This is a genomic window from Reinekea marina, assembly GCF_030409715.1.
Lineage (GTDB): Bacteria > Pseudomonadota > Gammaproteobacteria > Pseudomonadales > Natronospirillaceae > Reinekea > Reinekea marina.
In genome coordinates, this window is sequence record NZ_JAUFQI010000001.1 from 1425001 (window position 1) to 1537583 (window position 112583).

A 112583-nucleotide genomic window follows, 5' to 3' on the forward strand; every position below is an offset into this window, starting at 1 on the left:
GTTAAAACCGTTGAAATTGAAGGCTACACCAGGAAATGGGGCTATAGCTCAGCTGGGAGAGCGCCTGCTTTGCACGCAGGAGGTCTGCGGTTCGATCCCGCATAGCTCCACCAATTTTCTGGATACGGCGTTGAAAGCACGTCGCGTAGATAGCTACGCTTCCTTAGTTTCCGTCTTGTCTCCAGCAAATTAGCATTTTCATTTGCTTAATTCTATTCGCTGATCTTAAGTTTTGCACAGCCAAGTGTTTTAATCAAAAATACTTCGCTTTGCAAAATGCAAATATTGTTCTTTAAAAATCTAGAAGAGTTCTCAAAATTATATATGAAGATATATCGTTGTTAAGCGAGCGTCTGTTGTGATGACAGAGTCGTTTAATAACAACTCAAGCGTAAAAACTAGTATCAACAGTCACGCGTCAGTTCTCTTGTGAATTGGCGCCGAGAAAACGCGCATTAACTAGGCGTTGGCTGAGTGAGCGCAGGCGCATACATCAGTATGCAACTAAGTGAACGAAGACAACAACGACGTTAAGGTGGGTTTGATCAAGCCAGAAACTTTTTTGGGTTATATGGTCAAGTGACTAAGCGTACACGGTGGATGCCTTGGCAATCAGAGGCGATGAAGGACGTGATAATCTGCGATAAGCGCGGGGGAGCCGATAAATAGGCATTATATCCCGCGATTTCCGAATGGGGGAACCCAGCTGTTATAAGACAGTTATCTCACACTGAATACATAGGTGTGAGAGGCAAACCCGGGAACTGAAACATCTAAGTACCCGGAGGAAAAGAAATCAACCGAGATTCCCTAAGTAGCGGCGAGCGAACGGGGAGCAGCCCTTAAGCTGTGGGGACGTTAGTGGAAGCACCTGGGAAGGTGCGCCGTAGTGGGTGATAGCCCCGTACACGAAAACTAACCGCAGTGAAATCGAGTAGGTCGGGACACGAGAAATCTTGACTGAAAATGGGGGGACCATCCTCCAAGGCTAAATACTCCTGATTGACCGATAGTGAACCAGTACCGTGAGGGAAAGGCGAAAAGAACCCCTGTGAGGGGAGTGAAATAGATCCTGAAACCGTGTACGTACAAGCAGTGGGAGCCCCATCACTAAGTGACTTGGCAGGTCGTTTAGTATGATGGCTAAGCTTAGTAACATTGCCGAGCGACGCTCGGGAATGCAACCGTTTTTAAATAAGCGGGAGGTTACTTAGTGATGGGGTGACTGCGTACCTTTTGTATAATGGGTCAGCGACTTACATTTTGTGGCGAGGTTAACCGAATAGGGGAGCCGTAGGGAAACCGAGTCTTAACTGGGCGTCCAGTCGCAAGGTGTAGACCCGAAACCGAGTGATCTAGCCATGGGCAGGTTGAAGGTTGAGTAACATCAACTGGAGGACCGAACCGACTAACGTTGAAAAGTTAGCGGATGACCTGTGGCTGGGGGTGAAAGGCCAATCAAACTCGGAGATAGCTGGTTCTCCTCGAAATCTATTTAGGTAGAGCCTCGGATGAATACCACTGGGGGTAGAGCACTGTTAAGGCTAGGGGGTCATCCCGACTTACCAACCCTTTGCAAACTCCGAATACCAGTGAGTACTATCCGGGAGACACACGGCGGGTGCTAACGTCCGTCGTGGAAAGGGAAACAACCCAGACCGTCAGCTAAGGTCCCAAAGTTTTGGTTAAGTGGGAAACGATGTGGGAAGGCTCAGACAGCTAGGAGGTTGGCTTAGAAGCAGCCATCCTTTAAAGAAAGCGTAATAGCTCACTAGTCGAGTCGGCCTGCGCGGAAGATATAACGGGGCTCAAACCAAACACCGAAGCTACGGACTTGCGTTTAGGCGTGAGTGGTAGAGGAGCGTTCTGTAAGCGGATGAAGGTGAGTCGAGAGGCTTGCTGGACGTATCAGAAGTGCGAATGCTGACATGAGTAACGATAATGGGAGTGAAAAACTCCCACGCCGAAAGATCAAGGGTTCCTGTCCAACGTTAATCGGGGCAGGGTGAGTCGGCCCCTAAGGCGAGGCTGAGAAGCGTAGTCGATGGGAAACGGGTTAATATTCCCGTACTTGAGTGTAGTGCGAAGGGGGGACGGAGCAGGCTAGGTCATCCACGCGTTGGTTGTCGTGGTTCAAGCGTGTAGGCTGAGTGTTTAGGTAAATCCGGACACTCATTAAGGCTGAGACGTGATGACGGTGTCTCTACGGAGACCGAAGTGATTGATGCCATACTTCCAGGAAAAGCCTCTAAGCTCCAGCTACACTGAAACCGTACTCTAAACCGACACAGGTGATCAGGTAGAGAATACCAAGGCGCTTGAGAGAACTCGGGTGAAGGAACTAGGCAAAATGGTGCCGTAACTTCGGGAGAAGGCACGCTGCTGGCGGTGACGAGATTTACTCTCTGAGCTACTGGCAGTCGAAGATACCAGGCCCCTGCGACTGTTTACTTAAAACACAGCACTCTGCAAACACGAAAGTGGACGTATAGGGTGTGACACCTGCCCGGTGCCGGAAGGTTAATTGATGGGGTTAGCGTAAGCGAAGCTCTTGATCGAAGCCCCGGTAAACGGCGGCCGTAACTATAACGGTCCTAAGGTAGCGAAATTCCTTGTCGGGTAAGTTCCGACCTGCACGAATGGTGTAACGATGGGGGCGCTGTCTCCACCCGAGACTCAGTGAAATTGAAATCGCTGTTAAGATGCAGTGTATCCGCGGCTAGACGGAAAGACCCCGTGAACCTTTACTATAGCTTCACACTGGACTTTGAATGTATTTGTGTAGGATAGGTGGGAGGCTTTGAAGCAGCGACGCTAGTTGTTGTGGAGCCAACCTTGAAATACCACCCTGATACATTTGAGGTTCTAACGCAGGCCTCGAAACGAGGTTGCGGACCGTGTGTGGTGGGTAGTTTGACTGGGGCGGTCTCCTCCCAAAGAGTAACGGAGGAGTACGAAGGTGCGCTAAGCATGGTCGGAAATCATGCGGTTAGTATAATGGCAAAAGCGCGCTTGACTGCGAGACGGACAGGTCGAGCAGGTACGAAAGTAGGTCATAGTGATCCGGTGGTTCTGTATGGAAGGGCCATCGCTCAACGGATAAAAGGTACTCCGGGGATAACAGGCTGATACCGCCCAAGAGTTCACATCGACGGCGGTGTTTGGCACCTCGATGTCGGCTCATCACATCCTGGGGCTGAAGCCGGTCCCAAGGGTATGGCTGTTCGCCATTTAAAGTGGTACGCGAGCTGGGTTTAGAACGTCGTGAGACAGTTCGGTCCCTATCTGCCGTGGACGTTGGAAAATTGAGAAGAGCTGCTCCTAGTACGAGAGGACCGGAGTGGACGAACCGCTGGTGTTCGGGTTGTCATGCCAATGGCATTGCCCGGTAGCTACGTTCGGACGGGATAACCGCTGAAAGCATCTAAGCGGGAAGCCCCCTTCAAGATAAGTTTTCCCTGAGACTTTAAGTCTCCTGAAGGGCCCAGTAAGACTAACTGGTTGATAGGCAGGGTGTGTAAGCGTTGTGAGGCGTTGAGCTAACCTGTACTAATTGCCCGTGCGGCTTGGCCATATAACGCCAAAAGAGTTTTGATTGTTGATAGCTAACGTTTGAATACATCTGAATATATAAGAACTTTCTCAGCCTCGGCTAAGAAAGAGAGAGCTGTTCTAGTACCCAATTGCGTAAAGCGTGGTAGCGCATATACCACCACGAGTTACACAACCAGTTTGCTTGACGACCATAGAGCGTTGGAACCACCTGATCCCATACCGAACTCAGCAGTGAAACGACGTATCGCCGATGGTAGTGTGGGGTTTCCCCATGTGAGAGTAGGTCATCGTCAAGCGCCAAATAAACCCAAGAACCCAGCCTAGTGCTGGGTTTTTTGGTTTATGGCATTCGAAAATAGAGACCTACTCTCGAGTAGGGTGATGAACGGTTGGCGAAGCCAAAGTGGCCTACCTTAACGGTAGGACGCTAGTGAAGAACGCACTGAGCTAGGCTCAGGGCCGGACCATCGTCAAGTCTGCCCGCAGCCCGGCCAAATAAGAAAAGCCCGTTAGGATATCCTAACGGGCTTTTTGCTGTGCGTTTGAAAAGTTCTGGGCTGCTGGCTTCGAGCTGGGGGTAAGGTCAAAAGATGGTGTTCATTGGCATGCTGCACCGCGGTGGCTGAATGGCTGCCCTCGGTCGCGGTGAATACGTCCTTGTACGCTTAAGTTCGCCATCCATGGCTCACATACCCGAGGTCAACCACACAGCCACCACGGCTTGGGTCAGCTGAGAAACAAGGTATATGCACCAAATAACTTGTAGGAATCTTCGGAGCGTAGTGGAGAGATGATTTTTTGAGCTTCAAGTTTATAGCTGCAAGCTTCAAGTGAGACAAAAACCGTTGGTGAAACTGTTGATTTGTACCACCTTAAAACATCGCGTCTCCGCAGGCTTCGATCGCTTATATGGACCCGTCCGTTGTTGCAAGCCACTTATTTTACATTAGATTGAGATTGCACGCTTATATTCGGCTTCTTATTTAGGACGGCCGTCGCCTTCTGTCCTGAGCCATTATGAGTTGTGCTCTTACTGTCCTGATCTCCTACGCGGCTTCTTTGAGCCAAAGCGCTCTCAAGGGTTCAGTAAGTCGATCTTATCTTTTGTGTCTTAAGGGTCTGCGCAACCTCTAGGTTAATCTGATTTATAACTTCTAACTTACCTTGCTGGTTCTTTTTCTCTTTTGACTTAAGAGTGGTATACCGAACCATTTTTCATCAGTGCCCAACTGATTCTGGCGAGCTTATTCGCGAGTGCCACGATGATGACATTGGGATGCTTTTTCCCTTCGTGCTTCATCACCCATTGCTTTAGAGCACTGTCTTTTTCCTGCCGCTGCAAGGATTTATAAGCCGACCTCGCGCCATGCACCAGCATCTTACGGATCTGTTTATTGCCTTGTTTACTAATGCCAAGCAAGACATCTTTCCCTCCGCTGGAGTGCTGTCTGGGAACCAACCCCAGTGAAGCACTGACATGGCGACCACTGGCAAACGATGCAGCCTTGCCAATGTGACTGTAGAGAAGCGTTGAGATGATTGGACCGATACCCGGTATGCTTTGAAGACGCTTACAGGTTTCATTTGAGTTGGCGATCTGCGCGATTTCTTTGGCGTATTGCTGCTCTTGCTGTTCGCGTTGCAACCACTGCTGCCTGAGGTCGGCTATCATTCGCCGACCTCGAACGCTGAGCTCATTCGTTCCATCCTCTAACACCAATAACACCTGCTCACGGATAGCATTTGCACCCTTAGGAAGAATGACTCCATATTCAGCCAACAGACCTCGGAGCTCATTGCCTACGGCAACACGCTCTTTCACTATACGCTCCCGAACACGATGCAACGCCTGAAGATCTTGTTGCTCAACATTTTTTACAGCAACGGTCGGCATGGTTGGTCGACTCGCTGCTTCAGCGATGCCAAGAGCATCCCTGGTGTCATTTTTGTTCACCTGAACGAAGGGTTTAACGTAACGAGGGTGTATAACTTTAACGGTGTGACCGAGCTTAGCCAACTGCCTAGCCCAGTAATGGGATCCGCTGCAAGCTTCCATAGCGACGACAGATGTTGGCTGCTTCGCAAGAAAAGGCAACACTTGAGCACGCTTGAGCTGCTTCTTTTTAATCTCATTGCCGCGATGATCTAACACAGACAATTGAAAAACAGACTTCGCCAAATCAAGACCGATAATGTTAGTATTTTGCATGATGGATCCTCCTGCTGGATGCCGTACCTGATTAGAGTTTTGCAACTTAATCATGGCACAAGTGGGACGGGTCCATCTCATTTCCTACGCAACATTGGATATGAAAGTGGCAACCTATTAAGCCTTGAGGGTGTGGGTGGGTTGAGTGGGTATCTGAGCCATGGATGGCGAAGCTAAGCGGCGCAGGATGCGCGAACAGCGACCGCTCAAGCCATCCACACCTTCAAGGCGACCACCGCCTCCGAAAGCAACAAGCAGCAGAACTCAAAGGCCGACCACTGGCACCATAGGAAACGCAGTAGTTATTCAAGCCGACCACCGCCTCCGAAAACACCAAGCCGCAGTATTCAAAAGCCGACCAATGGCACCTGAGGTAACCCTTTTGGTTACACACCCACAGATCTATTGGCTTAGGAGTTTTGCTGCCCATTGAGTGTCAGGATGGATTTCTAGGCCAATCTTAATAACTACTGTTAGAGGAATTGCTAGTAGCATGCCTACGGGCCCTAGTATCCAACCCCAAAAGACTAGTGAGAGAAATACAATTAGAGGGGATATATCTAGGGTACGGCCCATTAATTTTGGCTCAATGAAGTTGCCAATGACCATGTTGATTCCGACAAAGCCTGTTAAGGAGATTAAAAACCCAGGTAGTCCTAGCTGGATGCTGGCGAGTAAGACTGGTGGAATGGCGGCGAGCATAGAACCAATGTTGGGGACGAAATTCATTAGAAACGCTAACGTTCCCCAAATAACCGGGTAATCAACGCCTAATAACCACAGGAATATTCCGACGATTAAACCGGTAGCAATACTTATTAACGTTTTGATTAACAGGTAGCGCTGAACAAGTTTAGAAAAACGTTTTACATAATTAATGGTTAAATCATCGCCTAGGGCGAAAGTAACTTTTTTGGCAGCACTTTGTGCTTCATAAAGTGAAAAGATAAGGGTAAATAAAACTAAAACGATGGCCGTGAGAAAACTACCAATGCTTGAGAACAATGTACCAGCAAAACTTAGCAGCCTTTCTGTAGGTCGTAGCTCTTCAATGTATTGCTGAACATCATTGGTGATCCATGGCGCTGATTCTCGTAAGGTGGTTAGCCACTTTTCAACCTGAACAGTATAGGTCGGAAAGTTATTGATGAAATCACCGCTCGACGCAGCAACTATAGAGCCAACGCCGTAGAAAAAGGTAAAAACTAGTCCGACCATTAAGGTGATAGATAGCCCCAAAGGTACGCGCAAGCGCCTTAATAAAGCTACGCCAGGGTTAGTAAGCAATGCCAAGAAGAAGGCAATTAAAACTGGAACTATGATGGGTTGTGCGATTTTAACGCCCGCAATGATAATGACGATAGACGCGCAGGAGATTAAAAACCGAGTGGTAGGTGAATCTAACATAGCTTTCCTAAACAGATTGAATCAGTTATTCCCGATACCATACATGACAACAAAGTCACTGCCAATTTAGTCACCGAAAGTTTAATAACGCGCCTTAATATTTATTAGAAGTAAGTCCCAATGTCTGTACTGGTACTTTGTCAGTAAGATCGGATGAGACTTTGGATACACGAAAGGTATCTCGACAAGCATCCATGGTTAATAAGGGTTCAAAGTCAGAAAAGGGCTTATTCGGATCGATCCAGTCGAGTATTTCACTGGGTCTTAGAATAAGCGGAAATGATTTTGCATGGATGTCTAAAAATTCATTATGAGGTGGTAAAGTAATAATAGAAGTGTTTACTTGAGGGTTTCCGTGTTGATCAAGTCTTAATTTTGAGACTGCGCCAAAAAGCATCAGCCCCTCTGTCGCAGGCTCAATTAAGTGTTGCACTTTTCGAGTCGGTTGCATTTTTTTTGAGTCTAAGCCCATACTTATGCAATCTGAATATTTTAGCTCGCCCTTATAAATAGGCTGCCACTCGCAAAAACCAGAGCCGATAACAATACTCTTAACACTGCGTGGTTTTTGTACATGAAGTGGTGATTTACCCACCTTGCTGCTTTTAGAATTAAAGCTTGTGATTTTTGAATTAACCGAACCATCGGGGTGTGTCGCTAGCCACCAAGTAGAGCCCATTAATTTTGGACCAGCTTTAGAAGGCACCATGGTCAGAACTTTATCGGTAGGGCGAAGATGCGGGTGGCGAATAACGTCAGAAATTTCGTCAGGCTGGTAACCAGCTATTTCAAAAAGGGGCAATAAAAGTGGGTAATCTGTAACGTTATAAATATATCCACACATATTAAACCCCCAGCTTTAGGCTATTGTCCATTTATTAACGAATTCTTGCTGTTTTTGAACTGTACTATTTTTTGGAAACCTTACTTGGTACCAGAGTATAGACATCGCTTCGACAAGTGGAAGCAAAGGTTGGAGTTGTTCATAAGATATACCAAGCTTGTTAAGGCAATAAGATCTTTGCTCTAAATCTAAGTTAAATCCTAGAATAAAGCAGGCAATGTCGACTAATGGGTCTCCTGGAGCCGCATATTCCCAATCGTTCAGAAGTAGGCCAGTGTTGTTTTTATATAGGTTCCCAACATGCCAGTCGTGATGACAAAGGACCAATGTTTCAGGCAATTGATAAGCTTGAGTATAGTCCTTTAAAGTCGACGAAAATTCGTTTGACAAGGCCGTAGACTGTTTTTGCAAGCGCGCTATTTGTAATGTGATATCTAAGGGGGGAGCGGTTAATGCCGTAATATCACAGTGATGAACTTGTTTTAAAAGATTTAATAAACAGTCAACGTCGTTCTCAACAGAGAGGGGTAAAGCTGATACCCAAGGTGTAACAAGGTAATCTGCAGTGGCCAATTCAGGGTGCAAGCACCAAGAAACACTTTGTAAGTGTTGTAAAATAGCAATTTCTCGATCTCTATCAATACCTAGGTTTTTGGCTTTAGATGAGTTAATCCTTACAGCAAATAGCCCATTTGGCGATTCAAGTTGATATAGGCGATTTGTTAAACTGCTTTCTAGGCGCTTTATACTGACGTTCTCAGTGAATAGGTCTGTTAATTCTCTTAAAATATGATCCAGTAACATCAATGGCTCTAGGTTTTCATTAAAAAGTCTGTAAACTATGCCTCGTTCTTGCCGGGGTGCCAAGCAAATCAATTGCAATGTGCTGAGAAAAACCCGTTGAACCTGAACCAGTTTGTACTGGCGTAGGGAGCAAAGACTTCAATTAATGAAATCGTCTGTGCAACTCTCCCTCATCTATTCTTAGATACGCTGGTGTCAATGATTATTGATACAGGATTACGAATACATGAATAAAACCACATTATTTTCAAGCTTAGTATTAGCAGCCAGTGCTTCAGTGTTTTCAACTGAAAGTAATTTGACTGTATATACCTATGAGTCATTTACCAGTGAATGGGGCCCAGGTCCAGCATTAGAAAAAGCCTTTGAAGCCCAGTGCAATTGCAATGTTGACTTTGTTGGCTTAGAAGATGGTGTTGCATTGCTAAATCGCTTAAAGCTTGAAGGGAAGCAAAGCCAGGCCGATATAATTTTGGGCATAGATGATGCCTTGGTAGCCGAAGCTAAAGCCTTAGGTTTAATTGCAGATTCTGGAGTTGATCTTTCAAAATTAAGCTTGCCTTATGAGTGGAGCGACTCAAAATTTGTACCTTATGATTACGGGCATTTTGCGTTTGTTTATGATCAAACTAAGCTTAAAAACGTACCGAGCTCACTTAAGGAACTGGTAGAAGAAAGCAAAGTAAGTATTATTTATCAAGACCCTCGAATAAGTACTCCTGGTCAAGGCTTGATGCTCTGGATGAAATCGGTTTATGGTGAGAAAGCCAATGAAGCATGGCAACAACTGCAGGCGAAAGCGGTGACCGTTACTCCAGGCTGGAGTGAAGCCTATGCGTTGTTTTTAGAAGGGCAAAGTGACATGGTGTTAAGTTATGTCACGTCACCCGCATACCACATGACTTGGGATGATACGGACAAGTATCAGGCCGCACAGTTCTCAGAAGGTCACTACACGCAAATTGAAGTAGCGGCGGCGTTAGAATCCAGTGCAAATATAGAGCTGGCGCGTGAGTTTTTGAGTTTTCTAGTGACAAAACCAGCGCAAGATGTTTTTGCAGGAACAAACTGGATGTGGCCAGTGCTAGAAAGTGCAGAGAAACCAGAAGCATTTGATCAGTTATTTAGCCCGTCTTCTTTGTACTTTAGCAGTGAAGAAGTGTTAGCTAATCGAAGAGATTGGGTTAAAGAGTGGCGTAATGCCGCGAGTCAGTAATCGCTTTCTTTTGAACGCCAACCGAGTAGCCATGTGGTTGATGCTGGCTACTCTGGTCTTTGCCTGTATAGGGCTATTTTTACACCCTGGTCAAGGCTATCCTTTAGCTTCATATTTTGATGCTTGGATGCTACGTATTATTCAATTTTCACTCGTTCAAGCCTTTTTATCAGCCTTTATTTCTGTCTTATTTGCCATCCCTTTTGCGTTAATCCTTTCTTCAAAAACGTTTCGTTTTAATTGGATCATCAAAGCTTTATTAAACCTATTTTTTATTATGCCAGTACTGACAATTGTGTTATCGGTTATTTCATTTTATGGCAATTGGGTACCTATATTCAGTATTGTCGGCATTGTATTGGCACATGTAATGCTAAATTTACCTTATGCGTTAAGAATATTTTGGCAACGTTTGGATCGTATATCCCTTGAGCACAAGCTGCTTGCGCAAAGCATTGGTATGAGCCCGTTTCAACAGTTTAAAGTATTGCAGTGGCCAGTTATCTTGTCGGCCTTAAAACCTGTGTTTGTAATCGTGTTTTTATTTTGCTTTAGTAGTTTTACTATTGTACTTACCTTAGGCGGAGGACCTGCCAATACCAATTTGGAAGTGGCAATCTATCAAGCGTTGAAATTTGATTTTGACCCTAAAGGTGCCGCAATTTATGCATTGGTGCATGGTGTTTTTGCCGTTATCATGATGCTTACATTAGGTCGCCGAAAAGAATTTAGTTTTGAATTTTCTCGCTCTGAGCCATCAGCCGCGGACTGGCCAAATATGGTGCAATGCATTGCCTTAGGCTTCCTTGCCATTGTGTTGGGTGCTCCCCTGGTTAGCCTAGCTTTACATTCTGTTAGTCAGCCATTTGAATGGCCTAATCAACTTTTAGCCGCCATTTCAAATAGCCTCGTTATCGCCTTTCTAAGTGCGGTGGCGGCCGTCGTGCTTGCATTAGCTCGTTGCGAAAGCCAAGATACGAAAGTGAACCGAGTGTTGGATTTCGGTGTTTTGTTGATACCCACTATGGTTATATTGACGGGTTTATTTCTGTTGGCTATGAAGTTTGGTGTGGCCTATGACATAACTTGGCCATTGATCATATGGATGAATGCACTGATGGCGTTGCCGTTTATTTCGAATCCAATCCACTCACGTTTTCGAATCGCTAAGGAGCGTTATCAGCCTCTAGTTCGCACTCTTTCGCTCTCAGAAGTGACCGTCGTCAAATATATTTATTGGCCCATTCTAAAATCAAGTTTGCCGTGGGCTTTTGCGCTTTCAATGGTATTAAGTGTTGGAGATCTTGGCGTCGCAGCGCTTGTCGGGTCGGCACAATTTATTACCTTGCCGATATTGATTTATCAGGCAATGGGAAGTTATCAAATGGTTTTTGCCTCTCAATTATCGGCCTTGTTACTGTTCATAAGCTTAGCCATATTGATGTTTGGTGAATGGTTCAGTGAGGAAAAACATGCTAGACGTTGAAAACCTTCAAGTTACTCTCGCTAATTTGGGCTTTCGTTGGAATTTTAAGTTACCCGAAGGAAGCTTTTTAGCCGTGACTGGTTCCAGTGGTATAGGAAAATCTACTCTTTTAAAATCTTTAATCGGAATGCAACGTCGGCAGACTGGCACCGTAAGATGGAAGGGCAAGGAGTGCAATATTGAAGCAACCGGCTTGCAACCTTTTGGGATGTTGTTCCAAAAAGATAATGTTTTTGATCATTTGAGCGTGGAACGAAATTTATCTTTTGGGCTAAGCGCCAATGGCAAGTTGAAAAGCGAGCAGTATCAACTACTGGAAAGTGCGGCCAGACGCTTTGGCATATTAGACCAGCTTTCTAAACGAGCCTCTAGCTTATCTGGCGGGCAGCAGCAGCGCGTTGCTCTTGCTCGTGTATTTCTTCAAAATAAGCCGGTGTTATTGCTTGATGAGCCCTTTGCATCGCTAGACCCAGAATTGCGACAAGATGGATTGAAATGGGTGCTGGAGTTGCAACGAGAACAAGGTGCGACCATTATTATGGTGACTCACCACTTAAGTGAGGTAGAGCATGTAGCGCAGTTTCAATTAGAGGGGCTGTCGGCTAGCCATTGGGCGTTCTCGTCATTATAAAGTAGAACAAAGTAAGGTTTGTATAGGTATGAAAATAGGTTTCATTGTGAACCCTTGGTCCGGTATCGGTGGTTCGGTTGCGTTAAAAGGCAGCGATGGAAAAACCATTCGAGAGCAAGCCATTAAGCTCGGTGCAACTCAAAAAGCGATGGCAAAAGCCAGTGTTATGATCGAGACATTTTTAGCACAGAGTAATCATCAAACCCATAGCTGGTTCAGCGCTCAAGGTGACCTTGGAGGCTCTATTCTTAAGCAGTACGATATAGAGCCCTTGTCTTTATATCCTGAGGAACTTCCCGATCAAACCGAATCTCAAGATACTCGAAATATAGTGGCGTGGCTTGTTAGCTGTGGCGTCGATATTATTGTCTTTGCCGGCGGTGATGGAACCGCGCGTGATGTGTGTTCGGTTGTTCAAGATCACATACCAGTTATTGGTATTCCAGCTGGAGTGAAAATTCACTCTGGTGTTTTCGCTGTAACACCGCATGCCGCGGGCGAGGTGATGGCTGGGCTAGTTCAAGGTCATTTAACGGATTTACGCTTAGAAGAAGTTCGAGACATTGATGAAGATGCCTTCAGAGAGAATCGAGTGGCCTCAAAATACTACGGCGAGATGAAGGTGCCGGTCAGCGCGCAATTTATGCAACATGTTAAAGTGGGTGGGATCGAGCAAGAAGACCTAGTATTAAACGATATTGCTGAATGGTTAGATGAAACCAGCGAATCAGAAGTCGTTTATTTAATGGGCAGTGGAAAAACGATCGACTTTTTGATGCAACAAGTTGGTGTAAGCAATACTCTGCTTGGGGTAGATGCTGTATTAAATAGAACACTCTTAAAAGCCGATTGTACTGAGCAAGATATATTAGCAATACTAAAAACCCACAAGGTGAAACTTGTCATCAGTATTATTGGTGGGCAAGGTCATATTTTTGGGCGTGGAAACCATCAATTTAGCCCCAAAGTGTTAAAAACAGTCGGTAAGGCAAATGTAATTGTGATTGGCACCAAGGCAAAATTAAGATCATTAGAGGGTCGACCATTAATAATCGACAGTGGTGATAGGGCTCTAGATTTAGAATGGACTGGACTGATTACCCTTCTTACGGGTTACAATGACGAAGTTTTATATCCTTTGGTATCACAATGAATCTATATGGTCGTCTGTTCTTATTCTCTCTTAAATCAATCATAACCAAGCCAAAATTTGATCCTCTGGCAACGGTGGAAACCAATTTCCGAGTTTGGCCCCACGATATGGATGTCAATATTCATCTAACAGCCGCACGATACTTTTCGTTTGGCGATCTAGGTCGAATGGGCTGGCTGCGAAACAACGGTTTTTTGTGGCGCTTTTTTAAGGGTGGTTACCGCGCAGTCCTAAATGCCCAAGAATTGACGTATATTCGTGAGTTTACGCCCTTTAGCAAAGTGAAACTGGAAGTAGAGCTGATGAGCTGGGATGAAAAATATGGTTATTTTGAACAGCGCTTTTACAGTAAAGGAAAGCTTTTTGCTGTTGGTCACGCCAGAATGGCGATTCTCCAGAAAGGTAAAGTACTGCCTTACGATGCTGTCTTTGAGTCTTTTGGGCAGCAATGCCAATCCCCTTCAGAAACAGAAGCTATACGTGATTGGAAAGAAACGTTAGCCGCGAAAAAGGCTCACTTTTCTTGAGCAAGTCGAATACTTTTCGTCGTGGCTTTTTAAAAGGCGCTATCGACTCATTACCTATGGTTGTTGCGGCAATTCCGTTTGGGTTATTGTTTGGCATGTTAGCCCCTACTAACGGAATTGCTAGTTGGGTTGCAATCGCTATTTCTGCTTTCGTTTTTGCAGGCAGCGCGCAATACGTAGCAATGGGGTTAATGGCCGTTGGTACACCAGCGGCTCTTATTGTATTGACTACTTTCGTGGTTAATTTAAGGCATTTACTGTATGCATTCGCCATGTTGATTCCTACGAAGCATTGGTCCAAAAAGCAAAAAGTAGGGGCAAGTTTTTTCTTAACCGACGAAACCTTTGTGACTTTCAACCAAAAGCATTTATCCGGGCTTGAGCCATCGCAGAGTTTTTCCTATTACGCGGGTTCGGCCGCTTTTATGTATTTAAATTGGCAAATTTGTACATGGGTAGGTTTATGGGCGGGCACTTCCTTAAGTGGTGTCGAATCCATGGGGCTCGAATTTGCCATGGTTACAGCCTTTATAGCAATGATGACGCCAATGTTAAAGCGAAGGCGAAATATAGCGAGTGCCCTTATTGCCTTTGTATTTGCATGGATATTTAAAGATATTCCGAACAAGTTGGGCATTATAGTTTCGGTGCTTTTCGCAGCTATCATTGCCTCTAGAATTCCAGATTCGGAGGATGATTCGTGATTTCACTTATTTTAATGATTTTAGGCATGGTGGTCGTTACTTGGGGTGCACGCATTGCGCCGGTGTTGATGCCCAGATTAACTTTGCCGCCTTCTGCTCTGCGCATATTAAATTGCGTACCGGCTGCTGTATTGTCTGCATTAATTGCAGAACCAATTTTAAACCCAGTGGCCAGTAATGGCAGTTTTCTACAACCAAGTGTACTTGCTGCGGTGCTTTGTTTAATCATGGGGCTGATAGGCATGCCTATGTTATTAACCGTAATTATAGGCATGGCCAGTTTTTGGTTGTTGGGCATGTGGGTTTGAATTTGAATAGTCGACATGAAGAGCCTAGGCTTTATGTTTCAGCATATTTACACAGATTGCTCCACAGAAAAGGCCGTCAATTTCACCTCAATCGTTTATCCTTGGTAAACTACGATCATCACTTTTTAAAGCAGGCTTCACAATGACAATACAACATGGTCAGTCCGGTATTCCAATAGTACTCATCGCTCAAAGTCAGTTCGATTCATGGTTACAAGTACAAGCTAAACCGACTCAACAATGGTTGACCAATAATGACTTTTCAACGCCAGGTCACATTTCAATTCCTAATAGCGAAGGTGACATTGAGTCCGTTTTAGTCGTTGCCAGTGATGTCCATTCTATTTGGTCATTATCTTCCGTGGCCGTTGAATTGCCTAAGAAAGAGTTTTGTTTAAGTGCTGACTTAACCGTTGAGCAGCAAGAAGCACTTTGCGTAGGCTGGTTGTTAGGCCAATATCAGTTTGATCGCTATAAGCAAACTCAAGATCGCGCCAAACTGAATGTTTCCAGTCAGTCGGTTGTGGATAATGCACTCAACACGGCAAATGCCGTTACATTGACTCGCGATTTAGTCAACACTCCAGCCGGTGACATGATGCCAGAGCATCTATCTGAGGCGATGCAAGCCTTAGCGGCACAGTTCTCTGGTGATTTCAGTGAGTGGGTTGGAGACGAGCTCCTAGAGCAGAATTACCCCACTATTCATATGGTAGGGCGTGCTTCGAGCCATGCCCCTCGGTTGTTAGATTTACGTTGGGGAAAAGAAGATGCACCTTTATTAACCCTAGTAGGTAAAGGCGTATGTTTTGATAGTGGTGGGCTTGATCTTAAACCAGCCGCTGGCATGCGACTCATGAAAAAGGACATGGGTGGTGCAGCTCATGTGCTAGGGCTAGCTGCTCTTATTATGTCTTTTAAGCTTCCTGTTCGTTTGCGCGTCTTGATACCTGCAGTGGAAAATGCCGTGAATGGAGATGCCTTCCGGCCGGGCGACGTTATAAAGACTCGAAAAGGGTTAACCGTAGAAATTGATAACACCGATGCTGAAGGTCGATTAGTGTTGTGTGATGCGTTAGCCGAAGCGAGCCGTGAAAATCCAGATTTAATCGTAGACTTTGCAACATTGACTGGAGCTGCTCGTGTTGCCTTGGGGCTTGAAGTCCCTGGGTTCTATTCCACCGATGATGAATTTGCTGATCAGTTAGTGAAAGCGGGAAGTACCTACGAAGATGCTATTTGGCGCATGCCTTTGCACCAACCCTATGCAGATTACCTCAAAGGGAGTATCTCTGATCTAGTGAACTGTTCGCCAACGCCATTTGGTGGTTCCATTACAGCAGCCTTGTATTTACAGCACTTTGTAGAAGATACACCCTGGGTACATGTTGATGTAGGTGCTTGGAATGATCGAGCGCGCCCGGGACGGCCAAAAGGTGGTGAGGCAATGGGTGTGCGTGCCACATTCGAGGCACTTAAAGCAAGATATTCAGTCTAAAATGGTGAACTGCGTCAATTTTTCAGCGTAAATTTTACACTGACTTTATAAAAGCCGCTATTATGCGGCTTTTTCAGTTGCTCATCATGGGTAAATTGATCGCCAAATAACTCCCTAAGGATTAAAGGAATAATAATGAAAAAAGCCCTACTCATTTCAACCGCTGTTGTCGTAGCTATCGGAGCTGCAGGCGCTGGCGCAATGTATTTAGTGGATGGTCAAATAGATAATGCTATTAGCCAACTCGAAAGCCAGATACCGGCACCTATGACGTTGAGTGTTGTGAGTGACAGTAGCTCCTTTACCGATCGACAATTAGTTTTAAAGGTCGGGATGGAACTGGAAGGCGATTCGGTTTATGTTTTGCTAAACAATGATATTCAAAAAAGACCTTGGGGCACTTCTATTGAGCATGCCTTAACCTTAGATCCAACTCTTATCGAACTCGTTAATGACGAGCAAGCGGCTGCCTTCCTTTCCACTAACTTTGTTAACAGTCCAATGTTAGCAGGGCATACCAGTGTCAGTATGATGGGCTCTTATCAGTCTAATTTAGCCTCTTTTTCAGTGAATGAGACGCTTGGTGATGTCAACGTCGTGTTCACACCTTGGACCATTCAAGCCACTGGAAATGCGAGTGGCAATATTGAGTTAACCTCTAATTGGAATGGCTTTACTCTTGTATCAGTGGATGAATACCAAGAAATGAATTTCAATTGGCAGCCAATGAAAATAATGGCCGATGGCAAGTATCACCAAGGAAGCACCTTTGTTGGGAAACAAACGGTGACAGGTGGTGGAGCAAGTTTTGTGATGGATGATGGCTACGATAGCGCAAACTTCCAGATGGGGCCTTTTAGCATGGTGTCTAATGGCGATTTAGTGAGTGATCGCTATAAAGGTGATTTCCGTTGGGATACTGAAAGTGTTTCTTTTAATGCCGATGGCAATGTATTTACGTTAAATGACCTTGTTTTTTCGATGAATATGTCGGGCTTTGAAATTAATAACTTCACTGACCTTAGCCAAGAATTGAATGCAATGAGCGCCGCCGGCTCCCTTGAGCCTAGCCCTGAAGTGATTCGTATGGCGAACGTGGTTTTGCAAGACGGCTTCAGTATTGGAATCCCTGAGTTCAGCGCTAAAGTGGATGGTAAAACCGCAAAAATGAGTTTTATGGCTTCGCTGCCTCAAAATGAAATTGCTGATCTAGGTAATCCATTTTCGTTAATGGGGCTTATCCCGACTGTAGTCGCTCAAGCCGATTTACTCATACATAAAGACATAGCCAACATGCCGGAAGTATCCGAGCAGGTATTTTCTTTAATGATGATGGGCGCATTGATGGAAGAGGGCGAAAATTATGTTATGTCGGCAAGCTTTGAAAATGGTGCCGCAAAACTGAACGGCCAGCCTATGCCATTGCCGTTCTAGAATTCTATTTTATAAGTATCAGGAGTGCTGTTCTCGCAGCGCTCCTTTTTTTTGTGTTGTTTTTGTCCTTCCGTGTTTTGGTTCAGTTTTTACGGGTTTTTTTCGCTATAATAGGCGCTAAATTTAGTTTTCGAGTATTGTGATGTCTGTAGAGCAGTTATTAATTGAGCGTAGTGGTAATACTTGTGAATTGTGTAAAGCTTCAGACGCTTTAAAAGCATTCGAAGTCGATGGCAGCTCCAACATAGGCGCTGATAGTCATGTGTTTTTATGCGCGGTTTGTCATTTACAAGCTTCAGGTAACGAAGCGTTAGACCCGCATCATTTTACTTGTTTGAACGATGCCATGTGGGCACCTATTCCAGCAGTGCAAGTGCTGTCCTGGCGTTTACTGACGCAATTGTCGAGTGAGTCTTACGCTACCAATGCGCTCGATATGTTGTACTTAGAAGACGATGTACTGGCTTGGGCAAAAGCCGGATTACCCGATGACGATGCCGAACCCACCCTCGATGCGAATGGAGCTGTATTAGCTGGTGGGGATACCGTAACGTTGATAAAAGATTTAGATGTGAAAGGGGCGGGTTTTACGGCTAAGCGAGGCACTATGGTGCGTGGTATTTCTTTGACCGACAATCCTAAGCACCTTGAGGGTAGAGTAAACGGTACTCGCGTTGTTCTTGTCGCTGCTTTTTGTAAGAAAGCTTAACGTTAATGGTAGTTTCTTGATTGCATAGTCATGTCACCCAAGACATGACTATAGCCCTTTATGTCTTGTGCAATTATATGCACTACGTCACTGTCGGGTGATTTTTCTAATAGCCCTTTGATGATTACTAACTTTTCAGTGTTTAGTGTTTTCAAATACTTTTGCGCTACGGCCAACCACACAATAATATTCATATTGCCAGTATGGTCTTCGAGCGTAACAAAGGTAACGCCGGTGGCTGTTTTAGGCATCTGTCGGTTAGTTATGAGGCCACTGACGACAATAGGCTGTGTGATTTTGTCGGTTCGGTTTTTATCACGTTTACGTTGCTGCTCTAAGGCTAAAGTTAGCAGTTGATCCGCGGTGGGCGTAGGAGGTAGCAGCTGTTTTTCTCGCAACAGTTTAAGTACATGCTTGCGCAAAGATAAGCCTGTCGCATTATGGTCTTCGACAATGTTTTCAAAATCATCGGGTGCTTCTAATTCGGTATCGTCTTCGTTAAAAGCATCTAACAATAAGTCTTGTTGCATTGATAACGCCGCCGTTTTCCAACGAGCTTGAAAGCGATGACCCGCTATGTCGGCTAAAGCATCCGCACTGGCAAGTGCATCTAAGTCACCTGCATTTAAACCGGGAACTTGCTCAAGTTGGCTGACACTTTGGAAGCCCTGTTCCGGGCGGTATAATAATAAGTTGAGCCCTGCTTGTTCGGATAACCCTTTTACTCGGCGTAACCCTAAACGTAGTGAATAACCATGAGCACTACTTTCTATATGGCTATCCCATTCACTGTGATTAATATTTATCGGCAATATGTTCACTTGATGTCGTTTAGCATCCTGAACCAGCTGTGACGCCGAATAAAACCCCATTGGTAAACTGTTCAGCAGCGCGCAGCAAAATGCGGCCGGATAGTGGTACTTTAACCAGCAAGAAATATAAGCGATTAAAGCAAAGCCCGCAGCGTGAGATTCCGGGAACCCGTATTCACCAAAGCCTTCTATTTGCCGGTTAATTCGCTCTACGTAGGCTTCTGGGTAACCATTGTTGAGCATTTTCTCGGTGAGCTTACCGCGTAAGGCGCTGATGTGGCCGCTCTTTTTCCAACTGGCCATCGACTTACGTAAATCGTTGGCTTCATCGGCGCTAAAATCGGCCGCAATCATGGCCAGCTTAATGATTTGCTCTTGGAAAATAGGGATGCCCAAAGTGCGCTCTAAAACCGGTTTGAGTTCTGGTTTGGGGTATTCAACCGGCTCTATGCCCATTCGGCGCTTTAGAAAGGGGTGCACCATATCGCCATGAATAGGGCCGGGGCGAACAATGGCTACTTGAATCACTAAATCGTAATAGCAGGCGGGTTTTAAGCGCGGCAGCATATTCATTTGTGCGCGAGATTCTATTTGAAACACACCGACGGTATCGGCTTTTTGAATCATATTGAAAACATCAGGGTCATCACGGGAAATGTCTTGTATGCGTACCGGTTGTTTATAAACGTTGCGTATAATGTCGAACGTTTTCCGAATGGCGCTAAGCATGCCAAGCGCAAGAATATCAACCTTCATTAAGTTCAACGCTTCTAAATCATCTTTATCCCATTGAATAACCGTACGGTCTTTCATGGAGGCATTCTCTATTGGCACTAAATCGCTAACAAATCCTTCGGTTAAAATAAAACCGCCGACATGTTGTGATAGATGGCGTGGAAAGCCGGTAATTTCAGATAATAAATATTTGAACGTTTCGAGTTGAAACGAAGATAACCCCAAACCATCATTGACGATTTGGTCGATCCAATTAGAGCCACGATAGCGCCAGCCATAGTTGGCAATTTTTTGGTCGAGCTGCTCTATGTTCATGCCCAATGCTTTAGCGACATCACGCATAGCACTTTTTCGCCGATAGGTAATGACGGTTGCGGCAAGCGCAGCACGTTTACGGCCATATTTTTGGTACAAGTATTGGATAACTTCTTCACGCCGTTCGTGCTCAAAATCGACATCAATATCGGGCGGGTCGTTACGGCTTTCTGAAATAAAGCGTTCAAATAATAGCGAGGCTTCTTGTGGGTTTACCTCGGTTATACCTAAGCAGTAGCAAACGATTGAATTCGCCGCGCTGCCACGACCTTGGCACAAAATACCTTGGCTTTTGGCAAAGCGGACGATGTCATAAACGGTTAAAAAATAGTGTTCGTATTTTTTTTGTTTTATTAATGCCAGCTCTTTTTCAATGGTTGTCAGTATCTCTTCGCTGGCATTGTTACCAAAACGTTTTTTGACCCCTTGCTTCACTAGCAGCGCCAAGTAAGCTTCGGCACTGTATTGCCCAGGTAGAGTGTCTTTTGGGTAGTTATAACAAATGGAATCGAGTTCAAAACTACATGCATTGGCAATAATTAATGATTCATTGAGCCAGGCTTCGGGGTAAATACGGTTGAGCTTTTTTTTCGATCGCAAATGATTCTCGGCATTCGGCTTGAGTAAGTACCGCACGTGCTCAATGGCTTTATTCTCTTTGATAGCGGTTAAACAATCGTGCAATAGTTTGCGAGTGGGAATGTGCATGATTGGATGACTGCTTGCGACAATAGGCAGCCGATGTAGGGCCGCCTCCATTTTGATTCGCGCCATGTAGGTGTCGGCCCCGTTATCAAGGTTGTTTTCGGCCAATAACCATAAGCGGCTGTCGAAATGAGCTTTAAGGTGCATTAAAGTTGAGTTATCAGAGTTTCGGCGTGGCAGCGCATACAGACACAAGCAGTCCGACAACTGCTTAGCTGATAAGTCTTTCAGGTACAGTTGGTACTCACCTTTTTCACTGCGTCTTCGCGCCCGAGTAATAAGTTGGCACAGTTGTCGATAGCCAAGGGCGTTTTTCGCCAATAGCACTAGGTTATGGCCATCGATATAAAACTCAGAGCCAACGATGAGCTTAATGTTTAAACCTTCTTGCCTGCGTTGCCGCCAAGCTCTAACAACACCCGCAACAGAGCACTCATCGGTTATAGCCAGTGCGGTGTAACCTAGCTCAGCGGCACGCTGTATTTGCTCCTCTGGGTGCGAAGCGGCTCGTAAGAAGCTAAAGTTGGTTAAACAATGCAGTTCAGCAAAGTCTGGTGGTGGTTTCGTGGTCATGGCAGTGAACAATATACTGTATTTATATACAGTATATTGTTCTGGTGCATGAATACCAGCCGAATGACCAGTGGAGTTGTTTTTAATTGTTACTCGCTGCTATTTAGGTGCTATCACGGCAGCCTTGTTCTGCAAATTCGAGCTCAATGGTGGTGTGTTCGAAGTCATAATCTGAAATACATTGCTGAATTGAGTCTTTTAACCTTTGCTGCCGTTCGGTACCAATACTGGCATTAATGACGACATGCGCAGAGAGCACATTGCGTGCACCATCTAAGGACCAAATATGAAGGTGGTGCACATCCTCAATATTGGGCAGAGCTTTTAATGCTTCTTTAAGAGCTCGATAGTCATCGGCACTGGGTGTGGCTTGTAGGAAAACCCGGATCGTTTTGTAGAGCGTTTTCGTGACATTCAGTAAAATAAACAGCGTGAAGCCAATCGATAAAATCGGATCAAGAATAGGCCAGTCGAAAAAGTAGAGAATAATCGCAACCACCAATACGGCGACCCAACCCAGAACATCTTCAAGCAGGTGTAAATTGAGCATACGGTCCGCTAGCGTTTTGCCACCACTGAGTTTGTAAGCGGCAAAGCCATTGACCAGTGTGCCTAAAATTGCCAAGCCGATCATGCCTTCTACTACAGGCATTTCTGGGTTGAGCAGTCTGGGGATACTTTCAGTGAGTATCCATATAGACCCAACAATAAGAATAATGCCATTGATGATTGAGCCGAGTAAGGTAAAGCGCCTATAACCAAAAGAGTACACCTCATTTTGAGGCTTTTTGCTGACTTTATTTAATATCCAGGTTAACCCAATTGCGAGGCTGTCACCTAAGTCATGAATGGCGTCAGCCATAATAGCGGTACTGTTGGTGAGGTAGCCGCCGATAAATTCAATCAGGGTAAAACCAAAGTTTAAAAAAAATGCCCAAGCAATAGCCGACCCAGAATCGGGCACAGGATGATGGTGATCGTGGTGATGGCCGTTAGGGTGATCATGCATTTTAACACCTAGTATTTTTAAGATTTAAGGAAGTCTGAAGCTTTGAGCTACAAGAAGGTCAAGGTTTTTTCATGCAAATTTGAGCTTATCAATAGAGATTTTACAGTGCTACTATAGTCAGCTTTCTATTGTCCTCCCAATAAGGCACTCCTTTGGCGACCGAACAAAAAAAATCAATTCGTAACTTGTTGCAAGATAAAAATATTCGTTATGTCTTTGTGGCTTATTTTGTCACGTTTATGGGCACAGCCATGGCGCCGATTGCCATGGCATTTGGCGTTCTGGAACTCACCGGCTCTACAAAAGATTCGGCCATTGTGATCGCCGCGCCCGTTATCGCTAGTATTGCGGTGTTGTTGCTTGGTGGAGTGATAGCCGATAGATCCTCTCGACAAAAAGTGATCATCAGTGCCGACAGCGCCGCGCTACTTATTCAGTTAGCAATGGCTTATTTGTTTTTGTCCGAACAAGCCACAGTGCCATTATTAACGGGATTAATGTTGCTAAACGGCATTGCCATTGCTTTTAATGCGCCTGCCGCTTCCGGTTTTATTATTCAACTAGTGGATAAAGAAGATCTTCAATCGATCAATGCCCTGTTGGGTACCGCTCGTAATTTAGCGCTTATTCTCGGTGCCGCTTTGGGTGGAGTCTTAGTTTCTGTCGTGGGTGCGGGTTGGACGATCTTTTTAGATGCATTGTCGTTTGGTGTCTCGGCGCTGTTGGTATATTTGGTTAAACCGAAGCAACAAATTAAGAGCGAATCAGAGTCTATTTTGCTCGATCTCAAGTTAGGGTGGGGCGAATTTATCGCGCATAAGTGGGTATGGGTCATTGTGGTACAGTTTGCGTTTGTGGTTGCTGCCAATGAAGCCATCATTGGTTTAATCGGACCTGCGGTAGCACTTGATCAATTAAAGGGCGCTGAAGACTGGGGGTTGGTTGTCAGTGCGATTGGTGTCGGCACCTTAATAGGAGGGTTAATTGGATTTCGATTAAATGTGCGTTATCCCATGCGATTTGCAACATTTTGTGTGCTTGTTCCTGGCTTGCTGCCGATTGCGTTGGCGTTCCCTTTACCGCTTTACGGCCTAATGTTGATTGCGGTGCTTGAGGGCATTGGCTGGCAGTTGTTTGGTGTGTTATGGATGACCACGTTGCAAACCAAAATCAAACCGCATTTGCTCTCTAGGGTGTGTGCTTATGATTATATTGGATCCGTATGTTTAGCACCTATCGGTATTATTCTTGCGGGTATTTTTTATGAATCGATGGGGTTTCGTTGGGTGTTACTTGCCGCGGCGTTAGTCATTATTTTGCCAACTGTTTTTGCGCTCTTTGTGAAAGAGGTTTGGTTTATGCAGCTAGATGAACCTGTCATTGACTAAGCAAATACGCCTTGCAAGAACCATTGGCCGTCATCACGCCGATAAATCCAATGAGTTTGATGATTCAACGTTGCAACATAGTAATCTCGACGGGTGGGAGCGGCATCCCACCAACCGCCTTCAATGCGTTCAGGACCACTGATAATATGGTAGCGGTCGATGCGTATGGGTTTGGCTTGAGGCAGCAAAAAAGTGGGCCACTGTTTAGGGAATAAGCTGTGCTGCTGTTGGCGCGAGTCTATGACGTAAGTGGACACCTCTGGTCTAGGGTCGGCTTCAACCGCCAGAGTATGTACATTCTCTGTACCCAGTCGAGCGATCAAAATAGACTGCATCAAATCAGCATCGGCTTGCCCCGGGCGGTTGCCCAGCAAATCTTTTGGTGCATCTTTAAAAGGTAAAAAATCTTTAGCGCGTAACGACACGGATACTACTGGGGCGACCAGTTGGGTGTGATCGAGTTGTGTTTGTAAGAGCAGTAACCAATCGGCTTGTAAGTAACTGCCGCGTACCGAAGGTACAGCCAATACACTGGCACGGCCATCGCGATGCGTCAGCTTAATCAGTATTTTTTCACACAACAACTGGCGGTTTCGTAAGTAGGTTTCCAGTTGTTCTAAGCACCGCCGCAGAGGAAAAAGTAAGCCTTTTGCCTGTTCGGCTTCATAGGTTAAATGTATGGTCTGTAGAAAGCTCGCCGGTAATTGAAATTGAGTCGAAGGTTGATTACTTCGCTCTAACTGGTACAGGTGCTCTACTAAATCTAATCCAAATCGATACCCCAGTTCCTTACGTGGCATTTGCTTAAGCTTGCCGTACTCTCTAATGCCCATCGCCAATAGTTTTTGCACGGTTTTGTGGGGGAGCCCGAGCTGTTCTACCGAGAGTTGATGTAAAGCCTGGACAAAGGTTTCGGTGTTTTCTGTGTAACAGGCGATGCCCGCTTGTGCTAACAGCTGAGCCGCTTTTGGGGTATGACCCATGCTCATTTGAAAACGAAAGTGACTTTGTTGCAATCTTTGTTGCAGATGTTGCCAGTAAGCTTCGATGCCATTAAAAATAGAGAGCATAGAACCGACTTCAAGCAGCAGGCCGTCGGGCGGTACTAAGGTAATTTGTGCTGCGTGGCGATAACAAAGCAGTGCCAGCTTGTTTAGCGCATCGGCTTCAATGGCGGCATCATAATTGGCCATCGCACAATCGGTCAGTAGGCAGAATGCGGTCTTCTTATTCATGCCTACCTGTACACCTTGTTCCCGAGCCATGTCATTACATTGCACAATCGTTTGCAGTGCTGGCGCCAATAACAGTTGAGGCAGAGCGCGTGGGTCGGCTAAGAACTGAGCCTCTAACGCCAGTTGCGGGAAGTGAATATGCAACCACAGCACTTTTAATGTACACCAAGGTGCAAGGGGAGGTTAATGGCGAGGTTGGCAAGTGGCCAACCGGCACGGCGTTTGACAATATCGATCGAGGAGGCGGAGTTAAGTTTAATGCGCAAGGCCGCCACACTGGGTTGGCTTAAACACTTTTCAGGTCTCAATAGAAACACAGGTGTTGCCGATTGCTCGGCCGCTAACTGGATACGGCGCATTAAGGCTTTATCGAGTTTCTCCACCCAAACAACGGCTGCTTGGCATCCTCCACTTTGTAAGCTCTTTTCGACACAGTGGCATAAATCGGCGGCACGAGAAGCATTAGCTAACAGCAAACGCTGAGTATTCAGCTGCCAATGTTGTAATGCAGGCCCGCAGGGTAAATAGGGCGCGTTTAACCAGAGCTGCCAACGGGTATCTGCATGGCTAAGCTGGGCCAAAGCGGGTAATAATAAACGCAGCTCACCCATGCCTTGCTTTGGGTATAGTACTTCGGTGACTGCAGACACAGGCCAGCCTTGCCCAGGCAGCTCATTATTGAGCTCTGCATAGCCTGTATTTAGGCCTTGAACGACTGTTTTACTACGGTTGCGATGCGTCCAAATATGGCCCTGTTCAGCCAATAGCGAGATTAGATTCATAGTACAAACGGCAATTTACTGTATGGATATACAGTATAGTTGATTCGTTTGTTTTTGCTAGCGAGAAACTCTCATTGGTTAAAAAACTTGCAATTTAATTTAATAAATATACAGTTGTATATTATTTGCAGTGAGAATCAAGAATGTCAACTCAACTTCCCGTTTACAGTACTCGCGAAGAGCAGGCCAACACCATAACGCATGCCATTGGCTTGTTATGCGCTATTTGCGCGTCTGTTTGGATGATGCTTCAAGCATTGTCTGTACGAGAAGTTATGTATGTAGCCAGTGCCACCATATACGGCGCAACCCTTATTTTTATGTTTTTATCGTCAACGCTTTACCATGCGGCTCAACAGCCTAGTAGAAGGGCGTTATTTAGACAGCTAGACCACCTAGCGATTTTGTACCTCATAGCAGGTAGCTATACTCCATATACTTTAATCACCTTATCCGGTGCATGGGGTTGGACTATTTTTGGAATTGTCTGGGGGCTAACGCTGGTTGGAACCGTGTTGCAATTTACCTCGGCGCGGCACATCAAAGGCCTAATGGTAGGGTTATATTTGTTAATGGGCTGGACCGTTATCATTGCCATAAAACCGCTCATGGCAAATTTAGCCACAGGAGGCTTGGTGCTGTTAGTGGCTGGTGGCGTAGCCTACACCTTAGGCGTTGTTTTTTACGTTAACAAACGTATTCCATACAACCATGCTATATGGCATTTATTTGTATTGGCCGGAGCTATGGGTCATTACTTAAGCGTCGCGCTTTACGTGTTATAAATGTAGTAATGCAGAATATCTTTCCAAGAAAGAATGCCTTCGATCATGTACTCCGCATCGACCACGGGCAAGCAACTGATATTGTTTTCGAGCAGTAAAATAGAGGCGGTTTGAATCGGGGTTTCTGAATCGACGGTGATGACTTTTTTCGTCATCACGTCGGCCGCGGTAACCACTTGCGGTATTCTGAGCTTATTTTTACGCAGCTGATTGGTAATGTTACCCATAATATCCCGATCAGAAATTACACCGATCAGTAGTCCATTATCTTCAACCAATAAATGATGAAACGCCTCACGCTCAAAAATCTGCTGCATCGACATAAAGGTGCTGTCGGCACCAACGGTAATTACATCCCGGGTCATTATCTGGCTAACGTGCATAAATAAGGCATCCTAAAAAAATAGTTAAAGGGTTATGGTAATGCTTTGGCCTTTACGAGCAAAAGTGCAAGCTTTTAGCTCTTTATCAGTGACCAATGGTGCATGGTTTATTGAGACATAACAATTTGGGTAGCAGCGCTGAGTCGCTTGAACGAAAGGGGGCTGTTCGCTGTAACGGGCCTGTTCAGCATTCGCTAAACGTTGCTTAATATCGGTGAGCATAAAATTAAGATCGGCCAACGCTTCAGTAATTTTCAAAGATTTTTTATGTGCAGAAGAGTTAAGCAACGCTACCTGATCGGGCGGCAACGCATCGAGCAGTTGATGTAAACGAAGCAACTGCTCTGTTCGTTTTTCTTGTAAGAACAGTAATTTTTTAACATTCTGTTGCGGGTCGCTTTGCACAATGTGAAGGGTCGTCTTTTGATACGCAGGGCTACCGATCTCTTTGGCAATTATGCAATGGCCTGCCTGTATGTTACCACCGGCTAATTGACCATGTCCTCCACTTTGACCAATGTAGAGACCTTGTTGAACGTTGACAAGGCTATTAAACACATACTCTTTAGCGTGAATATTATTAGCCGTTAATTTTACCTCGCTGGCGTATTTTAGTGTTAATTCACCCACGGCGGTAACAATACCTGCGTAGTCACTATTTGATTCTTTTTCGTCAGCTTTACTCGTAGCGTCTTCCTGTTTTGGGTTGGCATCGTGAGGGCTCTCTCCTATAACCCCTCCTTGCACGGTGATGTTAGCCCCGGATTTTAATACCGCTCGTTCAACCGTGCCTCTAACAAAAATGTCGCCACTGGCCTCTACGTGTAAGCCAGGTAATACATCGCCGGTAATCTCAACAGACCCATTAAAGGAAACGTGCCCAGTTGATAAGTCAACATTTTCAAACCGAAGCGTGGGCTCTACATTGACTTTACCTGGGGAATAAACGGGGTGACCGTCTATATCGGCTATCACCATATTGGGGTTATCAGGAGCAATGCTTGCGCCTTCAAAAGGCGTGTCAAAAGGTAAATCAACGCCATGTTCAGGCTGTACTATGTTGCCGAAAATATCTTGACCGACTTTTCCAGGCAGCGCCGCTATTCTCTCAAGCAACGGTGTTCCTTTAAGCACAGTTGAATAAATGCGACCCGCTAAAAAATCGATAGCATCGTCACTGTTAGGATCGGTCAGTTCACAAGAGGCATCAGACACTCGCTCTATAAATTGAGTATCCTGTCCACGCTGAGGTGCCAACCCAAGCGCAACATCGAATTCAGTGCTTTCCAAAGCCGAGACGGCTTGCTTTAACGCAGGTAAGATAATTCTTTTTTTAGCCACACCTTGTTGGGTTAAGGCCGTGAACAATTGTTCGGAAGAGGCTGGCTCACCACCCATAGCCGGTGTCATGTGTGCAGTGGCTTTCATTTTGTCAGGGGAAATGGTGATGCTAAAAGAAGCGTCACGTCGATAACCAATGTCAACGCTATCCAACGCACCTTGCTGAATATTGGCAAGAAATTTATCTATGAGCGGAAGCTGAATGTCCCAATGAGCCACTCCTAAGCGTTTAAGCGCGTCGAGTACGTGTTCGGTTGTAATAGTAGAAGGCGCAGGGTGTTCACTCGCGAGCTTAATGGATATAAGGCCGGTGTTTTGGTCAATATTAAAATTGAGCGCAGTAATGGCGCTGTTTGTTTGCGAAGAGTCGAGTGACGACATGCTCAGTTAGGCTCTAATGAGTTACACACTCTAAAGTAAAGCAGTAAAAATTCAGTTAGCCAATGTCGGAGTGAAGCGCCTAAAGGGGCGCTTTAAATAGTAGATTCTTGGCTAACTCATCACTTCATCAAACAGCCAAAGGTTGACAACTTCCCCCGCATTGACTGAGCCTCTATCTTGTTCAAGCGCAATGTAGCAATTTGCATCGGCCATCGAAGATAAAATATGTGATCCTTGGGCAACGGTCGCTGTTTTCACTTCAACTCCTTCTTCACCGACAGACCAAATACCCCGTTGAAAATCCATACGGCCAGGCGCTTTTTTAAAGCTATTGGCGGCAATAGCCGGTAGAACCTTCATAGGCTTATAGCCAATGTTTTGATGCTGCCTAATAGCTTGCGCACCTAAAATATGGAAGGTCACAGCGGCTGAGACTGGGTTGCCTGGCAAGCCAATAAAATAGCTATTTGGCAGCTGACCAAAGGCAAAGGGCTTACCTGGTTTAATAGCAAGCTTCCAAAAATCAACACGACCCATTTGCTCTAACACGTCTTTAATGTAGTCCGCTTCGCCTACACTGACGCCGCCAGAGGTAATGACAAAATCACACTCGGCATCGGCAATGGCAAAGGCTTGCTTTATTTGCTCAAGGTCGTCCTCTATCATGCCGTAGTCAATAATGTCGACGTCTAGGTGCGACAACATGGCTTTAATAGACGGGCCGTTTGAGTTGTATATTTCGCCAAATTTAAGCGGTTGCCCAGGGTTTTTTAGTTCGCTGCCGGTTGAAATAATTCCGACTTTAGTTTTGGTAAATACTGAGACGCGATCAACGCCTGCGCTGGCCATTAAGGCAATGTGTGGTGGCTTCAAATGGGTCAACGGCGCAACGATGATTTGGTCATGCTCAATATCTTCACCAATGCAGCGAATGTTTTGACCTGCGCTGGGCGCTTGCGAAAACTGTACGGAACCATCGTGATTAACCGTGGCATTTTCTTGCATAATGACAGCATCAGCACCTTGTGGAACGGCCGCCCCGGTCATAATTCGAATTGCTTTAGTCGGCTCAAACTCGCTTTTAAATGGCAGCCCAGCAAATGATTTTCCTTGCACCTCCATCGGTTGATTTAGACGGAAATGTTGGCTCGATACGGCATAGCCATCCATTGCAGAATTATCAAAACTCGGTGCATTGCAATGAGAGCGAACTTCCGTTGCGCAGACTCGGTGTAGAGACGATTGTAGATCGACAAATTCGGTATGTTGATTGGCGCTCACCAATTCTAGGAGTAGAGACAGTCCCTCATCTAATGGCATTAAGCCTGGTTGATCACAACAGCCCATAGGTATCCTTAAATATTTTCGGTATGTTCCAGTGCAAAAATAGCGGCTTCTACACGGGATCTTAAATTGAGTTTTGCCAGCAAGCGCTTTACGTGTACTTTAACAGTCCCCTCGGCAATCGCAAGACGATTGCCGATGTCCTTATTAGTTAACCCTTCTGCAATTAGGTGCAAAACATCGAGCTCTCGATCGGTCAATTCAGATATAACAGGGTGCCGACCTTCCGGCGCTTTACTTTGGTTTGCTTGTAATACAGACGCTTTAATGGAATCACTAAAGACAGGTTCACCCGTCATGCAACGCTTTACTGAAGCAACAAGTAAATCAGGCTCAATGTCTTTTAGTAGATAGCCATCCGCACCAGCGCGAATGGCTTGATGAATATCATTGTTCGAGTTGGATGATGAAAAAACAACAATACGCGCAACACAACCGCTCGATTTTAACTGGCGCAATAGCGCTATGCCACCTTGACCAGGCATGTGCAAATTCAATAACACAATATCTGGTTCAGTTTCTTCCATTTTTGCAATCGCAAAAGAAGCATCGCCAATATTAGCCACAATAGTGATGGCTGTATCTTGGGCGAACACATCCATTAAGCCTCGTCGCACAATCGGATGGTCATCAATGATGGCTAGTTTAATCATGGTTACCTTTGTGCCCTTTATGGGCTAATTGTCTCTGTACTCTAATGTATTACGGATAATAGCTACTAACAAAGTGGTAATTCATGCTTTCTTGACACGGGACAAGAAAGGTACCTCATAGGAGGTACGAGGATTATTTCATACTCTTCTAAGATAGCCCTATCGAAAAGCGACACTATTTTCTTTAGGAGCCATAACTATGTCGGATCTTGTTAAACAAAAGCAAAAAGAGCGCAATGCTTTTCTATTCATCACCGTCATTTTGTTTCCTTTATTGACGGTCGCCATTGTCGGCGGCTATGGGTTCATCATCTGGATGTCCCAACTGTTATTTGGTTCACACACCTTTTAATGGCGATGAATGAACGAGTGACCAGCCGGCGCAATTTATTGCGTGGTCAATGTTCAACGTCCTTGGTGGAAAAAGCATTAAGACCCCCTGGAGCCATAGATGAAGCGCTGTTCCTCGAAGCTTGTACACGGTGTGGCGATTGTATTAAGGCTTGCCCAGAGCAAGTGATTGCAAAAGGGGATGGAGGCTTCCCCAGTTTAGACTTTCGCTTGCGTGGCTGTATCGGCTGCCAAGCCTGTTTAGAGTCGTGTCCAACCGTGGCTTTATCAGTAAACGAGCAAAGTATGCCTGCAGGCATCGCAAGAATAGATGAAAGTTGTTTGGCGCAAAAAGGAGTGACCTGTCAAAGCTGCAAAGACAGCTGCGAACCCGAAGCCATTCTTTTTAGCTGGGAAAACAAAACCCCGGTGCCTCGCATTGTGGTTGATCAGTGTACCGGGTGCGGCGAATGCGTATCGGTTTGTCCAAGCAACAGTATTTCAGTAGACCCAAATTAATTGAAAGGAAAGCGCCATGAAAAACGCCGTCACAATACAAAGCTGGAATGATGAAGAGCACATTGTCAGCGTCATCATTCATGCTCGTCCAGAGCGGCTCACGACGATTAACCTAGCCATGGAAGCCATTCCTGGCGTAGAGCGAGTTGCAAATGACGGTCTGGGAAAAGAAGTGATTTTAATCAGCGCGTCCAGTGCAAAAAAAGTCATGCAGCGTATTGAACAAATTCAAGAGTTAGAGGGTGTGCTCAGTGCATCGATGGTGGCGCATCATACTGAGACAGCGGAATCACTCGAAGAAGAAATAGAATTGTCATCATTGGTCAGGCAGCACAGCGAGCAAGCTAATGAATCACAAATAACGTCATCGCAAGCTTAAAGCAGGAGATAACATGAAGTTAACAAGAAGAGATGTAGTGAAAGCGCAAGCCGCTGCGGCGGCGGCATCTGTGGCTGGCATTTCACTGCCCACCCAAGCAAGCAACATGATTACCAGCAGCGCAGACAATAAAATTCATTGGGATAAAGCGCCTTGTCGTTTTTGCGGCACAGGTTGCACCGTTTCTGTTGGTACCAAGAACGGCAAGGTGGTTGCAACTCATGGCGATCAACTGGCCGAAGTTAATCGTGGCCTAAACTGCATCAAAGGCTATTTTTTAGCAAAAATCATGTACGGCAAAGACCGCTTAACGCAGCCATTGTTACGCAAAAAAAATGGTACGTACGATAAAAACGGTGAATTCACCCCGGTGTCTTGGGATGAAGCCTTCGACATTATGGCCGAAAAATGGAAAAAAACGCTGAAAGAAAAAGGACCAGAAGCCATTGGCATGTTCGGCTCGGGTCAATGGACCGTATGGGAAGGCTATGCGGCCTCAAAGTTAATGAAGGCGGGCTTCCGTTCTAACAATATTGACCCTAACGCGCGTCACTGTATGGCGTCGGCCGTTGCGGGCTTTATGCGTACCTTTGGTATTGACGAGCCTATGGGCTGCTACGATGATTTAGAGCATGCCGATGCGTTCGTACTTTGGGGCTCAAACATGGCCGAAATGCACCCCATTTTATGGACTCGCCTCACAGATCGACGTTTATCGCACCCGCATGTCAAAGTGGCGGTAATGTCTACCTTTAAACATCGCAGTTTTGATTTAGCCGACATCCCGATGGTGTTTAAACCACAAACTGACTTGATCATTGCCAATGCCATTGCGAATTACATTATTCAAAACAATAAAATTAACAAAGACTTCGTAGCGAAGCACGTTAACTTTAGAAAAGGCAACGATGATATTGGTTATGGCTTACGCCCGGAGCATCCATTAGAGCAGAAAGCTAAAAACAACGATAACGCAGGCGGCTCAGTAGGCATCGACTTCAACGCTTACGCTGAGTTTTTAAAGCCGTACACCATTTCTTATGCAGCGAAAGAATCCGGTGTGTCTGAGTCGGCTTTGATAGAGCTGGCAGAGCTGTATGCAAATCCAGATGTGAAGGTTATGTCTTTATGGACCATGGGTGTAAACCAGCACACACGTGGTGTATGGATGAACAACATGATCTACAACTTGCATTTACTCACCGGAAAAATTTCAGAACCTGGCAACAGTCCGTTTTCATTAACGGGTCAACCGAGTGCCTGCGGTACGGCTCGTGAAGTAGGTACATTTGCACACCGTCTGCCAGCTGACTTGGTGGTGACAAATCCAAAACACAGAGCTTTTGCTGAAGAAATTTGGCGTTTACCCGAGGGTACTGTACCGGCCAAAGTCGGTGCACATGCAGCGCTACAAAACCGAAAATTAAAAGACGGTGAAATAAACTGTTACTGGGTGCAGGTGAATAACAACATGCAAGCGGCGGCAAACATGATGGAAGAAACCTACCCGGGTTACCGCAACCCTGATAATTTTATTGTCACCTCAGATGCATACCCAACAGTAACCTGTGAAGCCTCCGATTTAATTTTACCAACCGCAATGTGGGTAGAAAAAGAAGGCGCTTACGGCAATGCCGAACGTCGCACTCAGTTTTGGCACCAGCTAACCAACGCGCCAGGTGAAGCGAAATCTGATTTATGGCAGTTGATGGAGTTTTCTAAACGATTCCAAACAGACGAAGTTTGGCCGGCTGAATTATTGGACGCGAATCCAGAATACAAAGGTAAGTCGTTGTTTGACGTTTTGTATCGAAACGGCAATGTGGATCGCTATGGCATGGACGAAGTTTATTCCGATTACGCAAACGATGAAGCAGAAGCCTTTGGCTTTTATGTACAAAAAGGTTTGTTTGAGGAGTATGCCCAGTTTGGTCGTGACCATGGCCACGATTTAGCCCCCTTTGATCGCTATCATGAAGAGCGAGGCTTGCGTTGGCCGGTGGTGAACGGTAAAGAAACGCTTTGGCGTTACCGTGAAGGGTATGACCCTTATGTCGAGCCTGGTCGTGGTGTGCATTTTTACGGAAAGCCCGATGGTCGAGCGATTATTTTTGCACTGCCGTATGAAGCACCGCCAGAAAGCCCAGATGATGAATTCGATCTATGGCTTTCAACGGGCCGCGTTTTAGAACATTGGCATTCAGGGTCGATGACACAACGGGTACCTGAATTGTATAAAGCCGTTCCCGATGCCTTATGTTATATGCATCCAGATGATGCCCAAGCCAGAGGCATGCGACGCGGGGATGAAGTCAAGGTTGTTTCCCGACGCGGCGAAATTAGAACACGGGTCGAGACACGTGGGCGGAATAAGCCGCCTCAAGGGCTAGTGTATGTGCCTTGGTTTGATGCAAGCCAACTTATTAACAAATGCACATTAGACGCGACCGACCCGATCTCTAAACAGACCGACTACAAAAAATGCGCCGTAAAAGTGACTAAAGCTTAAGGAGAATAAAATGAAGATATTAGCAACCTTAGTGTCACTGGTTTTGTTTGCAAGCCTCGCTGTGGCCGACAATGAAGTCTCTACTCTACGAGGACCAGCCGAGTTGTTAGACAACAATGATGCACCTCGAATGGCAAAAGAACAAAACGACGACTTACGTAGAACGCGTGATTATCCAATGGCGCCACCCACCGTGCCTCATAAAATTAATGGTTACCAGATCGACTTAAACGTGAATAAGTGTTTGTCGTGTCATAACCGCCAACGCGTAGCCGACTCGCAAGCGCCCATGATTTCGGTCACGCATTTTATGAACCGAGATGGAAACTTTTTGGCTGATGTATCTCCAAATAGATATTTTTGTACTCAGTGCCATGCATCGCAACTCGATGTAAAACCGCTGTTAGACAATGAGTTTATCAGTATGGATGAAATTATTCGTCAATCTGGTGAGAACCACTAAGGAGCGGTTATGTGGCAAAAACTTAAAGTATTCATAATTGGCTTTTGGCAGGTATTAGCAAAGCCTTCAGTGCATTACTCTCTTGGTTTTTTAACCTTGGCCGGGTTCATCGCGGGGGTGATTTTCTGGGGAGGTTTTAACACAGCCTTAGAATATGCCAACACCGAAGAGTTTTGCATTAGCTGTCATGAAATGGCCGATAATCCATACGCTGAGTTAAAAGAAACCATTCATTTCTCGAATCGCTCGGGCGTTAGAGCCATGTGCTCAGATTGCCATGTTCCGCATGAGTGGACTTATAAAATAGCTCGTAAAATGCAAGCGTCTAAAGAGGTGTGGGGCAAGATTTTTGGCACCATCAATACGCGTGAAAAGTTCTTAGATAAACGACGTGAGTTGGCAGAACACGAATGGGCTAGATTCAAAGCAAACGATTCACTGGAGTGCCGTAATTGCCATGAATTTGATGCAATGGATTTTACCGCCCAAAGCCCAAGAGCCTCTGATCAGCATAGTACAGCGCTAGCCACAGGTGAAAAAACCTGTATTGATTGCCACAAAGGCATCGCGCATCAACTACCAGATATGACGGGTGTTCCGGGCTGGGAGTAATCTAAACGTTTGTTAGAGAGTTGTTAATAACCCAAGTTCTGATTGGCTCAGGCTTGGGTTTTTTATGGCCTGTGATAAAGTGCGGCTCATATTATTAATTGGCAGCATAAAATGAAAAAATTATTACTACTTGTTGGCGGCTCTGCAGGGTTAGGTGAGGCGCTTTATAGCCACTATAAAAATTTGGACTATGACATAGTTGAGTTCAGTCGTAGCGGTCAGCAACCGGAACATGTTTTCTTAGATATGTCTCGTAAAGAGACGGCCATAGATACCATCGACCTACAGTTTGCTCAGCTTGCTAAACAGCCTTGGCAGGAAATTGTATTGATCATCAACGCGGCGCAAATCGGGCCAATTGGCGAGCTTGCGATGAGTGAACCCAAGCAGTGGTGGCAAAATATAGAAGTCAATTTAACATTGCCCATTTCTATAATGGGCCGCTTTCAAACGCATTTTCAAGCCGTTGAAGCACCCAAAAATATTGCCTTTGTCTCCTCGGGTGCGGCTACGTCCGTCATTGAAGGCTGGAGTTTGTACAGCGCTACTAAAGCTGGTGTTGAGCATTTTATTCGCGTGGTCGCGCAAGAGCAGAGCTCGAAATCGAATCCGATAACACCGGTTATTTTGAACCCCGGTATTATGGATACTCAAATGCAAGCCACTATTCGCAGCTCGAGCGAAGCACAATTTTCAAACGTAGATTGGTTTAAGCAAGCCCATGAAACGGGGCAATTGGCTAGCCCAGCCACGGTTGCCGGCAATATAGCTGCAGTGTTATCTGGCAAGCTCGAAGCCGGGCAAGTTTATGATGTTTCTGGCTAAAGAAACGTTTAAAAACCAACGAACCCAGCTACAATAGCGCCACTTAACATTGACCATTGATTGATGCCCTCAGGAGCAAATATGCCCATAAAACATGCGGTTGTACACGGACTAACCATTAACGAAAGCCATGTTGATATTCACTTAAACGATCAAGAGCTGGCGTTAAACGAGTCTGTCGAAGATTTAGTCTATCGAATTAAGTCTTCATTTTACGGCCGTAGCAGTAAGCAGTATGGACAGTTTGATGAGACGGGTCGTGCCATTAGCCAAGCCATTCGTAACGTTAGTGACGGTAAGACACCTTTTGTAGAGGCGAGCCATCAAATTATGGAGTCGTTTGCGAGCCTGATCAAAGATGAGTCATTATCTACTCAAGGGTATTGGCTGGTGGTTCAGGAAGCATTGGAGCAGGGTGAGTTTTTTTGGTTATGTCAGTTTAAAAGCAAAGATGAGCTCAGCGTTACCGATAGCTTAGGCATCGATGGCAACAGCGTGATTGATTTTAGTAAGCTCGGCTTTGCTGCACAGATCAATTTATCGGATATGGCCGATGACAGTGTTGAAAAATACATTACCGTCAGCTTTGGGTTTGGTGATCGCGCACTTCAAGCCGGGTTATGCAATTATATTGGTTTTACAGAAACGGTAAGCCCAACACAAGACACGAAGGTGTTTATGGACGTTGTGAAAGCCTTCAGTGATACCATGCCAAAAGAGAAGGGCGCGGCGTATCAGAAGAAGGCGGCAGAGTTTTGTGTCGAGCAATCTAAAGCCGGTGAAACGGTGGCCTATCAGGCGATCTCAGATGAACTGGTGAATGACACCCAAAGCACAGCCGCTGATTCGTTATCGAGCTTTATACTTGAGAAAAAGCCCGACATTAAAGAGCACTTTATACCTGATCAAAAAAGCTTGAAAAAATTCATACGCTTTAGCGGTAAAAGCAAGGAAGTGTCGATCAGTTTCAACAATGATACGCTCGGCAACGCCATTGAGTTTGATGCCGAAAAAGAGCATTTGGTGATTAAACAATTACCTGCAACCTTGCTTAAACAATTAAAAGCGCTAAATGAAGCCGGAGATTTTTAAGCTTCGTCTACGGCTTGGTCGTAAAACCAACGATTCTTGATTTTTCGAAAAGAGGAGTGCTCATGCAAGCAGCGCTCCTTATCTCCGTCTTCAAAATAAGCTTTAAACTCAACAAAGCCTATCTTCAACCCTTGCTTTGCAGAAATAACCTCAAGACGAATCCATTTGGTGGTTAAAAGCTCGTTTCGGCTTAACTCAGGGCGGTGCTCTTTAAGCCAAGTCTTCATCACATAGTCAGCATTACCTACAACATAAGCGCTATATCGAGAGCGCATTAAAGCTTCTACAGTTTTTGGCAGCATTCCCTGGTGGTGATAGCGATCACAGCACATCGAATACAGCTCTCCACTTCCGCAAGGGCAATGATTAGTGGACATGAGACTTTTGCACTCTATGTTGTTGAATAATAATGCTCAGGGCATTGGCTAGGGCTGGCGTAATGTTAGGCGCACCCAAAAGAGACATAACAATACCTTGCAGGCCGGGCAAAATAGCCAAATGGTGAATGATTTTTTGAAAGCCATCTTGATCAGTTGATTGAGCTAATTGATCCAACACCGGCACCGAAAACTGTACATCGGTCATCCAATGAGGGTAACGGGTGATAATCGCTAACAGCAGTTCGAGTTGATTCGCGAAAAACTTCAAGCCTTGATCAATTAATGGGCGAACCATCTTGTTGGCTTTAGCTTGTGAGACCCCTCTAATGGCGGCGATCATCTCGGAAGTTTGGGTGTAAATAGAAGAGCGACTCAAAACAGCCTCAACAAGTTGAGTGCTCGGTGTTGTGTGCTCCATCTGATTCATTAAGGCTATAAATGGTTCGCTGTCCAAGTGTGGGATTTGCTTTATTAAGGCCTGCTCTTGGGCAGAATCAAGGCGCACGAGTAAATCGGAAATACCCTGTAACCCCAGAGCCTGCCATTGCAGTGGGCTGTTTGCATCGGTGTAAAACTCAAGGGCAGGCGCATAAAATTGGCTAGATTTGCTTGCCAGCAATTTACTGGCCTGCGCATGTAAAGCCGCTTTCTTTTCTTCGTTGGGTGAAAATTGGTACGGGTGATCGGTTAATAATCGCTGTCGCTCTTTTTCATCTTGTGTTTGTACAGACCGATACAGACGGTTTACCAAATCGCTGTGTACTCCTGGGCTGAGTTGACCTTGTTCATCAAGTGGTAACTTGAGAAACCAAAAACTATTTTGGTCTTTATTTTCTGGGTTCCACAGTAATATAACTAGCCAAGCAAAATTTAGGTGTGGAGTAGAGTAGGGCTTACCCGCGTCTAAATCAGCGAGAGTGCTTTTCGGTAGCTTTTTGAGCTGCACACTTAAATCGAAGCAGGAAAATTTTGCGCCAGTGAGTTCAAGGAAACCCGCTAAACTAGGCTCAGTCATGGAACGACCTTCTCATAGAATAAAAACAGGTATTTTACGCTACTCACTGTGATCACACCAAGTTTAAGGTACTATTTTCCCCTAAGAATTTGGTGTTGTAAGGTAAAAAAAAGTGACGGCAGAGGTTAAATCAATCTTATGTGAGCTGCAGGATGAATTGATGCGGCTAAATCAGTGGCAAACGCTTGCCCCAGAACCAGAAAGGCTGGCCAGTGAATTACCATTTTGCATGGACACGCTCACTCTGTATGAATGGTTGCAGTGGATATACATCGCACGGCTAAATGCGTTGGTAGATGCTCATTTGCCGCTTCCGAAGGGTGCTCATGTGCAGCCTTATGCTGAAGAAGCACTGAAAGCCGATGGTGTGAGCAGCCCAAGGTTAGTGGATCTGATTGGTCAGCTCGATAAAAAAATGGCATAAAAAAGCCCGCTGTCGCGGGCTTCTTGGTGAGAAATTGCAATTACTTAGCAAAGTTCTCTGCTGCAAACTCCCAGTTCGCTAACGCCCAGAATGCTTCTAGGTATTTAGGACGTAGATTGCGGAAATCAATGTAGTAAGCGTGTTCCCACAAATCAACCGTAATTAAAGGCGTTTGGTCACCAGTGATAGGCGTGCCGGCATTGCTGGTGTTGACGATATCTAAAGAACCGTCAGCGTTTTTCACTAACCAAGTCCAGCTAGAACCGAAATTGTTAACAGCCTTGTCATTAAACGCGGCTTGGAAGTCAGCAAAGCTGCCCCATTTAGCGTTAATGGCATCAGCTAATGCACCTGTTGGTTCGCTGCCACCGTTAGGGCTTAGGCTGTTCCAGTAAAAAGTGTGGTTCCAAATCTGAGCTGCATTGTTGAATACGCCACCAGAAGACGATTTAATGATGTCTTCTAAGCTTTTGCCTTCAAACTCTGTGCCCGGAATAAGACCATTTAACTTAGTTACGTAGGTTGCATGGTGTTTGCCGTGGTGAAACTCAAGTGTTTCAGCTGAAATGTGCGGTGCTAATGCGTCAATCGCATAAGGTAGTTCTGGCAATTCAAAAGCCATCGGTGCTCTCCCTTGTTATAGGTTGTATTTGTTGCTCACCCTAATATTAGGGCGGATGCGTTTAATTTCAAGCCAAGTATAAGATAACTGTATGGGTTATACACCCCGAGAAAGTGTGACTTGCGGAGATTAAGGGTAAATTTTTCGCTTTTGTGTACAAATCCCACCAAAAAAAATTTTCTATCAGCGTTGGACACGAATGAGTTCTCAGCTACAGTTATAAAACTAAATATGGTTACCGTGCACATGATTTATTATTCAAATAATGCAGTAAAGGCAGGTTATCTTTTCAGTTTGATGGCCAAGTTAATGTGTGTTTCGCTATTTTTAATGGTAGCGAGCGCCAATGTTTCCGCTCAAAGTAGAGTAGAATTAATCAATAATTTCAAATGGCTTGGCTTGTACGAAGACACAAGTGGCGAAATGACGGCTCTAGAGGTTGCTCAAAAATCCGCCAGCTTTGAACCCGTAGAAGGTTGGCTAAGCTATGGCGAAACAAAAAGCCATTTGTGGTTGTCAGTTGACTTTACAGAGGCTAATAGCGATGCCGAGAATATTTGGTTAGAGCTAGGGAACCCTGTCACAGACTACATCAACCTTTATCAAGTTAACCGAGATTCTTCCGGCGAAATCAATATTCAGTTAATACAAGAAACGGGGGATGCAAGATTATTTGAAAGTCGCGGTATTTCCATTCGGAATTTCTTACTACCGCTTGAAAACCGCCCTAATCAAACCTATTTGGTTGAAATTTATGGGAAGTCTCCGCTAGCGGTTCCAATTGAGATCGGTGAGCTTAGCAGCTTACTTGAGGCCATTTTATTTGAAGTAACCTTCGTATATCTGTTGTTTGGCATCATGATTGCGATGACGCTGTACAATGGTTTTTTGTATTTAGGCACGCGCATCAGCTCTTACGGCTGGTACACCCTTTATTTAGCCAGCATTTTTATGTTTTTAGTGTTTTCAAGTGGCACGGGCTATAAATACCTTTGGTATAACTCGGCCACCTTACAAAACAACTTAGGTTACTTATTTATAGGGCTATTTCTATTTGGTGCTTTTGCATTTACGCGAAACTTCCTCAATATTAGCGAGATATTGCCGAAGTTTGACCGCTTCTTTCGTTGGTTTGCGTATTCGCCATTGCTTATTGTGATCGCTGTCGCACTGGCACCAGCGCTGGCCTTGAAGTTAAGTACCTTTTATATGTTGGCTTTAACATTAATGGTGCCGACACTATCTATTATTGCTGTAATCAAAGGAAGTTCAGGTTCTTGGTTGTTCTTACTGAGTTGGATATTTATGGTCGTTGGTATGTTGACCTATAATTTAGCCATAGCAGGTGCACTGCCTTTGAATTTCATTTCGCTTCATGCCGGAGAAATAGGGGTCACATTAGAGTCCATTTTACTTTCTTTCGCATTGGCTTATCGAATTCGAATGAATGAACAAAAAGCGAGCGAGCAAGAAGCTGAATCGTTCCGTCGAATTGAAGCGGCCTTAGACCTGGCGGCTCGGAATGAGGCTGCGAAAGACTCTTTCCTTCGCTCTAGTAGCCATCAACTTAAAACGCCTATTCATGCACTTTTGAGTTACATTCAATTATTGAAAGAAGATTTAGAAGACAGTAAAGATAATAGTGTCACGACACACGTAATAGGTGCTGATAAATCGGCAACTGAACTGTTTTATCAAATCGATAACTTATTGACTTACTCACAGATTGTCGCTGGCGACTTAAGACCCATTTATCAAAAAACAAATGTGCGTAATGAAATCAATCGTTTGATGCGAGCGTGGAGCGAGCACCTTACCAGTACCGAAAAGCGAGTTGAATGTGCTGTAGCTTCCGAAGTGCCTCAATACTTAGATTTAGATTGGTTCCATATTCGTAAAATTATTCGGATAGCTTTAGAAAATGCCTTTAATACAACCGAAGCAGGAACCGTCAGAGTCAAGATAGATGTAGCTGGTAATGAAGCATCACCCACCTTACGTTGCTCAATTGAAGATCAGGGCAGTGGCGTACCTGAAGACATTTTAGCTTGGTTCGTTCAAGAAGACAGTGGTGATAAATGGACCGAGGAATCCTCTGGGTTATTTATTTGTAAAAATCTTGTGCGCGTTGTACACGGTCAAATAACGCTGGCGAATAAAGCTGACGGTGGCGCCATATTTACGTTAGAAGCACCGGTAAGGATGTTAGATAATCAAAGCGCGCAAGGTGAGGTTAATTTAGCCGAAAAATCGGTAATGGTAGTAGATGATGTCGAAGTGAATCAACGCATACTTATGGGAATGTTAAAGAAAATTGGCGTTAACTCCTATAGCGTGGGTTCAGGTGAGGAGGCCTTGCAGCGTCTGGCTCTTGAGCCGGTGGATCTTATTTTAATGGATTGTTTGATGCCCGGATTAAGTGGTCAGGAAACGGCGCAAGTTATCCGAGCTCGTCAAGATGAACTGGCCAATACATGCATCATAGCCGTCAGTGCAAACGACAGTGACCTCGATCGGCAAAGTTGTTTTGATGCCGGCATGCAGGATTTCATTTCCAAACCTGTACGCAAAGATCATTTAGAGCAAAAATTGAAAGAGTGGTTAGTCTGAGGGCATCAACAGTTGCCCTTCAGAGCATAAGCTCTGATAATAGTACTTATTAATAATATTGAGTTGAGTACTATGCCAGATTCAAAACCGACGAATGATTTACCTAGAATGGTGCCTGATCGTGATGATATCCGTGTGCGCACCACACCTCGTGCATCAGAATCAAAGCCAAAGGCAGAGACTTCTCGTTCGACCCAATCTAAACCCGCCAGTAACCACTCTTGGCTAAATGCCGTGTGGGTGATTATTGGGGGAATCGCTATTGCCTATCTGGCATTGCAGCAGTATAGCCTCCATCAGACTATCGCCAGTTACGAAGAGCGATTGTCTCTTGCGGATGATCGCATTGTTTTTTTAGAGCAGTCCCTTACGCAAACAGATGAATCAGTAGCGATGAATGAAACAGCCATCAATGCTCAGTTTAAAGCGATAAAAAGCGATGCTGATTTGCAAATGTCAGAGATACGAAAGCTATGGGATGTGACGAATAAACGAAATAAGGCTTGGATTGAAGACAACCAAGCGCAGTTGAAATCTTTAGATAAAACACTCTCGGCTCTAAAAGATCAGTTAGGTTCTTTGGAATCAACTGTGACAACGCTTTCATCCAACGCAGACGCTCGCACGGAGGTCATCGGCCAATTAAAGACTCAGCTCGACCAGCAACAGCAAGAATTAAATTCAGCCCAGTCGGCTGTACAACGTGTCGAAGACCAACTTGCAAACGTGTCTTTGGAAGAGTTAGAAGAGCAAATAGTGAGTGTACGCTTTGCTCAAGAAAACTTGCTAGTTGAGCAGGGTTTACTCACGGACAATGATGCACAGTTTGCAAATCAGATGTCGCAACTGCAAGGCGACTTAGGCTCAATCAGTGCCTCACGGTTAGAAACAAACAAACGCCTGCTGACACTCACAAAACAAATAGAAGCGCTCGATGCACGAATCACTGCAGTCGCCGGTCCTTCTTCGGGTCAATAGTTGTAATGTGAATGTAAAAGGTGATGCTTGATTAACGAAGACCTCAACAGCCGCCAGCATAGCATCGTTAGATGGGTTGAAGCGGAAGGTTCCGTAAAGGTTGAAGACATGGTGGCGCGGTACGGAGTTACGGTGCAAACCATTCGGCGCGATTTAACATTGCTCGACAAACTTCAAAAGCTGCGCCGCTTGCATGGCGCAGCCAAAACCATAAATTCTACCGAAAATGTCGCTTATGGTGATCGAAAGATTATGAACCATAGCGAAAAGCTTGCGATAGCAACAACCATAGCTCGCCATATCCCAGACAATGCCAGTGTGTTTATAAACATCGGCACGACCACCGAAACTATTGCCCAAGCGCTTATGCAACATAAGGGTCTGCAAATCATCACCAACAGTCTTCATGTCGCTTCTATAATGAGCCAAAAGCAAGATTTTCGGGTTATTGTGACCAGTGGTGAGGTGAGGGCAACAGATGGCGGAATTGTAGGGGAAGCCACTCTCGATTTTATTGAGCAATTCAAACTTGATTACGGCATCATCGGCATCAGCTCAATTGACGAAGACGGTACCTTGCTCGATTTTGATTATCGAGAAGTTAGGGTGGCAAAATCTATAATTGAGCATAGCCGCAAGGTATTTTTAGCCGCAGATCACAGCAAATTCGATCGTAAAGCCATGGTGCGATTAGGCAATTTGGCCGATGCCGATATGCTGTTTACAGATCTTGTGCCAAGCGACAACATTGTTTCAGTTTTAAATGAGCATGATGTGGTGTTGCAAGTTTGCCGCTGAGTGGTCGTTAACTCAAATTCACAAATCTTATCTTTCCTGTTGCCTTTATAAACTTGCAGAGCTCGGCACTATAGTGCCTATGTGACCAAAAATCGGTTCAATTATTGTTTTAGAAGGGGTTAAGTGTGTTTTTAGATGAGTTTCATACCGCAAAAGGCCAAAAAGTTATCATTTCGGCTGAGCAAGCCAGTCGTTTTGCGAAAGAAATTGCGGGTGATTTTAATCCGATTCACGATCCCGACGCTAAGCGGTTTTGCGTACCAGGAGATTTGCTGTTTGCAATATCTCTTTCCAAGTACGGTCTCAGTCAAAATATGAAAGTATCTTTCTCGGGCATGGTGGGTCGTGATTTACCCATCGTTTTTCCAAACAAAGCGGCCGGTACTATAGAGCTGAAAGATGAAAACGATAAGCTCTATACGACTATTGAGCATTCGGGGGCGGTCACAGAAAACGAAGCGCTCATTAGCGAGTTCGTCAGGAATTACGTTGAATTTTCAGGTCAGAATTTTCCATACATATTAGTGCCATTACTTGATAAACATCAGGTGATGTTTAACCCTAAGCGCCCTTTGGTGATATACGAGAGTATGTCTTTTAATTTAGATACGCTTGATATTGCTCAACCCTCCCTTGAATTGGTCGATTCCACATTAGAAGTCAATGGCAAACGTGGTGATGTCCACTTCATTTTTGCGATTAAAGATGGAGATCGCATTGTTGGTAAAGGGGATAAAAAACTCATTGTCAGTGGTATTCAACCTTTTGATAAAGCCTTAATGGATGAAGTGGTCGCCAACTTCAATCAGTTAAAGGCGGACTATCGATCCGCTTAGGCTTCGGACGTTTCATTTTATTGTGAAACCGTATCCCAGTAATTCAGCTGGTATTCCTCAATGGTGGTGTGAATGTGTTTTGGTAAGGTGGGTTTGAACCATTGTCCTGGCATATTTGCGCCTCGCATCAACATTTTAAAGCGATCGGATCTAAATTCAGAAAATTCCGCTCCGGTTAGACCCTTTTCTAAATACCAGCGCACAGAAGCCGATGGGTGATTAAATATCTTCCATTGCGTATGGGCGGTTAGCTGATTATCTAACAGGCCACATTCAGGTGTATAGCACCTTATGTTAAACAGGTTATTGGCGACCCTAGCTTGCGGTGTGCGGCCCCAATCACTGCTGTGAATGGCCTGAGCTAGTACAATGCTTGGCGCAACTGGCGCCATGAGCTTTAACAATTCTTTTATGCTGTCATCGGATATCTTTGTTGGAACACCGTTTTTCCACATGCCATAGCGATGCATCTTGTTTAAAAGCCAGGTTCCATTTTGCTGTTGTAAAACTGAGTTTCCAAGCATTGAATGGGCTTTGCTCCAGTGGGATTCTAGCTGCTTATTTTCAGCTTCGACCAAAGAAGAAAGGCGATTTAACCAGTTTATTTGATCATCACTTAAGCCATCACTTGGGCTGTCGGCAGTGAGTGACTGCTTACTTAGTTGCCAGCCTATTAAGGGGGCTGAAAGTAAGGTAAATAAAATAACGGCACACCAATGCTTCATCTTTTTCTCCAGAATAGTTACAAAAAATAACACGCCTAACTGATTGATTTTCAACGTGGCTTTAAAGTTAATTTAAATCAACTAAAAAACAGGGGTGCAATTTCAAATTGTTTACTTATAATCCGCCGCCCTTTTGTATTACGGTTATTAAGGTTTTACTTTGTATGATTAACGAACTTCGCCCAGAATCATCGTCAACGGGTCACCTATGCTTAGCATCTAGCATGATTCTAAATGAAAGTCCGATGCCGATACGATTCTTCTATAAAGAAGATCCTCAGCACGTAAATGACACTGGTTTCCGGTTTTATAGCGGATTAGAAACCGACGAATTTCTGATGGAAGAAAACGCGGCCTGTGTCGCTCCGCTTGATTGTTTAGAGCGCTTAGATCCTACTATTTCAGAACTCGTTGAAATGTCCCAAGTAGGCACGGTATGGGAGCGCCTACCTGAGAGCAATGATTGGGTCGAAGTACTCGATTACGAGATACCCGATTAAACCAACCTATATGGCTCATTCTGTTATTGAATGAGCCATGGCTTCGAATACCAATAATACGCATTCATCGATTTACTTTTCGCCGTACAGTTATAACGATGCCGACCAGGGCTTAACGGCTGTTCACTGACTAATTCAAAACTTTGCGTTCCTGTCCACTTAACTTCATGCCAGCTACCATCGACAAAGCAGTTCAATACTCGGCTCATATCGTCCATGTTGGTAATGCTCGCCCGAAACAAAGGTTGCGAATCGTCGGTTAGCATATCTGACAGATCACTTTCACTGATCGGCATGGGCAACGATTCAATTTTGGTGGCCAGTGTTTTGGTGTTTGCATAGATGCCGGCGGCCGCAAATCGAGGCAGCGCCGTTCTAGGGCTGTCTTTATTGATGCCGCCAGAATGCTGAGCAAAACCGACATACCCCATATCACTGAGCAGATCTTGCAGTGATTGACTGAATTCACCATATGGATAGGCTAACCATTTCGGTATATCTGAACCAAGCTCGTCAATTAAACGCTGCTGTGCGTGTTCGATATTCTGGCGAGTCTGCAATTTCCATGTTGCATCTAAACTTCTGTGCCGAACGAGATAAGCATGATCTTGAGTATGGTTTGCAATGACAGCCCCCCATTTCTTCATTTCACGCAGCTGGTCCCAGCTCAGCATGTCATTAAAGTTTTGATCTATGGGGTCCGTAGCCGCAAAGATGGTAAACGGGTAGTTAAATTCCTTTAATAAGGGGAATGCATTGAGGTAAATGCTTCGGTATGCGTCATCAAAGGTAATGGCGATCGCGTTTTGAGGCAATGCATCCCCTGACTCGATAGCAGCTAACGCGTCTTTGAGCGATACAACGGGGTAATTGTTGCTTTTAAAAAAGGCCAGGTGTTCTCGAAACTGTTCTGGACTCACAGAGGTACTGGCCGGTGAAGACTCCGAAACATGGTGGTAAACCAGCACGTTAAAATGATTTTGCCCAAATGCGGCCATCATGAAGGTGCTTAACAGCAGCGCAGATATCCATTGTTTCATAATGCTTCCCCTTCTATTCCTGTGGCGATAGGGCGATTTGGGTCGGTTATCCACTCGCTCCAGCTACCTGCATAGAGCTTGGGCATTGGAAGGCCAGCAATATCAAATGCTAATATGTTGTGACAAGCCGTAACGCCAGAGCCGCAATAACAGATCACATCATCACGGCATTGAGCGAAACGTTGATGTAAAACTTCTTTAGGTTGAAAGAAACCTTCAGAGGTTAGGTTTTTACTAAAATCTGCATTCTGTGCGCTCGGAATATGACCAGCTTTGCCATCAAGCGGCTCAGTTTCGCCGGCATAACGAGGTAAAGCTCGTGCATCTAACATTTGTGCTTGCAAGCTAGGAATGTCTTCGGCCGTAATGACCCAATTGGCAAGTTCAATTTGAATCGACGATGGTGATGGGCTAGGCGCTAGAGTAGAAATAGGGTGGCCAGCGTTGAGCCAGGCGTTCAAACCGCCATCCAGAACCAAAACATTTGTAATACCAGCCCATCTCAACATCCACCAAGCGCGAGCCGAAAACATATTATTGCTTTGATCGTATACAACCACCGTTGAGCTTTTTTCAACGCCCCAACGTTGAAGGGTTGCTTGCCAGTTTTCTTTTGAAGGCAGCGGGTGACGGCTCGTTTTTCCAGTAATGATCGGTCCGGATAGGTCATCTTCTAAATGTGCGTGTAAGGCGTTGAGAATATGCCCTTCGTTATAGAGTTTAACGGCATTTGCGCGGTCGGAAAGATCTGAACGGCAATCCAAAATTATTAAATTGTCGCTAGATTTTGAAAGCTCAAAAAAGTGGGTGACGCTGATTAAAGGTGACATGATAACTCGCTTATTCAGTGTTCGTTGTAATCTTGATAATAACCCGACAGGCGCAGAGAGGTAAGTGTGAAACCTTAAAACTGCGACATTCAACACGTGGTTTAAAGTAACAACCGTCAATGGGCTTTTGGAGCGTAGGCGATGAAAGTCGTTGAAATTTTGAGTGTTTCTTTTAGCAGCAATAGAGAAAGTAATAGAAATATAAAGTGCTGAAAGGATGGGTGAAACGACTAGGCTGACGCTAAAGTGGCGCTGTCTCAAAAATGGCTGGTCCGGCAGGGATCGAACCTGCGAATGACGGGATCAAAACCCGGTGCCTTACCGCTTGGCGACGGACCATTATAGAGAGTGTTGCAATGGCTAGGAAATAACCCTAGCAGGGTGAAGGTTAGAGAAAAATGATGCATTTCTCAAGCCTTGATAGAAAATGGCTGGTCCGGCAGGGATCGAACCTGCGAATGACGGGATCAAAACCCGGTGCCTTACCGCTTGGCGACGGACCAGTAGTAATTGGTGGCTATAGCTGGACTTGAACCAGCGACCCCAGCATTATGAATGCTGTGCTCTAACCAACTGAGCTATATAGCCTCAACAACGGACGCGTATTATCCTTAGATTTTAATGGCTGTCAACTAATGAATTTAATTTTTTTAAGGTATTTCAATAGCTTAGATAATTTTGTGTCTATATGGTTGAATAATTGCTCAGTTTTGGTTCATTAGTCAGAAGTCACACTTATTAGGCCAATTAGAGACGCTATTAGTCTTTGCTGATACACTTTTTAACATTGACTCCATTGAGTGAGTTATTAAGACGATTATTGAGGGAATAGTATGGATATTTCGATAGGTACAATTATAACTTGGGGCTTGCCAATTTTGTTGGTGGTCTTTTTTGTTTCCATTTATAACAAGCTAGTTGCGTTGCGCAACCGTGTTAAAAATGCGTTTTCTCAAATAGACGTTCAGTTACAGCGACGTCACGATTTGATCCCAAACTTGGTTGAAACGGCTAAGACATACTTAGCGCATGAAAAAGAGACGCTTGAAGGCGTTATTTCTGCGCGAAACCAGGCTGTTTCTGCTCAAAAGGCCGCCTCAGCAGATCCAAGCGATGGCTCCTTGATGGGTAAACTTTCACAGGCAGAAGGTATGCTTTCAGGTGCATTGGGCCGTTTGTTTGCAGTGTCTGAAGATTATCCTGATTTAAAAGCCGATGCGACTATGGCTGATTTAATGGAAAGCTTAGAAAGTACCGAGAATAAAGTGGCCTTTGCACGTCAGGCTTATAACGACGGGGTCATGAATTTTCAAACTTATAAAGAGTCTTTCCCTAATAACATAATTGCTAATGTTAGCGGGTTTAAAGATGCAGCCATGTTTGAGCTGGAGAACCCAGAAGCAAAACAAGCCCCCAAAGTTTCATTCTAGTTAGCAAGCTTCTACTAATGTATGGGCTAACCAATAATGTCGGTTAGCCTAACGAGTATTGTGGTGTAGGGATACGATGGACTTTTTCGAACATCAAGATAAAGCCCGTAAAAAAACCGGGCAATTGGTATTATTATTCTGCTTAGGGCTGTTAGCCACATTGGTGGCTGTTAATTTAGTGGGCTTTGTTGCTTTTTGGCTTATTACGTCTCCTGACGTGAATGTGATGAGCGTGACGTTACCGAATGTCATGAACCAACCAACCCCTGCGCAAGTAAACCTAACCGTTAGTGAAAGCGGTTTTGGGCAGGCATTTCAGCGCTGGTGGCAGTCGAATTTAAACTGGCAAGTATCGGTTGGTGTGCTTGTCGTTGTGCTAATGGGTACCGTTTTTCGCTTTCTAGAGCTTCAGGGCGGCGGCCGAAAGGTAGCCGAGTGGGCCGGTGCCACGCCCGTGTCTAAATTAGCTAAAGATGATGATGTAACCACCTATGTAAACGTCAGTGAAGAAATGGCCATTGCTGCAGGTATGCCCATACCTGAGCTTTACGTTATGGAAAACGAGCAGGGCATTAATGCGTTTGTAGCGGGGTATCAGGTCGATCAGGCCGTGATGGTGGTGACTAAGGGTGCATTAACTCAATTGACGCGTGATCAGCTTCAAGGTGTCATTGGCCATGAATACTCGCATATTTTAAATGGTGATATGCGCCTTAATATTCGGCTTATGGCCTCTTTAGGTGGGCTGATTTTATTGGGGCAGGTCGGTCGCTTCTTTTTGGAGTCTAGTTTGTATTCTGGGCGTTCTCGCGATAATAGTAAGTCTCAAATTGCGTTTATAGGCGTAGGCGCTGCGTTGATGCTGGTGGGGTATATTGGCGTATTAGTTGGGCGAATGATTAAAGCCGCTGTGTCACGGCAAAGGGAATATTTAGCCGATGCAAGTTCAGTTCAATTTACACGAAATCCAGATGGCATAGCGGGCGCCCTGTATGAAATTCAAAAAGCGACGGATGGTTCATTACTGAATCACAAGCACGCGGAAGATATGTCGCACTTTTGCTTTGGCGAATCTGTTTCTTTATCGCAAAAACTTTCTACTCACCCTCCTATTCCAGATCGCATAAAGCGCATTGATGCTACATTTTTTGCGCGCTATAGAGCAAAGCGGCGCAAAGAAGAAACGGCTCAAGAAAGTATTTCTAGATCTGCCCCTGACGTGTTCGAATCGACTATGGCTGCAGCAAGCTTTGCAACGATGGTCGGTCAGGTGACCCCCGATCATGTTGAGTACGCTCGTAATATGCATCGACACATTCCAGAGCAGGTGAAAATTTGGGTGCATCAAAGCACAGGCGCGCGCAGTTATATTTATTGCCAGGTACTACTGGGAAGTCAAGGTAAGCAACAGGCCATTTTAAATGAGATAAAACAGCTAGACCCTGAAGTAGTGGATACATTGCAAAAGATGTGGCCTTTTGCTCGGGATATGGACGAACAACTTAGGCTTCCTTTGCTAGAAATGTCTATGCCCGTATTGAAGCGGATGACTGAGCAAGAGCAACTTGTTTTTATAGATCGCTTGGAGCAATTGGTTACACTGGATGGGCGAGTCGATTTTGTTGAGTGGGTGACCTTATCGCTCACCAAACTTCGATTAATGCCCGGCTCGGCAAAACAACATAAACACTTAAGTTCAAAAATTGATGGTTATAAAACTGAGCTCGATGTTTTGTTTCGTGCATTGGTAGAGTTAAATCCTAATAAAGAAAAAGCAGAGCAGATGCGCGAGCGTGTATGCGCGCGTTATCAGATTAATTATCAACAAAAAGAGCTCGTTGAACCAATCGGTTTTGACACAGTGGCAGTCGCGTTAGATAAGTTAGACAATGTTAGTTTTATGTGGCGTAAGAATATTCTGCAAGCATGTGCCGATATTGTTGAATCTAATGGACAGATTGCTTTTCGTGAATATGAAGCGTTAAGGGTATTGGCCGAATGTTTAGCGTGCCCTCTACCGCCATTAGTGATGGAATTGTCCGATGTTTCATCTGTAGAGTTAGGGGCTATTGAGTATAAAGTTTAATTTTTATTGAAAAATTTTGATCCGTTTCTTTTGGTGGGGTCGTATAACTCCCGAACCCAACAAGAACGATAGGACTTACGCAATGAAAACATTAACTTTATTATCTTCAGCCTTACTTGCAGTCTCTTTGACTTTTTCTACGGCTTCTTTCGCCGATGGTCATATGAGTAAAAATGATATCGTCGATACGGCGGTAGCCGCAGGCAGTTTTACAACCTTAGTCACCGCAGTTCAGGCGGCCGACTTAGTGGATAAATTGAAAGAAGACGGTCCATTCACTGTCTTCGCTCCGAATGATGAGGCGTTTGCAAAAATCCCAAGTGAAACACTGAATGCATTGGTAGCCGATGAAGAAGCTTTAACAGAAGTGCTAGGTTTACATGTAATTGCTGGTAAGAAAATGGCTGCGGATGTCGTTGGTATTTATCAAGCGGTCACCATTACTGGTCGAGTTCTTAATATTAAAGTGAGCGGTGGTGAAGTGTTTGTGAATGGTGCGAAAGTCATCGCGACAGATATCGAGACTTCTAACGGTGTGATTCACGTAATCGATTCAGTGATCACCAAGTAGTGCAGAGCTAATAGCAAAAAAAGCGACCCTAGGGTCGCTTTTTTTTGTTATGCAGTTATGTTCTTTCTTCTTCGTAACCCGAACAGCGATGCAATGCCAAGCGTAAATAATGCTAAAGAAGCGGGCTCTGGAACTTCAGTAATTACAGTCAGTACGGAAGTGCCGACTTTAAAATCACCCCAAATAGATGCAATCTTAATTCGTAATTGACCGTCTTTGTTTAACTCGCCTATAGCGTTGATGCCTAATTCGTCATCATAGTAGCTTTGGCCATACGTCCAGCCTTCAGAGTCAAAATCTAGTTTTTCGATAATAAAAAATGCTTTTTCGAAATACTTGTCGTTATCGTCTTGGATGCTAATGGCTAATGAACCAGAGATAGCGCTACCTAAAATGAAATCATGATCAGAAAGATCATGGACGTACTTAGTATAACTCCAGTGGCCGATGTCTTTGTTTACATCTACCGTGTCTACAATAACGCCACTGAATGCAGATGTGGTTATTGAAAGAAGCGTGACGCAAAAGAGTGCTTTAAGTGCTTTCATGCGTGTAAAAAGTATCCTTTGATAATTATTGACCGTTCAGGCAAGCACTAAATATGCCAAAATGATAGGTTGTAGTAGTTTTGCAGGCTATATCTGATGGGTTTGGTCGAAGTTATAGGCCTTGGGTGGTGATGTGTAAAAATACTCGACAGCTGTTTTGTGTTAATTATATGGTTTCAATAGTTTCCCTGTGTGTGATCGTTTGGTTTAGTTGATCTATGTGTAAAAAAAACCGACATTTATTTGAAATTGAACAGGTTGTTTGCCTTGTGTTTAATTTGGTCGTGTTTTTCTTTGTTGGCGCTGAAATTACCTTTACTAAAAGGCCTGAATTCTATAAACTGCCCGCCCTCTGCTCGAACTGAGTAGAGAACACTGTGTTTTAAATAATTAGAACACGTTACTCCTTACCTTACTGAGTGTGCTTTATAGTAGCCTCGGGAGGTTGTTAACCCGGAAGGAGCATTTATGCGCCATTACGAAATCGTTCTACTGGTTCATCCTGACCAGTCAGAGCAAGTACCTGCAATGGTAGATCGTTACACAGCTGTTGTTACAGATGCTAACGGTACTATCCACCGCAAAGAAGATTGGGGCCGTCGTCAGTTAGGTTTCCCAATTCAAAACGTTCACAAGGCTCACTACGTATTAATGAACGTAGAAGTTTCTGATGAAACTATCGAAGACCTTAAGAGCACTTTCCGTTTCAATGATGCGATCGTTCGTAGCATGGTTATTCGTCGTAAAGACGCTGTAACTGACGCTTCGCCTATGATGAAGTCTGTTGAAGCGAAAAAGTTGAAAGATGAAGCTCAGGCCGCTGCTCGTGCACCGCGCGCTGAAGATGAAGCCACCGCTGATGTTGCTGAAGATAATTCAGCTTCTGAAGAATAATAGGAGCTATTACTATGGCACGTTTTTTCCGTCGTCGTAAGTTCTGCCGCTTCACTGCAGAAGGCATTACAGAGATAGATTACAAAGATGTTGATCTTTTAAAAGGTTACATCACTGAAACTGGCAAGATTGTACCTAGTCGTATTACTGGTACTAGTGCGAAATATCAGCGTCAATTGGCTACTGCCATCAAGCGCGCTCGCTACCTTGCTTTGTTGTCTTACACAGATTCACATAAGTAATCTGAGTAAGAGGAGGTTGTTATTGTGCTAGGACTTGCTCGCTTTGCGATGAAAAGCCCATTGCACACTGGCATTCTCGCAGCATTATTTGCTGCAATTCCAATGTTGTATGCGCTAAGCGCAGCATTGGTTGCGTTAACGACTTTAAGGTATGGCACTACTCAAGGCACGCGCATTTTAGCGGCGGCCATGGTTGGCGCTATGATTTCTTGGCAAATGTCAGGGATTCCTTTGCCTTTGTTAGCGCTGCCTTTTGTCACGATTTTAGCTTTGGTGCTTAGATCGACGCAAAGGTGGAGTGTTACGCTGCTGGCGGGCTCTGTTACCGCATTTTTGTTAGCCAATGGCCTACAAATCATGTTTTCAGAGCAAATCAGCAGCATCATGGATATCGTGCAAGACGCCTTAACAGGGGGAGACACCAGTTTACCCTTGTGGCAGTTAATAGAGAGTTCCAAGTCAATTGCTGGGTACTTGATATTAACGTCGATGTTGCTTGAATCCTATTTGATGCTGTTGTTAGGTCGCTATTGGCAGGCGGGTTTATATAACCCAGGTGGTTTTCGCGCTGAATTGCATAACTTGCGATTTAGCCGGCAAGAAGTGGCTGTATTGGTTGGAGTGATCGCGATATCGTGGTTCACAGAACCTGCAGCAGTAATGCTGTTTGGAATTCCATTGATTTTCGCAGGTATTGCGTTAGTTCATGGGGTGATTGCAAAAACAAAATTAGGTGGGCAGTGGTTAGTGGCGATGTATATCGGGCTAGTACTGTTTAATCAAATCATTGTACCGGTGTTGGTTTGTGCGGCAATTATAGATGCCATGGTCGATTTACGATCGCGGTTGCCAAACGACGCACAGGCAAACAACGAATGAGGTAAGCGAGATGGAAGTTATCCTGCTTGAGAAAGTTGGTAAAATGGGCGTTTTGGGCGATACCGTTAATGTTAAAAGCGGTTTTGCTCGTAATTTCCTTTTCCCTACAGGCAAAGCGGTTGTCGCAACAGCTGACAACGTAAAATTATTTGAAGATCGTCGTGCTGAGCTTATGAAAGCTGAGCAAGAAAAATTGGCTTCTGCACAAGCGCGTGCTGATCAGCTAGCTGAAGTTGAGCTAACTGTGACGGCGAATGCTGGTGATGAAGGCAAGCTTTTCGGCTCGATTGGTCCACGTGATGTTGCTGATCTTGTATCTGCAACTGGCGTTGAAATTGAGAAGTCTGAAGTTAAGATGCCTCAAGGCCCAATTCGTGCAGTTGGCGAATACCAAATTGCAGTGCAACTTCACCCAGAAGTTACATCAGAAATTCACCTAATCGTCGTTGCTGAAGCATAAGCGATTTAGGTTGTAAAAAGCGCACTTAGGTGCGCTTTTTTTATGTCTTTCGATTGGTGAAATTAGAAAGTTAAATCAACACATGTTTATCTTCGCCACTAAAGTCAGCTTCATTTAGGTGCTCTACAATCTTATGAACCAGGCGTTCTTCGTTTGCTTTAACATCAATCATGATTAGGTGTCGACCCTTTTCAATTTCGTCGTGAAATCGATTTAAGTGTTTGTTTTCTGTGGCGAAACCAATGAACCCACCAAGCCACGTCCCAAACAGCATAATAAGTAGCAGTAGTGCAAATTGGGCCAGTCCAGTAAAACTGTAGCCCAGTAAATATTTAGCGATAAACATGGAGACGATCGCTACGATTAAACCCGTAACCATGCCTATTAGGGCTCGCCTTAAAAAGTCATTCCTTTCAAATAAATTGGGACCGTGCAAATGATGAGTCACCACACCTGCTTCATTTTTGCTTAATACATGAATATGGTGAGCATCTATACCATTGTTGGTAAGCTCCTGTGAGATGTGTTCGGCAAATTCTATTTTATCGGTAAGGTAGTAAAGACGTTTCATAATAACCTCCGGTTCGTATGAGTACGACGTGATGAGCAATTAACAATAAAAACGACTTATTGTTATTTTGTGCCACCTAAACATTAGGTTATTTAGTGTATTTAGTACAGAAATTGACCAATTTAAATGTGTATCGGTGTTGAATCTAATTGCGAGTACAGCCTTGGTTGCCGTTAGCCTCACAAATATTGCTTATCTTTGAAAAGCTTTAAGTAAGCGTTAACCGCGATAGGTGGCTGCTCACGGTAACTTGCTCCATTTTATATACTCTGGGTTCAATTAAGTTGGTTGCGGTTTGTAGGGTAAAAAGTTCATATGTGTGAACCAGTTCCTAAAATAGATCAGAAAATCATCAGAAATTCGGTATCATTTAGGTGTTTTTTTGTATATCTACTGGAAATTACCACATGGATGAACTACGCCCTTCTTTATCAATGCGATTAGTCGGCTATATAGGCTTACTAATGTTTTTTTTGGCTCCTTTGGGGTACTCCGAAACGGTAGTCTCTAAAAATGGCAGTACCGTTACTAATCAAGATATTGTCGATTCTCTTGTGGGCAGTGAAATTTCCATCGATAACTATCAGCTGCTGGGTAAAAACGTTCAATTTGGTTTGTTCTCAGATTATCAGTTTTTGTTTGGAGATCAGTTTGATCGCGGATTAGTGTTAAGTACAGGTAAAGTCACTGATGTCATTGCAGTGAAAAACACCAGCGATAAAGTATCCACCATTTTTGATAAAGCGAAGAAAAATGATATCGATTTGGGCTCAAATATTTTAGACCCTGCCAAACTATCGATTAGTTTTAAGCCTAAATATGACTATTTAGTTATAGATTTTATATTTGGCTCTGAAGAATATAACGAGTATGTGCACGCCAAATTTAACGACAGTTTTGTGATTTTAGTGAATGGTGAGAACTGTGCGAAAACCCCAGATAACAAAATATTCAGCATCGATACGGTAAACGACCGAGCCAATTACCCCCCTGTATACGGTGAGGCGGGTCCTTCATCTAACCCTGAGCTATATCTCAATAATGATCCAGGCCACAGCTATAACTCTGAAACGGGTGCGAAGGAAGAGTCAAAGGCTCCATACGCCACTCAGATGGATGGTTTTACCCGTAAAATTCGATGCGTGGCGGAAGTAACCCCAAATACCACTAACCAAATCGTAATAGGTATCATGGATAAGGGTGATGCACAGTATGACTCATGGGCGTTTATTCGCGCAAACAGCCTAAGCTCAACCGTTTATCTATCTCAATTTGATGCCGATCATGACGGTATTGCCGATTATATCGAAGGCACTGTCGATTCAGATTCTGATGGTATCCCCGATTACCTCGATACAGATTCTGATAATGATGGGATCCCTGATACCTTAGAAGATTTCGATTCCCCTAAGCTGCTAGGGTTTGATCATGATAACGACGGCATTGTTGATGCGCTTGATGTTGATAAAACGAATGGCGTAGACCAAAACCAAAATGGTATTGATGATCTACTTGAGCCAACCGATACCGATAAGGATGGTGTGCCAGACCACCTAGACTTAGACAGCGACAATGATGGGATTCTTGATTCAATCGAATCGGGTCACCTTCCTGTACTTAGCGGGTTAGATACAGATGAAGATGGCTTGGACGATGCCATAGATGTAGATCAAACGGGTGGGCTCGATGAAAATAATGATGGTGTCGACGATGGTTTTTCGTTGGCCGATTCTGATAAAGACGGAATGCCCGATATGTTCGATCTTGATAGCGACAATGACGGAATACCCGACAGTGTTGAGTTTCAAGGCAATACCAAAATAGATGCAGATTTAGACGGCGTCATTGATGTATTTGTAGATTTAAATAAAGACGGCGTAGCCGATAGTATTCCGCTTGCGGCTAAGCCGGTGAATACCGATAAGCAGGGGGTGCCCGATTACCTAGATTTAGACAGTGATAACGATGGTTTAACTGATTTGCATGAATCGTTGCCCATCGGAATGTTGCTCGAAGCACTAGACGCGGATGAGAATGGTCAAATTAATAGCACAATAGATCGTGACCACGACGGCTTATTAGACGTCGTTGATAGCCGTATTGAAGGTGGTGAAGCGGGTGTGTCGGTCTATTTGATCGATATAGATAATGACGGATTACCTGCCTATCGTGATGTAGATACCGACGGTGATGGCTTTAGTGATGATGTCGAAAATGGTGACTTTAATAACGATGGCATTAATGATCGATTACAAAAAATGCCCGCGTTAAAAACAGCGGTATCCGGTGTTGGTATTGGTAGTTTTGGCGCTGAATATTTTTTATTGATTCCGTTGTTGATGTTGTTTCGTAAAAAGGTCGCCGGCTAAGATGAGAGTGAAGTTACTCACGGCGCTGGTGTTAGGTGGAATCGGGTTCGTTAGTTTACCCAAGGCGTATGCGCACGATTCAATTGCAGCTACCTACGTTGTTCCGGATGATGTTTTGGTTTGGCAAACTTATGACGAGACACTGCATGGTGAGCTAAGTTCGAGTGATTTAACCTATTTGCCGGGTTGGTATATCGGTGTCGGTGGCGGCTCAACAGAGGTGGCTCCTGAGGGAAGTTCAGGCGGGTTTTATGTTAAAGATGACAGAGACTGGGGCTATAAAATATTTGTTGGTCAACGAATCTTACCGCATTGGTCAGCTGAGTTATCCTTTGTAGATACAGGAGAAGCGGGCTTAACAAATAATAACCCTGCCATTGCCAGTACATTTAAAGACGCAACTATTAGTTATAAAATCCCTACCGTATCGGCGAGTTACCATCTGTTCGGACCAAAACGCCGTGTCGATGTATTTGGGCGTATTGGTTTTTCAACTATTTTAAATACTGTGTCAGATAGCCGTATTTCTTATGAGAAACAAACGTCACTGCAATTGAATATTGGCGGCGGCGTACAATGGCGTTTTGCACCTAAGTGGTTTGTTCGTGCTGAGTTTGATAGCTTTGACAATGATGCCAGTATCATTGGTATTTCCATAGCAAGGTATTTCGGGCGACACGATGAACACCGAGAAGTTGTGCCAGATTTGATTGAGCCTCCTGTACCGATTGCAACCTGCGCGACCTTCAATGGCTCTATTGATGAAATTCGCTTTGAGGTCGATAGCGATGTTATTACAAAGGCCAGTTACCCAGCTTTATTGGAAGCCAGTGAAGCTTTAGTGCAATATCAACGTATTAAATTAGAAATTCAAGCGCATTCAGATAGTAGTGCCTCCGAAGCTTACAACTTAGACCTTTCTGAACGCAGAGCAAATGCTGTGAAAGCATTCTTAGTAGAGCAAGGTGTTTCTGAACAGAGGTTAATTGCGACCGGTTATGGTGAATCTAAACCTAGAGCAACCAATGATACTAAAGAAGGCCGTGCTTTAAATCGGCGTGTAGAGTTTCGAGTTATCGACGAGTCGGCGTGTCGTTAACATAATAAAAAAGAAAAGGACCGAAGGTCCTTTTCTTTTAGAATTACATGACAGAGTTTACTAGCATAGTTGACACAGAATTAGATTTAGACCCTGAAATATAACGATACTTAGACCACCAATCCCACCATTCGCGTTTTTCATAATCATCGATATTAATGGCTTGAGTATAGGCGTTGCCGTTTTTATAAGTCGCCTCGACTGAACGGATCGATGTCATCGTATTGCCTGTTTTATTGGTTTGCATTTCGTTGTGGGCAATACCCTCGCTCATGATTATAGGGTAATGATAATCATAAAGCTGGCTAGCCGAAGGTGCTTTGCTGACATAGGTAAGTTTGCCATCTGGGCGCGTATCTCTGCTACACGAATCGTAGCTGCTTGCATAGGCGGCACCACATGCGCTGTGTAAAGGTACGACGGAATCGTCCGCACCGTGAATGATCGGGTGTGTGGCAAAACCAAATACTTCACTGCCGGTTCCCGCTACACGCAAATGAGGCACAGCAGGAAACCCGTTAGTTGCATGATTACGTGCAACCGAGGTCTGCAAGTCATTCATTACACCCACATCTAAGCCAAACCTAAAATAAAACCCAGCATATTCTAGTAGACCGCTAATGATGCTGCCGCCAAAGTTAACCCCATTAGAAATACCCACACCAAAGTTTGCTAATTCAGTACCGCCACCGGCACCGGCTAAGTCAATTACCGCGGCTATTTTTAGCTTGCTCGCTTGAGCTGAACCAAAGATAGAGGTTTTATTTTTAACTAAAAACCGGGCCACCAAATCACCAGTGGAATGCGTGACAATGACACATTGATCGGCACAGTAGTTTTCATTCAGTAATGCCTGGATTTGCGGTTGCACAATACTGATGATGCCACCAGACCCTGTTAACCTTTTGTGAGACGGCCAATGAATAATGTTACTGTTTTGGCCGCCCTGACGAACAAACGCAGGGTTGATGTCTTTCCAGTAATTCATCGCATCGGCCTTACCATTGTCACTAGGAGGCGAAACTATATGGAAAGGGTTAAAACCATGAATCAAGATGACGTTTTTACCACCAACGTCGGCATGAGCCATAGATAAGAGTAACACTGAAAATACAGTGATTAACTTTAATCTTATGTTCTTTATTTTCATTTTTTTGCCTATTGTTATTATTGGTTTTAATCGGCATCGTCCTTTGCCTTGGGTTTATCATCATAGGGTACTGCCTGGCTCCCCCGCGACGAACAGAATCTTTAAGGGTTAGACATGGATTGTAAAAATTCCAAACGAGCCAATGCTTCCTCATCTTGATAAGGCTCATCTTTATAACTAGAGAATGGGTGTCCGTTTACAGAAATCGATTCTAAGGAAACGATGCCTTGGCTAACCTCAAAGTTCGGCGGTGATGGCATTTGCTCTAGGACAAGATCTTGCAATATATAATCACCTTCATCATTCATGGCTTTGAGTGCACTTATATGAGCGGCCAGTTGAACTGTTTGTGAGCCTTTTGGTAGTTCATCCTCTGTTGTTAAATGCAATAGTGGCCGGTTGTCTGTTGCAGAATACAGATTGGCTTCAATGCGGTAGAACCCCTCCATATGAATATCAAGCGCTATCGGAATTACCAGCCAAGCGCCTTTTACCTGGCTAGACTCGACGCTGTTTAAGCGTGCACTTTGTTGATTGCTTTTATCACGTTGAATCGGCGTTGAAACAATCCATTCTTGATTGCCGGATTTAAGCGTTGCCACTAATTGAATTTCATCTAACTGCCAGCTCTGACCTAAAGGCGGGAATGAAAATGCTTGCTTATGTTCAGATACCTGGGTCGTTTTGATCGCAATAACCTGACCTTGTTGTATTAAGCTCAATGAAATTTCAGCACCTTTGATGCCTTGAACCGACACGTTCCCGGTGATGGCTTGATTGGTTTTGTATCGCAAATAGTCGCTTTGCATCGAAAGCACAACATTGTCTTTTTCAAAACTAATAGGCGCAGCAATGTTAGGTCGATATTTGGTGATCGCTGAAGGATCAAAAATTGGCAAAGATTGACTTGGGTACTGGATAGCTTGTTCAAAGCGAGTGGCTACTTGTGCATATTGCTCCGAAAGCGGGGTTTCGATAATCGTGTCGGGTTGCTCTTTCGCCGGCGCATTTGAATTGGCCTTTTTTTGTGTGTGTACCGTTTGCGTCGTAGTCGTTTCTTGTGAAGATGATTCGTCTATGATCTCAGTTTTAGAAGACAAGGGTGTTTCATGACTTGGTGATTTAAGCCAGATGAACAGCACCAAGCTAATTGCAACGACAGTAAAAAATAGGGTGGCAACACGCACGAACATGATTTTCTCCAGCAATGAACGATAACCACATGTAAAAGGTTACCGAGAATTTATTATTTTTATTTTATTTGCTTTTGAAGGCCCTAGATTGAAGAGCGCCTTAGAGTTCAACTTAGAGTCAACTCTTGTAAATTGCCAGTCATCTGTCTTATTTAAGAGTGCCATTCATGAATAGGCGAGAATTTCGATTAGGTTATTACCCCATGTTGATAATGCTAGGTGCTTTCAAGCATTGAAATCAGAAAGATCGATGTACTTAGATGCTTCAGAAATGTTGCAGAGGCGCGGTATTCACTAGTCACCTTGAAAGCAACTGTTTAAATAGTTTAATAAGGCATTTACTCGGCGCGAGACTGATAAGTCCTCAGGGGCTAAGGCGAATACAGGCGTTTCAAAGTAAATTATATTATTCACTTTTGTTAAATTAGGTTGAGCATTACCAATGAAGGATGGCAGCAGTGCTAGCCCTAGGCCGTCATTGGCGGCAGCGGCTACGCCATCAAAGTTATTTGCGCTGATGGTAAGCCTGTGTTTCAAATTGTCTTGTAAAATTTTGCCAATGCGGGCGTTTTTTAGGTGACCCGAATAGCCGACCCAGTGCTCATATTCGAATGGCACCTCAGCATCGATTTCAGTAAGCTTTTCTTTGGGGGCGTAAGCGTAAAATTGAAGTGAAAATAATTCAAAGCCGAAAGACGACTCTGGAACTTGCGCACTAGGCCGAATGGCAATGTCTGCCTCTAAATGATCGATATCAACGATTTGATTTGAAATCAGTAAATCCAGTTCAATCATTGGGTAAATACGAGCAAAACTTAACAGCGGTTTGCTTAAGTATGATCTAAACAGGTTTTCTGTCGTTGTTACCGTAATGGGGCCCTGTAGCTCTGAGTCAAAGTCATGAACTCTCCTTTGTAGGCCTAGCATCATTTGTTCTATTTGTTCGTGGCCTTGTAATAATACTTGGCCGTGCCGAGAAAGCTCATAGCCGGTTTGAGATCGTATAAATAGCTGTACATGGTGTTTTTGCTCGAAAGACTGAATACGCCTTAAAACAGTAGAGTGATTCACCCCCAGCGCTCTTGATGCCGCAGAAAGAGAACCGAGCTGTGCGACGCAGATCAACGTTTGCACTTCTGTCCAATCTATAGCGTGTAACTCGCTGTGCATTTATGCATAACCCCTGTGCAATTATTTGGAATTGTGACAAGTCTAAATAAGACTAAACTCTTTATGGTCGCTGGACAATCAAACAAAAAAGATAACTTGTAAAGAGAGATCCTTATGAATATTAGTAAAACGGTTTTAACCTTGTGCATTTGTGCACTTTTAGCCTCAGTCGCGGCTCATGCCGATGAGTATGAGAGTGAAATCAAAGCTCGACAGGCATTTATGCAAATATTGGCTTATAACAATGGCATGCTCGCGGCTATGGTGCGAGGCAAAGTACCCTATGATGCTGAGCAAGCTACCATTGCCGCACGAAATGTAAGCCTAGCGGCCAGTATGAATAATGGTTCAATGTGGCCAGCAGGCTCCGACTTAGACAGTCACGAAGGCACCGTGGCTAAAAAAGAGATTTGGTCAACTTGGCCTGAAGCCGGGAATATTTTCAATGAACTGGCCATGGCTAGCACCAGCCTTGAGGCTGAAGCCGGAAAAGGTGTAGACGCACTTAAAGCCGCTATGGGGCCGGTTGGTGATGCTTGTTCAAGTTGCCATAAGAATTTTAGACAAAAACGTTAATCGTTTTGGTGTTACATAGATAAGTCGCTAAATTGAGCGTGCTGGCCAATGTACCATGACTAGTCAGCTCAGAGGTTTTAGCGCTTTGTTGAAAAATATTAGACCTAAGCTACAGTGGAGGCTAAATTTTATAAGGTCTCTTGCCATGAAACGGTTAATGTTACTTTGCTTGTCTTTGGTTTCTTGGAATTGCATTGCCCAGCCAACCGTTGCATTTGAACGCGCCTTTGGAGGCCTTCAATTTAATCAACCGATTTTGATAACACATGCTAACGATGGCCGAAACCAGCTTTTTGTTGTCGAGCAGGGTGGGCGTGTTTTAGCTTTCGACAACGATCCGTCTGTCAAACAAGCATCGGTTTTTTTTGACCTGTCAAAGTCTACGACCAATCAAATTTCAACAGGAGGGGAGGAAGGCCTGCTTGGCTTAGCCTTTGATCCTGATTATGCAGCCAATGGCCATTTTTACGTTTATTATTCGGCGAAATCCCCACGCAGATCTGTGATTTCACGCTTTACAGCGACGTTTGATAACAACGCCGATATGCCCCAAGAGCAAAGTGAACAGGTGCTTTTGGAAATTCAACAACCCTATAGTAATCACAATGGTGGGATGCTGAGCTTTGGTCCAGATCACCAGCTATATATTGCTACTGGTGATGGTGGAAGCGCCGGAGACCCTAAGAACGTTGCGCAAAATTTAAACTCGCCCTTGGGTAAAATATTGCGAGTAGATACGTCAGGCCAGGCAAGCAAGGACAATCCATTTATAAATACACCTAATGCTGATCCGAGGGTTTGGGCTTATGGATTAAGAAACCCTTGGCGGATGAGTTTTGATACTAAAACAGGGCAGTTATGGCTGGGTGATGTAGGGCAAAATGCTTGGGAGGAAGTTAATGTTATAGAAAAAGGAGGGAACTACGGTTGGCGTTTATTTGAAGGTACCCATGAGTTTAAGCCTGAAAAAGATGCACAACTCAACCTCCTTGAGCCCGTGTTTGAGTATAACCACCGAGACGGCCAATCCATCACCGGTGGGGTCGTCTATCGAGGGTCCGATTATCCTCAGTTGCAAGGGTGGTATCTCTTTGCTGATTTTGTCAGTGGGCAAATCTGGATGCTAGATAGCGATAACCCTGGTAACTCAGCGGTCAAAACCGGTCGTATCCCAAACCCCTCTGCATTTGGAACCGACGAACAGGGCGAACTCTACGTCGTGAGCTATCGAGGAACGATACACAGAGTTAGCGTGGCGCAGCCGTAACGATTAGGTTAGACTTTCTCGCCTTATTTTATTCGACTATATAGACGAGTGACCTGAATGACCGAATTGCAAGACGATGATCTGATCCTAGATGATCCAGAAGTTTCCCAAATAAAAGCACCACCGCACTCGATCGAAGCTGAGCAATCGGTTCTCGGTGCCTTGATGGTCGATAACAGCCAGTGGGACAATATTTCTGAACTGCTGGTTCCCGATGACTTTTTCCGCAATGAGCATCGTCAAATATATCGAATGATGATTAAATTGGCTGAATCCTCTTCGCCAATGGACGTAATTACCTTAGGTGAATCGCTAGAGAAAGAGAAACAGCTTGAAGCCGTTGGAGGCATGCTGTATTTATCGGATTTAGCCGAAAACACGCCGTCCATATCTAATTTAGTGGCGTACGCTAAAATTGTTCATGAACGCAGTTTATTACGTCAACTCATCACTGTCGCCAATGATATAGCGGGTAAGGCTTATGATCCGAGAGGCTTAGACGCGAGTGCTATTCTAGATAATGCAGAACGAGCGGTATTTCAAATTGCTGAAGACCGGCCTAATCAGGGTGGCTTAGAGCACATCAACCCGCTGGCCGATGCCGCGTTAAAAAGAATCGAAGAACTTGCAAAGCAAGATTCCGACATTGTCGGTGTGTCCTCTGGTTTCAGTGACTTAGATAAAATGACCAAAGGCTTTAAAGGCGGTGAATTGATCATTGTTGCTGCCCGACCGGCCATGGGTAAAACCACATTCGCCATGAATCTAGTGGAGGAGGCGTTTCTCAACCAGGATAAATCCGTGGTTGTGTTTAGCTTAGAAATGCCCTCCGAACAATTGGTTAATCGTTCTTTTGCTTCACTGGGTCGAATAGATTTAGGAAGGGTTTCAACCGGTAAGCTACAAGATGATGATTACCCTAAGCTTGCGAAAGCGATTAACCTGATGAAAGATAAAAAATTGTTTGTGGATGACACTGCAGGGCTATCGCCTTCAGACATGCGCTCCCGAATAAGACGCTTAGCACGCGAACACGGTGACATTGGGTTGGTGATGATCGATTACCTTCAATTGATGAGTATCAAAGGCTATACCGAGGGTAGAACTAATGAGATTTCTGAAATATCACGCTCTTTGAAGGCGCTGGCTAAAGAGTTTGATTGCCCAGTCATTGCGCTTTCACAGCTAAACCGATCATTAGAACAAAGACCGAATAAACGCCCCATAGCATCTGATTTACGTGAATCGGGTGCAATTGAGCAGGACGCCGACCTCATTACCTTTATTTATCGAGATGAAGTGTACAACGAAGACTCTCAAGATAAGGGAACAGCTGAAATCATCATCGGAAAGCAACGTAACGGGCCAATTGGAACGGTTCGTCTTGCATTCCAAGGGCAATACTCGAAATTTTCGGATTTAGCCCCCGACTATGAAGGATACAGTTCAGAATAAAGCCGTTGATAGCGCTTGAGCACACTATATGAATTTAAAATGCTGTATATTCATTTAGCATTATAACCCAAATGTATGATGGGTATTTCATCCATTCATCAAGACTTTTGTGACTTAATCCGTATAATCAGCCCAAATCTTAAAAATAGATGCTTAACTGTATAACTATCGAACAGTTTGGCGTTGGTTTGACTAAGTAAGGGCGGTATTGATGAGTGTACGTTCAGTAGATGTATTGTTAGTCGGTGGTGGTGTCATGAGTGCCACCTTGGGAATGCTGCTTAAGCAACTTGACCCTAATATCCAGATATTAATGATTGAGCAAGGTGAGAAAGTTGCACAAGAAAGTTCTGATGGCTGGAACAATGCCGGAACGGGTCACGCGGCTTATTGTGAACTTAATTACACGCCGCTTAACAATGGTGTAATTGATACTTCTAAAGCTTTAAAAATCAATGAAGCCTTTGAAACATCGTTACAGTTTTGGTCATACCTCGTAAAAAAAGAAATCTTTCCAGAGCCTGAGCACTTTATCAATCGTACTCCTCACGAATCCTTTGTTTGGGGCGAGGAAAACGTTGAGTTTTTACGTAAACGATATGAAACCTTAAGTGCACACCCACTATTTGCGGAAATGGAGTACACAGAAGATCGAACTGTACTCGAAGAATGGATGCCATTGGTCATGGCTGGCCGTGATCCAAATGAGAAAGTGGCTGGAACTCGAATTCAACACGGCTCTGATGTCGATTTTGGTGCGGTCACTCGCGACCTTATCTTCCAATTAAGTAAAATGCATGGTTTCGAGTTAATGGTTGGTCATAAGGTGACTGATATTCGGAAGCGTGGCGATAACGGTTGGTCAGTTGAGGCCAATAACCTATACGAAAGTGGCGGTGAATATATTAATGCCAAATTTGTATTTTTAGGTGCGGGTGGGGCATCGCTGAAATTATTGCAAGCCGCTGGTATTGATGAAGGTAACGGTTACGGTGGGTTCCCGGTAAGCGGGCAGTGGTTGGTTTGCCGAAAGCCTGAAATTGTCGAGCAGCATCATGCAAAGGTATATGGCAAAGCGCCAATTGGAGCACCGCCAATGTCAGTGCCTCATTTAGATACTCGTGTCATTGAAGGCGAAAAAGCGTTGTTATTTGGACCTTTTGCTGGCTTTACCATGAAGTTTTTAAAGAAAGGCTCAATCTTAGATTTGATCTCATCTGTACGCTTCAACAACATTGTTCCAATGGTGCAAGTTGGATTGCGAAATATAGATTTAACAAAGTACCTCATTAGCGAAGTACTGCAATCTCATGAAAGCCGTATTGAATCTTTGAAACGATACTTCCCAGAAGCTAAATCTGAAGACTGGCATTTATCATATGCTGGGCAAAGAGTTCAGATTATTAAAAACGATCCAAAAACAGGCGGTAAACTAGAATTTGGTACAGAAGTTATTCGTTCAGCCGATAATAGTTTGTGTTGTTTATTAGGTGCTTCACCTGGCGCATCAACGGCCGTACAAACTATGGTTGAAATAATTGAAGCCGCTTTTAAAGACAAGGTTGCAACGCCTGAGTGGCAAGCCAAGCTCAAAGAGATGATTCCATCTTATGGCCAATCTCTGGCTGAAAACCCAGAACTGTTAAAGGAAGTTCGTGACTACACGACCTCGACGCTGCATTTAAAACCATAAATGTGCTATTAAAATAGAGGAAAAAAAAGGGCGCCTAAGGCGCCTTTTTTTTATTTCGCTCTAAAGGCTTTATGGCAAGACCCACATGTAGCGGTTACGTCTTTGTAAGCCGCAGCAAATTCATCTTGAGCACTAATTTGCGATAAACTAACCGCCGCCCTGTTGAGGTCGGTCATTAAGCCGGAGAACTTTTCCCAATCTTGCCAAATTTCAGCCTTAGCATCACTGACTCCTCCTTCAGTGCCTTCAACAAAGAACTCAAGCGCACTAGCTTGTGAGTGTTCAGCAATGCTAGCCGCAGCACTGGTAACCGTGTCGAGATCAAAATCTGCACGACCACGAGCAATATTAGAAAGTGATTTATTGGCATTACCAATGGCAGACATAGCATCCATTCGTTGCTTAACAACGCCGGTAGCACCGTCATGAGCCAATGCTCCGGTAACGAAAGCGGAGCTGACAATAATACTCATTGTCGTTGAAACTAACCTATTCATATTTGCTTTCCTTTTATCTGTAGATGATTGTTGTAGAATCACATGACAACAAAGCCAAAATCATAGTAAAAAAATAGGGTGCTGACATGACAGAGTTTCAATCTTTACGTGTTCATGTAGAAAACGATCACATTGTAAGGCGAATAGAAACACTAACCTTAGAAGATTTACCGGACCATGAAGTATTGATTCAAGTTCATTATTCAGGGATCAATTTTAAAGATGCATTGTCTGCAAATGGTCATACGGGCATTACGCGTCATTACCCACATACCCCAGGAATCGATGCGTCAGGAATTGTACAGTCTGATTCATCTGGGACATTTGAAACGGGAGAGCCTGTTGTTGTTATTGGTTTTGATTTAGGGATGAATACCCACGGAGGGCTGAGCGAATATATTCGAGTGCCAAAAGATTGGGTGGTTCGATTGCCAAAGGGTATTTCACTCAGTGATGCCATGCGCATTGGAACAGCGGGTTTAACGGCTGGCTATTGTGTCGAAAAATTATTGCAAAATGGATTTTCAGGGAAACATGCTAACGTATTGGTGACAGGGGCTACTGGCGGTGTAGGAAGTTTAGCCATTCACTTATTGTCTACCTTGGGGTATCAAGTGACCGCATCTAGCGGAAAGCCAGAGCAAAGCGAATGGTTAATGCAAATTGGTGCTCAAAAGGTTATCGATAGAAATGATTTAAGTTTCGCAAAACCAAAAGCCCTATTGCCTGAGTCGTTTGATGCAGCCATTGATACGGTTGGGCAAGATACCTTAGTAAATATTTTAAAATCGTTAAAGTATGGCGGATCCGTCGCGGCATGCGGGATTGTGGGAGGGACTTCTATTCCTCTCGATATTTACCCATTTATTTTACGTCATGTGAATCTATTAGGAGTGGCCAGTGCCACAGCCACATTGGCCGATAGGACGAGAGTATTTGCAAAGTTTGCCAGTCATTGGCGCTTAAACTTGTTAACAGAATTGTGCGAAGAAATTAAGTTGGAAGATGTTTCAGATCGGATCGATGCCATGTTGTCTGGCAAAATTTCACGAAGAGCGCTGGTGAAGTTATGCAAGTAGACTCACTGCTGTCTTTGATTACGGAGCCAAGCTGGAAATCCGTGCTGAAAGAAAAACTTAATCCAGACGCATTTTCAAAAATTGAATGTTTTTTAAATGATCGCATAAAGCAGGGCGCTGTTGTTTTCCCGCCACAAGCGCAATGGTTTAGAGCAATCAATGATTTACCCTTAGATCAAGTTAAGGTCGTGATTGTTGGGCAAGATCCTTATCATGGCGAAGGGCAAGCGCAAGGCCTGAGCTTTTCGGTGCCTTCGAATTGCAAAGTGCCACCGAGTTTAAGAAATATGTTTAAGGAAATAGCATCCGATTGTGGCATACACAATCAAACGGGAAATCTTGAGCGTTGGGTTGCACAGGGCGTGTTATTGATAAACGCGTCTTTAACCGTTGAAAAGGGGCTTGCGGGTTCACATCAAGAATGCGGCTGGGAAACAATGACCGATGCTATTATTTCAACCGTCAGCCAAAGGCTATCACACTGTGTCTTCTTATTGTGGGGAGGCTTTGCTCAACAAAAAGCACAGCTAATCGATGAATCTCAACATTTAATCCTCCAAGCCCCTCATCCTTCGCCCTTATCAGCTTATCGAGGCTGGTTTGGCTGTAGGCACTTTAGCCGTACTAATGATTACTTAACCCGAAATAATCGCTCGGCTATCGACTGGCGTACCGATGAGATGCACCAAGAAGTATTAATCTGAAGAAAAGTAAATCATTTTTGCGACCTACCCCATTTAATCGAAGGGAATTTCTCTTTATGATGTCTGCCTAGCTGATTTCAGCTGTACTATTTTTATTGCGCTAGAATGGTGCATCACTTTAAAAAGGAGTCGTTATGAAGAGGAGCTTCATACAAACTACGGTCATCGCTGCGGCGATATCGTTAACATCGGTACATAGCCAAGCGTTAGATTTGTTTGGTTGGTTAAAGTCCGATAAAAACTCAATAGAAAGCATGCTGGAATATATTCCAGCCTCAACGCCACTGTTCTTCGGTTCAATAAGCACCAAGGAAATGGTTGTTTTGGGCGATGACATGCTCGAAGGAATGGACCTTCGCACCATGGGTAAAGAGCTTTCAAGCATGGTGACCGACCTAGATGACGGCCCCACGGCTGAGTTTTTAGCCGCAATTATTGATGATTACTACGCTACCGCCAGCGAAGGCGGTATGGCAGTCATGGATCGTTACGGGTTAGACCCTGAAGGCGCGTCAGTGGTTTACTTAAATGGCATTTTTCCTGTCATGAGAGTCGCCGTTGAAGATGAATCCACCTTTATTGACTACTTAACCTCAGCTGCGCAGGTATCTAATTTCGAGTTATCTGAAAAATCCATCAAAGATCAGACGTTGACGACGATTCGAATTGAGAATAACGACGATCAGCTTTTATCTATCGGGTTTCTTGTTGCAGACGGCATTTTAACGATTTCAGCATTCACACATGCCGACAATGATGACGCGATTGCGCTGCGATTTGGTTTAGCGAAGCCCGCGCAAGCGCTTTCTGAAGATACTTGGGAATCGCTAGAAGAGCACTACGATTATGATGAGTATTTCAGAGGCTATTTAAGCTTCGTTCAAACGGCTGAAGCATTTTTTAATGAGGATTCACTTGCAAAAGCGCAGCTTGAAGCCTTATCGGGCAAAAGCATTCCTATGGAGCCTTCTTGGAATCAATGTAAGCCAGATGTAATGTCATTGGTTGCAGGGGTGCCAAGAGTTGTTTTTGGCGCTCATGAAGTAGAGGCTGAAGATGGCGTTTTGTCCGCCAAACTGAACTACACCACCGAAATAAAGCATTCGAAAACCTTAGAACAATTGACGATGCTTGAAGGCTTTTTACCTAGCTATGTTGTTAACAATGAAAATTTGGTCGCAGGATTCGCGCTGGGCATAGACATCAATAAGCTGACGCCCGTGTTAACAGAGCTTTGGACAATGTTTACTACGGCTGAGTTCGAATGTAGTGCGTTAGTCGAAATGCAACAAAATTTGCAGTCTACTAGCCCTGCAATATTGGCCATGTTCACGGGTATGGCTCAAGGGTTGCAAGGTTCAAGTATCGGAATATTTGATGTTGTAGCCGATGATACTCTGCCTATGGGTGGCAGTGTCGATGCTATCGTGACGGTATCTACCGAAAAGCCTGAACTGCTGATTTCTTTGTTGACCAGTTATGTACCTATGTTTCAAGGGTTTGAAATTCCAACTGACGGTACCCCGGTTTCACTAGAAGAGATTGGTATACCCATGCCTGTGTATGTCGCCCTAAAAGGCAACCACATAGTTGTGTACTCTGGTGAGAAAAGCGCTGATGTTGCAACCTCTATCGAATCAGAAGCACTTGAAAAAAATGGCTTAGCTTCATTTTCGCTCAGCTATCCTGGTGTTGCTGATTTAATGATGTCTGCGGCTATTCCTTATAGCCAGTATCAAGAAACAATGGGTTCTGGGGAAGAATGTACTGAGCTTTATACTGCGGCCTTAATGATGGGGCAAATTCCATTGCATCTATCGGCAACGGAAGGCTTCACCGAGCAAGGCTTTAGCTCTAGTTGGTCAATTAATATGGACATGACCAATATGCAAAGCGCTTATGGTGCCGTAGAGGGTGAGTACACGGTTTCTTATTTGGACTACGATTGCAGTTGGGTTAGCGCAGGTGGCGAAGTAATCAATAATGATGGGACTGGGCGTTATTTTGATTATGATGAGACCAATAGTTGTGAGTCTACTCAGTTAACTTACAGTTGGGTGCGTCAATTTAATGCGATTAAGCAAACGGGTGAAGTTTATCAATACCGAGATACCTGCGAAAGTGAGTGGGTTGAAGAAGATCCTTTCGATTTTAACTGCACGATTTTGACCGTTGATCAAGGTGGCTTCTATTGCTTAGATAACCAAGAAGGTGAGCAAACTTTGTATCGCTATAATCGACAATAATTCAATTGTTTTGAGCCGCTAACAATTAGCAGCGAAACTAAATAGGGAGGGGCATTCGTGTCACCTCCCTTTTTTATGATCTAGGCTTAAATAACAGAAACATCGGTAAAATTGACTTTATTGATTTAAAAACATGTATTTACCTCTAAATAGGTATTAAAGTTAAGGTTAATAGGAGTATTCTATACTCATCAACACCGAGCTATATCACTCTAAGTCCAACTGATATGAGTCTATAGCCTCGCACTGAGTGCGACAGGGTAATCTGTAGAAATACGGTTGCCTCCCGACAATTGGAAAGGTGAATAATGTTACAAGATTCCTTTGGGCGTAGGTTTTATTACTTGCGCTTGTCTATAACCGATGTTTGCAACTTTAGATGCACTTATTGCCTGCCTGAAGGTTATAAAGGCTTACCTGAAGATGCTTTTCTCAGCGCGCCTGAAATCTCAAAAACAGTTCAAGCCTTCGCAAAATTGGGTACTGAAAAAGTACGCATTACCGGTGGTGAGCCTAGTTTAAGAAAAGATCTCCCCGACATCATCAGTTCAATTAAGGCAACTTCGGGTATAAAAAAAGTAGCGCTAACGACGAACGGCTATAAATTAGATAAGAATATACATGAATGGCACCGAAGCGGTTTAGATCAGTTAAACGTTTCTATTGATTCTCTCGATAAGAAAACGTTTAAATCGGTAACAGGTCATGATCGGATTGATGAGATTATGGCCGGTATCGAATCTGCCATTTCTTTAGGTATCAAGGTAAAGGTAAATGCCGTTTTAATGAAAGGTGTGAACGATAATCTGTCTCCAATTTTTGAATGGCTAAAATCAAACCCGGCGACTTTTCGATTTATAGAAGTGATGGAAACGGCCGACCAAGACGTTTTCTTTCGCCAATACCATCGTAGTGGTGGTGCCATAAAACAACAACTCCTCGATGACAATTGGCAATCGGTTATTCAAGATCAAGCCGCAGGGCCAGCGCAAGAATTTTGGCACCCAGATTATAAAGGGCGCATGGGCTTAATCATGCCTTACAGTAAAGACTTTTGTGCTACCTGTAACCGCCTAAGAGTTTCTAGTTTAGGGAAAATGCATCTGTGCTTATTTGCCGAGCAGGGCGTAGATCTGCGACCTTTTTTAGCGCCTAATATTCCTATTGAGACGTTAATCGAAGCCATTCAAGGCCATGTTTCCGATAAAAAATTAGGCCACGATTTGTTGAATCATAACAGTGGCGCTATGCAAAATTTAAGTCAAATTGGCGGTTAGTATGACTCGCGCTGTATTGGTGTTATCCGGCGGGCAAAGCCGACGAATGAAACAAGATAAAAGCCAATTAATTTATAAAGGACAAACGTTGCTCAATTGGCAAGTGGATCGCTTTAAAGAGGCTGGCTATCGAGTAATATGCCAACTAAAAGACAGGTATCCTGGCTATTTAGGTCCTTTAGCTGGCATCGATGCCGCGCTTAACCAACATCAGGCAATTCTTCATTGGGTTGTGACACCTGTGGATATGCCAAAGTTACCCATTGAGCTCGTGGCTCAGCTATTTCATGAAGGTCAAAGGCAAAAAGTGCCAGTAGCATTTGATCATGCGCCGTTGCCATTGTATCTGCAAAATACGGCCAAAGTACGTGATATTTTAACCGAATGGTTACAAAGCAAAAATGGTAAACGATCGGTATACGCTTTGATTGAAGAACTTGGTGGTCATTGGATGCCGGCAACCCATGCAAAGCAAGAACTGAACAATATTAATACCCCGGAAGAATGGCAAAAAGTCATTGCCGTTGAATAGACTGTAAAAAGGAACGCCACATGAGTCATGCTGCAAAAGCATTTGAACCATTAAACATTGCTGTTTTAACCGTTTCGGACACACGCGACGAATCGAGTGATACATCAGGTGCATTGCTTGTTGAACGTGCGCAAAAAGCTGGGCATAAAGTCATAGAGCGGCGCATAGAAAAAGACGATGTTTATCAGATTCGCTATCAGGTTTCTAAATGGATCGCTTCGAGCGATGCTCAGGTCGTGTTGATTACAGGTGGAACTGGGTTTACTGGGCGAGATTCAACGCCAGAGGCTGTAAAGGTTTTACTCGAAAAACAAGTAGATGGTTTTGGCGAACTGTTTCGTCAGCTATCTTATGAAGACATCGGTACTTCTACGGTTCAATCTAGAGCGCTTGCAGGTATTACGAATGGCACCTTAGTAGTTTGTATGCCTGGTTCAACGGGCGCTTGCCGTACGGCTTGGGATGGTATTTTGGAAACTCAATTAGACGCGCGCGCTAAACCTTGTAATTTTGTTATGCATTTAAAAGACACCAAGACCGAATTATGCGAGACAAGAGCATGAGTCAGTTTTCGCACGTAAATCAAAGTGGTGAAGCTAATATGGTTGATGTGGCCAATAAGGCTTCGAGCGTGAGAGAGGCGCGAGCCGAGGCTTTTGTTTATATGAATGCGGACGCCATTGCATTGATTGAAGCTGGTAACCATCATAAAGGTGATATTTTTGGCGTGTCTCGGGTTGCTGGCATTATGGCGGCAAAAAATACGAGCCAATTGATTCCCTTATGCCATCCATTGCTACTCAGTAAAGTGGCTGTCGATCTAGAGCTGCAAGCTGACCAAAACCGAGTTCGTATAGAATCCTATTGCAAGCTCGAAGGTAAAACTGGCGTAGAAATGGAAGCCTTAACGGCAGCATCTGTAACATCTTTGACCCTTTTTGATATGTGCAAAGCGGTTGACCCAGGCATGAAGATAGAGGGTTTAAAAGTGCTTGAAAAAATAGGCGGGAAGACAGGTCATTGGGTAGGCGAATCATGAATTATTTTACCTTAAAGTTCTTTGCTAAATTACGAGAAGAAGTTGGCGTCAGCGAATTAGACATTCCGTGCAGTGAGGTGACAACGCTGTCTTCCTTAACTGATTACCTGGTTTCTAAGCACCCTCAGTGGGCGTCGTTTTTAGACGGTCAGTTGCTAAAAGCGGTCAATCATCAGATGGTAAGCGGCGATGTAACCATTAAAGCGGGTGATGAAGTTGCTTTATTTCCGCCGGTTACAGGTGGTTAGTATGCGTTGGGTAAGCATCCAAAAAGAAGACTTTGTTGTTCAGAAAGAATACGAAAAACTGTGTTCTGGTAATGCTCAAGACGGAGCCATAGTATTTTTTGTTGGCCGAGTACGGGATGTTAATGAAGGCGATGATGTTTATACCATGACCCTAGAGCATTATCCTGGTATGACAGAAAAAGCCTTGCACCAAATAATTGATAGGGCATGTGCTCAATGGCAGCTGACTCGAGTAAACGTGGTTCATCGAGTAGGAACATTAGCACCTAGTGATCAAATTGTATTTGTAGCCGTATCATCGCCGCATCGTCACGATTCTTTTGATGGAGCACAATACATTATGGATTACTTAAAAACCGAAGCCCCTTTTTGGAAAAAAGAACATACTGATCAAGGAGCGCGATGGGTCTCCTCTCGTGACTCCGATAGCGAAATAGTGAAGCAATGGCAATCAAAAGAATAACCACTTTATTTTGCCTATTACTTTTGTTGGCTCAAACTCAAGCTGAGTCTTTGCATATTGCAGTGACCGCTAGCTTTAGACCTGTGCTAGATGAATTAGCCATTGAATTTGAAAAAGAAACAGGCATAGCGCTCACTGTTTCTTCTGCGTCTACCGGTACGTTGTATCAACAAAGTCTGCATGGTGCGCCATTTGATGTCTTTCTTTCTGCCGACAAACAGCGGCCACGAGCATTACAAGAAAAACTGAAGTTATCTGAAGAGTCGGTATTCATCTATGCAAAAGGTGAATTAGTTTTCGTCTCAACAGATCCTGTCCTAAAAAAATTAGAAGATATCCTTCAATCTAAACAAAGAGTCATCATCGCAAATGCAAAAGTAGCGCCTTTTGGTGTTGCAGCCGAGCAAGTGCTAGTGTCGATTAACTATCAAGGTGAAAAAGTATTGGCCAATAATGTGATGCAAGCGCAGCAATATTTAAATTTAAGACTAGCGCCCACAGGCATCGTGTCAGCATCGGTCGCCCTTAACTTGCCAAGTACACCGATTCCACAATCTTTGTACGAACTCGTAGAGCAGGCGGGCGTGGTTTTGAACGATACACCTGTTAGCCAAACCTTTGTAAAATACCTAACATCACCAAAGGTTTTAGAACTGTATCAAAAGTATGGGTATAGTATGGCTGATTCGACTCATTAAGTACTGATATGATTATTGATGCCATTTTGCTCACCCTTAAGCTGGCTTTGTTAACAACGGCGGTTTTGTTGTTAATGTGTTTGCCTTTGTCGCATTGGTTAGCTAAAACCCGATCGTCTTTCAAACCCATCCTAGAAGCGATCGTCGCATTGCCGCTCGTGCTGCCTCCAACAGTATTGGGGTTTTACTTGCTCATCTGGATGTCGCCTAATCATATCTTGGGTCGTTGGTGGATGAATGTGTTTGATCAACCCTTAGCCTTCAGTTTTTCTGGATTAGTGCTTGGCTCCGTGTTGTATTCACTTCCTTTCGTAGTCCAGCCGCTGCAACGTACCTTTGAAGCTCAATCCAAACAGGTTCGTGAAGCCGCTTTTACGTTAGGTGCGAACAGCTGGCAAACATTTTGGACAATTCAACTCCCCTTAGCTCGTCCCGGTCTTATTGCTGCTTCGGTGCTTGGGTTCGCCCATACGGTTGGTGAGTTTGGCGTTGTTTTAATGATTGGCGGTAACATACCGGGGCAAACGCAAGTTTTGTCAATTTTGTTGTTTGATCAGGTTGAAAGCTCTCGCATTCAAGAAGCACACTGGTTGGCCGCCGGGTTGGTGATAACTTCTTTAATTACCTTATTTAGTTTATATCGTTGGAACCGGTTCGCGGCTGTCAAGGTGGGCATTTAATGAAACATTCTGTATCGGGTATGCGGGCACAAACGGATGTCGATATGCAAATTGAATGGCAGGCCAATAGTCGCATTGCATTAGTGGGGAGCAGTGGTGCGGGTAAAACTACCTTGCTGAGATCTATTGCGGGTTTTGAATCTGAGTTATCCGAACACGGCAGCTTTCAATCATTACACCCTTGGCAGCGCTCTTGCAGTTATTTGCATCAACAGCCTGTCATGTTTGCTCATCAAACTGTGTCACAAACCTTTGCTTTTTCAGCCGAACATCGCCACCAAAGGTACGCTGATTTACCCTTCAATGATTGGATCTCTTGGCTGGGTATCACGGAGCTGCTGAATAAAAAGTGCAGCGACCTTTCAGGCGGGCAGCAACAGCGAGTAGCGTTAATAAGAGCGTTGTTTTGCCAGCCAAAATTATTATTGCTGGATGAGTCGTTCGCTTCTTTAGATCGAGAGAATGTACTCCAAGCTTGTCGAGTCATAGATGACTACAGTCATTTAACGAATTCTGGATTTATTCTGGCCAGCCACCAGGATAAGCCGTTACGAATGCTTTGTCGTGAGGTCGTGGTTGTAGAAGATCTTAAAACGAAAGCAATACAGCCACTATTTAATGTATTAAATCAACAACTAGGGGGCCAACTAAAAACAACCCTAACTTGCCATTGCGTTGAACTTGAGCATCAATTTTTAGCCTCAACGCTGGAAGGGCAAACCTTATACGCGGAGCAACCCGAATGGTGGCAGCCTGGTTTGGCGCGTTTTACCCTAGATGCAAGTTCAGTCAGTATTTCGTTAGCCGATCGCGCTCAAACATCGTTGGTTAATCGGCTCAACGTGACCATTGATTCTCATCAACAACATGGTAGTGATCATTTTAAGGTTTGGCTAACGTTAGGTGAAACAGGCTTCTGGGCAATTGTATCGCATTGGTCTTGGGATCGGCTTGGGTTACACGACGGCCAATCAGTGTTTGCGGAGTTTAAGGTTGGTGCGTTAGAGTGGTCAGGGCAGTGGTTCCAATAAATTAATAATATAGGTCGATTCATGGAAGAGCTCATATTTTTTGTTCTCGGTATCCTCATTTTAGTCGCTTGGGGCTTGGCTCTCGTCGGCGTCCCTTTACTGTTCCGTCGTATTAAAACGTTGGAGAGTCGGGTTTTAGAACTTTCAATAAAGGTTAAAACCAGTGCCGAACGCCAAATAGAAAAGCCCATTGCGGATAATGAGTCCAAAAATTCTGAACAAATAAACGAAAGCGCTAGACCGGAAGAATATGAAGAAGCGTTAACCAATGCATACTCAGAAGTAGTCCATCAAGCCATTGAAGTTACCTCTATACAGGCTCAACCCGTTGAACCAGATTCTCAAAGCCAACCCGCCGATGAATATATAAAAACACCGGAATCTCCCTCTTGGCTTGAACGGCAGTTATCCACCCATTTAACGGCGAAAATCGGTGCAATTATTTTGATTTTTGGCGCGGTATTTCTTGCAAAATATACCGCGGATATTGGGTTGTTCAGCCTAACGGCACGGCTCTGGTCCATGGGACTTGCAGGCCTTGGCATAGCGTTACTCGGCGCAAAGCTTAGTCAAAGACGAGCAATGTATGGCCATGTTTTGCAAGGTACAGGGTTTGCGATTTGGTTAGCAACTTGGTTTGCAAGCCATGTTGTATACGAACTGGTTGGTTGGGTTCCGACGTTAATTGCTTGTGTGTTTGCTGTGTTATTTGTGGGTTATCGTGCGATCAAACAAAATTCTCAGGTATTAGCCTTTATTGCATTGCTGGGTGGATTCATCGCCCCATTTATTGCCAGCTCAGATGCTTCTTCATTGTGGCGCTTGTTCAGCTATCTCTTGGTGCTCAATATCGGTGCCGCTTGGATTGTTCAAGGCAAGCCTTGGAAATGGTTCTTAAGGCTCAGCTATTTAGGCAGTTTAATACTGGTGTCACTGCTAATGACCGCTGAATATTTACAAGGGGATTTATCTGATTCTCAAGTACAAACCCCTTTGGTGTTATTTATTTTAGGGCTGGTAGTTTTGTATTCACTATTGGCGGCTAAATGGGTTATGAGCGGTACTCCCTTAGTTCAAAAACTGCTACCTGGGCTAACCATAACGGTGCCAGCGATGGCTGGCTTAGCCGTTTACGCAATATTAAAAGATTCAAATGTAATCATCGCCGCGGTCTATTTAACAACGGCTTGTTGGTACGGTGTGGTATGGCATCGAACCTCATACCGTGGCTTTGCTGCAACCGCGATTGTGGCTGCCAGTTTAGCGGTACCCTTTGCTTTAAATGATTTGCTTTCAAGTTTAATTTATTCAATAGAAGGCGCGGCATTTTTTGTTTTCGCCGTTCGTCAGCAACGCTGGCTATACCTTGTGTGGGCAAGTTTAATTCAGGTCGCGGGGGCGTTTTTTGCCATTCATTTGTTTACCGATTCTGAAGTGCTAACTAATAGCAGCTACTTGGCCTGGCCGTTGTTTGGCGCGGTTGTTGGCGCCGGTATTTTCAGCAGTTGGACGCTATACTCTCAGCAAGGGTTCGAATTGTTTAATGCTTGGTTACAAAAAGGTTTTTTTGCTTGGAGTTTATTTTGGTGGTTATATCTTTGGGGCTTTTACAGTGCCGAAGTCTTTTCAACAACCGCATTCGTTACTGTTTGCCTAGGGGTTATGCCGTTAACATTGGCGCTGATTTCATGGGCGCATTACAAACTTAATTGGTCTACGCTGGTCAGTTTCCATTGGTTATTGACAGCCCTTGCGTTGGTGGCCGCCGCCGTGTTTTATGCAGAGCTGGGTTCCACTGCAACGAATAGTGATATTAGCTTAGTCTGCGTGATTTTGTTAGGCTATTGGACCGGGCGATTGCTTCTTTCGAAAATTGGCACCCACACAATAAAATACGAAGGCTTGGCGTTATGGTTCGGCTTTCCCTTTGTCTTGGGCCTACTGATAACTCAACTGGGCCAAATGCAAACAGACTGGCATGTGCTGGGGTTCTTTTTACCTTTTGTACTGTTGTTCTCGACACATCAAAAAGTGCTGCCTTTGTTTTTTGACTATCCAGCCACCCAAAGAAATATTTTGGCTTGGAGTGTTGGCGTCGTTATGGTGGTCAGCCTTGTGACCGTGACGTCAATCGGGGATTATTCTCCGTGGCCCTTTGTGGCTATTGTGCATCCTATATCAATGATGATCATTTTATTGGGGTACAGCCTGCTAAAGCTCAACAAGGCTTTTTCGAATATGATGGTACCGGTTTTTTTCTGGTGCGCATTAATGTTAACCATTGAACTTAATCGCATATTATTTCATTACTACGGAGTTGGTTTTCAACTCGATGCTTGGCTTTCGTCAGCGCTTACCCAAATGGTTTGGTCGTTGGTTTGGTCAATAGTGGGTGCATTTTTAATGCTTTTAGGTGCCAAGAAAAGCATGAGTCGCCGAATGTGGTTTAGTGGGGCCGCTGTATTAGGCGTAGTCGTACTCAAATTGTTTCTATTGGATTTAAGCAATGTCGATACGTTATTTAGAATCTTATCTTTTATTGGCGTTGGTGGGCTATTGTTAGCGGTGGGCTATTTTGCACCACTACCGCTGCCAAGAGAAAGTTAGTTCACTTTAAAAAAGGCGATCGACTTCACCAAGCTTTCACTGAGCTCGTTGAGTGACTCAGTTGACTCGAGTGAGTGCTTAGCGCGCTTCGTATTTTCTTCAGTGATTTTATTTACATCGGAAACAATGGTGGAAATATTGGCCAAAGTCGTCGTTTGTTCAGTTGAAGCATTGGCGGTTTCATGGGTCCATTGAGTAATCTGTGCAACGGCTTGGTCAAAAGCTGAAATTGCTTGACCGGCCGCGCTAGCTTTGGCCACCGATTGATCAGATTTTTCATGGCTCCCTTCAATTACGTCAACGGCCAGACCCGTTTCATTTCGTAAATCACCCAACGTTTGTTGAATTTCTTCAGTCGAGGTATGAGTGCGAGCCGCCAAACTTCGAACTTCATCTGCAACTACAGCGAACCCTCGCCCTTGCTCACCGGCACGTGCCGCTTCAATGGCGGCGTTTAATGCAAGTAAGTTGGTCTGTTCTGCAATAGCCTGGATGGAAGTAATGACCGTGGTAATGTTTTCGGCTTGGCTGTCTAGGTTTTTAATCACAGAGACAGATTTTACAATGTCTTCAGCCAAAGACTCGATAGAGGAGACGGTTTCAGACACGGTATCTCGACCAATTTTTGCGGCATCAGTGGCTTCCGATGCGACGCCGAGTGATTCAGTTGCCGCAGAATTTACTTGGTTGGAATAACCTTCTAATTGCTCAATTGCCGCCGCCAGTTGGTGTAAGTTATCCTGTTGATGCTCTGCATCCTTGAGTCTATGTTCGGTGTCACTCAAAATGCCTGCGCTCGAAGATCGCAGGTGTTCCGCGATATTAATGACAGTTTCCACTATGTTGCGTAACTGCTGGTTCATTTGAATAACGGCCAATTTGACGTTATCCACTTCATCGCCATTTTTATTTGCCGTGACTTGTATTGTCAGATCACCGTTGGCCAGTTTATTGGTCATCGTTACAATGCTGAGTAAGTCTGCTTTAAGCTTTCGTAATACAAAATAAGAAGCCAATAGCGCGGCACCGATAATAACTACGATAGCCAGAAGTGTGTTTTGAATCACGGACTGCTGATTTTTAATCAATTCCTGAGTTCTTAAGCTGAACATTTTTCCGAAGTAACTTCGGAAGCTATTTACGCTGTCGTCCATGGGTTCTATGGCCGCTACAATACCTTTGTCGGCGGCATTTCGTTGATTCCAAGAACCCTTAGTGAGCCAGACTTCCGCAGCGCTTTCAAACGCTACCACTACTTGCTCCCAGTTTTGATTGTATGCTTCAAGGTAGTTTTCTAGTAAGGCATCCGGGTTGGCTGAATTCCATGTGTTTTCAATGCTGGTATCGAGCGTGCTAAAATGCGCTGACAGTGCTTGAATTAGGTCATGTCCTTGGTCAACAGCGGCCTGCATTTCTTCTTCTGTTATTTTCTTAGAGAAGAAGTCTGGGCCTAATGCCCTGAGTAACGTTAAATGATCCTTCGTCTCACTCCAATGGTCAGCCAATGCCGTTTCAAATGCTCTTAGCTCAGAATCTTGTTGGTTGCCTTGAATGACCCCTGCAAAACTAGTGATAAAATAGCCTGATAAAAGGAGAAGCGTAATAATTAACGATATTACCAATAGGCTAATTTTCACGGTGATGGAAAGTTTTTTCATGGCGCACCTGTCACTACTTTTTATTCACTTTAGTTCAAACTTTATCGACCTGCAGGATAAATCCATTAGGACTTTAAGCGTTGAAAATGACGTTCTGTGAATCCTAAGCATGAATGTCTTTTAGCCGAGTGGCTTTTTGAATCGATGCTGTTCGAATAATATGCACGGTTTAATGCCAGAATTTCTCTATAAAAGCTGTATAAAGGAATACAAATGTTCGATCTTCACTGGGTAGTAGCCGCCATCGCTTTATTTGTCGGCTGTGCAATTCAAACAGCGATAGGGTTTGGGATGGCGGTAATAGCCGCGCCGGTCATTGTGATTTTTAAGCCCGAATGGGTACCGACCACCTTAACTATGGTTGCACTCGTGTTGAGTATTCAAAATACATGGAATCAGCGCAGCGGTTTAGCGGTTCGCTTAATTGTACCAGCAATGATTTCGCGCCTCCCTGGAACGGTTCTAGGGGCTTGGATATTGCTTATTATCCCCGTTCAGATGTTACAAACGTTAGTTTCTGTCATGGTGTTTGTGGCGATATTTGTCACTCTGTTTGCTAAGCCGTTTGCCGCAACCCGAGCCAATTTAAGCGTGGCGGGTTTCGTATCTGGTATCGCAGGAACTACCACCAGTATTGGTGGTCCGCCCATGGCACTGGTTATGCAACACGGTGATTCACATACAACTCGGGCTAACTTATCGCTGTATTTTACATTTTCCTGCATAACCTCACTCATCAGTTATCAGGTAGTAGGGATCTTAGATAGGGGGCTTTGGTTGGCTGGATTGAGCTTTATTCCGGTGGCCTATTTAGGTTTTTTTGTCGGCAAACAGCTAAGGCACTGGGTAGATGACCGGTTCAGAGTCATCTTATTAAGCCTGTGTTCGTTGTCGGCTTTTATCGCGCTTTATGGTGCGGTTTTCTAATAACTATTTGCCTAAAAAGCAAATTCAATTAAAAATAATAAATTTAGTCGTGACGGAGTAACTAGTGAAGCGTTTTTTTCAAGCCATTTTAGGCTCACTTTCAATATTGATGTTGGTGTTATTTACACTATTTATTGGCATATTTGTCTTTTTAGCCATTTTATTGCGTGTACTGACACCGCGATCATTGCGCCATAAAATAGCCAGCCCTGTGATGGTGGCTGTGGCTAATTTCTGGATATCCGCCAATTTAGTGTGGATGAAGTACGTTTTACGTATCGATTTTCATAACGAAAACCCAGTGCCTTTAACAATGAATCAATGGTCTCTGGTCATTTCTAACCATCGTAGCTGGGTCGATATTTTCGCGTTGTTCGCTGTATTTCATCGCAAAATTCCTATTTTGAAGTTTTTCATTAAAAAGGAAATGGCCAAGGTTCCGGTCGTCGGTCAAGCTTGGTGGGCATTGGATTACCCCTTTATGCAACGGCACTCTAAATCCTATTTAGCGAAATACCCTGAAAAGGTTAATGATGATTTAAAGGCTACAAAGAAGGCTTGCGAAAAATTCAGTTTGCAGCCTACCAGCGTGGTTAATTTCTTAGAAGGCACACGTTTTTCGGAAGAGAAACATGGAAAAACCAAGTCACCGTATAAAAATTTATTAAAGCCCAAAGCCGGCGGCATTGCGTTTACGATTCAAGCATTGGGGCGTAAATTTTCAACCGTCCTCGATGTCACTATCGCATACGGTGGGCAAACCCCCAGTTTTTGGGACATGGCCTGTGGTCGCGTTAATAAAGTGCGCATTCACATTCAACCCACAGACGTCCCAGAAAAATTTCTAGAAATGGACTATCGTGCAAGCAGTGACATGCGTGTTCAGTTTCAAGAGTGGTTGAATGAGCGTTGGAAACTCAAAGACGCCTTACTTGAGCAGATGGCTGAGTAATCGCTTTTTGATGACAGGAAGCGAGACGTAACCCAACGCAATGCCGGAAACTAAGCCGCCTAAATGGGCGGCATTATCAACCGGTAGAAATAATCCCATCAACAGGTTGATCCCTAAAATCATCGCGATGTTTTTACCCCAGGCCTTAGCCAATTCAGGTTGAATTAGCTTGCCTAGCAGCACGGCTATAAAAACGCCAAATAATCCGAAGATAGCTCCAGAGGCTCCTGCACTAAGCACCTCTTGATTAAAGAAGTAACTTGCGGTGCTTCCTGCCATTCCCGTCACCAGATAGATAGTTATAAATAAGCCAGAGCCAACCAAGGGTTCAATAAAGCGACCCAGTATGACCAACGATACGGAATTGAAGAGCAAGTGCATTAAGCCGAGGTGCAAAAAAATACTGCTAACCAAGCGCCATACCTGGCCCGCTTCGACAAGTTTTGAGTAGTTAGCGCCGAATTTTAATAATGTGATCGGGTGAAAGGTATCGAACGACCGACTTACAACGACTAAGGCAAGAAATATTGCGCAGTTTAGTATAAGTATAATAGGGGTTGCTATATAGCCTTTGCGAGGAGCGAAATAATTCATAACCACTTCATTTTATTGAAAAAATCAACTTAAATGAAGACGATGATGGGTGCAAGGATTTATACTTTTTCATGAACTTATCAGTAAACTGTTAAAACAAGTGTGGCAACAAGTTCGAAATTTAACCAAGCATTCGCTATACTCATCGGTCTATTTCAAGTTAGATATTATTATGAAATTGCGGGTTACCTCTAAAAAAGACATTCGAGAAGATCTTGATGCCGAAGTCAATGCATTCTTAAGGCACGGCGGGAATATTAATGAAGTAGAAAGAGGTAAAAGTGGCTTAGATCATGCCAAGCCCTGGATAAACCCATTTAAATCGTCTGATTCTGAAAAAGCACAGTCTCGAACACCGGTTCCTGAGGTTGTTGCCGCCATAGATCAGCGCAAGAAAACCAAAAATAAAAAGTCAACCCGATCTAAGCGAGCTGAAAAGCGTTGGATATATGATGATTTTGGTGAGCCAATTCGCTGGGAATGGGTAGAATAACCCAAGAAACAAAACTAGTTATTAGTCGATAGAATTTAAAACCCTGATTGGATCAATAATTCATTCAGTTGTCATAAATTTTTCATAGAATCAGTTGAAATTCACTACCTAGGCGCAGTAAGGTAGCGGAGCGATCTGACCAATCGGACAAAAACAATACCTCATTGGGAGATGAAGATGAAAAAATGGACTCTAGCCAACACATCGGTAGGGCTTTTAGCCGTCAGTGTTCTACTGGCCGGTTGTGCCACTGGACCAACCTACGAGCAAGATAAAGAATACAAGCTGACTATATTACACACGAACGACCATCACGGTCGCTTTTGGCAAAGTAGCCGTGGCGAATACGGTATGGCCGCGCGCAAAACCCTCATAGACAACATCCGAATGGAAGTTGAAAGTGAAGGTGGTGCCGTTATGCTGCTATCCGGTGGCGATATTAATACGGGTGTTCCTGAGTCAGACTTGCAAGATGCCGAGCCTGATTTCAAAGGCATGAATATGTTGGAATACGATGCAATGGCCCTTGGGAACCATGAATTCGACAACCCAAGAGAAGTCTTGCTACAGCAAGCAGAATGGGCTGGATTTCCATTTTTATCGGCTAACATTTATAAGGGAAACAGTACTTTATTCCCTGCTTATGAAATGTTTGAAGTTCAGGGCAACCGAGTGGCGGTGGTTGGTTTTACCACGGCAGATACCGTAAAAATTGGCAACCCAGAATACATGAGTGACTTAACGTTTAAAACGCCAGTTGAGGTCGCTGAGAAGTTAATTCCGAAACTTAACAAAAAGGCCGATCTCGTTGTCGCCGTTACTCACATGGGCCACTATGCCGATGGTAAATCTGGCGGAAATGCACCAGGCGATGTAACTCTTGCACGCTCTGTTTCCGGGATTGATGTCATTGTTGGAGGCCACAGCCAAAATCCATTATTTGAGCCAGATGTTCAAAACGGAACTCTAATCTTACAGGCCCACGAATGGGGCAAATATGTTGGTCGTTTAGATTTGACCGTCAAAAACGGTGAGATTACCAATTATGACTACCGTCTTATTCCTGTAAATTTGAAAGATCGTGTTAAAGACGCTGAAGGCAATAGCACCTATGTGTTGAAAGAAGCTGAGATTGCACAAGATCTTGAAATGTTGGCGATGCTATCTCCTTATCAAAAAATTGGAGCTGAGAAGCTAAACGTTGTTATTGGCAGCTCAAACGGTGACTTTATTGGTGACCGGGCTGTTGTTCGTAACCAACCAACTAACCTTGGTGTGTTAGTAGCGCGTGCTCAGAAAGAAAAAGCTAAGGCAGATTTAGCTGTTATGAACTCTGGCGGTATTCGAGCTGACTTAGAAGGCGGTGAAATCACTTATAAAGACGTGTTAACGGTACAACCGTTTGGCAATATTTTGTCTTATGTAGATTTAACCGGTGCTGAGTTGTTGGATTACTTAGCCGTTGCCATGAGTAAAGAAGCTGGCAGTGGTGCTTTTGCGCAATTTGATGGCGTAGAAATAATGTCAACAGACGGCGTGATCAACGCGGCGTATATTGATGATCGCCCAATTGATATGGATAAAATGTATCGCCTGGCCATAAACTCCTACATGGCTTCAGGTGGCGATGGTTATCCTAAGATGAGTGACCACCCTAATTACGTAAATACAGGTTTTGTAGATGCGGACGTTATGGTTGAATTCATTGAGAACAATAGCCCACTCGATATTGCAGATTTTGATCCTGGTTATACGATCGATCGCATGTAAAATAATTTAATCGTATGAAAGCCAAGCTTTGCTTGGCTTTTTTTATACCTTCAAAAAATAAAAGATCGTTCTGGAAGTAAGCTTTAACCGGGCGTAATATGAAATCTTGGTGCTAATGTTTAAACTTGAATCGAGGATACTATGGCCAGACCCACGCATGATGAAATGATAGCAAAACTTACCTTTACCGAATGTTACCCGCATTATGTGGCTAAGGTTGAAAAAAAAGGCCGCTCCATTGAAGAACTTCATCAAGTTATAAGTTGGTTAACTGGTTTTGATGAGCCACAGTTGCAGGAGTTTATTAAGAATGAAACAAGCTTTAACGACTTTTTTAACCTAGCCACACTGCACCCCAACGCACATTTAATAAAAGGCGTAATATGTGGTTATCGCGTAGAAGAAATTGAAAACCCGCTCTCTCAACGAGTGCGTTATTTGGATAAGTTAGTCGATGAACTTGCAAAAGGAAAAAAGCTCGAGAAAATTTTAAGAGCCTAATGCCTTTATTTTAAGATAGCGAAAGCGAAAGACCAGCCATATGGCCAATACTGGGTTGCCAAGCGTTGGTAGCGTCAGTGTAATGAGTACTTTCACCCAAAGATTAGCCTCAAATAACCAAATCAAACACAGCCCAAGAAAAAAACCAGCGTAAAGATCAATGAGTGAAATAACTCCCCATTCCATACTCATCAGTTCCTGCCCTTGAGCGCTAAAAGTTGACCATGGAGAGGTTCCAATCAGTAAAAAACTAAGCCAAAGCGATAAGGCCAGCCCTACCCATAAGCAAATTTTAGCCATCAATGTCATTTTAATTCTCATCTATAGGTGTACTGATAGCATTTACTTACGCGAATTTTGGCAAATTGGATGACTCGCATTAAGCAATTATCCAGATTGTCTTTATGATCGAAGCTTACTGTTAGTGTACTAATTATAGTGTCATTTTTTAATTTGTAGGTTTCTCAATGGCAGGGTGGTGTCTGTCTAGTAATCCTACATCGAGTACCGGTGATGCATCGATGTGCTGCGCATTCATCATTTGGGCGACGCGCTGCAAGGAGGCAATAATCATTGTTTGTTCCCAATCTTCTAAATCCGAAAATTGTTTTGCAAATGAATCTTGCAAAGGTGTAGGGGCATCTTTGAGAACTTCGATGCCTTGCTCTGACAAGTGCGCGTGTACTTTGCGTTTATCTTTTGTTGAACGTTCTCGATAAACCAAAGACCGTTTTTCGAGACGATCGATAATCGTTGTGACCGTAGCCTGGCTTAAATTCATGCTGTTTGCGATCTCGCCAATGGTTACGTTGCCGAGGGTGCGAATGGTTTGCAAAAGCAAAATTTGCGGTGCGGTGAGCCCTGTAGTTTTGGCTAGATGTTTCGAGTGTAAATCAGTCGCTCGTATAACGCGCCTTAAGGCAACCAGCACTTCATCTATCTTTTTCACGTCCAATTCTTCCAGATCATAGGGTGTATAAGAAAAATTATACATTCAGTCGCTCCAAATAGCCTTAATTCAATAAAGCCAGTCCTAATAAATTTCTGTGAAACACTTCTAATTCTAATGAAAAAAGCTTTGAAAATGGGACTTTATAAATTATTTATTTAGTGTACTATACATAAAAATTAATTGAGAGGCCTAAAAAAGCGTATTTACAAGTTTTTCGGAGTGTTATTCTTTTAAATATGGTTAGTGGGCTAAATATTTGTACTGAGAATTAAATATGTCTAAAGAAATTGAGTTGAAAGCACCTGAAAGCCGTGATGGTAATGCTGTGCACCAGCTTATCGCTCGCTGCAAGCCATTGGATGAAAACTCGGTGTATTGCAATTTACTTCAATGTGATCATTTTGCGAACACGTCAGTAGTCGGGAAAAGGGATGAGGCTGTGGTTGGTTTTGTTAGTGGGTATCGAATCCCAAGCCGAATGAATACCTTATTTGTATGGCAAGTGGCAGTAGACAGTGGCGAACGAGGCACTGGATTAGCCTCAAAGATGTTAGGCCATCTACTTGAGCGAGATTCAATGAATGGTGTCTCAATGTTAGAGACCACGATCACTAAAGATAACGATGCCTCTTGGGCGCTGTTTAATCGGTTAGCAAAACGTATGAATGCTCCGCTTGAAAAGACCCATCATTATGAGGCCGATGCGCACTTTAATGGCGCACATGACACAGAATGGTTGGTTCGTATTGGACCTTTTAACAGTTAAATTATTTAGTTGGAGATTACGATGAAAGTTTTTGAGAATTTTGAATCAGAAGTACAGTCTTATGCTCGTTCATTCCCTGTTGTTTTTCATAAAGCGCAAGGCGAGAACTTATTCGGTGAAGACGGTAAAGAATATTTAGACTTTTTAGCTGGAGCAGGCACCTTGAATTATGGCCATAACAATAAACACATCAAGGGCGCATTGGTCGATTATATCGCCGAAGATGGTGTAACTCATGGCTTAGATATGCACACCAAAGCAAAAGGCGAATTCTTGCAGGCGTTTAATGACATTATTTTAGCTCCACGAGATTTAAATTATGTAATGCAGTTTACAGGACCAACGGGTACCAATGCCGTTGAAGCGGCGCTAAAACTGGCGCGAAATGTGACTGGGCGCGAAAATATTATTTCTTTCACCAATGGGTTTCATGGCGTAAGCATGGGTGCGCTCGCTGCCACCGGTAACTCTCATCATCGTGGCGCCGCTGGTACCAGTCTTTCTGGTGTAAGCCGAATGCCTTTTGATGGTTACCTTGGTGATGATGTAGATACGAACGCTTACCTAGATAAGGTGCTCAGTGACTCAAGCAGCGGAATTGATAAGCCAGCGGCCGTTATTGTTGAAACAGTTCAGGGTGAAGGTGGTGTGAACGCTGCCAGCGTAGAGTGGTTGCAAGGCTTACAGGCCGTTTGTAATAAGCATGATGTGCTGATGATCGTTGATGATATTCAAGCAGGCTGTGGTCGTACCGGAACATTTTTCAGTTTCGAAGAAGCGGGAATTAAGCCTGATATTGTCACTCTTTCTAAATCATTAAGTGGGTATGGATTGCCCTTTGCTGTTGTGCTCATGAAGCCTGAATTGGATCAATGGAAGCCTGGCGAACATAACGGAACATTCCGAGGTAATAACTTAGCGTTTGTGACAGCGACAGCCACCTTAAAGCATTACTGGCGAACCGATGCCTTTGCAAAAGATATTCAAAATAAAGGCAAATATGTAAATAAGCGCTTAACGGCTATGGTTGAGAAATATAGCGAAGGTAAGTTTGATGCTCGTGGTCGCGGTATGTTCCAAGGCATTAACTGCATTGACGGAGAAATAGCTTCAAAAATCACTAAAGAAGCGTTTAAAAATGGCATGATCATTGAAACCAGTGGCGCAGATGATCAGGTAGTGAAAGTGTTTTGCCCTTTGACTATCAGCGAAGGCAATTTAAAGCGTGGTATGGACATTCTTGAGAAGGCTGTAGAGCGTGTTTGTTTGCAAGAAGACGTGATACCTAATGAATCTGACTATTTTGATAACGTGCAAGTAGACGACGATGTGAAGTGGGTCGGTTAAGACATAGTTGTGTCGGGTTTTAATCCAATATTGTCTTTGTTAGTGAATGAATTTAAGAGGTAAAACATGATTTTTAGAACGTTAGAAAGTGCCGAAAAAGAAGGGCGTAAAATTGTATCCCCCGATGGAAACTGGGACAGCACTCGTATGTTGTTGAAAGATGACAACATGGGTTTTTCATTCCACATTACCACCATTTATAAGGGTGCTGACTTTCAAATGCATTATCAAAATCACCTTGAGTCGGTTTATTGTGTCAGTGGCCGAGGTGAAGTAGAGACGCTCGCCGATGGGAAAAAATACAGCATTGAGCCAGGCAGTTTATACATTTTAGATAAGCACGATAAACACGTTTTGAGAGCATTTGAAGAAATGAAGATGGCTTGCGTGTTCAACCCGCCATTAAATGGTAAAGAGGTACATAACAAAGAAGGAGCCTATGAGCTAGAGGCCGATACGATTGATTAATGGAGGCTGAAATAAAGCTACTCGCTATAAATTAGTTTATAGCGAGCCATTACATTAATTTGAATAGAGAACGGGATTAGCATGCATACCATTGAAAAAATTGGTGGAACGTCGATGAACGACTATGAGTCGGTTCGCGATAACATTATTTTTAAACCCAGTCAGCGAGGAAGTTTTTACAATCGAGTATTTGTTGTATCGGCCTACGGCGGCATAACAGATCGGCTTTTAGAGCATAAAAAAAGCGCACAGCCCGGCGTTTTTAAACTGTTTTCCAGTGCAATGGAAGATGACAGTTGGTTAAAGGCTCTGAGCGAATTACGCAGTCAAATGCACCAAATAAACAGCGAATTATTTGCTCAAGATGATCCTCAGTTAAGTATTGCCAATGAATTTGTGAATGAACGGATTGTCGATGCTCAAAAGTGTTTACTCGACTTGCAAAGCTTATGTCGGCATGGGCATTTCGCATTAGAGGCACATTTGCACACAGTGCGAGAAATGCTAGCCAGTATTGGGGAAGCGCACAGTGCGTGGAATATGGCGACTTTATTGCGCCGCGATGGGATTAATGCCCGCTTTGTCGATTTAACCGGATGGCGTACCCAAACCCACTTAACGCTCGATGAGCGAATTTCACAAGCATTCAGTGAACTCGATTTAAGCAAGGAAATGCCGATTGTAACCGGTTATGCGCATACAGATGATGGATTAATGTCGACATTCGATCGTGGTTACAGCGAAATGACCTTCAGCCGATTGGCCGTTCTCACGGAAGCCAGTGAAGCCGTTATTCATAAGGAGTTTCACCTTTCCAGTGCCGACCCGCGATTAGTCGGTGAAGAAAACGCTGTCCCTATTGGCCGAACAAACTACGATGTTGCGGATCAACTGGCAAACCTAGGTATGGAGGCTATTCACCCAAAAGCTGCAAAAGGTTTGCGTCAAAGTGACATCGCATTGCGAGTAATGAATACCTTCGAGCCAGAGCATAAAGGCACACTCATTACTGGAGATTATGTCAGTGAGTCACCTTGCGTAGAAATTATTGCAGGCAAAAAAGGTGTTTATGCGATTGAGCTTTTTGACCAAGATATGGCTGGATTGTTTCATATTTACGATCCAAAAATTGTATCTGTGATTAAAGAGTTCAAAGCACAAATAGTGTCTAAAGATATTAATGCTAATACCGTCACGCATTATTTATCGACTAATTTAAAAACCATAAAACGCATTCGTAAGAAGTTAGAATCGCTATTTCCACAAGCGGAGCTTGACCAACGCAAAGTCGCGATTGTTTCGGCGATTGGCAGTGACCTAGCCATCAAAGGATTATTAGCGAAAACTTCTAAAGCAATTGCAGACGCCGATGTGGGTGTATTGGCCATTCATCAATGCATGCGCCAGGTTGATATCCAGTTTATTGTTGAAGAAGAAGATTACGAAAAGACAATAAAAGCGCTACACTCTGCTTTAGTTGAAATTTATGATCACGGAAGGGCAATATGTTTAGCATCATGACTAGAGTTGGCGCAGTTTTATTAGTAATACTGTCTGTTTTTGCCAACGCAGAGACGGGTGTCACTGAATCAAGCGAAGCCAATGCTGGAAATGATAAGCTACCTGCAAATACAGAGCAGGTGATCAATTCGCTCGATGAGCCGCTGTATACGCCGTTCATCGAGCGTTATATTTTGGATGAACTCAAGCAATTGAGATCAGAAATGGCGGCGCAGAAGCATGAATTGATGCAGCAAGTGATTGACCGAGAGCATCGTTCGGTCGATCGAGGTGTTGCTTATGCAACGGATACGATTACCTATTTCTTCTACCTGATAGCTGCTGCGAGTTCGATCTTAGTTATTGTTGGCTGGACGTCAATTCGCGAGATTAAAGAGCGCGTACATAGTTACGCTAACGATGAAATTACAAAATTGGTCTCTGAATATGAGAGCCGATTGGAAAAAATTGAACGTCAAATTCTAGTTAAGACTCAAGATATCGAAGAGAACACCAAAGAGATTGAGGTCACTCGTGAGGTGCAATCGCTGTGGATGCGATCTCAGCAAGAGTTTAATGCCTCCAGTAAGATCCGAATATACGACCAAATTATTGCGATTAACCCTGAAGATGTAGAAGCCTATACCTATAAGGCCGATGCGGTGTTAGAAATGCAAGAGCCTCAGTGGGCTATTAACCTATGTCAGCAAGCGTTAGAGAAAGATCCTAACAATGCCCATGCTTTTTTTCAGCTCGCCTGTGCGCATGCCGCACTCGATAACTTAGAAGAGTCATTGCGTTATACGTGTGAGGCTTACAATTGTGACGATAATTACCGAGAAGAGATTCTAAAAGAAGAGTTGTTAGCGCCAATTAGAAATATGGCGGAGTTTAAAATTAAGTTTTCTATTGAAGATGACACCGCTGAATAAATACTAGGCGAGCTTAAAGTAGCTCGCCCATTTTTTGTTAGCTTGCTACAAAGCGTTCTACTTGTTCAATCGGCATATGGTCACTGGTGTCTTTACCATACCAAACCTGCTCAATTTTTCCTGTTTTTCCAATAAGAAAGTCGGCTGGCACTAATTTGACGTGTGGGTTGGGTTGAGGGTAGCCGCCTTTTATCATACCTTTGATTATTCTTGGTAACTTAAAAAATAATGCTTTGAACAGGGCAGACGTGCTGTGTTCAACGCCATATCGATTGTAAATATCTAAATCTGCATCGCTGACGAGCTTAAAAGGTCTAGGATGCTTTGCGACATACTTGCGCACTTCATCTGCCGGTGAACTGAAAACGGCAATGATTTCTAGATTAGAATCTTGCCAAACTTTGTATTTATGGGTTAGCTCATAAACGCGTAAATTACAAAAGGGGCATGCTGCATCTCTAAAAAACGCTAACATCACTTTCTTACCTTGATAATCGCTGAGTTGAATGGGCTTTCCAAAAACATCGGTCGTTGAAAAGTCGATACTTGGGCAAGGCGGCGATAATCGCATATTTTTCTCAATTGGTTTGAATTAATTAATACATACGTAAAGGAAGAGTAGTTGGATCACATATTGATTTGGCTTTTTGAATTTCCTGCTATAAAGTTTGAGCGAACCAGTCTAAAGTATTGTTATTAAGGCATTTTTAGTGTCGATTTTGGTCATTGCGGGAGTTTTCAGTGGAGTTATTGTTATCTATAGAGCCGTTTAGTTGGGGTTCTGTGTTCGGCGCTATTTTGTGTGGGTGTATCATCGGGTTGGAGCGTCAATTGCGCGGAAAACCCGTTGGCATCAGGACATCTTCATTAATTGTGCTGGGGACCTATGTTTTTATTACTTCTGCCATGGCTGTAGCAACGGATGTATCTGATCCCTCTAGGATCATTGGTCAAGTTGTTACGGGCGTAGGGTTCTTAGGTGCGGGCGTTATGATGGCTAAAGGGGGGATGGTTATAGGTGTGACATCGGCGGCTGCCATTTGGACGCTGGCCGCGATAGGGGTGTGCATAGCCGTCATAGATATGATTACAGCCATTAAGTTATCGGTGATCGTAGTCAGTATTCTCTATGGGGTGGATCTTTTAGAGGATTACTCTGCGGCATTTACGCGAGGGGCGCATAAAAAAATTCGTGGTTGGCGAAAAAGACCTTAAATATAACAGGTAAGGTAAATCGATGCGCTCGATTTACCTTACCTTCCGTTATTAAACGTTAAAACGGAAGTGCATTACGTCGCCGTCTTTGACAATGTATTCTTTACCTTCAAGGCGCCACTTTCCAGCGTCTTTTGCACCAGATTCACCGTTAAATTCGATGAAATCATTGTAGGCAACCGTTTCAGCGCGAATAAATCCTTTTTCAAAGTCAGTATGGATAACCCCTGCGGCATTAGGTGCCGTTGCGCCTACTTTTACTGTCCAAGCGCGAACTTCTTGTACACCAGCCGTAAAGAAGGTTTGTAAGCCTAGTAATTTGTAAGAGGCTCGAATAACTTTGTTTAAACCGGGTTCATCCATGCCTAAATCACTTAAGAATTCGATTTTTTCGTCATCTTCTAATTCTGCAATTTCAGACTCTAACTTATTGCATATCACAACCACTTCCGCGTTTTCGGCGGCCGCAATTTCACGTACTTTATCTAAATACGGATTGTCTTCAAAGCCATCTTCATTGACGTTGGCTATGTATAGCGTCGGCTTAGTCGTCAACAAGTGGAACTGATGGAGTTCTTTCTTTTCATCATCACTTAGATCGACAGAACGCACTGGCATGGCTTGATCAAGTGTCGGCTTAATCTTTTCCAAAAGAGCGACTAAGCGAATGGCCTCTTTATCTTGGCCTTTGGCTTTTTTATGTAGCTTATGCAGCTGTTTTTCAACAGCATCGAGATCAGACAGTGCTAGCTCAGTATTGATCACTTCAATGTCAGACGCTGGGTCTACTTTGTTGGCGACGTGAATGACGTTCTCGTTATCAAAGCAACGAACCACGTGTGCAATGGCATCGGTTTCTCGAATGTTGGCTAAAAACTGATTGCCAAGACCTTCACCTTTAGAGGCCCCAGCCACTAATCCAGCAATGTCAACGAACTCCATTGTGGTTGGAATAGTGCGCTTTGGATTTACAATAGCTGCGATTTTATCTTGTCGAGGATCCGGCACCGGTACAACACCGGTATTTGGTTCAATCGTACAAAAAGGAAAGTTTTCTGCATCAATGCCTGCTTGTGTTAAGGCATTAAATAAAGTGGATTTACCGACGTTTGGTAAGCCAACGATGCCGCATTTGATACCCATATTCGGATCTCCAGTTAGTTATTCAGGTTTAAAGCTGTGTAGATTGTTCATAGCTTTTGACCAGTTTCCGGCAAAAGCGAGTTCTGTTTGTTCTATTGCGCAATCGTATGCGCGTTCCAAGCTAATTCTATCGTCTACTGGCGCTTTCGATAAGACAAAATCGGCCACTTCTTTTGCGTGACCTGGGTGACCAATGCCTAATCGTAATCGATAAAAGTTACGATTATTGGCCAGCGCAGCAATAATATCTCGCAGACCATTGTGTCCACCATGACCGCCGCCTTGCTTAAATCTTGCGGTGCCTGGTTCAATATCTAGCTCGTCGTGAGCGACTAAGATGTTTTCTACTGGGATTTTATAAAAGTTAGAAAACGCGCCAACGGCTTGGCCGCTGCGATTCATAAAACTCATGGGTTTTATCAACCAAATTTTGTTGGCATTAATTAATACTGAACAAATTTCTGCGCCATATTTAGACTCGAATTTCCAGCTGCCGCCGTATTTACGGGCAAGTGCATCGATATAATCAAAGCCTGCATTGTGGCGAGTATTCTCATATTGTGCGCCCGGGTTTCCGAGGCCGACAACCAATTGAATTGAATCTTTCATAGGATAATGTACTTTTTAGCTATAAAAAAAGGGCCATAAAGGCCCTTCAATCAGTGCCGCTAAGATTACTCAGCGTCACCTTCTTCAGTCGTTTCATCTTCATCTTCAGAAACGCCTGCAGGCTTCATGATAGAAACAACTGGCATATCGTGAGATTCGCCTTTGTTTAATTCTACCAAAGTAATGCCTTTAGAAAGTTTCAGTTCAGACAAGTGAACTACTTGCCCTGGCTCTAAACCAGCAAGATCAACTTCGATGAACTGTGGTAGATCACCGATCTTACAGGATACTTCAACTTCAGTTGCAACGTGTTGAACCTTGTTACCAGCTTTAACGATTGGTGCTTCGTTTAAGAAGTGTAGAGGTACGCGCTTACGAACAACAGATGACTTAGTTACACGCTCAAAATCGATGTGAACAGGGAAGTCAGTTGCTGGGTGACGTTGTAGGTCGATCAGAACAGCTTGCTCTTCTTTACCATCGACATTCACAGTCAGTACTTGTGAATAGAACGCTTCGTTTTCAAGTGCTTTAACCAGTTCTTTAAGCTCTAGAGTTAAGCTAGCAGGCTTACGGTTTTTTGCACCGCCATAAATTACGCCAGGTACTTTATTTTCACGACGCAGGCGGCGGCTCGCACCTTTCCCTGTTTCCGTACGTACGGTGGCATTAATTTCAAAAGTAGACATTTTGTTGCTCCAAAATTTACGTTACTCCAGATATCGCGACCATATCTGAAGCAGTTAATAGTGAGTCAGTAGTTAGGAATTAGCGCTAACTTGCTGCTAAATGATCCGAATTATCGGAACATTGCACTGATTGACTCTTCGTTGCTTACGCGGCGCATCGCTTCTGCAAGGATGCCTGCCATCGAAAGCTGGCGGATACTATCACAGCTTTGCGCTTCAGGCGAGAGCGGAATCGTATCCGATACGACTAATTCGATAGAAGAATCTGTAATTCGTTGTACGGCTGGGCCGCTCAGTACTGGGTGAGTGGCGTAAGCAACCACTTTGGTGGCGCCGAACTCAATAAGCGCTTCGGCGGCTTGGCAAAGTGTGCCGGCGGTATCCACCATGTCGTCGACCAGTATGCAGGTGCGGCCACTCACATCACCAATGATGTTCATGATTTCAAGTTCATTGGCCTTTGGGCGTCTTTTATCGATGATGGCAAGGTCAGCACCGAGCTGTTTTGCGATGGCTCGTGCGCGAACTACACCACCTACGTCAGGAGAAACCACGACCATATCTTGGTAATTCTGCTTTTGAATGTCATCAAGCAAAATAGGAGAGCCATAGATGTTGTCTACGGGGATGTTAAAAAAGCCTTGGATTTGTTCAGCGTGTAAATCGACCGTGAGTATTCTGTCTATACCAACAACCGTTAACATGTCGGCAACCGCTTTTGAAGAAATCGGCGTGCGCGAACTTCTAGGGCGTCGATCTTGGCGAGCATAACCAAAGTAGGGGATAACGGCCGTGATTCGTCCAGCCGAGGCACGCTTTAGTGCATCGGCCATGAAAAGTATTTCCATGAGGTTATCATTTGTTGGCTGACAGGTTGGCTGGATAATGAATACATCAGCGCCTCGAACATTATCAGTAACTTCAATGGCAACTTCACCATCGCTGAACTTACTGACTTCAACGTCACCGAGCGGTATACCTAAGCGATCGACGACACTTTGGGCGAGAGTAGGGTTCGCATTACCGCTGAAAACCATCATTTTTGACACGTTTAATCCACCTTTGGTTGGCTTATGCTTAAAAAGTTAAGTTAAACGGCTGTGCGCAACCGATTAACCGAAGAAATTGGCTTAATTTGGGTTACGTTTGTATATTTAATTGGTTGTGAACGGGCGAGGAGTCGAGGCCCTTTGCTATATAGGTCGTTAATTCTGGGTTTGTTTGATTCAGTTTTGCTTTCACGATATTGGCTGCTGATTCTGAGTCGGTTGCAATAAAAATACAAGATCCTGATCCAGTGAGCTTCGCCTCTGCGATTGGAAGGCAAGCGTTGAAAATATCATCTATATCAGGATGCAGCTTTCTGACTAGCGGTTCAAAATCATTGTGTCCGAGTGCCGCTAAATCGGTGCGTATTGTGCTCTTCGCGGTATCCCGTGTCAATTCTGGATGAGCAAACAACAGTGCCGTTGAAACATGCACCTTAGGGTGAATTATGACGTACCATTTTTCGGGGAGAGCAACGGGCGTCAATTGCTCACCAACGCCTTCGGCCCAAGCGCTTCGGCCACGAATAAACACTGGGATATCCGCGCCTAATGACAAGCCAATATCAGCGAGTTCGTCAATGGTTAGTTGGCACTGCCAAAGATGATTTAAGGCTAATAATGCGCTGGCCGCATCTGAGCTGCCCCCACCGATACCACCACCCATAGGCAGCTTTTTATTGAGATGAATACGAGCGCCTACCGTTAGTTGACAGTGTTTTTGCAGCGCTTTTGCCGCTTTAACTACTAAATTATCGGGTGATTCGATCTCTGGATCTGAACAGCTAAATTCAATTGAGTTTTGTGTGTGCAGGCTCAAACTCAGTTCATCGTGTAGATCAACTAATTGGAAAATACTTTGTAACTGATGATACCCGTTGGACGTTCGCCCGACGATATGAAGAAATAGATTTAACTTAGCTGGAGCGCTGACAGTAAGCGGCATAGATCACGACGTAGTTGTAAAATCGAGGCTATTGTAACAAGCTCCACTCCCGAATGACGAGCTTTCCGCTGCGATCTTCTCTAGAAAAACTGAGTTTTGTGGGCATAAATGGTGGACTATCTTGGTATCGAGAGTACTGAACCGTCCAGCCGGCCTGTGTTAACTCGTTTATGAAGCCGCTTGTTTCATTTAGTTGCTGTTTATATGGTTCATTCGGTTTAGGTAAAGCCCTAACCCAATACCTTAAATAGTCCAGCGGTAGAGAGATTTGTTGTAGGTCCCACAATAGGTCTTCCAAACTATTGGCTGTCCATTGGTCTTTGCCTTGCACCAATGTGGCAGACGCATGGTCGCCGTATACATTTATGCGGCCTTGACCGAGAGGGCCGCTCAGTTCGATATCAAATGCACTGGCTTCCTGGCGCCAGATAACGTTAAAGCTGCTGGCCTCGACACTATTTTTAACCGCCATTTTGCCTTTGAACGCCCAATCGATATTTTCATCGTGGGATAGGTTGGAAAAGCTAGCACAGCCAACCAACACTAAACTCAATGTCATTGCAGCAAAGCGAGTAACTAGGTTATTCATTGAACAGCTTATCTAACCTCTCTAAAAAGGGGCTTTCTGGGTTGAGTTCAACGACCCGTTGGTAATAATGTTGAGCCTGCTCTTGATCATTAATGTACCAATACACTTCAGCTATGTGAGCCGCTACTTCGTCAATTTTTAATTGCTGATAAGCTTTGGTTAACCAATCGAGCGCTTTTTTTGGTTCGCCCAGTCGATACAATAGCCAGCCTTTTGAGTCCATAAACGCCGGGTTGTTTGGTTGCTCCTTTAGCGCTTTGTCGATATAGCGTTGGGCTTGAGGCAGGTTTTTATTTAGGTCAGCCCAGGTATAACCGAGCGCATTCATGGCGTTTACATTGGCTGGATCTAGTGTGAGCACTTTTTCTAAATTTTCTTCTAAGCCCGCGAAATTTTCTATGGAAGCAAATAAAAGCGCCTGCTCATACAGTAGGTCTGTGTTGTTTGGGGATTCTTCTAAAGCCTGGGTATACACCTTGATGGCTCTATCTAGGTGCCCCAGTTGTTGTTCATAGCCCGCTTCTATTTTCCAGTACAGGGTTTCTTGCCCTGCATCTTTCTCTTTAGCCTGAGCGAGTGCCATAAAAAGAAGGTTACGATCTTCTTCGCGGCCCAATTGTGCCCATTCAGCTAATGCTGATGCGAGGTACGGCGGGGCTTGTACTTGCTCAAAGTGGCTGGCCGCAATGCTGGGTTGATTGTTCTCAAGGTGAATTAAACCCAAGAAATAGTGGCCTTCATCAACAAAACCTTGCTCCAGTAAGTGTTGGAAAATGGCAGCAGCGGTGTCTAAATCGTTTTGTTCAAATGCAACCCGTGCATAGGTTCGAGCAATAATGGGTTCATTTGAAAAGCGGGTATGAAGCACTTGCAGCTCGCTAACATTTGCTCGATCGTAGCGATAAAGGTGGCGAGCGTAACTCACGGCTACTTCCACATCGGTTGGGTGTCTTTTAACCAGTGCTTTAATGAGCTTAGTCGCCTGCTTGATTTGTTCTGTTTTGATAAGAACCTGATATTTAAATAAGTGATAGGTCAGTGCCGGTTCGAGTTGTATGGCTTGCTCCACGTAGGCTTCTGATTGTGCAATATCGTCTTTTAAGAAATATAAGCGAGCGAGCGAGAACTGCAGTGAGTGTGATGCGGGATAGGTTTTGAGTAACGATTCGAAAAGGCTGATGAGCTCGTTAGTTTGATCAGCCTGCAATTGGCTGGAATGAGGCAATGCAAGATTCACGTTTGCATTTGCATCAATTGTCAGCCATTGCTCAATGTGGCCTTTAGCGGCTTCGTAGTCACCTAAGTTCAACGTCGCTATCGAGAGAGATTGCCAAGGGCCAGCCGCTTCAGGTTCTATGGTTGACCATTGAATGCCTAATAACCGCACCGACTCATAGTGCCCAATACTCTGATTCAGCGCGACAGCCCGTTCAAAAACAGAGGGGTCGGATTCATGCTCGCTGATTAATCGGTAGATTGAGGCCGCACTGCCTAAATCTCCTCTATTGATGGCAATTTCCGCAAGCAGTAATTCAAAAAAAGTTTGACCAGTGAGTGGCTTTGGGTTGTTCGCCTTTAAAATTTTGCTCTCTGATTCAGCAGAATCCTTTAGATTGGCATTACCTTCGTCTTGTGTCGCAGTAGTGGAGCAAGCAAGCAGCAAAGCAGCGGCAAGAAATGAGCTGAAGCGTTTTAATAAGTGTGTGTATGGCATAGTTAACCTAAAATCACCCGAACAGAGGTTTAAAAAGTGCTAAATAATGTAAATTTACGAATAGTTAAGAATATTAGCACAGGCGTTATCGCCTAATTTAGGTAAAGTCGTTAGAATACGGCGTTTTTACAAATGAGGCACCACCAAGGCATGTCATTATTGGCCATTGGTATCAATCACAATACAGCATCTGTTGAAGTTCGCGAAAAAGTGAGCTTTATGCCTGAAACCATGTCTGAATCGTTGCAGTCTATTCAACAATTGCCCGGTATCTCTGAAACCGTCATTTTATCCACTTGTAATCGGTCGGAGATTTATTGTTATGTCGAACAAGCCGAGCAATCGGCTCAAGCGGTAGTCAAGTGGTTGGCCGACACGCATCATCTTGACCCAGTGTCCTTACAGAAATGCACCTATGTACATACCGATCAACAAGCCGTTGGGCACATCAGTAAAGTCGCTTCTGGCTTAGACAGTATGGTGTTGGGTGAACCTCAAATTTTAGGCCAGCTAAAATCGGCTTATGCCGTAGCTAAAGAGTACAAAACTGTAGGATCCATGCTGAACTTTGTCTTTCAGCACAGTTTTAAAGTAGCCAAACAGGTACGCACTGAAACGGCCATTGGTGAGAATGCTGTGAGTGTCGCATTCGCAGCCGTCAGTTTAAGTACTCGTATTTTTGAAGATTTATCTAAATGTTCGGCACTGTTGGTTGGTGCTGGAGAAACGATCGACTTAGTTGCTAGACACTTACGTGAAAAAGGGTTGACGAACCTCACGGTGGCTAACCGAACGTTAGCGCGTGCCGAAAACCTGGCCAAAGAATTCAGTGCGCGAGCGTGCTTGCTGTCTGACATTCCTGAAGAACTGCCTAAGGCTGATATTGTGATTTCCTCTACCGCCAGCCAGTTACCTTTAATTGGAAAAGGAATGGTAGAACGTGCGCTTAAACAGCGTAAACACAAACCCATGTTTATGGTCGATATAGCGGTACCTCGTGATATTGAACACGAAGTGGGTGATTTAAACGATGTATTTTTATACACGGTAGATGACTTGCGCTCTGTGATAGAAGATAATCGCCGATCTAGACAAGTAGCCGCGCAAGAAGCAGAACGCATCATAGAGCGTCAAACACGCTCGTTTGTTTCGCAGGTTAATGTGCGCGAATCAGGTCAGCTGATCCGTACCATGCGAGATAACGCGCAACAAGTTAAACAAAGCGAATTAGAAAAAGCTAAAAAGGCGATCGCTTCAGGCGAAGACCCTGAAGCTGTTATGCAGTTGTTAGCTCATAACATTACTAATAAACTCATGCACAGTCCTACCATTGCGTTGCGTAAAGCCTTTGAAGAAGGCGACCCGCAAGCCAGTGACTGGGCGATAAAATTATCTGATATCAAACCTTAGGTTTCCATGAAAGAGTCGATACGTTTTAAAATTGAAGAATTATCAGAGCGCTATGAAGAGCTGGGCATGCTGTTGTCTCAGCCAGAAGTTATTTCGAATCAAGATGAGTTTCGTAAGTATTCGCAAGAGTACTCCGATTTAGAAGGCGTTGTTAAATGCTTCGCAGATTATCAAGCCAGCGAAAGCGACTTAGAAGAAGCAAAAGTACTGCTTGACGATTCCGACCCTGACATGCGAGAAATGGGAAAGGAAGAGTTTAAATCGGCGCAAGAACGCATCGAAAAGTTGGATGAGCAGCTGCAAATATTGTTATTGCCAAAAGACCCTAACGATGGCAAAAACGTCTTTTTAGAAATACGCGCAGGCACCGGCGGTGATGAGGCCGCGATATTTTCCGGTGATTTATTCAGAATGTATTCTCGTTTTGCTGAGAAATCGGGTTGGAAAATCGAAGTTGTTTCAACAAATGAAGGCGAGCATGGCGGCTTTAAAGAGATTATTGCACGCGTTACCGGCGCCAATGTTTATTCTCAACTCAAGTTTGAATCGGGTGCGCATCGCGTTCAGCGTGTTCCTGAAACCGAAAGCCAAGGTCGTATCCATACGTCGGCCTGTACCGTAGCTGTGATGCCAGAAGCTGATGAGCTAGAAACTATTGAGATTGATAAAAATGATTTACGAGTAGACACTTTCCGCGCCTCCGGCGCCGGGGGTCAGCACGTGAACAAAACCGATTCTGCGATACGCTTAACGCATTTACCTACGGGAATGGTCGTTGAGTGTCAGGATGAGCGATCACAACATAAAAACAAAGCCCGTGCGATGTCTTTGCTTGCGGCTAAGTTAAAAGATTCTCAGCAATCAGCGGCAGCAGCCGAACAAGCCGAGCAGCGTAAGTCTTTGGTCGGCAGTGGTGACCGATCTGAACGTATACGCACCTATAATTACCCACAAGGGCGTGTATCAGATCACCGCATTAACCTGACCTTGTATAAACTAGATGAAATAATGCAAGGGCAGTTGGACTTTATCATTGATCCGCTGGTGCTTGAGCATCAAGCGCAATTATTTGCAGATATGGGTCAATCGTGACCCTTACGATTGGCGACGCGTTAAGTCTTGCTCGTGAAAATGATGTTGAAAAACGCGATGCCGAAATTTTGTTATGCCATGTCTTGGGCAAAGCAAGAACTTACATTATGGCGTTTGCAGAAGAAAGTTTAAGTGTCGCACAATCGGAAGATTATCAAGAAAAACTCGTTCGTAGAAAAGCCGGTGAGCCAATTGCTTATATAATTGGCGAGCGTGAATTTTGGTCTTTACCCATTAAAACAACATCGGCCACGCTAATTCCTCGCCCAGATACTGAAGTGCTTGTTGAGACCGTACTAAACCAGTGCTCAACGCAAACCCTATCGGTTGTAGATTTAGGGACGGGCACAGGTGCCATAGCGTTGGCGTTAAAATCAGAGCGTCCAATGTGGTCATTGTTGGGTGTTGATCGTATCGAAGAGGCCGTAAGTTTGGCTCGTGAAAACGCCGAGCGCTTATCGTTAGATGTGTGCTTTCAGTTATCCTCATGGTGCGAAGGGCTCGAATCCAAGGCGTTTGATGTGATCGTTAGCAATCCGCCTTATATAGATATTGACGATCATCACTTGAATGAAGGCGATGTTAGGTTCGAGCCTAAAAGTGCATTGGTGGCCAAAGATCAAGGGCTCGCAGATATTAAGAACATAACCGAGCAAGCTTTAAGATGTTTGAAGCCAGCAGGGCGCTTGTTCTTTGAACATGGCTGGCTTCAAGGGACGGCCGTGGCTGCTATTTTAGATCATGCCGGATTTAAGCAAGTTACTACTGTAAAAGACTACGCAGGCAACGACCGCGTAACTTTTGGCCAGCTTTAATACACCAAAAGTAGTAGTGTTTGCGCCACACAGGCTGGTCGTCGGCAGTTTTCAATCTCAACGGTTATTTCCTCAGTGACTTCTAACCCACGCCTAACCGGCGTAACAGAGATGATTTTCTTTGTAGCTCTGATGTTTGCGCCGGCTTTCAATGGGTAAGGAAAACGCACCTGATTCAACCCCATATTGACGACCATCTTTGCGCCTGGGTATGGCGGGCGCTCAGAGTCTACCGCATTGGTGAGTTTTGGCAACAAAGATAGCGTAAGAAAGCCATGAGCAATTGTGCTTTTAAAAGGCGATTCAGCTTGCGCTCGCTCTGGGTCAGTGTGTATCCACTGTTGGTCTTCGGTAACTTCTGCAAATTGGTTAATACGCTCTTGCTCAACGCTCATCCAGTTTCCTGTGAAGATGACCGAGCCAAGTGAGTTCGATAAGTTCTTAAGCATAGCAACAGCGTTATCGTTGCTTTCATGAATCCAGCGATCACTTTGAGTGGTGGCCGTATCAGAGCCAGACGTTAATAGCTTTTGGTCGAGTGACCAATTTACCCACGGATTATTACGGGCAGACTGAAAGATCTCATTGAAATACCCGCGCAGCTGAGGCTGGATCAATTCAACAATCTCATCTTTGTTCTTGGCGAGCCGATCGCTTTTCTCTTTTAAAAAATCAATGACGCTCATAGGGTTCCTTTTTTGGCCATTCACTCTTCAATCGCTAAAATGGGGTTGGCTATTAATATGGTGCGCTATTGTAATCCTTACAAAAAAGAGTTGAAAGGTGGTGAAAATTAATATACGGCTGTACTTTAAGTGCGTTTAAAAACACCCTTAACAAGCGGACGCAATATTGTCGATCGGTTTTTGCTCTAAAAAGTATTGGATTTTCTGAGCAATTTGATCCAGTAAGTTTTGCATGGAATCATCTGCAGCCCAAGCAACATGGGGGGTCAGGATGACATTGTTGAGCTTTTCAAGTTGCCAGATGGGATCAATCTCGGCAGGAGGTTCTTGCGCGGCCACATCAAGACCTGCAGCTAATATTTGCTCATTTGTGAGCGAGACTAACAAATCTTTTTCATTAATGAGACCACCTCGGCCTGTATTGATGAGAATACAACTGGGTTTTAGTAGCGCAAGGGTGGCTTTGTTTATTAAATGCTTGGTTTGTGGCGTTAGCGGGCAATGCAGGCTAAGTACATCAGCTTGCTGCAGTGCTTCATGAAATGGAGTGTATCCATCTCTTATGATTTTACTGTGTTGGTGCTCTGCGAACAGTATATTCATCCCTATGGCTTGTGCACGTTGAGCAACGGCGAGTCCAAGAGCGCCTTTGCCTATAATGGTCAATGTTTTACCCGTCAGAGACTGCATTCTGCCCGCATAGTGATAAAAATATGGGCTTTTTGACCATTGTTTTGAACGATGACTCTCTAAATATCGTGGTAGGTTGCGCGCCAGCGCCAACATTAACATAAGGGTATGTTCAGCGACGGAAGCCGCGCCATAGTTAACCGCATTCACTACCTGCACATTATTTTTGAAGCATGCCTCTAAGTTTACGTTGTTGGTGCCAGTGGCCATGATACAAATCAGTTTTAACTTTGGCAGTTGATTTATGATATCTTCAGTGAGCTCTACTTTATTGGTTAAAATAATATCAGCATCACTGCAAAACCGAATAATGTCTTGAGTAGGTAAGTTATCAAAGGTGACCCAATCCGAAATTTGTTGGGGTACTGTTAGGTTTACATGGCTCGGAAAAGTCGCTCGATCTAAAAATATAGCTTTCATACACAGTCTCGTATTGATTTGTTACGCTTTAACTGGTCAAATTGATGTTTATTTTTTGAGGTTTAAATTATGCACTTAATGGTGTTTGATTTGGATGCAGCTTTGTGTCCTACAAATACCATGGATGGTCTTGCCTTGTCGAAGGCTTTACAGGATGTAACCAGTCAGATTGTTAACCCAGAACTTCTGATGAATAGTGCGGACTTTCGCAAACTGTTTGTGAATACCATGCAACGGTTTCCCACTCGTGATGAATTATTTGATTTTCGGGCGCAATATAACGTTTACTTAAAGCAGCAATTTATAATTCGCCCAAGCTTTATTCCTGCAAACTATGCCTTGATTGAACAAGCCAATGCATTACAACACAGAAAAGATACACTTGTGGCAATCATTACGTCACGTACATTGTCTGCATTGAAAATAAAGTCTGCAAAACTTGGTCTAATGAGTGATTTAATGCCCGTGGCCAGCTGTGAAGATGCAGATTCTTATTCTGGGATACTTTCGGCATTGACCAAGCGAGTTCGACGAAGCTTTGGCGTGCAATTTGATCAAGCATCTTTGGTTTCTGTGGAGTCTAACCGTGAGTGCGCGGCCAACAACGATATGTCTTTGATTTTAGAAAGTGATTTTAATGAATCTCTATATGGTCATCTATTTGAGTGGACAGAACAGTCTTTAGCGATTGTCGATTAAGTGACAGTCGAGGCGAAGGCGTGAAATTCCTTCGTCTCTTCTATCATATAGTTTCGTTAAGATTGACTCTCTATTTGCCCAGCTTGAATCGCCGTTAACGCAATTGTGTATACAATGTCTTCAACCAAAGCACCACGCGATAAATCATTAACGGGTTTTCGCAAACCCTGTAACATCGGTCCAATAGACACCACATTGGCACTGCGTTGAACCGCCTTGTAAGTTGTATTTCCAGTGTTTAAATCGGGAAAAACAAAGACAGTCGCCTTGCCTGCAACTGGACTATTGGGTGCTTTGCTGGCCGCTACACTTGGCGTGCTGGCTGCATCGTATTGCAGAGGTCCATCGATTAATAAGTCGGGTCGACGCTCTTTAGCAATGCGTGTGGCCTCACGAACTTTTTCTACATCACTGCCACTGCCAGACTTCCCTGTAGAATAACTGATCATCGCAATTCTAGGTTCAATCCCAAAGGCTTTTGCAGAGTCACCTGACTGTATGGCGATATCGGCAAGTTGCTCAGCGTTTGGGTCTGGGTTTATGGCGCAATCGCCGTAGACTACCGCTTGATCTGGTAGCAACATAAAGAATACCGAAGATACTAAGCTGGCATCGGGTCTTGTTTTTATCAGCTGGAGTGCAGGGCGTACGGTGTTGGCTGTCGTGCTGACCGCGCCTGAAACAAGTCCATCAACATCATCTTCGGCCAACATCATCGTTCCCAAAACATTAGGGTCTTCTAGCTGCGCTTCGGCCATTGGATTGGTCAACCCTTTGTGTTCTCTAAGTTTAACCATCGGCTCAATATAAGGCTGTAGAGCTTGCCTTGGGTTGATAATCTCTAGAGCTTCCGGCAGCACAATATCGTGGCTGGCGGCGACGCGTAGAATTTCTTCTTTGTCTCCCAGTAAAACGCAACTGGCTATCCCTTTTTCTTGGCATATGGCTGCAGCGCGTATTGTTCTTGGTTCATTGCCCTCTGGTAAAATGATACGTTTGTTGGCGAGTCGAGCTTGTTGCACCAGTAAATGTCGGAAAGCAGGCGGTGACAAGCGTCGCTCTTCAACAACTTCAGCTTTTTGGGCTAAATAAGTTGCATTAATTGAGCTGGCAACCGCATCCATAACACTCTCCATCCGATCCACATCATCGGCTGGCACTTCAGTGCTCATGCTGTTGAGCAATTGTGCGGTGCCGAATGTATTGTTCTTTACCGAGATCACTGGCAGTCCGGTTGCAAAGGCTGAGCGGCACATATCAAGGACAGGAGCCCCAGGCATTAAATCACCTGTAAAAACAATACCGGCCAACGGCACACCATTGAGTGCAGCCATACAGGCCGCAATTAAAATATCGTCTCTGTCACCTGGTGTTACAACCAAGGTGCCCGATTTAAGCGTATGAAGCATATTTTGCATTGTTCGGGCGCATACGGTAATGCTTTGAACTCGGCGCGATTCAATGTGCCCCTCATTGATTACGCTAGCTTGTAAGTGATGACTCACATCGAGCGTCCGAGGCGCTACCAACAGTGGGTTCCAATGCACTAGACCTATGAGCTCAAATTTAGCCGGCGAAAAGACAGGCATGCTTTGGATAACTTGCTCACTGGACATTGCTTCCGCTTGGCGTTGCTGGGGGATTTCTTCTGCAACTACTTGCTGGTTATCTGGGTTAGGCGCACCGACTTTATTTAAGATGCAACCAATCACTTTTTTATGATCAATGCCACCATAAATACTAGCCGACATTTTTATCCGTTCATTTAATTGAGCGGTGCTGTCATTGTTTTTAGCAGCCACCAGAATGACATCAGCATCCATCGCTTTAGCCATGTTCCGATTAAGTTCAGCGATGTAGTTTTCATCGATCACTGACACAAGACCTTCAACAATTAAAACGTCTGCTTCTTCAACCGATGCTTGAGATATTGATATGACTTCTTCCATGAGTCTATCAGACTGACCCAACGCGAGTTGTTGTTGGGCATAAGCGAGAGTCACTGGCTTGGCTGGGTTTAAGCCAAGAGTTTTATTGATCAAATGAGTCGAGCGTTCGGGTCCGCTATCGAGATTGCTTTGTTGAGCAATGGGCTTACAAAAAGCGACTCTTACCCCTAATTGTTCCAGTGCGCGTACTAAACCTAAGCATACGGAAGTGAGACCAACGCCAGCGCTGGTGGCGCTCATAAAATAGGTATATTTCAACGTTTGATCCTTTTAATTATCTGAGATTAGAGTGAATGTCTGCTGAGCTATCATCCATTCTTCTTGTGTTCTGATGACCAGCATGGGCGCACTGTTAGTGTCAGAAATACGACCCATAGAATCAGCCATAGATTCATTTAAGGCGTTATCAATTTTGCAGCCCAAAATGCCTAAGTGTGAGGCCACTTGTGACCGAATTAAGGCTGAGTTCTCGCCTATGCCGCCGGTAAAAATAATGCCGTCGAGGCGGTTTAACGACATGGCAAGCGCACCTATTTGCCGCGCTAAACGAAAGCAAAATACATCAATGGCCAAACGCGCGCGCTGATGTCCTGTTTCTGCGGCTTCTATTAATGTCCGCATGTCGTTTGAAAGCCCAGACAAGCCCTGTAAACCGCTGTCTTTATTGAACATGGCAGTAATCTCTTCAATACTCCAGCCTTTAGCATGTGCAAGGAATTCATGTAGGCCTGGATCAACATCACCTGAACGTGTCCCCATCACCAGACCTTCAAGTGGTGTCATGCCCATTGTTGTATCAACGGATAATCCATTTTTAACGGCGCAAGCGCTGCAACCATTACCTAGATGAACGGTAATGAGGCCGTAGTCATTGTCCAGCGATAATCGTTGCCTGGCTTGTTCTGCCACAAATTGATGGCTAGTGCCATGAAAGCCATAGCGGCGAACAGAGTGTTGTTCATACAGTTCATAAGGAATGGCGTATAAATAAGCGTACGGTGCCATCGTTTGATGGAAGGCTGTATCAAAAACAGCAACTTGTGGTAAATCTGGATAGAGCTCAGCTATTGATTCAATGCCCGCGATATTTGCAGGGTTGTGCAACGGGGCTAATGAACTGCAGGATTTAATTTCTGTTAGTACGTGTTGACTGATTTTAACGCACTCACTAAAAGATTCTCCACCATGCACGACACGATGGCCTACGGCCATAGGTAGGTTGTCTAACAAGTTAGCCTGTTTTAACTGTTCAATTATATAAACCAGTGTACTTTGATAATCACTGGAGACTAAGGCATGGTGGCTGGTCGAAGAAAGTGTCGAGATGGAAAGTTGTGCGTCAGGGTTTCCTAGTTTTTGTGCTAGGCCTTTGGCGAGCTCTTGGCCATCGTCCATATTAAACAATGAGAATTTAATAGAGGAGCTGCCTGCATTTATCACTAAAATCGTATTGGACATTCAATTGCCTGTATTGCATTTTAAAATGAGTGGTTAAATAAAACGAATAGGGTTATTGCATATTCGTCGCATCTTAACGAAAGTACCTACTAAGTGTAGAGGAACTTTGGATATTGTGTGTGACTAAGATCAAGAGACCGTCAATAGTTGCGGTCGTTTTTACGATAGTGGTTGGCTTGTTCAGTGGCGGAGTGTCTGGGCAGTCCATTATTGTTGAATCCGCCAGATTAGTCAGTGGTGGCTACTTAATTGGTAAAATACCACTAGAAATGACGGTAAACTTTAATGAAAAGTCAGTTCCGGTTGATAACGAAGGGTACTTTATTATTGGTTTTTCACGAGAGCAGGCCGGGTTGCATGAAATTGTGGCGAAGAAACCCGATGGCGAGCTTTCAGTAAAAGCCATCTGGATAGAACTGCGCGAATTCGATGAACAACGCATTGTTGGAGTGGACCAATCTAAAGTGACTCCGCCTAAATCTGTATTAGATCGTATCAGTCGTGAATATCAACTCGTCGTTAATGCAAAAAACAAAATTACCGATGCAATAGCCTGGAGAGATGAGGTTTTTGTGTGGCCTATTTTTAGCCGGAAAACAGGGCAATATGGAAGTCAGCGTTTTTACAACGGTCAAGCTGGCAACCCACATTGGGGGGTTGATATGGCGGCAAAAACCGGGACGCCTGTCTACGCACCTGCTTCTGGTCGGGTGACTTTAGCTGAGTCGGACCTCTATTTTAGTGGCGGTACTGTAATCATTGATCATGGTCAGAACCTGACTAGCAGTTTTCTGCATTTATCAAAGTTAAACGTAAGCTCTGGACACTGGATCCGTCAAGGTGACCTTTTGGGCTATGTTGGTTCAACAGGCCGTTCGACAGGACCTCACCTAGATTGGCGGATGAGTATGAGGGGAGTGCGAATCGACGCTGAGTTGTGGGTACCCAATTTAGCCACGCTATGCATAGATAGCAACAGTGCCTGCGAGCCGCCAGTGGGAGCGTCCGAAACGGAGCTAGTGCGTTGGCGCTACAATCGTGAGGCATTGCTTAGTCGGTAAAATACTAACTTGAACCTAAAATGAACACGAAACCCTAAAACAGCAATAAAAGCCGCCTTTTAACTTGTTTTTTTTCTTAAAAGTACGCACCATGATAGTGTCCCACGGGCCATAGAAAAATTATAAGAGAGATCAAAATGAATAAAAAATTAATATTAAGTACAGCAATTGCTGCTGCATCATTGATGGGTACTGCTCAAGCTGAAGTTAAAATCGGGTTCTTAGGTGGTTTTACTGGACCAATCGAAAGCCTTACACCGCCAATCTTTGCGGGTGCAAAACTAGCTGTAGCGCAAATTAACGTTGAAGGTGGTTTATTTTCAAG

The 112583-nt window shown here is 44.2% G+C and carries 124 protein-coding genes, 4 tRNA genes, 2 rRNA genes and 2 riboswitches (1 of these 132 running past the window's edge); of the genes, 81 read left to right on the forward strand and 49 right to left on the reverse strand.

Annotated elements, in window-relative coordinates; translation table 11 throughout:
* Positions 1-37: 37 nt before the first annotated feature.
* The 3 genes from QWZ13_RS07475 to rrf all read left to right on the forward strand — a co-directional run bounded on the left by QWZ13_RS07475 (position 38) and on the right by rrf (position 3851).
* Positions 38-113: transfer RNA gene (locus QWZ13_RS07475), tRNA-Ala, on the forward strand.
* Positions 114-573: 460 nt separating this feature from the next.
* Positions 574-3574, forward strand: a 23S ribosomal RNA gene (locus tag QWZ13_RS07480).
* 161 nt (positions 3575-3735) lie between these two features.
* A 5S ribosomal RNA gene (rrf, locus tag QWZ13_RS07485) occupies positions 3736-3851 on the forward strand.
* A gap of 430 nt (positions 3852-4281) precedes the next feature.
* Here rrf and QWZ13_RS07490 read toward each other — a convergent pair.
* From QWZ13_RS07490 to QWZ13_RS07505, 4 genes are read right to left on the reverse strand one after another with little or no spacing between them, the layout of a single operon-like run.
* The gene (locus tag QWZ13_RS07490) at positions 4282-4491 is read right to left on the reverse strand and encodes a hypothetical protein (RefSeq protein WP_290281198.1); all 210 of its coding nucleotides are present in this window, start codon (positions 4489-4491) and stop codon (positions 4282-4284) included.
* Entirely contained in the window at positions 4492-4623 is a 132-nt protein-coding gene (locus QWZ13_RS07495) for a hypothetical protein (RefSeq protein WP_290279979.1), read from the reverse strand. It lies immediately after the preceding gene.
* A gap of 15 nt (positions 4624-4638) precedes the next feature.
* Positions 4639-4767: a hypothetical protein gene (locus QWZ13_RS07500; protein ID WP_290279980.1), complete on the reverse strand. Its 129-nt coding sequence runs from the start codon at positions 4765-4767 to the stop codon at positions 4639-4641.
* Positions 4745-5764: an IS110 family RNA-guided transposase gene (locus QWZ13_RS07505; RefSeq protein ID WP_290281199.1), complete on the reverse strand. Its 1020-nt coding sequence runs from the start codon at positions 5762-5764 to the stop codon at positions 4745-4747. The genes QWZ13_RS07500 and QWZ13_RS07505 overlap by 23 nt, the downstream gene beginning before the upstream one ends.
* On the opposite strand from QWZ13_RS07505, the gene QWZ13_RS07510 reads away from it, so the two are divergent.
* Entirely contained in the window at positions 5759-5941 is a 183-nt protein-coding gene (locus QWZ13_RS07510) for a hypothetical protein (protein WP_290281200.1), read from the forward strand. The two genes, QWZ13_RS07505 and QWZ13_RS07510, sit on opposite strands and share 6 nt — an antisense overlap.
* Positions 5942-5951: 10 nt before the next feature.
* Positions 5952-6197, forward strand: coding sequence for a hypothetical protein (locus QWZ13_RS07515; RefSeq protein ID WP_290281201.1), 246 nt, complete (start codon positions 5952-5954; stop codon positions 6195-6197).
* Here the strand turns inward: QWZ13_RS07515 and QWZ13_RS07520 are convergent.
* From QWZ13_RS07520 to QWZ13_RS07530, 3 genes are all read right to left on the reverse strand, one after another.
* Complete coding sequence (locus tag QWZ13_RS07520; RefSeq protein WP_290281202.1) at positions 6167-7171, reverse strand: AI-2E family transporter; 1005 nt, start codon at positions 7169-7171, stop codon at positions 6167-6169. The genes QWZ13_RS07515 and QWZ13_RS07520 overlap by 31 nt on opposite strands.
* A 94-nt stretch (positions 7172-7265) precedes the next feature.
* Positions 7266-8015, reverse strand: a complete 750-nt coding sequence (locus tag QWZ13_RS07525; RefSeq protein WP_290281203.1) for an SOS response-associated peptidase family protein — start codon at positions 8013-8015, stop codon at positions 7266-7268.
* 15 nt (positions 8016-8030) lie between these two features.
* Complete coding sequence (locus QWZ13_RS07530; RefSeq protein ID WP_290281204.1) at positions 8031-8897, reverse strand: phosphotransferase; 867 nt, start codon at positions 8895-8897, stop codon at positions 8031-8033.
* Positions 8862-8965, forward strand: a riboswitch (TPP riboswitch). Its footprint overlaps the gene before it by 36 nt.
* Positions 8966-9024: 59 nt before the next feature.
* Here QWZ13_RS07530 and thiB point away from each other — a divergent pair.
* From thiB to QWZ13_RS07575, 9 genes are all read left to right on the forward strand, one after another.
* The gene (thiB, locus tag QWZ13_RS07535; RefSeq protein ID WP_290281205.1) at positions 9025-10035 is read left to right on the forward strand and encodes a thiamine ABC transporter substrate binding subunit; all 1011 of its coding nucleotides are present in this window, start codon (positions 9025-9027) and stop codon (positions 10033-10035) included.
* On the forward strand, positions 10019-11521 hold the full coding sequence (locus QWZ13_RS07540; protein ID WP_290281206.1) for an ABC transporter permease family protein: 1503 nt from the start codon (positions 10019-10021) through the stop codon (positions 11519-11521). The genes thiB and QWZ13_RS07540 overlap by 17 nt, the downstream gene beginning before the upstream one ends.
* Entirely contained in the window at positions 11508-12152 is a 645-nt protein-coding gene (locus QWZ13_RS07545) for an ATP-binding cassette domain-containing protein (RefSeq protein ID WP_290281207.1), read from the forward strand. The genes QWZ13_RS07540 and QWZ13_RS07545 overlap by 14 nt, the downstream gene beginning before the upstream one ends.
* 28 nt (positions 12153-12180) lie before the next feature.
* Complete coding sequence (locus tag QWZ13_RS07550) at positions 12181-13305, forward strand: ATP-NAD kinase family protein (protein ID WP_290281208.1); 1125 nt, start codon at positions 12181-12183, stop codon at positions 13303-13305.
* Positions 13302-13832, forward strand: a complete 531-nt coding sequence (locus tag QWZ13_RS07555; RefSeq protein ID WP_215998946.1) for a thioesterase family protein — start codon at positions 13302-13304, stop codon at positions 13830-13832. The genes QWZ13_RS07550 and QWZ13_RS07555 overlap by 4 nt, the downstream gene beginning before the upstream one ends.
* Positions 13790-14536 (forward strand): AzlC family ABC transporter permease, encoded by a 747-nt coding sequence (locus tag QWZ13_RS07560; protein ID WP_290281209.1) that lies wholly within the window; start codon positions 13790-13792, stop codon positions 14534-14536. The genes QWZ13_RS07555 and QWZ13_RS07560 overlap by 43 nt, the downstream gene beginning before the upstream one ends.
* Positions 14537-14604: 68 nt before the next feature.
* Positions 14605-14844 carry an AzlD domain-containing protein gene (locus tag QWZ13_RS19910; protein ID WP_353959012.1) on the forward strand — a complete coding sequence of 80 codons (240 nt, stop codon included), beginning with the start codon at positions 14605-14607 and terminating at the stop codon, positions 14842-14844.
* Positions 14845-14846: 2 nt separating this feature from the next.
* Complete coding sequence (locus QWZ13_RS07570; protein WP_290281211.1) at positions 14847-14990, forward strand: hypothetical protein; 144 nt, start codon at positions 14847-14849, stop codon at positions 14988-14990.
* Positions 14987-16342, forward strand: coding sequence for a leucyl aminopeptidase family protein (locus QWZ13_RS07575; protein WP_290281212.1), 1356 nt, complete (start codon positions 14987-14989; stop codon positions 16340-16342). Before QWZ13_RS07570 ends, QWZ13_RS07575 begins: the two co-directional genes overlap by 4 nt.
* Before the next feature lie 14 nt (positions 16343-16356).
* Here the strand turns inward: QWZ13_RS07575 and QWZ13_RS07580 are convergent, their stop codons facing one another.
* On the reverse strand, positions 16357-16497 hold the full coding sequence (locus tag QWZ13_RS07580) for a hypothetical protein (RefSeq protein ID WP_290281213.1): 141 nt from the start codon (positions 16495-16497) through the stop codon (positions 16357-16359).
* Here QWZ13_RS07580 and QWZ13_RS07585 point away from each other — a divergent pair.
* Positions 16478-17776, forward strand: coding sequence for a DUF945 family protein (locus QWZ13_RS07585; RefSeq protein ID WP_290281214.1), 1299 nt, complete (start codon positions 16478-16480; stop codon positions 17774-17776). The genes QWZ13_RS07580 and QWZ13_RS07585 overlap by 20 nt on opposite strands.
* A 142-nt stretch (positions 17777-17918) precedes the next feature.
* Complete coding sequence (locus tag QWZ13_RS07590; RefSeq protein ID WP_290283309.1) at positions 17919-18485, forward strand: PhnA domain-containing protein; 567 nt, start codon at positions 17919-17921, stop codon at positions 18483-18485.
* A 2-nt stretch (positions 18486-18487) separates the two neighbouring features.
* Here QWZ13_RS07590 and QWZ13_RS07595 read toward each other — a convergent pair whose 3' ends face one another.
* Positions 18488-21625: an error-prone DNA polymerase gene (locus QWZ13_RS07595; RefSeq protein ID WP_290281215.1), complete on the reverse strand. Its 3138-nt coding sequence runs from the start codon at positions 21623-21625 to the stop codon at positions 18488-18490.
* A 103-nt stretch (positions 21626-21728) separates the two neighbouring features.
* Complete coding sequence (locus QWZ13_RS07600; protein ID WP_290281216.1) at positions 21729-22634, reverse strand: cation diffusion facilitator family transporter; 906 nt, start codon at positions 22632-22634, stop codon at positions 21729-21731.
* A 152-nt stretch (positions 22635-22786) separates the two neighbouring features.
* Here QWZ13_RS07600 and QWZ13_RS07605 point away from each other — a divergent pair, with 152 nt between their 5' ends.
* Positions 22787-24022, forward strand: a complete 1236-nt coding sequence (locus QWZ13_RS07605; protein WP_290281217.1) for an MFS transporter — start codon at positions 22787-22789, stop codon at positions 24020-24022.
* On the opposite strand, the gene QWZ13_RS07610 is transcribed toward QWZ13_RS07605, so the two are convergent.
* Positions 24019-25401: a Y-family DNA polymerase gene (locus tag QWZ13_RS07610; RefSeq protein ID WP_290281218.1), complete on the reverse strand. Its 1383-nt coding sequence runs from the start codon at positions 25399-25401 to the stop codon at positions 24019-24021. The genes QWZ13_RS07605 and QWZ13_RS07610 overlap by 4 nt on opposite strands.
* An 11-nt stretch (positions 25402-25412) precedes the next feature.
* Positions 25413-26039, reverse strand: coding sequence for a translesion DNA synthesis-associated protein ImuA (gene imuA, locus QWZ13_RS07615; protein WP_290281219.1), 627 nt, complete (start codon positions 26037-26039; stop codon positions 25413-25415).
* Positions 26040-26078: 39 nt separating this feature from the next.
* On the opposite strand from imuA, the gene QWZ13_RS07620 reads away from it, so the two are divergent.
* Positions 26079-26237 carry a hypothetical protein gene (locus QWZ13_RS07620; protein ID WP_290281220.1) on the forward strand — a complete coding sequence of 53 codons (159 nt, stop codon included), beginning with the start codon at positions 26079-26081 and terminating at the stop codon, positions 26235-26237.
* Positions 26183-26824, forward strand: a complete 642-nt coding sequence (trhA, locus tag QWZ13_RS07625; protein WP_215998957.1) for a PAQR family membrane homeostasis protein TrhA — start codon at positions 26183-26185, stop codon at positions 26822-26824. The genes QWZ13_RS07620 and trhA overlap by 55 nt, the downstream gene beginning before the upstream one ends.
* On the opposite strand, the gene QWZ13_RS07630 is transcribed toward trhA, so the two are convergent.
* The 4 genes from QWZ13_RS07630 to QWZ13_RS07645 form a co-directional block, all read right to left on the reverse strand.
* Positions 26812-27207: a CBS domain-containing protein gene (locus QWZ13_RS07630; protein WP_290281221.1), complete on the reverse strand. Its 396-nt coding sequence runs from the start codon at positions 27205-27207 to the stop codon at positions 26812-26814. The two genes, trhA and QWZ13_RS07630, sit on opposite strands and share 13 nt — an antisense overlap.
* Positions 27208-27231: 24 nt before the next feature.
* Entirely contained in the window at positions 27232-28929 is a 1698-nt protein-coding gene (locus QWZ13_RS07635; protein ID WP_290281222.1) for a flagellar assembly protein A, read from the reverse strand.
* A gap of 111 nt (positions 28930-29040) precedes the next feature.
* The gene (moeA, locus tag QWZ13_RS07640) at positions 29041-30276 is read right to left on the reverse strand and encodes a molybdopterin molybdotransferase MoeA (protein WP_290281223.1); all 1236 of its coding nucleotides are present in this window, start codon (positions 30274-30276) and stop codon (positions 29041-29043) included.
* Positions 30277-30284: 8 nt separating this feature from the next.
* Positions 30285-30926, reverse strand: coding sequence for a response regulator (locus QWZ13_RS07645; protein WP_290281224.1), 642 nt, complete (start codon positions 30924-30926; stop codon positions 30285-30287).
* 199 nt (positions 30927-31125) lie between these two features.
* Between QWZ13_RS07645 and QWZ13_RS07650 the strand changes: the two genes are divergently transcribed.
* The 8 genes from QWZ13_RS07650 to QWZ13_RS07685 all read left to right on the forward strand — a co-directional run bounded on the left by QWZ13_RS07650 (position 31126) and on the right by QWZ13_RS07685 (position 37655).
* Complete coding sequence (locus QWZ13_RS07650; RefSeq protein ID WP_290281225.1) at positions 31126-31278, forward strand: periplasmic nitrate reductase, NapE protein; 153 nt, start codon at positions 31126-31128, stop codon at positions 31276-31278.
* Complete coding sequence (gene napF / locus QWZ13_RS07655) at positions 31278-31775, forward strand: ferredoxin-type protein NapF (RefSeq protein WP_290281226.1); 498 nt, start codon at positions 31278-31280, stop codon at positions 31773-31775. Before QWZ13_RS07650 ends, napF begins: the two co-directional genes overlap by 1 nt.
* Positions 31776-31791: 16 nt before the next feature.
* Complete coding sequence (locus tag QWZ13_RS07660) at positions 31792-32154, forward strand: chaperone NapD (protein ID WP_290281228.1); 363 nt, start codon at positions 31792-31794, stop codon at positions 32152-32154.
* A 13-nt stretch (positions 32155-32167) separates the two neighbouring features.
* Positions 32168-34663 (forward strand): nitrate reductase catalytic subunit NapA, encoded by a 2496-nt coding sequence (gene napA / locus QWZ13_RS07665; protein ID WP_290281229.1) that lies wholly within the window; start codon positions 32168-32170, stop codon positions 34661-34663.
* 10 nt (positions 34664-34673) lie between these two features.
* The gene (locus QWZ13_RS07670; protein WP_215998966.1) at positions 34674-35126 is read left to right on the forward strand and encodes a nitrate reductase cytochrome c-type subunit; all 453 of its coding nucleotides are present in this window, start codon (positions 34674-34676) and stop codon (positions 35124-35126) included.
* Between the two features lie 9 nt (positions 35127-35135).
* Entirely contained in the window at positions 35136-35738 is a 603-nt protein-coding gene (locus tag QWZ13_RS07675; RefSeq protein ID WP_215998967.1) for a cytochrome c3 family protein, read from the forward strand.
* Between the two features lie 111 nt (positions 35739-35849).
* A complete protein-coding gene (locus QWZ13_RS07680) occupies positions 35850-36563 on the forward strand; it encodes an SDR family NAD(P)-dependent oxidoreductase (RefSeq protein ID WP_290281231.1) in 714 nt (237 codons plus the stop codon).
* Positions 36564-36644: 81 nt separating this feature from the next.
* Complete coding sequence (locus tag QWZ13_RS07685) at positions 36645-37655, forward strand: nucleoid-associated protein (RefSeq protein WP_290281232.1); 1011 nt, start codon at positions 36645-36647, stop codon at positions 37653-37655.
* Here QWZ13_RS07685 and QWZ13_RS07690 read toward each other — a convergent pair.
* Positions 37652-38032, reverse strand: coding sequence for a YchJ family protein (locus QWZ13_RS07690; protein WP_290281233.1), 381 nt, complete (start codon positions 38030-38032; stop codon positions 37652-37654). The two genes, QWZ13_RS07685 and QWZ13_RS07690, sit on opposite strands and share 4 nt — an antisense overlap.
* Entirely contained in the window at positions 38022-39050 is a 1029-nt protein-coding gene (locus QWZ13_RS07695; RefSeq protein WP_290281234.1) for a DUF3549 family protein, read from the reverse strand. The genes QWZ13_RS07690 and QWZ13_RS07695 overlap by 11 nt, the downstream gene beginning before the upstream one ends.
* A gap of 112 nt (positions 39051-39162) precedes the next feature.
* On the opposite strand from QWZ13_RS07695, the gene QWZ13_RS07700 reads away from it, so the two are divergent.
* Complete coding sequence (locus QWZ13_RS07700; RefSeq protein ID WP_290281235.1) at positions 39163-39474, forward strand: YqcC family protein; 312 nt, start codon at positions 39163-39165, stop codon at positions 39472-39474.
* A 40-nt stretch (positions 39475-39514) separates the two neighbouring features.
* On the opposite strand, the gene sodB is transcribed toward QWZ13_RS07700, so the two are convergent.
* A complete protein-coding gene (sodB, locus tag QWZ13_RS07705) occupies positions 39515-40096 on the reverse strand; it encodes a superoxide dismutase [Fe] (protein WP_290281236.1) in 582 nt (193 codons plus the stop codon).
* 231 nt (positions 40097-40327) lie between these two features.
* Here sodB and QWZ13_RS07710 point away from each other — a divergent pair, with 231 nt between their 5' ends.
* The 4 genes from QWZ13_RS07710 (at position 40328) to QWZ13_RS07725 (ending at position 45318) form a co-directional block, all read left to right on the forward strand.
* The gene (locus QWZ13_RS07710) at positions 40328-42706 is read left to right on the forward strand and encodes a 7TM diverse intracellular signaling domain-containing protein (protein ID WP_290281237.1); all 2379 of its coding nucleotides are present in this window, start codon (positions 40328-40330) and stop codon (positions 42704-42706) included.
* A gap of 72 nt (positions 42707-42778) precedes the next feature.
* Positions 42779-43684 carry a hypothetical protein gene (locus tag QWZ13_RS07715; protein ID WP_290281238.1) on the forward strand — a complete coding sequence of 302 codons (906 nt, stop codon included), beginning with the start codon at positions 42779-42781 and terminating at the stop codon, positions 43682-43684.
* 27 nt (positions 43685-43711) lie between these two features.
* Positions 43712-44482: a DeoR family transcriptional regulator gene (locus QWZ13_RS07720; protein WP_290281239.1), complete on the forward strand. Its 771-nt coding sequence runs from the start codon at positions 43712-43714 to the stop codon at positions 44480-44482.
* 125 nt (positions 44483-44607) lie between these two features.
* On the forward strand, positions 44608-45318 hold the full coding sequence (locus tag QWZ13_RS07725) for a DUF3581 domain-containing protein (RefSeq protein WP_290281240.1): 711 nt from the start codon (positions 44608-44610) through the stop codon (positions 45316-45318).
* A 17-nt stretch (positions 45319-45335) separates the two neighbouring features.
* On the opposite strand, the gene QWZ13_RS07730 is transcribed toward QWZ13_RS07725, so the two are convergent.
* The gene (locus QWZ13_RS07730) at positions 45336-46043 is read right to left on the reverse strand and encodes a glucosaminidase domain-containing protein (protein ID WP_290281241.1); all 708 of its coding nucleotides are present in this window, start codon (positions 46041-46043) and stop codon (positions 45336-45338) included.
* Positions 46044-46150: 107 nt separating this feature from the next.
* Here QWZ13_RS07730 and QWZ13_RS07735 point away from each other — a divergent pair, with 107 nt between their 5' ends.
* Positions 46151-46543, forward strand: coding sequence for a DUF2185 domain-containing protein (locus QWZ13_RS07735; protein WP_290281242.1), 393 nt, complete (start codon positions 46151-46153; stop codon positions 46541-46543).
* A gap of 23 nt (positions 46544-46566) precedes the next feature.
* On the opposite strand, the gene QWZ13_RS07740 is transcribed toward QWZ13_RS07735, so the two are convergent.
* From QWZ13_RS07740 to QWZ13_RS07760, 5 genes are all read right to left on the reverse strand, one after another.
* Positions 46567-47583 (reverse strand): polysaccharide deacetylase family protein, encoded by a 1017-nt coding sequence (locus QWZ13_RS07740; protein ID WP_290281243.1) that lies wholly within the window; start codon positions 47581-47583, stop codon positions 46567-46569.
* Positions 47580-48674, reverse strand: coding sequence for a sulfurtransferase (locus QWZ13_RS07745; RefSeq protein WP_290281244.1), 1095 nt, complete (start codon positions 48672-48674; stop codon positions 47580-47582). Before QWZ13_RS07745 ends, QWZ13_RS07740 begins: the two co-directional genes overlap by 4 nt.
* 3 nt (positions 48675-48677) lie before the next feature.
* Positions 48678-48752 (reverse strand) — tRNA-Gln (locus QWZ13_RS07750).
* An 89-nt stretch (positions 48753-48841) separates the two neighbouring features.
* Positions 48842-48916, reverse strand: a tRNA-Gln gene (locus tag QWZ13_RS07755).
* 8 nt (positions 48917-48924) lie between these two features.
* A tRNA-Met gene (locus QWZ13_RS07760) sits at positions 48925-49001 on the reverse strand.
* 245 nt (positions 49002-49246) lie between these two features.
* Here QWZ13_RS07760 and QWZ13_RS07765 point away from each other — a divergent pair.
* The 3 genes from QWZ13_RS07765 (at position 49247) to QWZ13_RS07775 (ending at position 52500) form a co-directional block, all read left to right on the forward strand.
* Entirely contained in the window at positions 49247-49843 is a 597-nt protein-coding gene (locus QWZ13_RS07765; protein WP_290281245.1) for a LemA family protein, read from the forward strand.
* Between the two features lie 76 nt (positions 49844-49919).
* Complete coding sequence (locus tag QWZ13_RS07770) at positions 49920-51929, forward strand: M48 family metallopeptidase (protein WP_290281246.1); 2010 nt, start codon at positions 49920-49922, stop codon at positions 51927-51929.
* 16 nt (positions 51930-51945) lie between these two features.
* Entirely contained in the window at positions 51946-52500 is a 555-nt protein-coding gene (locus QWZ13_RS07775) for a fasciclin domain-containing protein (RefSeq protein ID WP_290281247.1), read from the forward strand.
* Between the two features lie 47 nt (positions 52501-52547).
* Here QWZ13_RS07775 and QWZ13_RS07780 read toward each other — a convergent pair whose 3' ends face one another.
* Positions 52548-53048 (reverse strand): PEP-CTERM sorting domain-containing protein, encoded by a 501-nt coding sequence (locus QWZ13_RS07780; RefSeq protein WP_290281248.1) that lies wholly within the window; start codon positions 53046-53048, stop codon positions 52548-52550.
* Between the two features lie 80 nt (positions 53049-53128).
* Between QWZ13_RS07780 and QWZ13_RS07785 the strand changes: the two genes are divergently transcribed.
* The 6 genes from QWZ13_RS07785 (at position 53129) to rplI (ending at position 55523) form a co-directional block, all read left to right on the forward strand.
* Complete coding sequence (locus QWZ13_RS07785; RefSeq protein ID WP_290281249.1) at positions 53129-53263, forward strand: hypothetical protein; 135 nt, start codon at positions 53129-53131, stop codon at positions 53261-53263.
* Between the two features lie 3 nt (positions 53264-53266).
* A complete protein-coding gene (locus tag QWZ13_RS07790; RefSeq protein WP_290281250.1) occupies positions 53267-53413 on the forward strand; it encodes a hypothetical protein in 147 nt (48 codons plus the stop codon).
* A 103-nt stretch (positions 53414-53516) separates the two neighbouring features.
* Positions 53517-53942 (forward strand): 30S ribosomal protein S6, encoded by a 426-nt coding sequence (rpsF, locus tag QWZ13_RS07795; protein WP_290281252.1) that lies wholly within the window; start codon positions 53517-53519, stop codon positions 53940-53942.
* 14 nt (positions 53943-53956) lie between these two features.
* On the forward strand, positions 53957-54184 hold the full coding sequence (gene rpsR / locus QWZ13_RS07800; protein ID WP_196157428.1) for a 30S ribosomal protein S18: 228 nt from the start codon (positions 53957-53959) through the stop codon (positions 54182-54184).
* Between the two features lie 24 nt (positions 54185-54208).
* Positions 54209-55063: a hypothetical protein gene (locus tag QWZ13_RS07805; protein ID WP_290281253.1), complete on the forward strand. Its 855-nt coding sequence runs from the start codon at positions 54209-54211 to the stop codon at positions 55061-55063.
* A 10-nt stretch (positions 55064-55073) separates the two neighbouring features.
* A complete protein-coding gene (rplI, locus tag QWZ13_RS07810; RefSeq protein WP_215998988.1) occupies positions 55074-55523 on the forward strand; it encodes a 50S ribosomal protein L9 in 450 nt (149 codons plus the stop codon).
* A 70-nt stretch (positions 55524-55593) separates the two neighbouring features.
* Here the strand turns inward: rplI and QWZ13_RS07815 are convergent, their stop codons facing one another.
* The gene (locus tag QWZ13_RS07815) at positions 55594-56094 is read right to left on the reverse strand and encodes a hypothetical protein (RefSeq protein WP_290281254.1); all 501 of its coding nucleotides are present in this window, start codon (positions 56092-56094) and stop codon (positions 55594-55596) included.
* Positions 56095-56161: 67 nt separating this feature from the next.
* Between QWZ13_RS07815 and QWZ13_RS07820 the strand changes: the two genes are divergently transcribed.
* The 4 genes from QWZ13_RS07820 to QWZ13_RS07835 all read left to right on the forward strand — a co-directional run bounded on the left by QWZ13_RS07820 (position 56162) and on the right by QWZ13_RS07835 (position 59562).
* Entirely contained in the window at positions 56162-56296 is a 135-nt protein-coding gene (locus QWZ13_RS07820) for a hypothetical protein (protein ID WP_290281255.1), read from the forward strand.
* 113 nt (positions 56297-56409) lie between these two features.
* The gene (locus QWZ13_RS07825; protein WP_290281256.1) at positions 56410-56538 is read left to right on the forward strand and encodes a hypothetical protein; all 129 of its coding nucleotides are present in this window, start codon (positions 56410-56412) and stop codon (positions 56536-56538) included.
* Positions 56502-58463 carry a choice-of-anchor L domain-containing protein gene (locus tag QWZ13_RS07830; protein WP_290281257.1) on the forward strand — a complete coding sequence of 654 codons (1962 nt, stop codon included), beginning with the start codon at positions 56502-56504 and terminating at the stop codon, positions 58461-58463. Before QWZ13_RS07825 ends, QWZ13_RS07830 begins: the two co-directional genes overlap by 37 nt.
* A 1-nt stretch (position 58464) precedes the next feature.
* A complete protein-coding gene (locus tag QWZ13_RS07835) occupies positions 58465-59562 on the forward strand; it encodes an OmpA family protein (RefSeq protein ID WP_290281258.1) in 1098 nt (365 codons plus the stop codon).
* Between the two features lie 43 nt (positions 59563-59605).
* On the opposite strand, the gene QWZ13_RS07840 is transcribed toward QWZ13_RS07835, so the two are convergent.
* The 4 genes from QWZ13_RS07840 to QWZ13_RS07855 form a co-directional block, all read right to left on the reverse strand.
* Positions 59606-60667, reverse strand: a complete 1062-nt coding sequence (locus QWZ13_RS07840; RefSeq protein WP_290281259.1) for a hypothetical protein — start codon at positions 60665-60667, stop codon at positions 59606-59608.
* Positions 60627-60881: a hypothetical protein gene (locus QWZ13_RS07845; protein WP_290281261.1), complete on the reverse strand. Its 255-nt coding sequence runs from the start codon at positions 60879-60881 to the stop codon at positions 60627-60629. Before QWZ13_RS07845 ends, QWZ13_RS07840 begins: the two co-directional genes overlap by 41 nt.
* Positions 60814-61905: a hypothetical protein gene (locus tag QWZ13_RS07850; RefSeq protein WP_290281262.1), complete on the reverse strand. Its 1092-nt coding sequence runs from the start codon at positions 61903-61905 to the stop codon at positions 60814-60816. Before QWZ13_RS07850 ends, QWZ13_RS07845 begins: the two co-directional genes overlap by 68 nt.
* A 294-nt stretch (positions 61906-62199) precedes the next feature.
* Positions 62200-63075, reverse strand: coding sequence for a LysR family transcriptional regulator (locus QWZ13_RS07855; RefSeq protein ID WP_290281263.1), 876 nt, complete (start codon positions 63073-63075; stop codon positions 62200-62202).
* Between the two features lie 114 nt (positions 63076-63189).
* Between QWZ13_RS07855 and QWZ13_RS07860 the strand changes: the two genes are divergently transcribed.
* The 4 genes from QWZ13_RS07860 to mqo all read left to right on the forward strand — a co-directional run bounded on the left by QWZ13_RS07860 (position 63190) and on the right by mqo (position 68066).
* On the forward strand, positions 63190-63651 hold the full coding sequence (locus tag QWZ13_RS07860) for a c-type cytochrome (RefSeq protein ID WP_290281264.1): 462 nt from the start codon (positions 63190-63192) through the stop codon (positions 63649-63651).
* Between the two features lie 256 nt (positions 63652-63907).
* Positions 63908-64918: a PQQ-dependent sugar dehydrogenase gene (locus tag QWZ13_RS07865; RefSeq protein WP_290283311.1), complete on the forward strand. Its 1011-nt coding sequence runs from the start codon at positions 63908-63910 to the stop codon at positions 64916-64918.
* A 57-nt stretch (positions 64919-64975) separates the two neighbouring features.
* Entirely contained in the window at positions 64976-66373 is a 1398-nt protein-coding gene (gene dnaB / locus QWZ13_RS07870; RefSeq protein WP_290281265.1) for a replicative DNA helicase, read from the forward strand.
* Between the two features lie 211 nt (positions 66374-66584).
* Positions 66585-68066, forward strand: coding sequence for a malate dehydrogenase (quinone) (gene mqo / locus QWZ13_RS07875; protein ID WP_290281266.1), 1482 nt, complete (start codon positions 66585-66587; stop codon positions 68064-68066).
* 50 nt (positions 68067-68116) lie between these two features.
* On the opposite strand, the gene QWZ13_RS07880 is transcribed toward mqo, so the two are convergent.
* Complete coding sequence (locus QWZ13_RS07880; RefSeq protein ID WP_290281267.1) at positions 68117-68563, reverse strand: c-type cytochrome; 447 nt, start codon at positions 68561-68563, stop codon at positions 68117-68119.
* A gap of 86 nt (positions 68564-68649) precedes the next feature.
* Here QWZ13_RS07880 and QWZ13_RS07885 point away from each other — a divergent pair, with 86 nt between their 5' ends.
* The 13 genes from QWZ13_RS07885 (at position 68650) to QWZ13_RS07945 (ending at position 81167) form a co-directional block, all read left to right on the forward strand.
* The gene (locus tag QWZ13_RS07885) at positions 68650-69642 is read left to right on the forward strand and encodes a YhdH/YhfP family quinone oxidoreductase (RefSeq protein WP_290281269.1); all 993 of its coding nucleotides are present in this window, start codon (positions 68650-68652) and stop codon (positions 69640-69642) included.
* Entirely contained in the window at positions 69633-70346 is a 714-nt protein-coding gene (gene ung / locus QWZ13_RS07890; RefSeq protein ID WP_290281271.1) for a uracil-DNA glycosylase, read from the forward strand. The genes QWZ13_RS07885 and ung overlap by 10 nt, the downstream gene beginning before the upstream one ends.
* Positions 70347-70480: 134 nt before the next feature.
* Complete coding sequence (locus tag QWZ13_RS07895; RefSeq protein ID WP_290281273.1) at positions 70481-72592, forward strand: hypothetical protein; 2112 nt, start codon at positions 70481-70483, stop codon at positions 72590-72592.
* A gap of 183 nt (positions 72593-72775) precedes the next feature.
* Positions 72776-72912, forward strand: a riboswitch (molybdenum cofactor riboswitch).
* Entirely contained in the window at positions 72901-73869 is a 969-nt protein-coding gene (moaA, locus tag QWZ13_RS07900; protein ID WP_290281275.1) for a GTP 3',8-cyclase MoaA, read from the forward strand. (Overlaps the previous riboswitch by 12 nt.)
* On the forward strand, positions 73859-74401 hold the full coding sequence (gene mobA / locus QWZ13_RS07905) for a molybdenum cofactor guanylyltransferase (protein ID WP_290281277.1): 543 nt from the start codon (positions 73859-73861) through the stop codon (positions 74399-74401). Before moaA ends, mobA begins: the two co-directional genes overlap by 11 nt.
* A gap of 20 nt (positions 74402-74421) precedes the next feature.
* Entirely contained in the window at positions 74422-74964 is a 543-nt protein-coding gene (gene moaB / locus QWZ13_RS07910; RefSeq protein WP_290281279.1) for a molybdenum cofactor biosynthesis protein B, read from the forward strand.
* On the forward strand, positions 74961-75440 hold the full coding sequence (moaC, locus tag QWZ13_RS07915) for a cyclic pyranopterin monophosphate synthase MoaC (RefSeq protein ID WP_290281281.1): 480 nt from the start codon (positions 74961-74963) through the stop codon (positions 75438-75440). The genes moaB and moaC overlap by 4 nt, the downstream gene beginning before the upstream one ends.
* Complete coding sequence (gene moaD / locus QWZ13_RS07920; RefSeq protein ID WP_290281283.1) at positions 75422-75688, forward strand: molybdopterin converting factor subunit 1; 267 nt, start codon at positions 75422-75424, stop codon at positions 75686-75688. The genes moaC and moaD overlap by 19 nt, the downstream gene beginning before the upstream one ends.
* Positions 75651-76151: a molybdopterin synthase catalytic subunit MoaE gene (gene moaE / locus QWZ13_RS07925; RefSeq protein ID WP_290281285.1), complete on the forward strand. Its 501-nt coding sequence runs from the start codon at positions 75651-75653 to the stop codon at positions 76149-76151. Before moaD ends, moaE begins: the two co-directional genes overlap by 38 nt.
* Positions 76133-76849 (forward strand): molybdate ABC transporter substrate-binding protein, encoded by a 717-nt coding sequence (gene modA, locus QWZ13_RS07930; protein ID WP_290281287.1) that lies wholly within the window; start codon positions 76133-76135, stop codon positions 76847-76849. Before moaE ends, modA begins: the two co-directional genes overlap by 19 nt.
* 8 nt (positions 76850-76857) lie before the next feature.
* Positions 76858-77529, forward strand: a complete 672-nt coding sequence (gene modB / locus QWZ13_RS07935) for a molybdate ABC transporter permease subunit (RefSeq protein WP_290281289.1) — start codon at positions 76858-76860, stop codon at positions 77527-77529.
* The gene (locus QWZ13_RS07940; protein ID WP_290281291.1) at positions 77493-78560 is read left to right on the forward strand and encodes an ATP-binding cassette domain-containing protein; all 1068 of its coding nucleotides are present in this window, start codon (positions 77493-77495) and stop codon (positions 78558-78560) included. Before modB ends, QWZ13_RS07940 begins: the two co-directional genes overlap by 37 nt.
* A gap of 21 nt (positions 78561-78581) precedes the next feature.
* On the forward strand, positions 78582-81167 hold the full coding sequence (locus QWZ13_RS07945) for a DUF2339 domain-containing protein (RefSeq protein ID WP_290281293.1): 2586 nt from the start codon (positions 78582-78584) through the stop codon (positions 81165-81167).
* Here the strand turns inward: QWZ13_RS07945 and QWZ13_RS07950 are convergent.
* A complete protein-coding gene (locus QWZ13_RS07950) occupies positions 81164-82825 on the reverse strand; it encodes a methyl-accepting chemotaxis protein (protein ID WP_290281295.1) in 1662 nt (553 codons plus the stop codon). The two genes, QWZ13_RS07945 and QWZ13_RS07950, sit on opposite strands and share 4 nt — an antisense overlap.
* Positions 82826-83038: 213 nt before the next feature.
* On the opposite strand from QWZ13_RS07950, the gene QWZ13_RS07955 reads away from it, so the two are divergent.
* Together QWZ13_RS07955 and yihG are read left to right on the forward strand one after the other, a co-directional pair.
* On the forward strand, positions 83039-83752 hold the full coding sequence (locus QWZ13_RS07955) for a sulfite exporter TauE/SafE family protein (RefSeq protein ID WP_290281297.1): 714 nt from the start codon (positions 83039-83041) through the stop codon (positions 83750-83752).
* Between the two features lie 64 nt (positions 83753-83816).
* A complete protein-coding gene (gene yihG, locus QWZ13_RS07960; protein WP_290281299.1) occupies positions 83817-84704 on the forward strand; it encodes a 1-acylglycerol-3-phosphate O-acyltransferase, YihG family in 888 nt (295 codons plus the stop codon).
* Here yihG and QWZ13_RS07965 read toward each other — a convergent pair.
* On the reverse strand, positions 84681-85085 hold the full coding sequence (locus QWZ13_RS07965; protein WP_290283312.1) for a rhomboid family intramembrane serine protease: 405 nt from the start codon (positions 85083-85085) through the stop codon (positions 84681-84683). The two genes, yihG and QWZ13_RS07965, sit on opposite strands and share 24 nt — an antisense overlap.
* Before the next feature lie 262 nt (positions 85086-85347).
* On the opposite strand from QWZ13_RS07965, the gene QWZ13_RS07970 reads away from it, so the two are divergent.
* Complete coding sequence (locus QWZ13_RS07970) at positions 85348-85791, forward strand: hypothetical protein (protein WP_290281301.1); 444 nt, start codon at positions 85348-85350, stop codon at positions 85789-85791.
* Between the two features lie 82 nt (positions 85792-85873).
* Here QWZ13_RS07970 and QWZ13_RS07975 read toward each other — a convergent pair whose 3' ends face one another.
* Positions 85874-85996 (reverse strand): hypothetical protein, encoded by a 123-nt coding sequence (locus QWZ13_RS07975; protein ID WP_290281302.1) that lies wholly within the window; start codon positions 85994-85996, stop codon positions 85874-85876.
* Here QWZ13_RS07975 and ushA point away from each other — a divergent pair.
* Both ushA and QWZ13_RS07985 read left to right on the forward strand, forming a co-directional pair.
* Positions 85969-87561, forward strand: a complete 1593-nt coding sequence (gene ushA, locus QWZ13_RS07980; RefSeq protein WP_290281304.1) for a bifunctional UDP-sugar hydrolase/5'-nucleotidase UshA — start codon at positions 85969-85971, stop codon at positions 87559-87561. The genes QWZ13_RS07975 and ushA overlap by 28 nt on opposite strands.
* Before the next feature lie 141 nt (positions 87562-87702).
* Positions 87703-88062, forward strand: a complete 360-nt coding sequence (locus tag QWZ13_RS07985; protein WP_290281305.1) for a DUF2200 domain-containing protein — start codon at positions 87703-87705, stop codon at positions 88060-88062.
* Here QWZ13_RS07985 and QWZ13_RS07990 read toward each other — a convergent pair.
* Positions 88051-88383, reverse strand: a complete 333-nt coding sequence (locus QWZ13_RS07990) for a hypothetical protein (RefSeq protein ID WP_290281307.1) — start codon at positions 88381-88383, stop codon at positions 88051-88053. The two genes, QWZ13_RS07985 and QWZ13_RS07990, sit on opposite strands and share 12 nt — an antisense overlap.
* 127 nt (positions 88384-88510) lie before the next feature.
* Positions 88511-89056 (reverse strand): MarR family winged helix-turn-helix transcriptional regulator, encoded by a 546-nt coding sequence (locus QWZ13_RS07995; protein WP_290281309.1) that lies wholly within the window; start codon positions 89054-89056, stop codon positions 88511-88513.
* A 232-nt stretch (positions 89057-89288) separates the two neighbouring features.
* Here QWZ13_RS07995 and ectA point away from each other — a divergent pair, with 232 nt between their 5' ends.
* The 5 genes from ectA to QWZ13_RS08020 all read left to right on the forward strand — a co-directional run bounded on the left by ectA (position 89289) and on the right by QWZ13_RS08020 (position 94027).
* Entirely contained in the window at positions 89289-89780 is a 492-nt protein-coding gene (ectA, locus tag QWZ13_RS08000; RefSeq protein ID WP_290281310.1) for a diaminobutyrate acetyltransferase, read from the forward strand.
* Positions 89781-89801: 21 nt separating this feature from the next.
* Entirely contained in the window at positions 89802-91127 is a 1326-nt protein-coding gene (ectB, locus tag QWZ13_RS08005) for a diaminobutyrate--2-oxoglutarate transaminase (RefSeq protein ID WP_290281312.1), read from the forward strand.
* A gap of 66 nt (positions 91128-91193) precedes the next feature.
* Positions 91194-91595, forward strand: a complete 402-nt coding sequence (locus QWZ13_RS08010) for an ectoine synthase (RefSeq protein ID WP_215999021.1) — start codon at positions 91194-91196, stop codon at positions 91593-91595.
* Positions 91596-91676: 81 nt separating this feature from the next.
* Positions 91677-93116, forward strand: coding sequence for an aspartate kinase (locus QWZ13_RS08015; protein ID WP_290281314.1), 1440 nt, complete (start codon positions 91677-91679; stop codon positions 93114-93116).
* Complete coding sequence (locus tag QWZ13_RS08020; protein WP_290281316.1) at positions 93101-94027, forward strand: tetratricopeptide repeat protein; 927 nt, start codon at positions 93101-93103, stop codon at positions 94025-94027. Before QWZ13_RS08015 ends, QWZ13_RS08020 begins: the two co-directional genes overlap by 16 nt.
* 37 nt (positions 94028-94064) lie before the next feature.
* Here the strand turns inward: QWZ13_RS08020 and QWZ13_RS08025 are convergent, their stop codons facing one another.
* On the reverse strand, positions 94065-94598 hold the full coding sequence (locus QWZ13_RS08025) for a peroxiredoxin family protein (RefSeq protein WP_215999024.1): 534 nt from the start codon (positions 94596-94598) through the stop codon (positions 94065-94067).
* A gap of 170 nt (positions 94599-94768) precedes the next feature.
* On the opposite strand from QWZ13_RS08025, the gene QWZ13_RS08030 reads away from it, so the two are divergent.
* Positions 94769-95242, forward strand: a complete 474-nt coding sequence (locus QWZ13_RS08030; RefSeq protein ID WP_290281319.1) for an MgtC/SapB family protein — start codon at positions 94769-94771, stop codon at positions 95240-95242.
* 51 nt (positions 95243-95293) lie between these two features.
* On the opposite strand, the gene ychF is transcribed toward QWZ13_RS08030, so the two are convergent.
* The 7 genes from ychF to QWZ13_RS08065 all read right to left on the reverse strand — a co-directional run bounded on the left by ychF (position 95294) and on the right by QWZ13_RS08065 (position 101978).
* On the reverse strand, positions 95294-96385 hold the full coding sequence (gene ychF / locus QWZ13_RS08035) for a redox-regulated ATPase YchF (protein WP_290281321.1): 1092 nt from the start codon (positions 96383-96385) through the stop codon (positions 95294-95296).
* An 18-nt stretch (positions 96386-96403) separates the two neighbouring features.
* Positions 96404-96994, reverse strand: coding sequence for an aminoacyl-tRNA hydrolase (gene pth, locus QWZ13_RS08040; protein WP_290281323.1), 591 nt, complete (start codon positions 96992-96994; stop codon positions 96404-96406).
* Positions 96995-97059: 65 nt separating this feature from the next.
* The gene (locus QWZ13_RS08045) at positions 97060-97683 is read right to left on the reverse strand and encodes a 50S ribosomal protein L25/general stress protein Ctc (protein WP_215999028.1); all 624 of its coding nucleotides are present in this window, start codon (positions 97681-97683) and stop codon (positions 97060-97062) included.
* A 110-nt stretch (positions 97684-97793) separates the two neighbouring features.
* Positions 97794-98732 carry a ribose-phosphate pyrophosphokinase gene (locus tag QWZ13_RS08050; RefSeq protein WP_215999029.1) on the reverse strand — a complete coding sequence of 313 codons (939 nt, stop codon included), beginning with the start codon at positions 98730-98732 and terminating at the stop codon, positions 97794-97796.
* Positions 98733-98823: 91 nt separating this feature from the next.
* Positions 98824-99675 (reverse strand): 4-(cytidine 5'-diphospho)-2-C-methyl-D-erythritol kinase, encoded by an 852-nt coding sequence (gene ispE / locus QWZ13_RS08055; protein ID WP_290281326.1) that lies wholly within the window; start codon positions 99673-99675, stop codon positions 98824-98826.
* A 28-nt stretch (positions 99676-99703) separates the two neighbouring features.
* On the reverse strand, positions 99704-100264 hold the full coding sequence (gene lolB / locus QWZ13_RS08060; protein ID WP_290281327.1) for a lipoprotein insertase outer membrane protein LolB: 561 nt from the start codon (positions 100262-100264) through the stop codon (positions 99704-99706).
* Positions 100257-101978, reverse strand: coding sequence for a tetratricopeptide repeat protein (locus QWZ13_RS08065; RefSeq protein ID WP_290281328.1), 1722 nt, complete (start codon positions 101976-101978; stop codon positions 100257-100259). The genes lolB and QWZ13_RS08065 overlap by 8 nt, the downstream gene beginning before the upstream one ends.
* 132 nt (positions 101979-102110) lie before the next feature.
* Between QWZ13_RS08065 and hemA the strand changes: the two genes are divergently transcribed.
* The 3 genes from hemA to prmC are packed head-to-tail and all read left to right on the forward strand — an operon-like array spanning position 102111 to position 105295.
* A complete protein-coding gene (gene hemA / locus QWZ13_RS08070; RefSeq protein ID WP_290281329.1) occupies positions 102111-103388 on the forward strand; it encodes a glutamyl-tRNA reductase in 1278 nt (425 codons plus the stop codon).
* 6 nt (positions 103389-103394) lie between these two features.
* A complete protein-coding gene (gene prfA, locus QWZ13_RS08075; RefSeq protein WP_290281330.1) occupies positions 103395-104480 on the forward strand; it encodes a peptide chain release factor 1 in 1086 nt (361 codons plus the stop codon).
* On the forward strand, positions 104477-105295 hold the full coding sequence (prmC, locus tag QWZ13_RS08080) for a peptide chain release factor N(5)-glutamine methyltransferase (RefSeq protein WP_290281331.1): 819 nt from the start codon (positions 104477-104479) through the stop codon (positions 105293-105295). Before prfA ends, prmC begins: the two co-directional genes overlap by 4 nt.
* Here the strand turns inward: prmC and QWZ13_RS08085 are convergent.
* Together QWZ13_RS08085 and QWZ13_RS08090 are read right to left on the reverse strand one after the other, a co-directional pair.
* Complete coding sequence (locus QWZ13_RS08085) at positions 105292-105981, reverse strand: MaoC family dehydratase (RefSeq protein ID WP_290281332.1); 690 nt, start codon at positions 105979-105981, stop codon at positions 105292-105294. The genes prmC and QWZ13_RS08085 overlap by 4 nt on opposite strands.
* A gap of 147 nt (positions 105982-106128) precedes the next feature.
* Positions 106129-107091 carry an NAD(P)-dependent oxidoreductase gene (locus tag QWZ13_RS08090; protein WP_290281333.1) on the reverse strand — a complete coding sequence of 321 codons (963 nt, stop codon included), beginning with the start codon at positions 107089-107091 and terminating at the stop codon, positions 106129-106131.
* Between the two features lie 69 nt (positions 107092-107160).
* On the opposite strand from QWZ13_RS08090, the gene QWZ13_RS08095 reads away from it, so the two are divergent.
* Positions 107161-107790, forward strand: coding sequence for a hypothetical protein (locus QWZ13_RS08095; protein WP_290281334.1), 630 nt, complete (start codon positions 107161-107163; stop codon positions 107788-107790).
* Positions 107757-107888, forward strand: coding sequence for a hypothetical protein (locus QWZ13_RS08100; protein ID WP_290281335.1), 132 nt, complete (start codon positions 107757-107759; stop codon positions 107886-107888). The genes QWZ13_RS08095 and QWZ13_RS08100 overlap by 34 nt, the downstream gene beginning before the upstream one ends.
* Here QWZ13_RS08100 and pta read toward each other — a convergent pair.
* On the reverse strand, positions 107847-109997 hold the full coding sequence (pta, locus tag QWZ13_RS08105; protein WP_353958974.1) for a phosphate acetyltransferase: 2151 nt from the start codon (positions 109995-109997) through the stop codon (positions 107847-107849). The two genes, QWZ13_RS08100 and pta, sit on opposite strands and share 42 nt — an antisense overlap.
* A gap of 12 nt (positions 109998-110009) precedes the next feature.
* The gene (locus QWZ13_RS08110) at positions 110010-111197 is read right to left on the reverse strand and encodes an acetate/propionate family kinase (protein WP_290281336.1); all 1188 of its coding nucleotides are present in this window, start codon (positions 111195-111197) and stop codon (positions 110010-110012) included.
* Positions 111198-111316: 119 nt separating this feature from the next.
* Between QWZ13_RS08110 and QWZ13_RS08115 the strand changes: the two genes are divergently transcribed.
* The gene (locus QWZ13_RS08115; RefSeq protein WP_290281337.1) at positions 111317-112258 is read left to right on the forward strand and encodes a M23 family metallopeptidase; all 942 of its coding nucleotides are present in this window, start codon (positions 111317-111319) and stop codon (positions 112256-112258) included.
* A 137-nt stretch (positions 112259-112395) separates the two neighbouring features.
* Positions 112396-112583, forward strand: partial view of an ABC transporter substrate-binding protein gene (locus QWZ13_RS08120; protein WP_215999040.1) — the start only. Its footprint extends 1006 nt past the window's final position; only the first 188 of its 1194 coding nucleotides appear in the window; its start codon is at positions 112396-112398; its stop codon lies off the right edge, out of view.

Coding starts and splice junctions, on each gene's coding strand:
- QWZ13_RS07695 (WP_290281234.1), bottom strand. CDS start 39,050: ATGACTGAGCCTAGTTTAGCGGGTTTCCTTGAACTCACTGGCGCAAAA.
- QWZ13_RS07880 (WP_290281267.1), bottom strand. CDS start 68,563: ATGAATAGGTTAGTTTCAACGACAATGAGTATTATTGTCAGCTCCGCT.
- QWZ13_RS07525 (WP_290281203.1), bottom strand. CDS start 8,015: ATGTGTGGATATATTTATAACGTTACAGATTACCCACTTTTATTGCCC.
- QWZ13_RS07585 (WP_290281214.1), top strand. CDS start 16,478: ATGAAAAAAGCCCTACTCATTTCAACCGCTGTTGTCGTAGCTATCGGA.
- ung (WP_290281271.1), top strand. CDS start 69,633: ATGCAAGTAGACTCACTGCTGTCTTTGATTACGGAGCCAAGCTGGAAA.
- QWZ13_RS07845 (WP_290281261.1), bottom strand. CDS start 60,881: ATGAGCCTTATCAAGATGAGGAAGCATTGGCTCGTTTGGAATTTTTAC.
- napA (WP_290281229.1), top strand. CDS start 32,168: ATGAAGTTAACAAGAAGAGATGTAGTGAAAGCGCAAGCCGCTGCGGCG.
- ispE (WP_290281326.1), bottom strand. CDS start 99,675: ATGCCGCTTACTGTCAGCGCTCCAGCTAAGTTAAATCTATTTCTTCAT.
- lolB (WP_290281327.1), bottom strand. CDS start 100,264: ATGAATAACCTAGTTACTCGCTTTGCTGCAATGACATTGAGTTTAGTG.
- QWZ13_RS07885 (WP_290281269.1), top strand. CDS start 68,650: ATGACAGAGTTTCAATCTTTACGTGTTCATGTAGAAAACGATCACATT.
- QWZ13_RS07670 (WP_215998966.1), top strand. CDS start 34,674: ATGAAGATATTAGCAACCTTAGTGTCACTGGTTTTGTTTGCAAGCCTC.
- QWZ13_RS07645 (WP_290281224.1), bottom strand. CDS start 30,926: ATGATTAAACTAGCCATCATTGATGACCATCCGATTGTGCGACGAGGC.
- rpsF (WP_290281252.1), top strand. CDS start 53,517: ATGCGCCATTACGAAATCGTTCTACTGGTTCATCCTGACCAGTCAGAG.
- moaB (WP_290281279.1), top strand. CDS start 74,422: ATGAGTCATGCTGCAAAAGCATTTGAACCATTAAACATTGCTGTTTTA.
- moaE (WP_290281285.1), top strand. CDS start 75,651: ATGAAGTTGCTTTATTTCCGCCGGTTACAGGTGGTTAGTATGCGTTGG.
- ychF (WP_290281321.1), bottom strand. CDS start 96,385: ATGGGTATCAAATGCGGCATCGTTGGCTTACCAAACGTCGGTAAATCC.
- QWZ13_RS07850 (WP_290281262.1), bottom strand. CDS start 61,905: ATGTTCGTGCGTGTTGCCACCCTATTTTTTACTGTCGTTGCAATTAGC.
- pth (WP_290281323.1), bottom strand. CDS start 96,994: ATGAAAGATTCAATTCAATTGGTTGTCGGCCTCGGAAACCCGGGCGCA.
- QWZ13_RS07825 (WP_290281256.1), top strand. CDS start 56,410: ATGTGTGAACCAGTTCCTAAAATAGATCAGAAAATCATCAGAAATTCG.
- QWZ13_RS07635 (WP_290281222.1), bottom strand. CDS start 28,929: ATGTCGTCACTCGACTCTTCGCAAACAAACAGCGCCATTACTGCGCTC.
- QWZ13_RS07830 (WP_290281257.1), top strand. CDS start 56,502: ATGGATGAACTACGCCCTTCTTTATCAATGCGATTAGTCGGCTATATA.
- ectB (WP_290281312.1), top strand. CDS start 89,802: ATGAAAGTTTTTGAGAATTTTGAATCAGAAGTACAGTCTTATGCTCGT.
- QWZ13_RS07955 (WP_290281297.1), top strand. CDS start 83,039: ATGTTCGATCTTCACTGGGTAGTAGCCGCCATCGCTTTATTTGTCGGC.
- QWZ13_RS07860 (WP_290281264.1), top strand. CDS start 63,190: ATGAATATTAGTAAAACGGTTTTAACCTTGTGCATTTGTGCACTTTTA.
- QWZ13_RS07990 (WP_290281307.1), bottom strand. CDS start 88,383: ATGAGAATTAAAATGACATTGATGGCTAAAATTTGCTTATGGGTAGGG.
- mqo (WP_290281266.1), top strand. CDS start 66,585: ATGAGTGTACGTTCAGTAGATGTATTGTTAGTCGGTGGTGGTGTCATG.
- QWZ13_RS07710 (WP_290281237.1), top strand. CDS start 40,328: ATGGTTACCGTGCACATGATTTATTATTCAAATAATGCAGTAAAGGCA.
- QWZ13_RS07995 (WP_290281309.1), bottom strand. CDS start 89,056: ATGTATAATTTTTCTTATACACCCTATGATCTGGAAGAATTGGACGTG.
- QWZ13_RS07835 (WP_290281258.1), top strand. CDS start 58,465: ATGAGAGTGAAGTTACTCACGGCGCTGGTGTTAGGTGGAATCGGGTTC.
- QWZ13_RS08010 (WP_215999021.1), top strand. CDS start 91,194: ATGATTTTTAGAACGTTAGAAAGTGCCGAAAAAGAAGGGCGTAAAATT.
- sodB (WP_290281236.1), bottom strand. CDS start 40,096: ATGGCTTTTGAATTGCCAGAACTACCTTATGCGATTGACGCATTAGCA.
- moaA (WP_290281275.1), top strand. CDS start 72,901: ATGTTACAAGATTCCTTTGGGCGTAGGTTTTATTACTTGCGCTTGTCT.
- QWZ13_RS08020 (WP_290281316.1), top strand. CDS start 93,101: ATGTTTAGCATCATGACTAGAGTTGGCGCAGTTTTATTAGTAATACTG.
- QWZ13_RS07685 (WP_290281232.1), top strand. CDS start 36,645: ATGCCCATAAAACATGCGGTTGTACACGGACTAACCATTAACGAAAGC.
- QWZ13_RS07650 (WP_290281225.1), top strand. CDS start 31,126: ATGTCGGATCTTGTTAAACAAAAGCAAAAAGAGCGCAATGCTTTTCTA.
- QWZ13_RS07790 (WP_290281250.1), top strand. CDS start 53,267: ATGTGTAAAAAAAACCGACATTTATTTGAAATTGAACAGGTTGTTTGC.
- QWZ13_RS07780 (WP_290281248.1), bottom strand. CDS start 53,048: ATGAAAGCACTTAAAGCACTCTTTTGCGTCACGCTTCTTTCAATAACC.
- QWZ13_RS07715 (WP_290281238.1), top strand. CDS start 42,779: ATGCCAGATTCAAAACCGACGAATGATTTACCTAGAATGGTGCCTGAT.
- prfA (WP_290281330.1), top strand. CDS start 103,395: ATGAAAGAGTCGATACGTTTTAAAATTGAAGAATTATCAGAGCGCTAT.
- QWZ13_RS08045 (WP_215999028.1), bottom strand. CDS start 97,683: ATGTCTACTTTTGAAATTAATGCCACCGTACGTACGGAAACAGGGAAA.
- moeA (WP_290281223.1), bottom strand. CDS start 30,276: ATGGGCTGTTGTGATCAACCAGGCTTAATGCCATTAGATGAGGGACTG.
- modA (WP_290281287.1), top strand. CDS start 76,133: ATGGCAATCAAAAGAATAACCACTTTATTTTGCCTATTACTTTTGTTG.
- rpsR (WP_196157428.1), top strand. CDS start 53,957: ATGGCACGTTTTTTCCGTCGTCGTAAGTTCTGCCGCTTCACTGCAGAA.
- ectA (WP_290281310.1), top strand. CDS start 89,289: ATGTCTAAAGAAATTGAGTTGAAAGCACCTGAAAGCCGTGATGGTAAT.
- imuA (WP_290281219.1), bottom strand. CDS start 26,039: ATGAATCTAATCTCGCTATTGGCTGAACAGGGCCATATTTGGACGCAT.
- QWZ13_RS07550 (WP_290281208.1), top strand. CDS start 12,181: ATGAAAATAGGTTTCATTGTGAACCCTTGGTCCGGTATCGGTGGTTCG.
- QWZ13_RS08015 (WP_290281314.1), top strand. CDS start 91,677: ATGCATACCATTGAAAAAATTGGTGGAACGTCGATGAACGACTATGAG.
- QWZ13_RS07950 (WP_290281295.1), bottom strand. CDS start 82,825: ATGAAAAAACTTTCCATCACCGTGAAAATTAGCCTATTGGTAATATCG.
- QWZ13_RS07690 (WP_290281233.1), bottom strand. CDS start 38,032: ATGTCCACTAATCATTGCCCTTGCGGAAGTGGAGAGCTGTATTCGATG.
- QWZ13_RS07975 (WP_290281302.1), bottom strand. CDS start 85,996: ATGTGTTGGCTAGAGTCCATTTTTTCATCTTCATCTCCCAATGAGGTA.
- QWZ13_RS07945 (WP_290281293.1), top strand. CDS start 78,582: ATGGAAGAGCTCATATTTTTTGTTCTCGGTATCCTCATTTTAGTCGCT.
- QWZ13_RS07520 (WP_290281202.1), bottom strand. CDS start 7,171: ATGTTAGATTCACCTACCACTCGGTTTTTAATCTCCTGCGCGTCTATC.
- QWZ13_RS07500 (WP_290279980.1), bottom strand. CDS start 4,767: ATGGTTCGGTATACCACTCTTAAGTCAAAAGAGAAAAAGAACCAGCAA.
- QWZ13_RS07630 (WP_290281221.1), bottom strand. CDS start 27,207: ATGCACGTTAGCCAGATAATGACCCGGGATGTAATTACCGTTGGTGCC.
- napF (WP_290281226.1), top strand. CDS start 31,278: ATGGCGATGAATGAACGAGTGACCAGCCGGCGCAATTTATTGCGTGGT.
- QWZ13_RS07545 (WP_290281207.1), top strand. CDS start 11,508: ATGCTAGACGTTGAAAACCTTCAAGTTACTCTCGCTAATTTGGGCTTT.
- QWZ13_RS08085 (WP_290281332.1), bottom strand. CDS start 105,981: ATGAGCGTCATTGATTTTTTAAAAGAGAAAAGCGATCGGCTCGCCAAG.
- QWZ13_RS07680 (WP_290281231.1), top strand. CDS start 35,850: ATGAAAAAATTATTACTACTTGTTGGCGGCTCTGCAGGGTTAGGTGAG.
- QWZ13_RS07895 (WP_290281273.1), top strand. CDS start 70,481: ATGAAGAGGAGCTTCATACAAACTACGGTCATCGCTGCGGCGATATCG.
- QWZ13_RS07595 (WP_290281215.1), bottom strand. CDS start 21,625: ATGACCACGAAACCACCACCAGACTTTGCTGAACTGCATTGTTTAACC.
- trhA (WP_215998957.1), top strand. CDS start 26,183: ATGTCAACTCAACTTCCCGTTTACAGTACTCGCGAAGAGCAGGCCAAC.
- QWZ13_RS07730 (WP_290281241.1), bottom strand. CDS start 46,043: ATGAAGCATTGGTGTGCCGTTATTTTATTTACCTTACTTTCAGCCCCC.
- QWZ13_RS07590 (WP_290283309.1), top strand. CDS start 17,919: ATGTCTGTAGAGCAGTTATTAATTGAGCGTAGTGGTAATACTTGTGAA.
- QWZ13_RS07575 (WP_290281212.1), top strand. CDS start 14,987: ATGACAATACAACATGGTCAGTCCGGTATTCCAATAGTACTCATCGCT.
- QWZ13_RS08110 (WP_290281336.1), bottom strand. CDS start 111,197: ATGTCCAATACGATTTTAGTGATAAATGCAGGCAGCTCCTCTATTAAA.
- QWZ13_RS07765 (WP_290281245.1), top strand. CDS start 49,247: ATGGATATTTCGATAGGTACAATTATAACTTGGGGCTTGCCAATTTTG.
- QWZ13_RS07600 (WP_290281216.1), bottom strand. CDS start 22,634: ATGCATGATCACCCTAACGGCCATCACCACGATCACCATCATCCTGTG.
- QWZ13_RS07965 (WP_290283312.1), bottom strand. CDS start 85,085: ATGCACTTGCTCTTCAATTCCGTATCGTTGGTCATACTGGGTCGCTTT.
- QWZ13_RS08095 (WP_290281334.1), top strand. CDS start 107,161: ATGCACTTAATGGTGTTTGATTTGGATGCAGCTTTGTGTCCTACAAAT.
- QWZ13_RS07540 (WP_290281206.1), top strand. CDS start 10,019: ATGCCGCGAGTCAGTAATCGCTTTCTTTTGAACGCCAACCGAGTAGCC.
- QWZ13_RS07985 (WP_290281305.1), top strand. CDS start 87,703: ATGGCCAGACCCACGCATGATGAAATGATAGCAAAACTTACCTTTACC.
- QWZ13_RS08025 (WP_215999024.1), bottom strand. CDS start 94,598: ATGCGATTATCGCCGCCTTGCCCAAGTATCGACTTTTCAACGACCGAT.
- QWZ13_RS07855 (WP_290281263.1), bottom strand. CDS start 63,075: ATGCACAGCGAGTTACACGCTATAGATTGGACAGAAGTGCAAACGTTG.
- ushA (WP_290281304.1), top strand. CDS start 85,969: ATGAAAAAATGGACTCTAGCCAACACATCGGTAGGGCTTTTAGCCGTC.
- QWZ13_RS07660 (WP_290281228.1), top strand. CDS start 31,792: ATGAAAAACGCCGTCACAATACAAAGCTGGAATGATGAAGAGCACATT.
- QWZ13_RS08090 (WP_290281333.1), bottom strand. CDS start 107,091: ATGAAAGCTATATTTTTAGATCGAGCGACTTTTCCGAGCCATGTAAAC.
- QWZ13_RS07555 (WP_215998946.1), top strand. CDS start 13,302: ATGAATCTATATGGTCGTCTGTTCTTATTCTCTCTTAAATCAATCATA.
- hemA (WP_290281329.1), top strand. CDS start 102,111: ATGAGGCACCACCAAGGCATGTCATTATTGGCCATTGGTATCAATCAC.
- QWZ13_RS07675 (WP_215998967.1), top strand. CDS start 35,136: ATGTGGCAAAAACTTAAAGTATTCATAATTGGCTTTTGGCAGGTATTA.
- QWZ13_RS07740 (WP_290281243.1), bottom strand. CDS start 47,583: ATGAAACAATGGATATCTGCGCTGCTGTTAAGCACCTTCATGATGGCC.
- dnaB (WP_290281265.1), top strand. CDS start 64,976: ATGACCGAATTGCAAGACGATGATCTGATCCTAGATGATCCAGAAGTT.
- QWZ13_RS19910 (WP_353959012.1), top strand. CDS start 14,605: ATGCCCAGATTAACTTTGCCGCCTTCTGCTCTGCGCATATTAAATTGC.
- QWZ13_RS07815 (WP_290281254.1), bottom strand. CDS start 56,094: ATGAAACGTCTTTACTACCTTACCGATAAAATAGAATTTGCCGAACAC.
- moaC (WP_290281281.1), top strand. CDS start 74,961: ATGAGTCAGTTTTCGCACGTAAATCAAAGTGGTGAAGCTAATATGGTT.
- QWZ13_RS07580 (WP_290281213.1), bottom strand. CDS start 16,497: ATGAGTAGGGCTTTTTTCATTATTATTCCTTTAATCCTTAGGGAGTTA.
- QWZ13_RS07770 (WP_290281246.1), top strand. CDS start 49,920: ATGGACTTTTTCGAACATCAAGATAAAGCCCGTAAAAAAACCGGGCAA.
- QWZ13_RS07515 (WP_290281201.1), top strand. CDS start 5,952: ATGCGCGAACAGCGACCGCTCAAGCCATCCACACCTTCAAGGCGACCA.
- rplI (WP_215998988.1), top strand. CDS start 55,074: ATGGAAGTTATCCTGCTTGAGAAAGTTGGTAAAATGGGCGTTTTGGGC.
- QWZ13_RS08065 (WP_290281328.1), bottom strand. CDS start 101,978: ATGCCATACACACACTTATTAAAACGCTTCAGCTCATTTCTTGCCGCT.
- QWZ13_RS07505 (WP_290281199.1), bottom strand. CDS start 5,764: ATGCAAAATACTAACATTATCGGTCTTGATTTGGCGAAGTCTGTTTTT.
- modB (WP_290281289.1), top strand. CDS start 76,858: ATGATTATTGATGCCATTTTGCTCACCCTTAAGCTGGCTTTGTTAACA.